This is a genomic window from Paenibacillus sp. FSL W8-0426 (genome assembly GCF_037969725.1).
Classification (GTDB): domain Bacteria; phylum Bacillota; class Bacilli; order Paenibacillales; family Paenibacillaceae; genus Paenibacillus; species Paenibacillus hubeiensis.
On record NZ_CP150203.1, the window covers coordinates 5,527,672 to 5,643,014 of the forward strand.

At 52.4% G+C, this 115,343-nt stretch carries 97 protein-coding genes and 1 pseudogene (2 of these 98 only partly in view); 13 read left to right on the forward strand and 85 right to left on the reverse strand.

Translation table 11 applies throughout. The features are described 5' to 3' along the window. On the forward strand, window positions 1-1,752 hold the 3' portion of the coding sequence (gene asnB / locus MKY59_RS24965; RefSeq protein ID WP_339274311.1) for an asparagine synthase (glutamine-hydrolyzing). Its footprint begins 93 nt before the window's first position; 1,752 of the gene's 1,845 nt are visible here — the last part of the coding sequence; its start codon lies beyond the left edge, outside the window; its stop codon occupies window positions 1,750-1,752. A gap of 65 nt (window positions 1,753-1,817) precedes the next feature. Here the strand turns inward: asnB and MKY59_RS24970 are convergent, their stop codons facing one another. From MKY59_RS24970 to MKY59_RS25005, 8 genes are all read right to left on the reverse strand, one after another. Then, window positions 1,818-2,684 (reverse strand): STM4011 family radical SAM protein, encoded by an 867-nt coding sequence (locus MKY59_RS24970; RefSeq protein WP_339274312.1) that lies wholly within the window; start codon window positions 2,682-2,684, stop codon window positions 1,818-1,820. Beyond that, a complete protein-coding gene (locus tag MKY59_RS24975; protein ID WP_236414443.1) occupies window positions 2,681-4,090 on the reverse strand; it encodes an STM4012 family radical SAM protein in 1,410 nt (469 codons plus the stop codon). The genes MKY59_RS24970 and MKY59_RS24975 overlap by 4 nt, the downstream gene beginning before the upstream one ends. A 13-nt stretch (window positions 4,091-4,103) precedes the next feature. Further along, window positions 4,104-4,889: an STM4013/SEN3800 family hydrolase gene (locus tag MKY59_RS24980; protein ID WP_339274313.1), complete on the reverse strand. Its 786-nt coding sequence runs from the start codon at window positions 4,887-4,889 to the stop codon at window positions 4,104-4,106. Then, the gene (locus tag MKY59_RS24985) at window positions 4,877-6,100 is read right to left on the reverse strand and encodes an STM4014 family protein (RefSeq protein WP_339274314.1); all 1,224 of its coding nucleotides are present in this window, start codon (window positions 6,098-6,100) and stop codon (window positions 4,877-4,879) included. The genes MKY59_RS24980 and MKY59_RS24985 overlap by 13 nt, the downstream gene beginning before the upstream one ends. 77 nt (window positions 6,101-6,177) lie before the next feature. Further along, complete coding sequence (locus MKY59_RS24990; RefSeq protein WP_236414449.1) at window positions 6,178-7,020, reverse strand: STM4015 family protein; 843 nt, start codon at window positions 7,018-7,020, stop codon at window positions 6,178-6,180. A gap of 395 nt (window positions 7,021-7,415) precedes the next feature. Continuing rightward, window positions 7,416-8,039 carry an XTP/dITP diphosphatase gene (locus MKY59_RS24995; RefSeq protein ID WP_236414451.1) on the reverse strand — a complete coding sequence of 208 codons (624 nt, stop codon included), beginning with the start codon at window positions 8,037-8,039 and terminating at the stop codon, window positions 7,416-7,418. A 1-nt stretch (window position 8,040) separates the two neighbouring features. After that, on the reverse strand, window positions 8,041-8,799 hold the full coding sequence (rph, locus tag MKY59_RS25000; RefSeq protein WP_290371430.1) for a ribonuclease PH: 759 nt from the start codon (window positions 8,797-8,799) through the stop codon (window positions 8,041-8,043). Between the two features lie 113 nt (window positions 8,800-8,912). Further along, the gene (locus MKY59_RS25005; RefSeq protein ID WP_339274317.1) at window positions 8,913-9,968 is read right to left on the reverse strand and encodes a GerMN domain-containing protein; all 1,056 of its coding nucleotides are present in this window, start codon (window positions 9,966-9,968) and stop codon (window positions 8,913-8,915) included. Between the two features lie 216 nt (window positions 9,969-10,184). Between MKY59_RS25005 and MKY59_RS25010 the strand changes: the two genes are divergently transcribed. Further along, a complete protein-coding gene (locus MKY59_RS25010; protein ID WP_236414455.1) occupies window positions 10,185-10,751 on the forward strand; it encodes a phosphatidylglycerophosphatase A in 567 nt (188 codons plus the stop codon). A 126-nt stretch (window positions 10,752-10,877) separates the two neighbouring features. On the opposite strand, the gene MKY59_RS25015 is transcribed toward MKY59_RS25010, so the two are convergent. The 5 genes from MKY59_RS25015 to MKY59_RS25035 form a co-directional block, all read right to left on the reverse strand. After that, on the reverse strand, window positions 10,878-11,510 hold the full coding sequence (locus MKY59_RS25015; RefSeq protein WP_339274320.1) for a ferric reductase-like transmembrane domain-containing protein: 633 nt from the start codon (window positions 11,508-11,510) through the stop codon (window positions 10,878-10,880). Between the two features lie 31 nt (window positions 11,511-11,541). Then, a complete protein-coding gene (locus MKY59_RS25020; protein ID WP_339274321.1) occupies window positions 11,542-12,600 on the reverse strand; it encodes an FAD:protein FMN transferase in 1,059 nt (352 codons plus the stop codon). Then, window positions 12,597-12,971, reverse strand: a complete 375-nt coding sequence (locus MKY59_RS25025; protein WP_339274323.1) for a hypothetical protein — start codon at window positions 12,969-12,971, stop codon at window positions 12,597-12,599. The genes MKY59_RS25020 and MKY59_RS25025 overlap by 4 nt, the downstream gene beginning before the upstream one ends. Before the next feature lie 212 nt (window positions 12,972-13,183). Continuing rightward, window positions 13,184-14,179 carry an MBL fold metallo-hydrolase gene (locus MKY59_RS25030; protein WP_339274324.1) on the reverse strand — a complete coding sequence of 332 codons (996 nt, stop codon included), beginning with the start codon at window positions 14,177-14,179 and terminating at the stop codon, window positions 13,184-13,186. 17 nt (window positions 14,180-14,196) lie between these two features. Next, window positions 14,197-14,940, reverse strand: a complete 744-nt coding sequence (locus tag MKY59_RS25035; protein WP_339274326.1) for a class I SAM-dependent methyltransferase — start codon at window positions 14,938-14,940, stop codon at window positions 14,197-14,199. Window positions 14,941-15,197: 257 nt separating this feature from the next. On the opposite strand from MKY59_RS25035, the gene MKY59_RS25040 reads away from it, so the two are divergent. Next, entirely contained in the window at window positions 15,198-16,073 is an 876-nt protein-coding gene (locus MKY59_RS25040) for a DUF72 domain-containing protein (RefSeq protein ID WP_339274328.1), read from the forward strand. A gap of 398 nt (window positions 16,074-16,471) precedes the next feature. Here the strand turns inward: MKY59_RS25040 and MKY59_RS25045 are convergent, their stop codons facing one another. The 8 genes from MKY59_RS25045 to MKY59_RS25080 all read right to left on the reverse strand — a co-directional run bounded on the left by MKY59_RS25045 (window position 16,472) and on the right by MKY59_RS25080 (window position 29,376). After that, window positions 16,472-18,478 carry a glycoside hydrolase family 88 protein gene (locus MKY59_RS25045; RefSeq protein ID WP_339274329.1) on the reverse strand — a complete coding sequence of 669 codons (2,007 nt, stop codon included), beginning with the start codon at window positions 18,476-18,478 and terminating at the stop codon, window positions 16,472-16,474. After that, on the reverse strand, window positions 18,408-18,611 hold the full coding sequence (locus MKY59_RS25050) for a hypothetical protein (RefSeq protein WP_339274331.1): 204 nt from the start codon (window positions 18,609-18,611) through the stop codon (window positions 18,408-18,410). The genes MKY59_RS25045 and MKY59_RS25050 overlap by 71 nt, the downstream gene beginning before the upstream one ends. Before the next feature lie 77 nt (window positions 18,612-18,688). Beyond that, window positions 18,689-19,522 carry a polysaccharide deacetylase family protein gene (locus MKY59_RS25055; RefSeq protein WP_339274332.1) on the reverse strand — a complete coding sequence of 278 codons (834 nt, stop codon included), beginning with the start codon at window positions 19,520-19,522 and terminating at the stop codon, window positions 18,689-18,691. A 99-nt stretch (window positions 19,523-19,621) separates the two neighbouring features. After that, a complete protein-coding gene (locus tag MKY59_RS25060; protein WP_339274333.1) occupies window positions 19,622-22,978 on the reverse strand; it encodes a glycosyl hydrolase in 3,357 nt (1,118 codons plus the stop codon). A gap of 231 nt (window positions 22,979-23,209) precedes the next feature. Beyond that, window positions 23,210-24,718 (reverse strand): extracellular solute-binding protein, encoded by a 1,509-nt coding sequence (locus tag MKY59_RS25065; protein ID WP_339274334.1) that lies wholly within the window; start codon window positions 24,716-24,718, stop codon window positions 23,210-23,212. Window positions 24,719-24,736: 18 nt separating this feature from the next. Further along, the gene (locus MKY59_RS25070; RefSeq protein ID WP_236414467.1) at window positions 24,737-25,624 is read right to left on the reverse strand and encodes a carbohydrate ABC transporter permease; all 888 of its coding nucleotides are present in this window, start codon (window positions 25,622-25,624) and stop codon (window positions 24,737-24,739) included. 95 nt (window positions 25,625-25,719) lie between these two features. Next, window positions 25,720-26,694, reverse strand: a complete 975-nt coding sequence (locus MKY59_RS25075) for a sugar ABC transporter permease (RefSeq protein ID WP_339274335.1) — start codon at window positions 26,692-26,694, stop codon at window positions 25,720-25,722. A 267-nt stretch (window positions 26,695-26,961) separates the two neighbouring features. Beyond that, window positions 26,962-29,376, reverse strand: coding sequence for an AraC family transcriptional regulator (locus tag MKY59_RS25080; protein WP_339274336.1), 2,415 nt, complete (start codon window positions 29,374-29,376; stop codon window positions 26,962-26,964). 342 nt (window positions 29,377-29,718) lie between these two features. On the opposite strand from MKY59_RS25080, the gene MKY59_RS25085 reads away from it, so the two are divergent. After that, window positions 29,719-31,074 carry a dipeptidase gene (locus MKY59_RS25085; RefSeq protein ID WP_339274338.1) on the forward strand — a complete coding sequence of 452 codons (1,356 nt, stop codon included), beginning with the start codon at window positions 29,719-29,721 and terminating at the stop codon, window positions 31,072-31,074. 528 nt (window positions 31,075-31,602) lie between these two features. Here the strand turns inward: MKY59_RS25085 and MKY59_RS25090 are convergent. Then, the gene (locus MKY59_RS25090) at window positions 31,603-32,118 is read right to left on the reverse strand and encodes a PadR family transcriptional regulator (RefSeq protein WP_339274340.1); all 516 of its coding nucleotides are present in this window, start codon (window positions 32,116-32,118) and stop codon (window positions 31,603-31,605) included. 233 nt (window positions 32,119-32,351) lie between these two features. On the opposite strand from MKY59_RS25090, the gene MKY59_RS25095 reads away from it, so the two are divergent. Next, window positions 32,352-33,581: a cytochrome P450 gene (locus MKY59_RS25095; RefSeq protein ID WP_339274341.1), complete on the forward strand. Its 1,230-nt coding sequence runs from the start codon at window positions 32,352-32,354 to the stop codon at window positions 33,579-33,581. Window positions 33,582-33,793: 212 nt separating this feature from the next. On the opposite strand, the gene MKY59_RS25100 is transcribed toward MKY59_RS25095, so the two are convergent. The 7 genes from MKY59_RS25100 to MKY59_RS25130 all read right to left on the reverse strand — a co-directional run bounded on the left by MKY59_RS25100 (window position 33,794) and on the right by MKY59_RS25130 (window position 43,707). After that, the gene (locus MKY59_RS25100) at window positions 33,794-34,165 is read right to left on the reverse strand and encodes a hypothetical protein (RefSeq protein WP_236414473.1); all 372 of its coding nucleotides are present in this window, start codon (window positions 34,163-34,165) and stop codon (window positions 33,794-33,796) included. 100 nt (window positions 34,166-34,265) lie between these two features. Beyond that, entirely contained in the window at window positions 34,266-37,004 is a 2,739-nt protein-coding gene (locus MKY59_RS25105) for a hypothetical protein (RefSeq protein WP_339274343.1), read from the reverse strand. Further along, window positions 36,988-39,801: a hypothetical protein gene (locus MKY59_RS25110; protein WP_339274344.1), complete on the reverse strand. Its 2,814-nt coding sequence runs from the start codon at window positions 39,799-39,801 to the stop codon at window positions 36,988-36,990. Before MKY59_RS25110 ends, MKY59_RS25105 begins: the two co-directional genes overlap by 17 nt. A 48-nt stretch (window positions 39,802-39,849) precedes the next feature. Beyond that, window positions 39,850-40,620, reverse strand: a complete 771-nt coding sequence (locus tag MKY59_RS25115) for a hypothetical protein (protein ID WP_339274345.1) — start codon at window positions 40,618-40,620, stop codon at window positions 39,850-39,852. Between the two features lie 258 nt (window positions 40,621-40,878). Beyond that, window positions 40,879-42,114 (reverse strand): N-acetylglucosamine-6-phosphate deacetylase, encoded by a 1,236-nt coding sequence (nagA, locus tag MKY59_RS25120; RefSeq protein ID WP_339274346.1) that lies wholly within the window; start codon window positions 42,112-42,114, stop codon window positions 40,879-40,881. Further along, window positions 42,111-42,839, reverse strand: a complete 729-nt coding sequence (gene nagB, locus MKY59_RS25125; RefSeq protein ID WP_339274348.1) for a glucosamine-6-phosphate deaminase — start codon at window positions 42,837-42,839, stop codon at window positions 42,111-42,113. The genes nagA and nagB overlap by 4 nt, the downstream gene beginning before the upstream one ends. Before the next feature lie 4 nt (window positions 42,840-42,843). Then, window positions 42,844-43,707, reverse strand: a complete 864-nt coding sequence (locus tag MKY59_RS25130) for a MurR/RpiR family transcriptional regulator (protein WP_339274349.1) — start codon at window positions 43,705-43,707, stop codon at window positions 42,844-42,846. 241 nt (window positions 43,708-43,948) lie between these two features. Between MKY59_RS25130 and MKY59_RS25135 the strand changes: the two genes are divergently transcribed. Together MKY59_RS25135 and MKY59_RS25140 are read left to right on the forward strand one after the other, a co-directional pair. Then, window positions 43,949-44,305, forward strand: coding sequence for a hypothetical protein (locus MKY59_RS25135; RefSeq protein ID WP_339274350.1), 357 nt, complete (start codon window positions 43,949-43,951; stop codon window positions 44,303-44,305). 678 nt (window positions 44,306-44,983) lie between these two features. Beyond that, window positions 44,984-45,145: a hypothetical protein gene (locus MKY59_RS25140; RefSeq protein ID WP_339274351.1), complete on the forward strand. Its 162-nt coding sequence runs from the start codon at window positions 44,984-44,986 to the stop codon at window positions 45,143-45,145. Window positions 45,146-45,674: 529 nt separating this feature from the next. Here the strand turns inward: MKY59_RS25140 and MKY59_RS25145 are convergent. Together MKY59_RS25145 and MKY59_RS25150 are read right to left on the reverse strand one after the other, a co-directional pair. After that, window positions 45,675-46,139, reverse strand: coding sequence for a hypothetical protein (locus tag MKY59_RS25145; RefSeq protein ID WP_339274352.1), 465 nt, complete (start codon window positions 46,137-46,139; stop codon window positions 45,675-45,677). Window positions 46,140-47,467: 1,328 nt separating this feature from the next. Further along, window positions 47,468-47,917, reverse strand: coding sequence for a VOC family protein (locus MKY59_RS25150; RefSeq protein WP_339274353.1), 450 nt, complete (start codon window positions 47,915-47,917; stop codon window positions 47,468-47,470). A gap of 190 nt (window positions 47,918-48,107) precedes the next feature. Here MKY59_RS25150 and MKY59_RS25155 point away from each other — a divergent pair, with 190 nt between their 5' ends. Together MKY59_RS25155 and MKY59_RS25160 are read left to right on the forward strand one after the other, a co-directional pair. Beyond that, the gene (locus MKY59_RS25155; protein ID WP_339274354.1) at window positions 48,108-49,055 is read left to right on the forward strand and encodes a YafY family protein; all 948 of its coding nucleotides are present in this window, start codon (window positions 48,108-48,110) and stop codon (window positions 49,053-49,055) included. A gap of 244 nt (window positions 49,056-49,299) precedes the next feature. Then, window positions 49,300-49,524 (forward strand): helix-turn-helix transcriptional regulator, encoded by a 225-nt coding sequence (locus MKY59_RS25160; RefSeq protein ID WP_017692532.1) that lies wholly within the window; start codon window positions 49,300-49,302, stop codon window positions 49,522-49,524. Window positions 49,525-49,707: 183 nt separating this feature from the next. On the opposite strand, the gene MKY59_RS25165 is transcribed toward MKY59_RS25160, so the two are convergent. From MKY59_RS25165 to MKY59_RS25190, 6 genes are all read right to left on the reverse strand, one after another. Next, complete coding sequence (locus MKY59_RS25165) at window positions 49,708-50,670, reverse strand: YhcN/YlaJ family sporulation lipoprotein (protein WP_339274355.1); 963 nt, start codon at window positions 50,668-50,670, stop codon at window positions 49,708-49,710. Window positions 50,671-50,814: 144 nt separating this feature from the next. Beyond that, window positions 50,815-51,843 (reverse strand): DUF4340 domain-containing protein, encoded by a 1,029-nt coding sequence (locus tag MKY59_RS25170; RefSeq protein ID WP_339274356.1) that lies wholly within the window; start codon window positions 51,841-51,843, stop codon window positions 50,815-50,817. Then, window positions 51,840-53,234: a GldG family protein gene (locus MKY59_RS25175; protein ID WP_339274358.1), complete on the reverse strand. Its 1,395-nt coding sequence runs from the start codon at window positions 53,232-53,234 to the stop codon at window positions 51,840-51,842. The genes MKY59_RS25170 and MKY59_RS25175 overlap by 4 nt, the downstream gene beginning before the upstream one ends. Window positions 53,235-53,238: 4 nt before the next feature. Continuing rightward, the gene (locus MKY59_RS25180) at window positions 53,239-53,955 is read right to left on the reverse strand and encodes an ABC transporter permease subunit (RefSeq protein WP_339274359.1); all 717 of its coding nucleotides are present in this window, start codon (window positions 53,953-53,955) and stop codon (window positions 53,239-53,241) included. Beyond that, window positions 53,952-55,082 carry an ABC transporter ATP-binding protein gene (locus tag MKY59_RS25185; RefSeq protein ID WP_339274361.1) on the reverse strand — a complete coding sequence of 377 codons (1,131 nt, stop codon included), beginning with the start codon at window positions 55,080-55,082 and terminating at the stop codon, window positions 53,952-53,954. The genes MKY59_RS25180 and MKY59_RS25185 overlap by 4 nt, the downstream gene beginning before the upstream one ends. A 378-nt stretch (window positions 55,083-55,460) precedes the next feature. After that, window positions 55,461-56,945 carry a DHA2 family efflux MFS transporter permease subunit gene (locus tag MKY59_RS25190; protein ID WP_339274363.1) on the reverse strand — a complete coding sequence of 495 codons (1,485 nt, stop codon included), beginning with the start codon at window positions 56,943-56,945 and terminating at the stop codon, window positions 55,461-55,463. A gap of 324 nt (window positions 56,946-57,269) precedes the next feature. Here MKY59_RS25190 and MKY59_RS25195 point away from each other — a divergent pair, with 324 nt between their 5' ends. Beyond that, the gene (locus MKY59_RS25195) at window positions 57,270-57,833 is read left to right on the forward strand and encodes a GNAT family N-acetyltransferase (RefSeq protein WP_339274365.1); all 564 of its coding nucleotides are present in this window, start codon (window positions 57,270-57,272) and stop codon (window positions 57,831-57,833) included. A 238-nt stretch (window positions 57,834-58,071) separates the two neighbouring features. On the opposite strand, the gene MKY59_RS25200 is transcribed toward MKY59_RS25195, so the two are convergent. From MKY59_RS25200 to modA, 19 genes are all read right to left on the reverse strand, one after another. Beyond that, window positions 58,072-58,788, reverse strand: coding sequence for a glycosyltransferase (locus MKY59_RS25200; RefSeq protein ID WP_236414499.1), 717 nt, complete (start codon window positions 58,786-58,788; stop codon window positions 58,072-58,074). Next, entirely contained in the window at window positions 58,785-59,726 is a 942-nt protein-coding gene (locus MKY59_RS25205; protein ID WP_339274368.1) for an NAD-dependent epimerase/dehydratase family protein, read from the reverse strand. The genes MKY59_RS25200 and MKY59_RS25205 overlap by 4 nt, the downstream gene beginning before the upstream one ends. Continuing rightward, a complete protein-coding gene (locus MKY59_RS25210) occupies window positions 59,708-60,535 on the reverse strand; it encodes an SDR family oxidoreductase (RefSeq protein WP_236414502.1) in 828 nt (275 codons plus the stop codon). The genes MKY59_RS25205 and MKY59_RS25210 overlap by 19 nt, the downstream gene beginning before the upstream one ends. Next, the gene (locus tag MKY59_RS25215) at window positions 60,532-61,518 is read right to left on the reverse strand and encodes a polysaccharide biosynthesis protein (protein WP_236414503.1); all 987 of its coding nucleotides are present in this window, start codon (window positions 61,516-61,518) and stop codon (window positions 60,532-60,534) included. Before MKY59_RS25215 ends, MKY59_RS25210 begins: the two co-directional genes overlap by 4 nt. Continuing rightward, the gene (gene wecB, locus MKY59_RS25220; protein WP_236414505.1) at window positions 61,511-62,602 is read right to left on the reverse strand and encodes a UDP-N-acetylglucosamine 2-epimerase (non-hydrolyzing); all 1,092 of its coding nucleotides are present in this window, start codon (window positions 62,600-62,602) and stop codon (window positions 61,511-61,513) included. The genes MKY59_RS25215 and wecB overlap by 8 nt, the downstream gene beginning before the upstream one ends. Window positions 62,603-62,640: 38 nt before the next feature. Beyond that, on the reverse strand, window positions 62,641-64,209 hold the full coding sequence (locus tag MKY59_RS25225) for a glycosyltransferase family 4 protein (RefSeq protein WP_339274370.1): 1,569 nt from the start codon (window positions 64,207-64,209) through the stop codon (window positions 62,641-62,643). Between the two features lie 62 nt (window positions 64,210-64,271). After that, on the reverse strand, window positions 64,272-65,411 hold the full coding sequence (locus MKY59_RS25230; protein ID WP_236414509.1) for a glycosyltransferase: 1,140 nt from the start codon (window positions 65,409-65,411) through the stop codon (window positions 64,272-64,274). Between the two features lie 47 nt (window positions 65,412-65,458). Continuing rightward, window positions 65,459-66,553: a DUF3880 domain-containing protein gene (locus MKY59_RS25235; protein ID WP_339274372.1), complete on the reverse strand. Its 1,095-nt coding sequence runs from the start codon at window positions 66,551-66,553 to the stop codon at window positions 65,459-65,461. A gap of 261 nt (window positions 66,554-66,814) precedes the next feature. Continuing rightward, window positions 66,815-67,147 (reverse strand): hypothetical protein, encoded by a 333-nt coding sequence (locus MKY59_RS25240; protein ID WP_339274373.1) that lies wholly within the window; start codon window positions 67,145-67,147, stop codon window positions 66,815-66,817. A 1-nt stretch (window position 67,148) separates the two neighbouring features. Then, window positions 67,149-67,448 (reverse strand): hypothetical protein, encoded by a 300-nt coding sequence (locus MKY59_RS25245; protein ID WP_236414515.1) that lies wholly within the window; start codon window positions 67,446-67,448, stop codon window positions 67,149-67,151. Then, window positions 67,445-67,786, reverse strand: coding sequence for a restriction endonuclease subunit S (locus MKY59_RS25250; RefSeq protein WP_236414517.1), 342 nt, complete (start codon window positions 67,784-67,786; stop codon window positions 67,445-67,447). The genes MKY59_RS25245 and MKY59_RS25250 overlap by 4 nt, the downstream gene beginning before the upstream one ends. 24 nt (window positions 67,787-67,810) lie before the next feature. Then, window positions 67,811-68,101 (reverse strand): nucleoside-diphosphate sugar epimerase, encoded by a 291-nt coding sequence (locus MKY59_RS25255; protein ID WP_236414519.1) that lies wholly within the window; start codon window positions 68,099-68,101, stop codon window positions 67,811-67,813. Window positions 68,102-68,225: 124 nt separating this feature from the next. Further along, a complete protein-coding gene (locus MKY59_RS25260) occupies window positions 68,226-68,978 on the reverse strand; it encodes an amino acid ABC transporter ATP-binding protein (protein WP_236414521.1) in 753 nt (250 codons plus the stop codon). Continuing rightward, on the reverse strand, window positions 68,975-69,685 hold the full coding sequence (locus MKY59_RS25265) for an amino acid ABC transporter permease (RefSeq protein ID WP_339274374.1): 711 nt from the start codon (window positions 69,683-69,685) through the stop codon (window positions 68,975-68,977). Before MKY59_RS25265 ends, MKY59_RS25260 begins: the two co-directional genes overlap by 4 nt. Window positions 69,686-69,689: 4 nt before the next feature. Beyond that, a complete protein-coding gene (locus MKY59_RS25270) occupies window positions 69,690-70,433 on the reverse strand; it encodes an amino acid ABC transporter permease (RefSeq protein WP_339274376.1) in 744 nt (247 codons plus the stop codon). Between the two features lie 23 nt (window positions 70,434-70,456). Continuing rightward, the gene (locus MKY59_RS25275) at window positions 70,457-71,296 is read right to left on the reverse strand and encodes a transporter substrate-binding domain-containing protein (protein WP_339274378.1); all 840 of its coding nucleotides are present in this window, start codon (window positions 71,294-71,296) and stop codon (window positions 70,457-70,459) included. A gap of 270 nt (window positions 71,297-71,566) precedes the next feature. Then, window positions 71,567-71,899 (reverse strand): hypothetical protein, encoded by a 333-nt coding sequence (locus MKY59_RS25280; RefSeq protein WP_236414530.1) that lies wholly within the window; start codon window positions 71,897-71,899, stop codon window positions 71,567-71,569. 262 nt (window positions 71,900-72,161) lie between these two features. Further along, a complete protein-coding gene (modB, locus tag MKY59_RS25285; RefSeq protein ID WP_236414532.1) occupies window positions 72,162-72,845 on the reverse strand; it encodes a molybdate ABC transporter permease subunit in 684 nt (227 codons plus the stop codon). Beyond that, the gene (gene modA / locus MKY59_RS25290) at window positions 72,842-73,714 is read right to left on the reverse strand and encodes a molybdate ABC transporter substrate-binding protein (protein ID WP_339274380.1); all 873 of its coding nucleotides are present in this window, start codon (window positions 73,712-73,714) and stop codon (window positions 72,842-72,844) included. Before modA ends, modB begins: the two co-directional genes overlap by 4 nt. A 276-nt stretch (window positions 73,715-73,990) precedes the next feature. Between modA and MKY59_RS25295 the strand changes: the two genes are divergently transcribed. Further along, window positions 73,991-75,052: a helix-turn-helix transcriptional regulator gene (locus MKY59_RS25295; protein WP_339274382.1), complete on the forward strand. Its 1,062-nt coding sequence runs from the start codon at window positions 73,991-73,993 to the stop codon at window positions 75,050-75,052. A gap of 251 nt (window positions 75,053-75,303) precedes the next feature. Here MKY59_RS25295 and MKY59_RS25300 read toward each other — a convergent pair whose 3' ends face one another. From MKY59_RS25300 to MKY59_RS25440, 29 genes and pseudogenes are all read right to left on the reverse strand, one after another. After that, window positions 75,304-75,636: a DUF3024 domain-containing protein gene (locus MKY59_RS25300; RefSeq protein WP_339274384.1), complete on the reverse strand. Its 333-nt coding sequence runs from the start codon at window positions 75,634-75,636 to the stop codon at window positions 75,304-75,306. Window positions 75,637-75,770: 134 nt separating this feature from the next. Further along, window positions 75,771-76,040 (reverse strand): 30S ribosomal protein S14, encoded by a 270-nt coding sequence (gene rpsN / locus MKY59_RS25305; RefSeq protein ID WP_236414536.1) that lies wholly within the window; start codon window positions 76,038-76,040, stop codon window positions 75,771-75,773. A 257-nt stretch (window positions 76,041-76,297) separates the two neighbouring features. Beyond that, window positions 76,298-77,509 carry a GTP-binding protein gene (locus MKY59_RS25310; protein ID WP_236414537.1) on the reverse strand — a complete coding sequence of 404 codons (1,212 nt, stop codon included), beginning with the start codon at window positions 77,507-77,509 and terminating at the stop codon, window positions 76,298-76,300. 222 nt (window positions 77,510-77,731) lie between these two features. Further along, on the reverse strand, window positions 77,732-80,617 hold the full coding sequence (locus MKY59_RS25315) for a DUF5704 domain-containing protein (protein ID WP_339278473.1): 2,886 nt from the start codon (window positions 80,615-80,617) through the stop codon (window positions 77,732-77,734). A gap of 493 nt (window positions 80,618-81,110) precedes the next feature. Next, window positions 81,111-82,370, reverse strand: coding sequence for an S-layer homology domain-containing protein (locus tag MKY59_RS25320; RefSeq protein ID WP_339274386.1), 1,260 nt, complete (start codon window positions 82,368-82,370; stop codon window positions 81,111-81,113). A gap of 472 nt (window positions 82,371-82,842) precedes the next feature. Next, complete coding sequence (locus MKY59_RS25325; RefSeq protein ID WP_339274387.1) at window positions 82,843-84,069, reverse strand: MFS transporter; 1,227 nt, start codon at window positions 84,067-84,069, stop codon at window positions 82,843-82,845. Between the two features lie 89 nt (window positions 84,070-84,158). Continuing rightward, the gene (locus tag MKY59_RS25330) at window positions 84,159-84,989 is read right to left on the reverse strand and encodes a dipeptide/oligopeptide/nickel ABC transporter ATP-binding protein (RefSeq protein WP_339274389.1); all 831 of its coding nucleotides are present in this window, start codon (window positions 84,987-84,989) and stop codon (window positions 84,159-84,161) included. Then, a complete protein-coding gene (locus tag MKY59_RS25335) occupies window positions 84,982-85,875 on the reverse strand; it encodes an ABC transporter ATP-binding protein (protein WP_339274391.1) in 894 nt (297 codons plus the stop codon). Before MKY59_RS25335 ends, MKY59_RS25330 begins: the two co-directional genes overlap by 8 nt. Window positions 85,876-85,911: 36 nt before the next feature. Further along, a complete protein-coding gene (nikC, locus tag MKY59_RS25340) occupies window positions 85,912-86,784 on the reverse strand; it encodes a nickel transporter permease (RefSeq protein ID WP_339278474.1) in 873 nt (290 codons plus the stop codon). 2 nt (window positions 86,785-86,786) lie between these two features. Further along, on the reverse strand, window positions 86,787-87,734 hold the full coding sequence (gene nikB / locus MKY59_RS25345; protein WP_339274393.1) for a nickel ABC transporter permease: 948 nt from the start codon (window positions 87,732-87,734) through the stop codon (window positions 86,787-86,789). Window position 87,735: 1 nt separating this feature from the next. Continuing rightward, window positions 87,736-89,331: a nickel ABC transporter substrate-binding protein gene (gene nikA, locus MKY59_RS25350; protein ID WP_339274395.1), complete on the reverse strand. Its 1,596-nt coding sequence runs from the start codon at window positions 89,329-89,331 to the stop codon at window positions 87,736-87,738. Between the two features lie 182 nt (window positions 89,332-89,513). After that, window positions 89,514-90,689, reverse strand: a complete 1,176-nt coding sequence (locus MKY59_RS25355; RefSeq protein WP_339278475.1) for an amidohydrolase — start codon at window positions 90,687-90,689, stop codon at window positions 89,514-89,516. A gap of 203 nt (window positions 90,690-90,892) precedes the next feature. Further along, window positions 90,893-91,954 carry an LLM class flavin-dependent oxidoreductase gene (locus tag MKY59_RS25360; protein ID WP_339274397.1) on the reverse strand — a complete coding sequence of 354 codons (1,062 nt, stop codon included), beginning with the start codon at window positions 91,952-91,954 and terminating at the stop codon, window positions 90,893-90,895. Between the two features lie 39 nt (window positions 91,955-91,993). Continuing rightward, window positions 91,994-92,866 carry a LysR family transcriptional regulator gene (locus MKY59_RS25365; RefSeq protein WP_236414550.1) on the reverse strand — a complete coding sequence of 291 codons (873 nt, stop codon included), beginning with the start codon at window positions 92,864-92,866 and terminating at the stop codon, window positions 91,994-91,996. A gap of 69 nt (window positions 92,867-92,935) precedes the next feature. After that, a complete protein-coding gene (ssuE, locus tag MKY59_RS25370; protein WP_339274399.1) occupies window positions 92,936-93,484 on the reverse strand; it encodes an NADPH-dependent FMN reductase in 549 nt (182 codons plus the stop codon). A 33-nt stretch (window positions 93,485-93,517) separates the two neighbouring features. Next, the gene (locus tag MKY59_RS25375; RefSeq protein ID WP_339274401.1) at window positions 93,518-94,435 is read right to left on the reverse strand and encodes an ABC transporter permease; all 918 of its coding nucleotides are present in this window, start codon (window positions 94,433-94,435) and stop codon (window positions 93,518-93,520) included. A 58-nt stretch (window positions 94,436-94,493) separates the two neighbouring features. Next, entirely contained in the window at window positions 94,494-95,426 is a 933-nt protein-coding gene (locus MKY59_RS25380) for an ABC transporter permease (protein WP_236414556.1), read from the reverse strand. 59 nt (window positions 95,427-95,485) lie between these two features. Continuing rightward, window positions 95,486-97,123, reverse strand: a complete 1,638-nt coding sequence (locus MKY59_RS25385) for an ABC transporter substrate-binding protein (RefSeq protein WP_339274403.1) — start codon at window positions 97,121-97,123, stop codon at window positions 95,486-95,488. 113 nt (window positions 97,124-97,236) lie between these two features. Next, the gene (locus MKY59_RS25390; RefSeq protein WP_339274404.1) at window positions 97,237-98,571 is read right to left on the reverse strand and encodes an LLM class flavin-dependent oxidoreductase; all 1,335 of its coding nucleotides are present in this window, start codon (window positions 98,569-98,571) and stop codon (window positions 97,237-97,239) included. Between the two features lie 295 nt (window positions 98,572-98,866). Then, entirely contained in the window at window positions 98,867-99,145 is a 279-nt protein-coding gene (locus MKY59_RS25395) for a glutaredoxin family protein (protein WP_339274405.1), read from the reverse strand. Window positions 99,146-99,419: 274 nt separating this feature from the next. Next, complete coding sequence (locus tag MKY59_RS25400; RefSeq protein WP_339274406.1) at window positions 99,420-100,952, reverse strand: glycosyltransferase family 2 protein; 1,533 nt, start codon at window positions 100,950-100,952, stop codon at window positions 99,420-99,422. Window positions 100,953-101,141: 189 nt separating this feature from the next. Then, window positions 101,142-102,059, reverse strand: coding sequence for a GT-D fold domain-containing glycosyltransferase (locus MKY59_RS25405; RefSeq protein WP_339274408.1), 918 nt, complete (start codon window positions 102,057-102,059; stop codon window positions 101,142-101,144). A gap of 160 nt (window positions 102,060-102,219) precedes the next feature. Then, window positions 102,220-102,660 (reverse strand): hypothetical protein, encoded by a 441-nt coding sequence (locus MKY59_RS25410; RefSeq protein ID WP_339274410.1) that lies wholly within the window; start codon window positions 102,658-102,660, stop codon window positions 102,220-102,222. A gap of 120 nt (window positions 102,661-102,780) precedes the next feature. Further along, complete coding sequence (locus MKY59_RS25415) at window positions 102,781-103,512, reverse strand: sugar phosphate nucleotidyltransferase (protein WP_339274412.1); 732 nt, start codon at window positions 103,510-103,512, stop codon at window positions 102,781-102,783. 3 nt (window positions 103,513-103,515) lie between these two features. Then, window positions 103,516-104,279 (reverse strand): annotated as a pseudogene (locus MKY59_RS25420) (glycosyltransferase family 2 protein). Further along, complete coding sequence (locus MKY59_RS25425; protein WP_339274413.1) at window positions 104,276-104,557, reverse strand: hypothetical protein; 282 nt, start codon at window positions 104,555-104,557, stop codon at window positions 104,276-104,278. Before MKY59_RS25425 ends, MKY59_RS25420 begins: the two are co-directional and overlap by 4 nt. A gap of 140 nt (window positions 104,558-104,697) precedes the next feature. Further along, window positions 104,698-105,270, reverse strand: a complete 573-nt coding sequence (locus tag MKY59_RS25430; protein WP_339274414.1) for a glycosyltransferase — start codon at window positions 105,268-105,270, stop codon at window positions 104,698-104,700. A gap of 106 nt (window positions 105,271-105,376) precedes the next feature. Then, the gene (locus tag MKY59_RS25435; RefSeq protein ID WP_339274416.1) at window positions 105,377-106,264 is read right to left on the reverse strand and encodes a glycosyltransferase; all 888 of its coding nucleotides are present in this window, start codon (window positions 106,262-106,264) and stop codon (window positions 105,377-105,379) included. Window positions 106,265-106,736: 472 nt separating this feature from the next. After that, window positions 106,737-113,555, reverse strand: coding sequence for a WIAG-tail domain (locus MKY59_RS25440; protein WP_339274418.1), 6,819 nt, complete (start codon window positions 113,553-113,555; stop codon window positions 106,737-106,739). Window positions 113,556-113,910: 355 nt separating this feature from the next. Here MKY59_RS25440 and MKY59_RS25445 point away from each other — a divergent pair, with 355 nt between their 5' ends. Next, window positions 113,911-115,041, forward strand: a complete 1,131-nt coding sequence (locus MKY59_RS25445; protein ID WP_339274419.1) for a YheC/YheD family protein — start codon at window positions 113,911-113,913, stop codon at window positions 115,039-115,041. 85 nt (window positions 115,042-115,126) lie between these two features. Further along, a protein-coding gene (gene asd / locus MKY59_RS25450) for an archaetidylserine decarboxylase (RefSeq protein ID WP_236414578.1) crosses the window boundary here: on the forward strand, window positions 115,127-115,343 show its 5' end (the start). It continues 578 nt past the right edge of the window; 217 of the gene's 795 nt are visible here — the first part of the coding sequence; it begins with the start codon at window positions 115,127-115,129; the stop codon falls past the right edge of the window.

Genomic DNA, 115,343 nt, shown 5'->3' on the forward strand with positions numbered 1-115,343 from the left:
GGGCCCGACGCTTCAGGTACATGGATTTCCAACCCATGCGCTTTTGGTCATCGCCGGCTCAGTGTCATGGATCCGGAGAACGGAGCCCAACCGATGCATGCGTTTCAGGGAGATACCTCTTATACCATCGTGTATAACGGAGAATTATACAATGCGCCCGAGTTGAAGAAGGAACTTCTTCAGCGAGGATATCATTTCCGCACGCAATGCGACACCGAAGTGCTGTTGACCGCTTATATCGAGTGGGGACCAGCCTGCGTGGAACGCTTTAACGGCATTTATGCTTTTGCGATATGGGATGGGGCACGGGAGCAGGTATTCATGGCGCGTGACCGCCTGGGTGTCAAACCCCTGTTCTACAGCCACGTAAAGGACACGCTCGTTTTTGGTTCGGAGCCTAAAGCACTTCTTCTACATCCGGACGTGGATGCAGCCGTAGGCCCTGAAGGATTGGCAGAAGTTTTCATCATCGGTCCGGCACGAACGCCCGGCCATGGCGTATACTCCTCCATGCATGAGCTCAAGCCTGCACATGCGCTCATTTATAACAGGGATGGTGTTCAGATCTATCCGTATTGGAAGCTTGAAAGTGCGGAGCATGAGCACAATCTGGACGAAACAGCCGCCCAGATTCGTCTGCTTCTGCAAGATACGCTGGAGCGGCAGCTCGCTTCCGACGTTCCCGTATGCTCGCTGTTGTCCGGCGGACTGGACTCCAGCGCCTTGTCCGCACTCGCCGTGGACTACTATAACCGGACGGGACAGGGGCAGGTGAGTACCTATTCCGTAGATTACGTGGACAATGCCAAGCATTTTCAGGCCCATTCCTTTCAGCCGGGTGCGGACGGACCTTGGATTCAACGCATGGTCGACGAATTAAAGACGGACCATCACTGGATCGAAATCGAGAATGGCGACCTGGTCAAGGCCCTGACACAAGCGATGCTGGTACGCGATCTTCCAGGCATGGCGGATGTAGATTCTTCCTTATACTTGTTTTGCAAGGAAATTAAAAAAGGAGCTACCGTCGCCATTTCGGGCGAAGCGGCCGATGAAGTGTTCGGCGGATACCCATGGTTTCATCGGGAAGAAATGCTGAATTCGGGAACGTTCCCCTGGTCCGTTGCGCCTGACATGCGAGCCAGCTTGTTATCCCCTGACGTCCGGGAATGGATTCGTCCACTGGACTATCTCACAGACCGATATGCAGACGCTGTAGCCGAAGTACCCGTCCTTCCGGGCGAAAAGGGAAAAACGGCACAAATGAGGGTCATGTCCTACCTGAACATTACACGTTTCATGCCTACTCTGCTGGATCGCAAAGACAGGATGAGCATGGGTGCCGGTTTGGAAGTACGCGTGCCTTATTGCGATCATCGATTGATTCAGTATGTATTCAATATTCCTTGGGAAATGAAAATAACGGGAGGACGGGAAAAAGGCATTCTCCGTAAAGCACTGGAAGGTGTATTGCCGGATGATGTACTGTACCGCAAAAAAACCCCGTATCCCAAAACGCATAACCCACAATACTTGGCTGAGGTCAAAAAACAGGTGCTGGATATACTGGACGACTCGTCCTCTCCAATACTGCCCCTAATCGATAAAGAAAAAATTCGCAATCTGGCCTCCTCACCGGATGCTTCTTCCAATCTTCCGTGGTTTGGCCAGTTAATGTCGGGTCCGCAATTGTTCGCCTATTTATCGCAAATCAATTCGTGGTTGAGCACATATAAAGTAAGCATTCGTTAAGCTCAAAAAAGCACCCTTCTTCAGTAGCGTTTAACTGAAAAGGGTGCTTCCATATGGGCAAATCTTTATCGCTGCATGGCCGTGATCGCATTACGTTCAAGCAAACCTTTGCCGAAGAGCTCTGCAAACGGAGAATCGGCCATATGAATATAACCAATGTAACAACCACATTTGCTCATGCCGCATGGCCGGTCAGCCGCCAGCGATTCCAATCCGTCACGGTACAGATGACCGATGATGCGCCGATCCTTGTAGCAGCGTCTCACATGACCGGAACCTTGGACATAAAACACCGTCGAACCAGCGGCACAGGCTTTGCCTAAACTCGGATAGTCGCGCAAATTCCCCTCGAACAACGGATCGATCGATTGCAGAAAACGGATCTCTTCAACAGAATAATAATTGGGCTTATCCTTAAATGCATTTACCCACAGATATACGTCCTCCGGCAATGCCTGCCGCATCGATTCGATCGCAGGAAAGGCGCTTCGCAGCCCCACAGTTCCCACACTGAAATCAAGTCCCAACTCACGCAAAGTCAGACACTGCCTAACAAAATTTTCCTCTTTGGTTTCCCGCGGATGATACGTCGCCCAGAAGGCTGCCGTTTCCCGATTCAATTCCCCGGCCCAGTCCAGCTTGACAGACAGATTGGTCTGCACGGCCACTTTCTCCACATGCTCCATATGCGAAAGCTCCACCATTGCCTCACGGTACCAGCTTCTTATGAGCGCTTCGCCATACGGATTAAAGAAAAGGGACAACCGGTGACCCGCGGCGGACTGTTCTCTCACCCAATCCACAAACTGGCGCAGCTGTTGTTTATCGAGTTCCAGCGTTTCCTTCGAGTCCACCGTTTTGCTGAAAGGACAATAGGGGCAATCGTAATTGCAAGACGACAATTTGCCGCGATAATAGATTGTAGCCTTCATGAGAACACAAATCCTTCCATCCGAGAACGGATTTGTGCCGAGATCAGCCAGTCTCCGATCGCATCCGAATAACCGAGCCCGTCCTCGTTCAGCCTTAAAATCGTTTGGCCGTTCTCCTGCTCCAAACTCGCCATGCCTTCCGTCATGAGCTCGGATAACCATGAATAATCGCTCATAACGTCTGTCCCAAACCTGTTCTTGTAATCGATCAAGGCGAGTCCTTCACGATGCAGGAGAGCCTTCAGCATAAAGCGCCGTTGCTGTTCATCCCGGGTCAGCACGATCCCGTAATCCGCTTCATCATATCGTTCGGCGGCCACATAATCGGCGATGATGCTTTGGGTTTCTTTGTAGCTCACGCCATACTTGGAAGCATAATGCACCTCGCGTGTATAGGAGCGGGCACCGCAACCAAGCCCGACCATGCCTTCCTCCTGACAGCTGTAAGGCAGAAGCCGCTTGTCTGAAACAGATGGCTCTTTGGCAAACCGACGCATGGAATGCTGCACGTACCCCCGGCTTTTCAATACTTCCCGAGCAGCCTTGTATAACTCCATCCGAATGTCAGGCCCCTGCCGCTCAATGTCATCGGGCTTTACGATCGTATTCTCGCGCGTATACAGCGGATAAATGAAAATCTCTCCAGGTTCATAGGAGAGTGCACGCTCCAGGGAGTATAACCATGATTCAACGGTTTGCCCCGGCAGGCCGTAGATCAGATCCAGATTGAGCAGCGGAAACGAATAACGGGCAAGCTTCTCCAACGCGCGCTCAACCTCCATCGGTTTTTGCGGGCGATAGATCGCTGCCGCTTCTGCCTCGATAAAACTCTGGATGCCCATGCTGACACGATCCACCCTGCGCTCCTTCAGTATGGATAACTTTCCGTCGATCACGGTATCCGGGGATGTCTCGACCGAAATGGAAGCCTGATGCGCATCAAGTCCCATTATGTTTTCCGCGATATCGAACAGTCGGTTCAACTGCCCTTCATTCAAGAGCGTGGGGGTGCCTCCGCCAATCGCAAAACGCGAATACGGCCTGCGCGACGTAAGCGGCGCCCACTGCCTGGCCTGGCGTTCCAGAGCATCCACATAGCGCTCATGGGTATCGTCACGCCGGTCAGGCAGCGTGAACAAATTGCAAAATCCGCAGCGCGCAGCGCAAAACGGGATATGCATGTACAAAAAATACGTCTCCGTCTCTTCCCGCTCCCAGAGCGGCCCAAGCGGAATCGGCGGGTCCAGTTCGCGATATGCCGTCTTGTGAGGATACGAGTACAAATACGAGCGGTAGGGTATAGAAAGGGCTTCCCTAAGTCCGATATGAGGTCCGGACCCGAGTCCGAAACCGGAGTCGGGCTGTACGGAATTGCCCGGCGTCACCTTTTGAATCAAGTCGTCCATCCTGTGCTCCCCTTTACAAAAAAAATTCCCGGTAAGGCACGTTCCAGACTGCTTCATGCGCTAACCGGTGCCCCTGGTAACCATCCTCGCCATAACAGGTGCCGTGATCGGAAAAAGCCAGACAGAACGTCGGCCGCGAACGCTTCCTCATCGCATCAAACAACGGTCCGAGCGCCTTGTCCACGTACCTTAGCGCAGCCCGCTGCGTTTCGACGGAATCCTCCCGGGCCCCCTCCACGAAATACCGATTCGGGCCATGTATGGCAGATACGTTCAGAAACAGAAACAACTTTTCGTCCGGCGCTGCCTGTTCAAGTAATTTCAAGGCATGCCGGACCTGATGTTCCGTGGAACGCGGGTTCGTGACGCCAAAGTTCATGCGCCAGTAACTTTGCTGGAAATAGCCGGGCAGCACTTTGGCCAGCGGGTTCTTTTTGGTAAAGAAAATGACGCCGCCGATGCAGATCGTCCGGTACCCTTCCGCCGCAAGGCCGGATACGATGTCGGGGGTGTCAAAAAGCCAAGTATGGGGGTGCATCTTTAGCCCGGTATTCCGGGAATGGAACAGGCGCACATGAGATGCTTTGTCCGTATTGGCGGGCGTCGGCATGAACCCGCCGAAAAAAGCATGGTGGGCCGCATAAGTAAAGCTGCCAGGCGTATGACGTTTCTCCCACCCGCCAGTGCCGCACAGGTTGGGACAATTCTCTTCCTCCAGCTTGGCTGCGTCGTAACGAAGCGTATCCAGCGTAATCATCAACAAATCATGGGAGCCCACGATGGTGTTCATATCAGGCATTGGTGCAAAGGCTCCTTTCGCAATAGTTCCATTTCCCATTCGTAAGTTCCGAGTCCGTTCCATTCTACCCTGTACAGCAAATCGCCAAAAGGGTTCACGTCAAGCACGTAAGCGCGCGGTTCCGATCCGCTCAGCATGACGTCGATGCCTGCAGACCAGGAATTCGGAAAGGCGGACATCGTCGCCATCGCGGCCGTCCGCACGCGTTCCATCCGCGCTTCGGACAAGCCCGCCGCCTTCGGCAGCATGCGCTCGTTTCGCAGGTGCAAATTTGTGATCGGGGTACGGCTCAGCCGTACGATCGCGTGTCCGGCAAGACCACCGGCCACCAGCTGCCGTACGTCATAGCTGCGACCCTCCAGGGTAGCCTTGGGCATCCAGCGCTCGATCCGCGCCCCCTCCGCACACAGCCAGTCCAACAGCGTTTCGATGTCTTCCCCGGACGTATACCGGCGGAGTCGTCCCTCATTATAGAAAAACGTTTCGCCTGCGCTGCGCTCCATGCCTACAGTCGTCACCGCGATTTCCGCGCCCGTACGCGGGTTCAGCTGATAAGCGACCACGCCCGAAGCACCCGACCCGCTGGCCAATTTCACAAAGACGCGATGCATGCCCGAGTCCAGCATCGCCGCCCGCAAGCCGGCGTAACTCCTTACATGTTCCGATTGCGGCAGCACTGGAGGTACGGATATGCCATGATCGCCCAAATGCCGCTGGCATTTTCTTTTGTCAAACATGATGGCGATATCCTTCGGTTCATTCAGGAAACGAGCACTCGGCCACAACTCCTGCACCTCTTCATCAAGCCGCTGCAAACATGCCTTCCAGCCACGAAACCACTGGCGTGGAGCGTAAATCCGTCCCCACATGTACTCCATACTCAGCGCATCTTCGGCAGCAATAAACATCGACCCGGCAGGATCACGATTGGAGTCCTTCTCTTGACCAAGTCCCTCTGCCGCACCAAGCGCGATCAACTCACGTTCCACGGTCCAGTCCTCGCCCGGCGCATCAAGCCGGACCAACACGGGGCCGTCCCCCCTCGGCTCCCACCATTCCTGTCCGGCAGCATCGGCGAGCGAACCGCCTGAACGCCAGGTCTGAAGCAAGCGTGCGTAGGGCAGCACGATCGCAGGTTTTAAACCGCATCGGCGCCTGGCCTGCTGCATGTCCTCCGTGCGACGGTTATCCGGGTTGCCGATGACCATCATGGGCACGTCTCCCCACGTCTTACACCGATGATCCGGCAAGCTTCTGCCGAAATCCGCATTGGCATGATCAAGCATCATTATTCCGTTAAGGCCGGATAACGCCAATCATCCTCATCGCCGTCCTGTTGATCGCTGACGTTTACAGGTAACCCCGAGCGCTTCCAGCGAATCAGCATTTCATCCGTCATGTAGTGGTAATGAAGATCAAGATGCTTCAGCCCCTTGATTTTATCGCTGGCCAGCAGCGCTTCCGCGCCTTCATCGGATAACGTGCCTTCGGAAAGGTCCAGCACCTCAAGCTGATCCATGATCGGTGCCTGCACCACCGCTTTGGCGATTTCGTCCTGAATTTCGCTATCCTTCAATCCGAGGTATACCAGTTTCGGAAAACGTTCTTTATCCATCAAAGGCAGCACATCCTCCAGCGAACCGTCAAATCCGTAATCCTCCACGCCAAGATACACTTCCAGCTTGCGTAGTTCAGGCAATTCCGCTTTGGCGATGGAAGCCAGCACCCCTTTCGGGAGACCTCCGCAGACAATGACGAGTTCCTCCAGTTTGGCATGCCGCAGCGGTTCCAGGCTAAGCTCATTGCTCCCCTGTACCGTGAACGATGTAAGCTCCGGAAATGCTCCGAGCAAAGGCGTTAAATCCGTCTGGACGATCCACGACACCTCGCATTCCTCACTGTCCATTTCTCCTATGTACAATTTCCTCAGTGCCGGAAAATTCGGAGCCAGTCCGACCAGCGTGTCGATGAATTCCTCCGGCGAATTTTCGTAAGCCTGCCCCCAGTCGCCGATGATGAGGCTTTCCAACGTTTTGCTTTCCGGCTTGCCCGCGAGTTCCTTCAACAAACCCTCCATGCGAATGCCTTCCTCATAATCGTCGTAAGAGACCGTAAGCTTAACTTCCTGCATGCGCTATTCCCCTCCATTTGAGTTCATAAATGGTCCGTCACCCTGAAATGGTACCCCATATCGCCCAAGGCTTGCAACTTCTTCCAACCGCAGCCCTAGACGAATGCAGAAACATGAAACTGCTAATTCAACCCCCGAAAAAACAGGAACGTATGTTTCCATTCTAAAATATGGATTACACTCTTGCCAATAGGTATTTGGGTGGAATTACAATTACGGAAGGCTAATGCCAAAACGAAAAAAAGCGTTAATAACAGGTGGTCCTCCCCGTAAAAACGTAGAAAATGACCATTCCTGCAATAAACGCTTTAGTTCCTTCAAGCCGTATTCACACGGGAGCAGCAGCAATTCATCTCTTATAATCCGTCCGTTTTATCGCTTTCGGTCCCCGAATGCTAGGCCTTGATTCTGTCTACGAGCGCTCGAAGCGCATGACCCCGATGGCTGATGGCCTGCTTTTGCTCCAACGAAAGTTCAGCCATCGTTTTTTCGTATTCGGGCACGTAAAACAGCGGATCGTAGCCGAAGCCGCCTTCGCCGGCGGCATCGCTCGTAATCCAGCCTTCCACGGTTCCTTCTGTCTCGTATTTGTCTCCGGTAGCGGGATCGTACAACACCAATGCGCAGACAAACCGTGCCGTGCTGAGCAGCGGCTGCTGCGTGTCCTCGCCGGATTTGAGCGATTCCAGCGCGGCCAGAAGCTTCGTATTGTTACGTTCGTCGGTGGCGCCTTCTCCAGCGTAACGGGCCGAATACACCCCCGGCTCGCCGTCCAGCAGATCGACGCAGAGACCGGAATCGTCCGCGAGCACAGGCATGCCAAGCGCATCCCCTACCGCTTTCGCTTTCTTCCAGGCGTTCTCGGCAAAAGTAGTGCCATCCTCAACGACGTCCGGCAGTTCCGGATAATCGAACATGCTTTTGACCTCTTTGCCAAGGGGCGCGAAGGCATGGGCAAACTCCCTGACCTTTCCCTGATTGCGAGTAGCAACGATGATCGTTGGGCTGTCCAGTCTCATCTCAAGCCTCTCCCAAACCTTTGGCGCCGATCTTGAGCGCAATCGGTCCGAGCACTTCTTTCTGGCGTTCGATCATCTCCAGAATGCCGCGCTCGCCAAGCTCCAGCATCGTGTTCAACTCGCGACGGTCGAATGGGGCTTCTTCGCCCGTGCCTTGGAGCTCAACGTATTTTCCGCTGCCGGTCATGACCAGGTTCATGTCCACTTTGGCCTTGGAATCTTCGTCGTAATTCAAATCGAGCACAGGCTGCTCGCCTACAACGCCAACGCTGACTGCTGCGATGAAATCCGTAATCGGGAACACCTGCAATTTGTGCTGCTGGGCAATTTTGTTTACGGCCAGCGCCAGCGCGACGAAGGAACCGGTAATGGACGTGGTGCGTGTCCCGCCATCCGCTTGGATGACGTCGCAATCGAGCGTAATCGTCCGTTCGCCAAGGGCCTGCAAGTTGACGACCGAGCGCAGGGCACGGCCGATCAAACGCTGGATTTCCATCGTGCGCCCGGTCAGCTTGCCCCGGCTCGCTTCCCGCTGGTTGCGCGTATGGGTTGCGCGCGGCAGCATCGAATATTCCGCCGTAACCCAACCCTTGCCTTGTCCTTTCATGAAAGGAGGAACCCTTTCTTCTACCGTTGCGGTACATATGACTTTCGTATCTCCGACTTCAATCAATACAGAGCCCTCGGCGTATTTGTTCGTATTAATTGTCAAATTCATCGGCCGCAGCTGTTCGCTGTTTCGTCCGTTAGATCTCATCATTTCTGCCTCCTACGACTTAAGCATCCTGTAATGTCGAGCATGTATTGCACATTAAGCATCCCTTATATTTTACCAAAGAGTTCTTCCAAAAGCACCCTAAACGGAGTCCTATATTAAATCGGAATTTCGTTGATGTGCTCGGGTTTGGAAACCGGAGCGCTGTAATCCTGATTATCATCGGCCATGACCGCTTTCTCCCCGTTCCATTCAATCTGCACTTTGGCGTCCTTGCCGGATGCGTTTTCCGTCGTCGTCAGCACGACCGATTGCAGCAGTTCGCTCGGCACCGGATCCCCTCCGGTGAACATGTCGTCCTTGAGCGCCACCGTCACGGTGCCGTCTTCCTCCGTTTTGACCGATTGCAATTGCGTGCCGCCCGTCATGACCTCTTGAAGCTCGGTATTCTTCGCTGGTCCTTTAATCAGCTCATTCAGCGCGGCTTGTACCTTGTCCCCGCCCGGAGCGACAAATCTCGTGACGGGAACATAATATTGTATTCCTGACGGAGAGGCTGCGGAAAAGTAGACGGTTACCGGACTGCTGTTTGTTGCAAAACTGTCGCCAAGATCAAGGTTGATGCCCACGGTACGGTTCAGCCGTTCGGACAACGGCGTGCCGTTGACCGGCATCTGGGACAGCTTTTTGCCGTCCACCCAAATCTGTACGTTTTCCACGTCCGGCAAACCCGTCAATGTCCAGGTAATGGCCTCCAGGATCTGCCGCTCGTTTTTGGCTTCGTATTTGGCAAAGTTGCCCGAAAACTCCACCACGGCCAGCTTGTCATCCGGATGAACCGTTACGTTCTGCACCACGGTCCCCTGCGGGAGCACACCCTGAAATCCTTCAGGCAGCATGCCGGCATAAGCCCCGCCCAATACCATCGCATCCAGCGCCGTTTTGGGATTGCTTGCATCCACGCTTGCCGGCAGATTGAAGGATACCGGAGCAAGCAGCCCCTGTTGATCCTGCAGGTAGACGGTCGTGAGCGGAAGAGTCGCCATCTTGCCATTGCTCTCGGCAGCCTGGATCATGGCCGCCTCCTGGATCGGCGGCGGCGGATCGATGGCCTCGGATGACTGTGCCCCCAACATGCCGCAACCGGACAGAACAACGGGAATTCCCAGCAGCGCTGCTGCCGATGCGGCACGCAAATGACGGATCTTTCTCATGATCACGTTCCCCCTCATCATTTTTACAGTTTGTACTACCATGTATACGAGCCTCTGTTCAAAAAATAACTACTTTTTCAAACAAGCCCTGCTCTGAACAAACTCTACATGGTAATGACGGTACTTGGGCGAAACAGACAAGGAAACCAAATCCGCCGGATGACGTATTAGGAGACTAGGGTAAGGACATTGCTAATCTCAGAGGAGGCATCGCCCATGACACATCCCGAACACGAAAAAATCCCCTACAGCCTGAACAGCCGCAAAGTGGCTGAGGCTACGAGGGAATGGCTTCATAAGCGCGGCGTCACGATCCCCGAGATCGCCGAACTTGTCATGCTTTTGCAAAAGAGATATTATCCGGGTCTAACCATGGAGGAATGCATCGAAAACGTGGAAATGGTGCTTCGCAAACGCGAGGTCCAGAACGCGGTGCTGACCGGCATTCAGTTGGACTTGCTCGCAGAGGAAGGCAAACTGATCAGTCCGCTGCAGGAAATGATCGAGAACGACGAAAGTTTGTACGGCGTGGACGAGATTCTTGCGTTTTCCATCGTGAACGTATACGGCAGCATCGGCTTCACTAACTATGGTTATGTGGACAAGCTGAAACCCGGCATACTTGATCGTCTTAACGATAAAAGCCTCGGACCTGTCAACACCTTCCTCGATGACATCGTTGGTGCCGTTGCGGCAGCGGCCAGCAGCCGGATCGCCCATCGCAAACAGTCTGAACGCGAAGAGGCGATGGGGCAGCAACCCGTCAGGGATGACGGCATCTGATCCATCTCCCTTCAACTATGTCATTTCCACACGATGGGGTAAACTGAAAAAAGCGGCCCAAGGCCGCTTTTTTCGCTTCCGTTTTTTTGCGTTTCCGCCGGGTTAAACTCCCCCCCGCATGCTCCTTCAGCCGTTCCGTCCCGTCAACTCTCGCAAAGGCATGCCGTCGGCCGATGGCCTTGGCGGTGTATGGTTTGATCCGATGGTGATCTGAGGGCCTTTGCGTTCCCGCATCATTGCGCGCAGCACCGTCATGCCGATGACGCAGAGCCCGGTGAACACATACATCAAGCGAACGATCACGTGATCCGAATCCGTGCCGGTCATTAATCCATGGAACAACAAGCCGATGAACACGGGGTATGATAACAAATGGATCATGAACCACCACTTGCGGCCCAGCTTGTTCCGCAGATCGCTGGATAAAAGTACGACGATCAGGCCGTAAAAAGCCAGCGTGCCCAGTCCGCTGCCAACCGGATGCACCGAAGCCGTGAACGGGATCAGCAATTCCCCCCAGCTGAACGGGCTGTAATAATCGATATACAGCGTTAATGCATGAACCAGGCCGATTCCGAAGGCCAGCCAGGTTGTTTTGGTATGCCATTTGTACATTAGCGCTTTCGGCTTTCCTTTGGCTGCCGGCATTCCCTGGGCAATTCCCAGAAACACGCTTGCAAAGAGCATCAGATAAGCGGCGATGCCCGTTATTCGAATAATGCCCCACGTCGGCAGGTAATTCACGATCCATTGTGCCATATCGGCTCCCCCATATCTAATCATCTTTTCTTTACAGCAAATGAAAACGGTGATCGGGATCGATGCCGGGCCAGCGTTCCTCCAGCAGCTCCGTATCCCCCCTGAATATTATGTTTCCTTCCTTGGTAATCCACAGGACATCATGGGGATCATGATGCCGGTTCAGCCAGCGCAAAGCGTCCTCGCTTCCCAAAATGCAGACGGTCTTAGCGATGATTTCGCATTGCGAAGCGTGTTTGCCAAGAACGGTGCATTGGAGCACATCCGTCTCTGCCGATGCCATCGTGCGCGGGTCAATGAGGTGATGGCCGATGCTTCCATCCGCCAGCCTCCAGCGCCTGCGCCAAATACCGGAGGTCGCCACAGCGCCGCACCGCAATTGGATGCTTCCGGTCAAATTCCGCTTCTCGAGAAAAGGATCGGTCACATAAATCGTCCACGCCGGATGATCTGACGTCCCCCATGTCTGCATATCGCCGCCTGCATTGATCATGCCCGCCGGTATGTGCAGCGTCCGCCGCAGCCACTCGGCAATGCGTTCTACGGTCCAGCCCTTGACGATGCCGCCCAGGTCCAGCTGAGTTCCATGGTCAATGTGCACCATGCGGCTGCCCTCGCGCTGTATCCAGCGGGGACGGCTGTAATCGTACGGCTCTGTCGTCGAATGCACGGACCGCTCATGGGTTCGCATTATCTCAGTAATCCGACTCTGATCCGTCATCGACGGCTGCGGTGCAAATCCATTCATTTCTTGCTTGAAGCTTGCCTCATACCCTTGTTCGCGCAAGGCTGGCAGAATGCCGGGTTGAAACATGCCTTCCGTCTGGCCCATGTATCCGTAAGCCAGGCTCAGCACTTCATCCATGGCAGCGGATACCGGCATCCAGCCTGTTGAGCGATTCAGGCGGCTCAATTCGCTATCCGGCAAAAACCGGCTAAAGCGCCGTTCCTGCGTCTCGAACCAGTTTCTGATCAGCGCTTCGGCCTGCATCGCTTCTTCCAATCCGGTTGCCAGCTGCACCTCCACATCCGTATTCATCGCACGGAAACGGAAACGGACAGGACGTACGCCGTGCTCCGTACGGCTCATGACGCACCTGTGCGTGACTGGTAGCTGCCACTGTCATAACCGGAGCCCGAACCCGTACCCTGACTGCCTTGCGAGGAAGAGCGATCCGCATCGGAACCGTCCGTGTACGAACGTTCGGGAACCGCATTGCGCCCGTCTTGCATCCCGCTTCGTTGCCCCGCTCTAAAATCGTCGTGCCATTCGTCCATCACATCGTCCCGATTCTGGCCAGCGCTGAAAGAAACATCCGTGGCATCCGAGCCATTCGCTGCCGCATAGGCGGCATCAAAGGCATCGGACGATCTTACATATTGAAAGAGCCCAGCGACAGCCAATGTGGCAATCGCCGATATTTTCCATTTTATCCATGGATCTTGCCTGGTTTTGGTCATCGTGTTCCCCTGCCTTATTCATCAAAGTTTATGGTCCCATGTTATGCCCATTGGCTTAAAACAACATGAATGAACCGTTAAGGCAGGCTAAAGCTTGCGCAAAAGACGGCCATGAACCCAAAAAAGCCCGCAAGCGGGCATAATTCCGCTTGCGGGCCTTTGAACCCGGACAACCGCTTCAACCTTTGCTGAAACGTTTAGTGCAGGCTGCTTCAGGCGGTTCCATTGGCGACAAAAACGAATTCCCCCTCGGAACGCTGCTCCTGCTTGACGATTCCCCGACTTACAAGCTCCTGCAGGTGGGCCAGCGTTTCCCCCATGGCAAATCGAAGCTGCTGCGTACCAAGACGATCGCTAAACATCCAAATGCAAAGGTCATATGCGTGCGTATCCGCCTCACGAATCCGTTCCGCCATCTTATTCAGCCGTTCTTCATGATGCGTCAGCAAATAGGAGACTCGTTCGGCAAAAGCGGCAAACGGATTTCGATGGCCAGGATAGGCAACGGCCACATCCAAGGTGCCGAGACGGTGCAGGCCGGCGATATACGTGGCGAGTGGTTCGGGATCACTCCCTGGCTGCAGGCTGACGTTCGGCGAAATTTGCGGAAGGACGGCATCCCCGCACAACAGCTCTTTGGTTTCCGGCGCGTAAAATGAAAGATGCCCCGGGGCATGTCCCCCCGTCTCAACAGTCGTCCAGCGTTTATTCCCCATGTCCAGCCATTCCCCATCGGCAACATACGTTACTTCAGGCAGCGGGGCAACCTGGGCATGAAAACTTTTCATATGCTCGCCAAGCTGCTCCACCTTGTCTCTAGGCATGCCATGACTTCCGAAATAGGCAGGGAGCACCTCATCTATCGCTGCGTCCTCCCCCCACATCGTTTGCGCCTCCTGATAAGATCGCTTGGACATGCGTACAGGCGCACCCGACTTTGCCTGCATCCATCCGGATAGACCCAAGTGATCAGGATGATGATGCGTCAGCACAACCTGACGAATGTCCGCAAAGGAAATGCCCAGCCCTTCCAATGCTTCAGCCCACTCTTGCTCCGTTTCGGACGTGCGCGGTCCCGGATCGATAATGGTCGCTCCTCCATCCGCCTCGAGCAGAACATAGCTGTTCACCCAGCGTAACGGATAAGACATGCTGATCTGTATTCGATGCATGCCTTCCGGCAAAGGTATCGTTTCTGATCGTTTCATTGGTTTCTCCTCCTGGCTTACTCCTCTGGCCGATGGCCCACAAAAATCATGCGCGGCGACGACGTGGCATCATAGATTTCTTCATCGTAACCGCCATGGACCTGGTCCACCTCAAGCCCCGCTTGGGCGAGGAGATCTAGCATTTCATCGCGTGTATACAGTTTGACTCGTTCTTCATAGTTTCGGGGATCTCCCCCTGTTTCAACATCGGTAATCCGAATGTGTTTATGTACGTACCCGTCCCGAATAATGCGCTCTTCTTGAATCCGTTGTCCTTCATCCTCGCGTTCGGATCGGGCAACAAGATGCCGCTTTACATAGGCCGGGTTCAGAAAATCGATGATATAACGGCCCCCCGGCTTCAGCACCCGCCGGATTTGGCGCAATACCTTGAGCTGTTCCGCATCTTCACGGAAATAGCCGAATGAAGTAAACAGATTAACCACTGCATCATAATCGTTTTCCTGCGGCAGATTGCGCATGTCCGCCTGAGCCCACCGTACACGCTGCCCGGGATCCATCCTGCGCGCTTCACGAAGCAGCACTTCCGACAGGTCGATTCCCGTGACACGGAATCCGGCCTCAGCAAGCGCAAGCGAATGCCGCCCCATCCCGCAGCAAAGATCAAGCACTTTAGATCCCGGTTTGAGCCGCAGCCAGTTAATCATGTCATGCACTTCATGCTCCGCACCTTGCACATCCCGGTGTTTATAGACAAGCAGGTAGTCCTCTCCAAAGCTCTCTTCATACCATTCCGTCATTGCAGTTCGCCCTCCAACATGGTCAATAGCTTGTGTCTGTTTGAGTGTGCTTACATTGCATGTGCTGTATGTGGTACAGGCCAGGAGCGTTTCTCCAATGCTCTAGTCATTGTATCTCCTTCACCACCCAAACTCAAAGCATTCCGTATCTTCGTGTTGAACACCTATATAGGCAACAATATAATGGTAAACATGATCGCATGCCTTCAAACGGGTAATAGATAACATACATATCATGCCGCAGGAGGTGGAAACTCATGATTCGAATCGGACTAACGGGCTGGGGAGATCAAGATGACCTCTACCCGCTTCGTACCAAAGCCAAGGACAAACTTTCCCTGTACGGGCATTACTTTTCCACCGTCGAAGTGGATAGTTCGTTTTATGCCGTTCAGCCCAGGGACCGCATGGCGCGCTGGGCGTCGGAAACGCCGGACGGATTTTCTTTTATCGTCAAAGCCTATCAGGGCATGACCGGCCATTTGCGCGGCAAGCCCTATTTCAACAGCACCGGGGAAATGTACAAAGCATTTCGCGATTCGCTCGAACCCGTCATGGAAGCGGGAAAAATGCAGGCAGCGCTGTTCCAATATCCGCCATGGTTCGACTGCAACAAAGACAGCGTCCGGGAACTGCGCGAGGTCAAGCTGCGCATGGAAGGCATTCCGTGCGCCATCGAATTCCGGCATCGCAGCTGGTACGAGGGAGACATGCGTGAGCGGACGCTCGCTTTCCTGCAAGAGCAAGACTGGATCCATAGCGTGTGCGACGAGCCGCAAGCCGGGCAAGGCTCCATCCCCATCGTTGCAAGGGCAACTGATCCGGAGATGACGCTGGTGCGCATGCACGGGCGCAACGTCTCCGGCTGGCATCAGAACGGCGCACCGAATTGGCGCGAAACGCGGTATTTGTACCGCTACAGCAAGGAAGAGCTCAGCGAGTGGAAAGTTTATCTGGAGGAGCTTCAGCAGCAGAGCAAGGACGTGTTCGTCATTTTCAACAACAACTCCGGCGGCGATGCCGCAGCCAATGCCCAAATGATGATGGAGCTGCTGGATCAGCCGGTTAAGCCGTTCCCCGACCGGACAGAGCCGGAGGAAGAAGAAGGCCCTGAGCAGCTGGAGCTGTTTTGAGTCAAATCATTCTAACGAACCCAGAAAGTCTTATTCGGCACTTTATCGCAGGTTTGGGTGGCTAACGAAACACAGACACGCTATTGTACGTAAAATCAGCCTTTTTCACCAAATTGGCCTTCCTTAAGACCGCTGATGTTCGTAAGCATCCATCTTGCGTTCATACTCCGAAAATAAGGTGTTCAAGATTCGTTAGTGCCGGCACCGCTGGTTTGAACTTAAGAAAAAAAGGAGCAAATCCCAACCGGATATCCTCTTCCGCTGGGTTTTGCTCCTTTACTTTTTGCTTAGGGTTGGCTCTTTCTACGCGTAGTAGCATCGCTTTCGGTTACCTATCAATCTTAACTTGTGCCAAGGTGTCTAGTTCATGGGTTGCATGGGTTGCCGGACGTTCATCCCTATCGTTGCAGCGCGGCATCCGAGTCTGCGGACGATACGCGCCCTGCAAGCTCCTGGTTCAGTTTATGAGCCTCTAGCCCGGCCAGCAGCACGATGCCGATGCCGTGGGTGTCGTTCAGGATCCATCCCAGATCATCACGGTAGTATAAAGCGGTAAACGAATAACCCGAGCCGCGGCATACACCGTAAACGTTGCCTTTTGCGTCGATGGACAGGCGGGTCATGCCTTCCCAGCCTTTACGTACGGCCTCCAAGTATGGCTGCGGCTGCTCCAGCCAGCCCTCGCGAATGCCGCGGGCGAAGGCATAAATGAACATGGACGTGCAAGAGGTTTCCTCATAGGAATCCGGACGGTTCAGCACCTGATGCCACAGCCCGCTGCTGCCTTGAAGCGCAAGATAACCTTCGCATAGATCGCGATAGAAATCGAGCAAGTCCGCACGTTTAGGGTGCTCTTCAGGCAGAATGGACAACAGTTCCGTCAACGAGAACAATACCCAGCCATTCCCGCGTCCCCAAGGAATGCCCGTGGCGCTGCCGCGTACGAAATCGTAGACGTGGGACATGATCTTCAGCTCCGGGATGTACAGATACTTGCGGAACATGAAAAATTGGTTGACCGCATCGTCCCAATACGAAGAATCATCCACCCACTGGCCGTATCGCATCAGAAACGGTGTGCTCATGTACAGATCGTCGCACCACATCGTTTCCTGGCGCATCTCTCCGCTGCCGCGGACCCGGTAAAAGGCCCCGTCTTCCAGACGTTCCTGGTCGTCCGTCATATAACGCGCAATCCGGTGAGCCGTATCGAGCCCTCCCCGTATTTCGCCCAGCTCCATCGCCGCAAGCAGCGTAGAACCGAACGAGCCGCAATCGTCGAGGCTGTCGATCGCGGACAGCTGATTGTTGATCCCGGCTGCCCCGTAATTGGCCCTGTCCCAGAGTGCATAGCGATCAAACGAGGTGCTGAGCCCGATATGGTCGCGCACGTACTGCACGTAATCGCTCCGACCGAGCTCCTGCCCGGTGCGCAGCAGCCCAAGCAGCGTTACGCCGAGCGGGTAGTTCCATTTGCCGTAATGCGTGTTCTCCAAGTACGGCCGCACGCTGGTATCTGGCAGGTCCACCTGCCAGTATACGCCTTTGCCGCCATCGTTAAATACGGTGTCGGTCACTGTGATTTCATCCGGTCCCGGCTCGCTTCCGGCAGCAAAAGTTCCCGTGTACAGCCATGGGTCGGAACATCCGCAGACCAGATGAGGCGGCCTCAACCTCCAACCGCAACCCTGCGGCTCTTCCAAAGTAAATCCCCAGTCATTCTCGCCCTGCTTCAATTCGCCCCTGGCGACGAGATCTGCCGGGCCGTAACGGCGATCCAGCTCCACCCGATACGTGCCGCTCTCTGATGAGACGTATGCCTGCTTGCCATCAACATATAACGTCAATGCGCCGGTATGCTGACCTTCCAGCACCACGGGCGACGGTCCAGGCTCTGTGACGTCCAGCTTCGTCCAGGCATAAGCCACTCCCGGCTGGTCCATCCCGAAAATCCGGGCAAATGAACCCGAATTCAGCTCCTCTGCATTCCATTCACGGCGAGGATACCATGTCAAACCGGTATCTTCCTCGCTCATGCCGTCGCGGGGAAGCGAGGAGAGAGGTTCATCCAGCGGCTCGGAGTAAAGCCAGCCCTCTTGTCCGGCACGATCAAGCCCTGGCGTGAGGAAGTGCAAGGGAACGTTTTTGAACGAACCTGTTCCGTAAATGCCGCCGAAACCGACCTTCGTTTTCACAAAACAAAGCAATACGTCGTTCCATCCAGCACTGACCCGGATCGGAATGGACGTCCTTCTCTCGGGAAACAGCTCCTGCAGCAGCTCAGATTTGAAAATTTCCTCGCCATTCACGTACATCGTGACCGGGCTGTAGCAGTTAAGCCCCGTATTCAGCGTTGTTTCCCTGCTGGCTCCACAGCTTGCCCCATACGTACACGTACTGCCCAACCTTCGCATCTGCCCACTTGTCGGCCAAATTCAGATCGTAACGGTAATCGCCCAAACGGCGGAATCCTCCACGATGATAGGCCCTGAATAAAAAGGAATGCTTGGGATGATCGCCAATGTAACGCTGGGCCACCGTCGTCAAAATGTCCGGAATCGAATCATGTACCTTGCCTGCTATCGCTTCAGTTTCATGAAAATAACGAATGATCGTCAGCTCCCTTCCCCAACCAGGATTTGTTCCGCGAACTTGCGCGTCTCCCCTGCCTTCACTTCGACCACTTGCTGGTCCAGCGTAAACCAAACAGACATGGCTGACGGATTATGCACGATCGTGCGGTCTGCCGAGCATTCGAGACGTTTGACGGCTTTCCAGTAAGCAAGCACCTCCCGATTGGTGGCATACCACATGTCGTCCCGTCCGCCGATGGTTTCCGCAAAGGTTTCGATGATTTCCCAATCGTCGTTGTCGTTGAATTCGTAACTATGTCCCCACACATACAGCAGCAGCGGCGTTCCTGTCTTCGTATGCCGGATGAAACGATCCGTCTGTGCGGCCAGATCGTGGCTGTGGTGGCAAGTCGGATGCCATTCCAGCGGTCTCTCAGGCAAGGTGTACTGCCCATGCGATCGAACCGTGCGGGCATAATCGATGCCGAGCCACTCCAATTTCGTGCTAAGCGCCCGATCATAACCTCCGTTGGGGTACGCCATGCCTCTGACCGGATAACCGACGAGCTGTTCAAGCGCCTTGCGATCCTCCGTAATTTCTTCGACCAACACTTCATCGGGAACATACGTCAGCGTAGGATGCGTCACCGTATGCACGGCAACCTCGTGTCCCGCATATAGCTCTGCCACTTCTTCCTTGGCGACTTTCCCTTCTTTGCCGAGCAAGCCCGAGTTCAGGTTAAACGTGCCCCGCAGCCCATGCCGGTTCAAGATGTCAACCAGCCTGCGGTCGTGAATCACGCCATCGTCATAGCTAAGCGTCACGGCTTTCATCACGCCGCCCGGAAAGCGATCGAACTGAATGCGATGTACCATTGAATAGCCCTCCCCAGAATTGAATTCCACCAAAACTTTTGCAGCAGCCATCTTTCCATTTGCAGCGTACATCTCCCATGCCGATGAAACATCTTTGTGTTACTCGCCCGCTCGTGGAGACCTCGCCGTCTCACGCAAGCTGTGGCTGGCGAGATCAAAATATGTGCCTTCAAGCAGGCCGATCAGCGTATTCGTAACGCAAACTTCAATTGCGTTCTCCCCTGGTCGAAGCCATTCGGCTGCGCCCGTCCATTGATAAGGGGACCAGCATCTCACGCCAAGACTGTGCCCGTTCACTTTCACTTCGGCGGCATCCTGTACGTTCCAATCGCTAAATTCCAGTTCGAATGAGGATTCTTTCAAGTCGCCGAGGTCCAGTTCGACGCTTTTTCTATAACTCATTTCCCCGGCATAGTGAGGATATAATGCTTGCGGCTCTGGCGTTATGCGATCTGCCGTATCCGGTTCCCGCACCAAAGATGGAATGGGCCCGGCCCCATACTCCACCCCGAAACGCCCTTGCAAATAAATCGGATCGACGATGCCATGCTCATCCTTGGTTACCTGTACGGTCACGGTCAATTCGTTCAGGCCATGCCGGATCAGCGCTGAAATATCGCAGGCTACATTATCGTGATCCGTAATTTCGACCTTGCGGAACTGCTCGGGACGTATCTCCTGTCCATTGAGTTCCATGACCCACTGGCCCGTCACTGCAGCCCGGTCCATAAACAACGTGCAATCGGACGATGATGCGTCCCATTCGAATGAAGTTTGATAGCGGCACTCTACCGGATAGGACAGGCTTGCTTTTTTCGGGGTGCCGAACACCTGCGCGAACCGAAGCGGCAAACGATGGCGCTCGGACAATCCGGCGGCCTGATCGATAAACGGCTTGACCTCGACCTGCTCTCCGGTGATGAACTCGCCTTGCGCATCGGATGCTGTCAACCGGAAATGGCTTATCCGCAGCACGTTGGACTGCATGGCCTGCACGCTCCAAGGCCCTTCTGCAGACAGCGTGATCCGCGTCGGCTCTTTTCTCTGTTTCTCGTTACCTGCACCGGTTTTCACCAAGGATTCGGACGTATCCGCTTGCACCAACGACAATTTAATGGCATGGGCACCATAAGGGGCGAGTTCAAGCGAAATGCACCATTCCGCGCCATGTCTGGAACAAAACAACGCTTCCAAGGCACCTGTCTCCAGATCAAGCCGTTCGGCAACCAGCAACGATTCAGGCACCGACTTTGCATCCTGCCAAAGCCTTTCGGGCACGATATGCAGCTGCCCTTTCAGCCGCTGTCCCTCCTGGTTGGTCAGAAACACCATATACTCGCCTTCGGATAGCTCCCTCGTTTGCATCAGCATGGAGGAACTTTCTTCCTCCATGCTCCAGCTGACTGCCTCGGGCAGCACCTGGTCAAGCAGCAGGGAGATCAGCTCCAGGGAAGCATCATCTCCGCTTCCGGTCCCTGCGGGAAGAAAGTAGGAACTCCCTTTGCTGCCGCCGCCCCCGTCACTTTTTCCATCGCCCTGTCCCTGATGCCACATGGCTTCCGTGTCGTAGGCATCTGCTTCGCCGTGCAAGCCCCAATACTCTTCCTGGGCCAGCTCCGTTGCGCCGAAGAAACGGCCTGCCTCATCACCTGCCGGGCTGCCGGGCTGAATCGGAACATGCGGCGGCAAGCCAACCGAAACGACGGTTCCGCCCTGCTCTACGAATCGCTTCAACTGTTCCCAGGCCGCTGCCTCCAGATTCAGCATCGGCGGCAGGATCAGCACCTCATAACGTGCGACCCCGATCCGGATTACGCCGTCAGCAACATCCGCTTCAGCGAGCAGTTCCGGATCCAGATGGTCATAATCCCGCCGATTCTCCAGCAGATGAACGCCGATGCGCATCCAATCGTTCGTAAGCCGTTCCAGCTTGGCGCGTTCGTGCTCGTCCTGACCGCCGTATTCGAAACCGTGCAGCGGATTGCCCATCAGGCTCCAAAACGTGGTTGTCGGATCAAGCAGGGCGATGCGGATATGGGCCGTGCCTGTGCTCATCAGATAACCGAGACGTCCCGCATAATCCGCCAACTGGCGAAAATGCCGCCAATACGGGTTCTGCAGGAACTGCGACGGCGGAGCGTCGTGCTTCGCCAAACCTCCGATCGTATAGAAAAAGGCGTGGAAGTTATAGAAATTCGTGCCCATCGCCGCCATGCGGTCGATCATCCATTTGGCGTCCTGCAGCGTCATTGACCAGCCGACGCTGTGAAAACATTCAATCAGGTTGCGATCCCGTCCGAGCTGTCTTGCGAGCGAGCTGACCATTTTCGGATTCTCGCGCAGCCTTCTGCCGTAACGCTCCAGAATCCAGGAAAGGGAACGCCCGATTTTCTCGTGTGCGGAATCGCCTCCCGGCATATGGCTGAACAATTGGGTCGTCATGCGTACGCCGGGCACTTCTGCCGCATATTGAATGCCTGCCTTTTCGCACCAATCGTGCACTTGCTCATGATATGAGGACCGCAGCAGCAAATGCAGCGTTTGGTAATAGTCGTAGCGAATGCGCTCGGCTCCCGGCACATCGGCGTATAACAGCGCTGGCAACGCCCCTGTAAGACTGTAACCGCAGCGTTCGGCAAAATGTCGGGGGAGCTGCGGCGACCATGGGATGGCACCGAGCGGCGCGATTTCGTCGGTAAACATGCCCTTGATTACGCTTTCAAAGCGCTCTCCCACCGCTTCACGGTAACGGTCATGCGTCAGTTCGATAAATCGGGACATCGCCTCCCGGTGACAGGGGTCGACAAACGTGCCGTAGTACTTGAAATCGTCGATCTCCCGTTCCTGAAAAACGATGACGTCCCACTCTCCCGGCGGAGCATCCCACAGCAGTCGAAAGGCCGTCTGATATGTAAAAAACCGTTTGCGGTTGTAGGACGTCAGGCCGGTCTCCTGGTACACTTGCTCGGTCTGAATGTTGCCGATGAATCCGCGCACGTCAAGGGCATCCTTCCATATCCTCTGCCCCTCGTCATTTTTGGGAATCGCCCGGGCATACAGTATCCGTCCCCATGGCAGTTCCTTGTCCACATGATCTCCGCCTTGGACGGCAATCTGATGGTGAACGAGTTGGCGCTGCTTCGCCTCGGGATAATCAAGCGTCACTTCCCCTCCGGCCATGCCGCTGGGATAAGGATACTCGTCATACAGCCACACCTGCATGCCGCACTCCGCTGCAGCCTCAACCGCGATGCGGACCTTGTCGAACCAGGCTGCCGACAGATAAGGAACCTGCAGGCCCTGACGCGGGCAGATAAAAAATCCGCCGACACCCTGCCTGTGCATTTCGGCGATCTGCCTGCGGATTTGCCCTTCCTCCATGTCCCCGTTCCAAAACCAGAAAGGGTGTATCCGGTACTGCGCCTCGGGATTCAGAAACGTCTCCGAGTTCCACATGTTCGCCTTCCTCCCCGCATGTTCATGAATGATCTCCGCTTGCCTTTTCAGTGCGTTTAAGTTTGAATGCGTTTGTTTTTCTTTGATTATACATCAATTCCCAACGATGGAAACGTGAAATCAGCGTTCATTGCCCTGTTTTTTCAACAATTCTGTCCGATTCGTCCTAGGGAAACGGCCCGGCTGCCCTCGTTAGGGAACGCAAGGCCGCCGGGCTCCGTCATGTCATTTCTACTTCAGTGCTGAATACAGCTCGTTGACTTCCTTCACGTACTCGTCTCCGCCGCTGCTTTTCCACAAGGCAACCGCATCCTGGAAGCCCTTCTCGTCGATTTGGCCGACGATGTATTTGATGCGTGCATCGTTAATGATATTGTCGAGCTGAGGTCCCTTCTGAGCGTACACATCGGAGATCAACGGTTCGCCCGGATTGGGAACGACGATCTCTTCGTTGGCTTTCTGTACTTCAATGACTTTCTCGCGCACTGGCGTCGGCTCGATGCGGAAAGCCCGGTCCTCCGGCACGAACATCAGAATTTGGTTCAAGCCCTGCAGATCGCGCAGCTTGAGCTTATCGGTCGTCGGAACGATATAATCTCCTTTTTTCTCGTACTGCTGGCCTTCCAAGCCGTTGGACAATAGCGCCTGCAGCTCCTGGTCGTTCAATTTATCCAGGAACGTGAGTACTTTTTTCAAATCTTCTTCGGTTTTGACGCTGCTCTTCGACACGGCAATGAGGCCGTTGTATCCCGACGTCGGCATATCGCGAAGCCCCTTCGGCCCCTCCATCGCCTGCAGCACGTCGACGCGTCCGGTCGCCGCCGGGTCCTTCTCCAATATTTTCTGATCCATGCGCTGGGCATTGTCGGCCACGTCGACCATCACTCCGGCTTGCCCGTTCACGAACGGATCGGACAGCTTGGTCGCATCCATGACGGCAAAGTCCTTGTTGACCAAACCTTCGCTGTATATTTTGCGGAAAAAGTTCAATGCGTCCATGTATTCCTGCGTTTCGTGAGCCGGAACGAGCTTGCCGCTCTCGTCCTCGCCCCATTTGTTCGGTGCGCCGAACCAGATCTGCATGTTGTCCCACGGACCGGTGAACTTGCTGGCAACCAGGCCGTACGTATCGTCCTTTCCGTTGCCGTCCGGGTCGTCATGCGTGAACGCTTTGAGCACATTGTAGAACTCGTCGATCGTCTTTGGTTCCTTCAGTCCGAGATTCTCCAGCCAATCCTTGCGGATGGTCACCCCGTTGCGGCCGAGCGGGCGAGCCCGGTAAATGCCGTACGTTTTGCCGTCGATGGAGGCGTTGTTCGTGATGATCTCGTTCATTTGGCTCAGGTTCGGATAATCCTTCAGGTAAGGGCCAAGCTCCCAGAATGCCCCTGTCCGTGCCGCATTGATGAAACTCGGCGTTTTGCCCAGCACGACCATAATGTCCGGCAGCTTGCCCGATGCAAGCGTAATGTTGAATTTGTCGTCATACGAGCTGCTCGGCACCCACTGCAGATTGACATCCACGCCCGTCAGCTCCTCTAACTTTTGCACGACAGGGCTGTTCTCCGGCGGATTTTCCGCTTCGAAGTTCGGCAGCATAATGGTCAGCTGCTCCTTGCCCTCAGCGCTTCCCCCGCCTTCGGCCGGTTTATCGGTCGAGCACGCCGCCAGAATCGTTCCCAATAACATGGATGCGCAAATTACAAGCGCCACCTTTTTCAAACCCGTTTTTTGTCCCATACGTTCTCCCCCTTGGCTTTAACCTTTGATTGAACCTAACATGACACCTTTGGCAAAATGCTTCTGCAAAAACGGATACACCAGCAAAATCGGAATGGTGCCGACGACGATGACCGCCATTTTCACCGACTGTTCCGGCGGTTTGACGAAATTGGGGTCCATGTTGGCCATATCGCCCACGCTGGCCTGCGATAGCAGCACAATCTGTCTCAGCATGACCTGCAAGGGCCATTTGCTGCTGTCCGAAATGTACAGCAATGCCGAGAAAAAGTTGTTCCAGTGTCCTACCGCGTAAAACAGCGCAAACGTGGCAATGACCGGTTTGGATAGAGGCAGGATGATCCGCCACAATACCCCAAGATCGGAACAGCCGTCGATCCGGGCCGCTTCCTCCAGCCCAGGCGGCATTTGCTGAAAAAAGTTTTTGACCACAATCAAGTTGAAAGCGCTGATCGCGCCAGGAAGCATCAGGGCCCAGTAGGAATCGAGCAGTCCAAGTCCACGAATGACAAGGTAGGTCGGAATCATGCCGCCCCCGAACAGCATGGAGAAAATGACCATGTTCATGATCAAATTGCGTCCCCAGAAATCGCTGCGCGACAGCGGATAAGCCATCGTCATCGTGAAAAACAGGTTCACCAACGTGCCCGCAACGGTAATGAAGATGGAGACGCCGATGCTGCGGAAGATGGTGGATGAAGAAAAAATGTATTCATACGCGCTAAGCGAGAACACCTTGGGGACCAGGAAAAAGCTTCGTTCGGTAATTTCAGCCTCGGTGGCAAACGAATTACCGATAATGTACAGGAACGGCAGGACGGTCAGGATGCCCAGTATGCCGAGCAGGATGTAGTTGAATACGTCGAACACCCTGCCCGCAGGGCTGTTGAACAAACGGCTGTTCATGGGCGGTGCCTCCTTTTGAAGAATGGGTTACATTGCGTGCAGACCGAGCCTGCATGACAAATACGGGGACCGGGACAATACCGTGATGGCTAGTGCTAGTAAATGCCCGGATGGCCGAATTTTTTGGCAAGCTTGTTGCTGCCGAGCACCAGAATGATGCCGACGACCGATTTGAACAGGCCTACCGCGGTACTGTAACTGAATGCTCCTTGCGTGATCCCGACGGTATACACGTAAGTATCGAAGACATCCGCCACATCGCGATTGAGCGAATTGGTCATCAGGTAGATTTGCTCGAACCCGGTGTCCAGAAAGTTGCCCAGCCTCAAGATGAGCAAAATGACGATGGTCGTGCGGATCGCCGGAAGCGTCACATGCCACATGCGCCGCAGCCTGCCTGCACCGTCCACAATAGAAGCTTCATATTGTTCAGTATCCACACCGGCCAGTGCCGCGAGGAAGATGATCGTGCCCCACCCCATCTCCTTCCACATCATCTGAATGATGATGAGCGGACGGAAGGCGTCCGGACTGGAAAGCACATCAATCGGTTTGCCCGTAATCCAGGCGATCAGTTCATACAGAATGCCGCCTTGAGGCGTCAGAAATACATATGTGATGCTGGCGATGATGACCATCGACACAAAGTGGGGCACGTAGACCAGCGTTTGAATCGTTCTTTTGAAAAAGGCCATTCGGATTTCATTCAACAATAAAGCGATGATGATCGGTGCCGGGAAAAAGAAGATCAAATCATAGATGGCAAGGATCAACGTATTGCGAAGCAGCCGGAAAAAATCCGGATTGGAGAAGAAGGTCGTGAAATTCTCGAAGCCTACCCACTCCGAATTGCGAATGCCCAGAAACGGCTGGTAATCCTGAAAAGCAATGACGATCCCCCACATGGGCAAATATTTAAAGATGACGAAGTATAAAAAACCGGGAAGCACAAGCACGTATAACCATTTGTTGCGTCTGATCTGCCTTTTCCAGTTCGCCTCCTGTTTCGTATGCAGCCCGGAGCCTTCGGTCTGGATCGCGGCGGCGGCATTCTCATTCTTCCCGCTCATAGCTCTCTCCCCTCTCCCAATTGAAAGCGTTACCAATATGCCTGTTAACCACAGTATACATCCGGTATTTTTCCGGCAACCTTCATTTTTTGCAAAGGGACCGCAGGGCCGCACCAAGCCCGCTATAGCGCCATTTCCAAAGCGGCTTGCACCTTTTTGGACTTAATGCATTGCACATTTTTGCAACTTGCTACATCTTTGCTTTGAGAGCAGTTCTAAGCTTTGCGGATAAACAAAACCGGAATCCGTGAAGCCGGATTCCGGTGATTATTTGCCACTCCATTGATCGCGATATTGACTCGGCGTGATGCCTTCCTGTTTTTTGAAAATGCGATTGAAATAACTATGCTGGTACCCCACCTCGCCTGCGATATCGTTAATCTTCATCGTGGTCTCGCGGAGCAGTTTCTTGGCGGCATCCATGCGGACACGGGTCAGGTAATCGATAAAGTTCATGCCTGATACCTGTTTGAATGCTTTGCTTAACGCATAAGCGGTCATTTGCTCCGCATCCGCACAGCTTTCGAGCGAAAGTTCGCTGCGATAGTTCTCCTCGATATAACGCATCGTACGCTCAACGACCTGCTTCAGCGGTTCTTGGGCGCGCTGTTCGATTTCCACTGCATACGGCCGGATCACCTCGCGAATCATCCACTGCGCCATCTGTTCCGGTTCGCGAATCGCCGATAAACGCTCATACATATTGATGCCTTCGAACAGCCTGTAAGGCGTTACCCCGGTCTGCAGCATCGTATGCTGTATGCTTCCGAGAAGCTGCAGCATCATCTGCTGCAGGCGGAATTCGGTGCTTCCGCTGTGCATAATCTCGGCCATGAAGCGTTCAAGCCCTTGCTGCGCCTCGTCCTGCTTGCCCATGCGAATCGCCTGAATGATCTCCCGCTCCAGACCAAGAGGATATGTTGCCTCGTCCATGCGGCGCCGGAAACATTGCTCGTCCTCCAAATCGAGCACCTGGTTCCCTTCCTCCACGCTTCGGTAAGCGACGGCTTGCTCCATTTCCACATAAATGCCCGGCAGCTCCTTGAGCTCTGCTGCCGCCCGGCCGATCATCAGCGTCACGTTCATTTTAAGCGTGCGGTTCATGACGTCTATAAATTCCTGCGCCCAGGCCATGGCTTGTTGTTTGGCGTCCAGCACGTTTGGCGTGACCACCAGCATCGCTGCCGACAGATCATGGAAATTCATGACGCTGACCTGGGTGAAATGTTCCCTCGCGACCTCTTCGATAATATTGACTGCCGCAAAGGTAACGAGTCCGGTATCCTTCGTTTCGAACCGGCCCTCCAGCCGGGAGTACCCGGTGAAGTACATTTGCATCAGCAAATAGCGATGCGCTTCGACATCAAAGCCCAGATTACGCATCCGTTGTCTCAGATCCTGCTCGTTGTAGGCAAGCAAGTGACCCTGTACCAACTGCAGCACAAAGCTGTCGCGCAAATGCGGAAGCTGTTCCTGCAGTTGGCGGTGAGCAGACAAACTCTGCGAAGTCAGTTCATGCCACTGCTGTTCCAGCAGCTCGAATTCGTCCAGTCCCATGCCGGGAAGCGTTTCGTTTCTGTTCGGCGACAACAAATGAAGCATCCTGGCGACCGGAGAATAGATCCGATGGGAGGCGAACCACGACAGAAGCAGCCCCAGCAGCAAGCTGCCTGCGCTGGCGATCACGATGATTTTGGATACCAGCTTGACCGGTGACGTTACGGACGATAACGGCGCGGCCGATACGTACGTCCAATCCGAATCAATCCGGCTCAACGATCCATAGGAGACCGAGTAGGTCTCATCCCCATATTTATACAGAAAGGACGGATTGTCTGCATGCTCGGCCAACGCTTCCTTAAGCCGAAGCTCAAAATCCTTCTCCTGTTCGCTTGCTCCAGGGTTTCCGGTGACCAGCGTGTTTCCTTCCCCATCCATCAGGAACGTGAAACCTTCGTCATATGGAGTAAGCGTTTTCAGTAAACTGGCGATTTTATCGTTATCCACCGTGATGATCAATGCGCCAAAGGGATTGACGCTCTCCCCCGGTATTTTGTGCACCAGCACCAGCCCTTCCCCTTTCCCCATATTCAGCAGGCTGCTGCCGGAAGGCTTGGATTCAGATTCGGAGACGGATTGGCCGGCCGTCCAGTCGGTCCAGTAAACATGGTTGCCCATCGAGAGGTAGCGGTCGTACGCCCGGATCTCTGCTTCATTGTTCAATTCGTTGTATTCGTGGTTAAACAAAATCGGCTGCGGTTCCCTCAAATACATCTGCACGGATTGGATCAGCGGATGGGAACCCTGAAGGACGTAAAGCGTCGTCACGATCTCCTGCGTTTCCTTGAAATAATAGACGAAATCCAACGTGCGCAGAGCACTCCCGAACCGAGGTTCGAACGCCCAATGGGACAGGTTCATTTCCAGATAAGCCAATTGGTCGTCCACGTTGCGGGCCCGGTTCTCGATCTGGCTCTGATGCATGCGGTTGAATTCACTCTCCATCTGTCCTACGACCATCCGATACATGACGCCGCCGGTAATCAATCCCGGAATGCTGGCAATGAGCAAAATCAACATTAAGCTGTTCCGGTAAAAGCGGCCCCGCTGCCGCCCTGATCCCCAACGGTTCGTGCGCAGCCAGCGTCCGGCGGACATGCCTGCTCTTCTAATCGGTTCCATCGAGCCCCACCTGCCTGTCTGCATATGTACTCCATGTCATGGAAGTTCCTCATCTCCCTTGTAACATGATCTGCCCTCCGGCTTTCCGCCTTGCTTTTTTCGTTCATGGAACCGAGGGACGGAAGGGTATGATGCGATCCATGCGCAATCGTATTCCTGTATCTTCGTAGTTTCTTATTTTCCCATCAACCTTGATGGATTGTAAACCCTTTCCTGTATTATAAGCTCATTCCATAGCCGAAAGAAATGGTGCAAAAACGAACATTTTTTAACCGATGTTTTATTACGCGGGCAAAATGGATTACAATGGAGTTAAGCAGACATGAAGGAGGCTCTTGATCGATGAAAGAACAAGCTTATTTTCAGGAAAATAGAGAAAAACACCTGGCTGAGTTGAACGAATGGTTGTCCATTCCGAGCATTTCTGCCATTTCCACGTATAAAGAGGATGTACAACGTGCCGCGAAATGGGCAGCGGATGCGCTCACGCGCGCAGGCATGGAAAATGTGGAAATCATTCAGACCGCTGGACACCCGATCGTGTACGCCGACCATTTGCATGCCCCAGGCAAACCGACGGCTCTGATTTACGGTCACTATGACGTACAGCCGGTCGATCCGCTGAATCTGTGGGAGACGCCTCCGTTCGAACCGACAGTGCGCGACGGCAAACTGTATGCTCGCGGGGCAACTGACGATAAAGGCCAAATTTTCTTACATATTAAAGCGGTTGAAGCCTTGCTCGCCGAAAACAAAGAGCTGCCCGTCAACGTGAAATTCTGCATCGAGGGCGAGGAGGAAATCTCCAGCCCGAATTTGCCGATTTATTTGAACGACAACACGGAGAAGCTGCGCGCAGACATGGTGCTGATCTCCGATACGTCGTTGCTGGAAAAAGGAAAACCGGCCATCTCCACGGGCCTGCGCGGCTTGTGTTCGCTCGAAGTCGATCTGTACACGGCCAACACGGACCTGCATTCCGGCAGCTTCGGCGGCGGCGTGCCAAATGCGCTGCATGCGCTCGTATCGCTGCTCGCTTCGCTGCATGACGAGCAAGGCCGCGTGAGCGTCGACGGATTCTACGATGGCGTGCTGCCATTGTCTGCCGAGATGAGAGAAGAATTCGTGAAGCAAGGCTTCAACGAAGAGCAGCTTCGCCAGGACCTGGGACTGGAACAATTGTACGGCGAAGAAGGCTATTCCTTCGTGGAGCGGGTCGGAGCGCGTCCGACCTTGGAGCTGAACGGCGTTTGGGGCGGCTTCCAGGGGGAAGGCACCAAAACCGTCATTCCAAAGGAAGCCCATGCCAAAATCACGTGCCGTCTCGTGGCCGATCAGGACCCGCAGCATGTGCTGGACCGCATCGAAGCCCACCTGCACGCACATGTGCAGCCTGGCGCAACGATTCAAGTGAAGCAAATCGAACGCGCTTTTGCATTTAATACCGATCCTTCCAATCCGATCCTGCAAAAAGCGGCAGACGCCTACGAGCAAGTCTACGGTGTGCGCGCGTTGTTCACGAAGGACGGCGGCTCCATCCCGATCGTCGAGAAGCTGTCCCGCGTGCTGGGCGTTCCGGCCGTCATGATGGGCTTCGGCTTGCCGGACGAAAACCTGCATGCCCCGAACGAGCACTTCAACCTGGAGAACTTCGATAAAGGGCTGCTCACCATCGTGCAATTCCTGAAAAGCCTGTAAGCAAACGATTTGTCCTTGATATGGTTCGATTGTTATTAATTTGATGGGTTGGTTACTGTTTATGGCCGATTCCATGCTTGCATGGCGAGCCTGCACCTCTGTATGAAGAATGGGATTTGACCCTGGGATACGGACGGTGACCCCCGACTTATAGGTTGAAGTTGCTGTACGCTACCAAGGGCAGGGCGTGTTGCCCCGTATCGCTTAAACTCTTACGAATCTGACACATCTTATTGGCTCGACAGACGGTGTATTCCAAATGTAACGAACATCAGACACGTTATTCGTACCACATCAGCTCGTTCGGAGCCAATTTCGGCAAAATAACGATGCTGAGGTTCGTTAACATTTCTGGACAGCTATTTTCAGCCAAATAAGCGTTCTGATGTTCGTTAGAATTTACTTCCCCGGCTCCGCTTGCCTCCCGTCTTTTTGCACTCTCCACAGCTCCCCAAGGTACGTTATCTTGCATCACTTTATTGGGGAACCCAGCACGTACTGCTACTTTAGCGCACCTTGACCAGTCCCCTATTCCCCTTTAACCTGTCCCATCAACTGGTCGATCCACGTTTTCTCGCCCGTGATCTGGGCCAGGGACAAGTTAAGCACTTCTTCGCGAAACGTGTCCGGCTCGCGCTGCTCTTGCCTTTGCAGCAGATCCGCTTCAAGCGTATCGAGCTGCTGCCGCCTCAGAGAAAGGATGCGCAGCCGATTCTCGGCGGTAATGTGGTGGAACAGGGATACCCGGATCAGGAATTCCACCTGGCTTTTGGCCTCCTTTTCGGAAAAGCGATTGACCAGTTCCGTAATCTTTTTTTCGCCCAATTTCGTCAATTCATAGATGGTTTGATTAGGCCTTCCGGCCTGCTCGTTCAATCGTTTGGTCACCAGCCCCTCTTCCGCAAAACGCCGCAGCGTCGGATACAGCATGTTGTGGTTGATGTCCGTCAGGTAACCGATGTCGTGCTGGATTTGTTTTTTGATTTCGTAGCCGTGCCGCGGACCTTTCTCGATCTGAATCAATATTAGCAGCTCTATGTACATAGTTTTCGTACCTCTCGTCGTGTGATTTGCCTTGGAGTACATGTTTTAGTATCAGATTATCAATTAGCGCCGTTTCGTTCAATCGGTTAATCCCCGGGAAAAGAATGACATTCCAGCAACATGGGTCGCAGGGATGTGTTATTCCATTTATTGATATGTTAAAATAACATATGTTAAACTAACACACAATTACTTATGCTTTTCATTATCCAAAGGATGGGGAGGACTCGTGCATGAATCATGAAATTATCTCCTTGGAAGCCATTACGCAATTTCGTTCGCCTGTGGAAGAATTCAGTCCTTATGAATGGTACAAGCAAAAGCTGGAGCATGAACCGGTCAGTTACCATGAAGTGACCCGAACCTGGAACGTATTTCGCTATGCAGACGTGAAACGGGTGCTGAGCGACTACGAGCACTTCTCCAGCGTCAGGGAACGCACCACGATCAGCGCTGGCGCCGACAACGATGAAGGCAAGCATGCGGGCCGAATCGATTTCATGACCGATCCGCCGGAGCACCGCAAGAGCCGTGCCCTGCTATCTGCCGCGTTTACGCCGCGCAGCCTGAAGCTGTGGGAGCCGCGCATTCGCCAAATCGTAGACGGGCTGCTGAAGGACATGCAGGATGCGCCGACCATCGATGTGGTCAAAGATTTCACCAGCGCGCTGCCAACGATCGTCATTGCCGATCTGCTCGGCGTGCCATCCACTGACCGCTTGCTCTTCCAGCAGTGGGTTTATGACCTGTTCCTGCCTTTGCCGCAAGATCACGCGGAAGAAGTCAACGAACGCAAACGCAATGCGGCTACTGCCTATTACAGCTATCTTCTGCCCCATGTCATGCACAAAAGAACCCATCTGACCGACGATATCATTTCCGATCTGATTCAGGCCGAGGTGGACGGAGAACGTCTCACCGACGACGAAATCGTACGCATGACGATGTTCATCCTCGGAGCCGGGATTGAAACGACCAGCCACTTGCTCGCCAATACGTTCTACGCTTTCCTGTACGATAAGCCCGAGATCTATGGCGAGGTACGGGCCCAGCGGGGACTGCTGCCCAATACGGTCGAGGAGATGCTGCGTTACCGCTTCCATATCGCCAAGATGGACCGGACCGTAAAACAGGACAACGAGCTGCTCGGCGTGCCCGTCAAAAAAGGCGACGTCGTCGTCGCCTGGATGAGCGCTGCCAACATGGATGAAGCCGTATTCGCCAATCCGTTCACGCTGGATATCCACCGGGCCAACAACAAACAGCATCTGACCTTTGGCAATGGCCCGCACTTCTGTCTCGGAGCTCCGCTGGCAAGGCTGGAAGCCAACCTGGGCATCGGACTGTTCATGGACCATTACTCAAAAATCGAGCCTGTTGCAGGTTATAAATTCGAAGATCACCTAAGCCCGTCCGCGGCGGGACAGATGTTGACTTCATTGCCGATTCACGTCACTCGTTAATTTATTTTCGTCAGGGAACACGTCGATTGACGATTCTCCATCTCGAAGTGAGATTATCGCCCGCGGCAAAATAAACGCTCCAGAAACTTCACACGTTCCTACACCACGAAAAAACTCCCTTACTGGGGACAGCACACGCATTCCATTCTAGATGGTTTAACTTGCGCTGTTTGTGGTAAGGGAGTTCCGTTTTTTCTGTAACACATACCGACTTATGTTCGAAAAACCGTAAAATTCAACTGATGGGTCAGCTGTTTCAGATGGTCTATATCCCGCTGCACCTGTTCCGTGCTGTCCCCGTTCATCGCCTGATTGGCCCGCAGCGTCCGGCGGGTGTTCAGCATGCCGTCAATCAGCTTCAATACCGCATTCCGGCCGCGATGGTCCACGATCATGTACTTTTTGCGCGCATCCAGTTCAACCCACACGATATGGCTGAATTTTGCAAACAAATGCCTGCGGTAATGTTCCATGTCCGCTTCCCTGTAATGCTCGCCGTAAAAGGCGTAATACCCGTGCACGTGCAGCTTCTCCGTAAGCTTCGCGATGAATGGGTCCGATCCGAGCATCGCGTTTCGTTCCATTGTCGTGCCTCCATGTTTTCCGCGATCCAGTTGATCCCGTTTTTTTGCACTTATTGTAGCATAAAAACATGGTTATCATACAGGAGTCCTTTATAAGCTTCTAACAATAACTAGGATCATCCAATGCTGCTATTACAGAATCAAGCATTCTGATGTATTCTTCATTACTTACATTGCCGCGAATAAACGATGTATTCACACCAGATTTCCTCAACTTTTCAATCCAACTCAACGCTGCCTCTCTGCCTATACCACGCTCCAGCATACCATAGTACAGATACGCAATTTCGTTACTTACATTCGTATTAAACACCATCGGATCATCAGAATTGATGTTCACCTGAATATTAGATAATTCATGATTCGTAGGTGTTTGCAGTTTAAACAACTGATTACCAAAGATTGAATCAATTTCTCCAATGGCTTCGTTTGAAGAAGGATTAACTTCAATCACGATTCCTTGTCTTGAAATTTTCTCAATGAGGTATTTTTGCATATCCTGTGCCATAACTTCCTCAACCCCTGTTGTATTCATATGGACAGGCTCTCGCATTAAACGCAGATAACCTCTACAGTGATATGCCAGTAACAACTGGTCTTTGTCCCATGTACGGACAGTATGCATTTCACGAACACATTGTGCGGATTGATGTACCATCTTAGTATCATATTGGACACGTTGCATAGCTTTCAATACAGAATCACCGATGTGATTAAACCTTTTCTGGTACACCTCGTACAGGAGCCGAACAGTTAAACCCGTAGTGACTTGAAAAATATCCTCAGCCAGCGCCAGAATCTTCTGTTCGAGATAAATAAATGTTTTCGAATCAAGGTGCGACATTTTACTATAGACCCCCCAGATCCATAACATATTATCCAGGTATTCTCCTCTTGGCAAAATGACTACCTTGTTCTGTTGAACCCAATTGCATATATCAACTCCCAAAGCAATACCGTGACCTATTCGGTCTCCAGAATGAAGTTTGCAATAATCAATCACCTCATCCATCCGTCTCAAGCCTGAATTGATATGTCTAAAATCCTCTCCTGCATGAAATGTGAAAAACAGGCTCTGATCTTTCAGAACATATCCATCCCGATCAATCACTCGAATAGAGTCGTGATCACTGTTCCTCGCTTTTTCAAAAACGGGTGCAAATACCTGAACCGGGGTGCTATTCTCCAAACTAGCGGCATCAAGACCAACAATAAAGTTAGAAAGATATGGGATCCTTTTTCGCAAATTAGTCATCAAATGAATCTGATTTAAATAGGCTTGTTGTATCCTACCATAATATAGATGCCTGATCGTCGTTTCATTGTCACCTTCATAGCTACTCCAACACTTGTCCGTGTCGTCATCTCTTTTCAAAAGATGATATACGATGCCTATTCTAGGAAAGATAGTATTTGTATTACTTCGAATTCCATAGTCTTTTTCCAGTATGTTTTTATACGCTCCGAGAATTCTTACGACCTCTTGCTTAATCCGATGTTCCTGATCATGAATGGGAATACGGATCTCTGCCTTGTTCAAGTATGAATTTTGAAACAACGTTCTAAGCAGATGGGTGTAATAATCATCCTGATTCTTACGTATTCCTCGGGTGGCCCTACTGAAGTAGGGCCTAAAGAAATCCAATCCTTTGATTGAAGTCGATTGTGTAATTTGCTGATAGAATTCGTTTTTAATAGAAATATACTTGAAAAACACTGAAAAAAAGGATTGAAATTGATCAGGTTGATGATAGGCTGTCTTTTTATAAATCATCGCCTTATGCAAAAACAAATTCTCTGCATACGTTTTAATATGGGATGATGATGGAAACACAGAGAACATGATATCATGTCTACGATCTCCATCATCTAAACCAAAGTTCTGTTTCAATTCATCCAATACGGCCAGAAGATCAGAGGCATCATAATCTGCAATGGACTGATCCGTCAATATAGTTATCACAAAGGTGGACTTTTCTGAATCAAGTATTTGGGCAAGCCAACTAACTAGATTGGGAAGATGAGGTACCTGCTCAAGCTCCGATAAATATTTCCCCATAACAAGCCTTAGAATTCGGGCAACCAGAATGTAACAATAAACTTGGCTTGATTCCGCCAAATGGTTTGTTTCAAAACATGTCAGGAAATGCTCAGCCTCCGCGTTATTCATAACTAATTGCCATAAATGAGAGAAATTAAAAGCAGCAGAAGCATGAATGTGATTCTCGGCAACCCCTCGCTGCATCACATCATGTAATGATGCATCTGCGAGGTTAATATGCTGGTAGACTCCGTTCAATTGCTCGGGATCCGTAATTCCATTCATAGAGTAGTGAATTGCGACAAAAAGATCCATCGGCATCAGTCGACTAAGTGTATGAAAGAAATGAACCTTATCCAATTCTTTATACTCAGACCAAAATCGATCATATTTGTTGCTTTCACTTTCATTACGGCCATTTTTCCAGTATTTGAACACAATCTCTCCATCACGGTGTGAAATAAAGGCCTTCGCAAAAGATTCCATGATGCCTAAATAGTGTTTATATATACTTTGATTCCATGCATGATTCGAAGATACAAAAAACGGATAAAATATTTCGAGCATCAGATTGATTTCATCAAGGCTGTCTGGTGAACATTTTAACAAGATATTTCTATGTAAAATATGAGATAATTTCTTTCTTTGCTTTGCAATCACTTGGCCTTCAATTAAACCGGAATTAACGGGCGTAACTTCTGCAAGTTTCAGTACAGGGTTCCCACTCTGCATATAAAATGCCAAGTCTTTAAAGGGGAACAACGCTACATGCAAGAGAAGGTTAATTTTCCTGATCATACTCATCTCCAGATGGTTCTATGTCTTCTAAGGATTGTCCAAGCTGCTCCAATTCTTGGGAGACCCCGTACTTCACCGCTTCTAACGCTTGTTCAAGCTCCTTACGCATAAGCCTCTTTGCTTCCTGATATTGTTGGTCTTGTTGAATCGCAGGATTGGCCTCTTGTAGATAAAAGGAAATCTCTCTGATTAAGTGTGGGTACGGGTACTCCGAGCTTTCTGTAAACAAAACGTCCAGATCAAAAGAAACTTCATTCTTTAACGTCGCTAAAAAATGTGTTGCTTCTACACGACCAAACCATACATAACTATTCTGTGATAATTTTTTTACCTCAGAGAAAATTTCCTTGTAATCATCTATACTTAATTTATCTTTGTGTCGATACTGCGTAATCCTGCCTACTACACCTCTTACTCTTCTATATATTGTGTTCTCTCCATCTCTCACCTCGTTCATAAATGCATCATATCCGCGATAGAATTTCGGAGAAAGACGCAAGCTGTCTATTTCTGAGTTGACTAATTGTGTTGCTAAATACCCCTTTATCTTTTTGTATATTCTTTGCAACAACTGTCCAACCGTTTTACTACTATACTTTTCCCCATCCTTGCTCTGATTGATTTTCTGAAGAGCACGATAATCCTTGTTGGATGTAAAATTTTCTTTAAGACTATCGGTTAACATAATCTTCGACAATGTATTAACAATAATTGTATGGTATACCTCATTATCAATTGAACATAATGGCACCTTTTTTAATTCTTCCACTAATTTTACAATTTGCTCTTCTCCTGAAATAAGCTCGTGAAAGAGCTTCTCAACGAAGTCAAATTGTGATGAAGTAGAGCTGAGTTCTTGCAAAAAATTCAAACTCCGCTTCACGTCCATATTCTCCTCATAATATCCTTTGCTAAACAAATCACTGATCAGGGTTTTATTCTGACGCATTACGTGGACAATGGACATAAATACAATTCGTTCTTTTTCGATGGCCTTTGGAGAAAATGCTTGTTTCGTATAGTAGATATCCTCTTCATTTTGAGCATTTTGAGAGAAAAGTTCATCAAGTAAAAGAAAACCTGACTGCAATTTGCTATGCGCAGTAATGCCCAGTACAACATAATACAAATAATACCCTTGATACCTGTTTATGTTTTGGTCTGATATAGGGACATCTGCCTTATGTTTGCCCATTTCTTCAAAAACTTGTTGCTTCATTGTTTGATATTCAGATTCGGAGTAACGAACATCCTCTAATAAAGAGCGAATTAACTCGCCCAATATTAGAACAGGCAATCTATTATCCGACTGTACTTTCCCATATTCGATAAATGTACTCTGAGCCTGATCTCCCCACCGAAAGATCTGATCCATAAATTCACGTTGTTTGGCCGCCAAATGAGTAGAAGACATAATAATCGTATCGATGAGAGCCTTAACGGACTGAAATAGTTTTTGTTGCTGTTCTGCGGTCGGTAATTGCTGATATTCGGCGCTCGCTTTGAGTTTATTAATTTGATGCACGTGATAATAAACATTCACAAGACCTCTTGGTTTCTTGTCAAAAATAACATAGCTGCTTTTAATAGGACGTTCTACAGATTGTTTACCTTCCGAGAATTGAACTTCATAAGAAAACAGACTGTCGTCCCCCATTAATTGACTTAACTGAGTCATAAATTTCAGATCACCAAATGAAAATAGCGGAATGGTATTGTTATTCCAGTTCACCAACTGATGACGACGAGCAGGAGGAATCAATTTTTTCAAGTATTCATGGGACAAGTTCCATTTTCGTTGTAAAATCGTTGGATTTCGCTCCTCCTCTTCTTGGCTAAGCTCTCGCCCTTCAAGACTTTCTAAACCTCCATCCCTAAAGCGCATGCCAGGACGTAAGTTGCTCTGTTGCAAGTTCTCATCCTGCAACAAGGCTGTAGTCAACGACTCAGCGAATATGTCATAATCACCCGACAGCACGGTAACAATGTTAGGATGGTTAGCGTATTGCAAAATGGATTCAATTAACTCTCTTGTTTTGATTGTCTTGAGATCAATATCATCGATGAAGATAAAGATAAGAATCTCCTCGTCCAATTTAGAGCTACCAAAAGCTTTTTGCGTTTTGATCAGCTCATTCACGAGCATATGTAACTTTCGCTTAAATTCGATATCCGGGATCAGCATTCTGGATGATTTTCTGATATGTGTAGCTAAGTCGGCATAATTTTGTGTTAACAACGTCCTATATTCGCTCTCCGTGTATAAATGATACTCAATTAATTCATTCATCTTGCTTCGCAATGGATTATTCTGTCTATACACACAGTTGTTAAAAAACTCAGATAGTTTCTCCTCCTTATCTTCACGCGTTGTCTTCTTCTCGATCTTGTTGAGTAACTTGTTTACTTTCTGCTCTAATAATCCAATAATCGAGCCCATGATTTTTGTGTTTTGTCCAAAATTATCAGGCTCAATAATAGGTAAAATAACATTCAAATCTCGTCTTACCCTATCATTTAGATAAGCTCTTACCGTATGGATTGCCGAAGATTTTCCCGTTCCCCTTGCTCCGAAAACCCCTATGGTGTTATTAATCTCTCTACTGTATTCAAGTTCAATCTCTGTATCATCACAATTCTCTTTCACTTTGGTCTTCGTTGCGGCTTGCCGAATAGTTTCAATATGCTCAAGCATTAGGTCATATGTGGGCATGATCAAGCCAATTTGATCCTTCAGATTTCTTGCACCGATAAACACCTCTACATCCTGTACCTGCTTCGTTTCATTTGTGGACATCTCTGATTCTCCTCTTCTTCTTTTCTATTTGAAATAATTACCGTAACGCTAGGCTGTAATATCTGGCTTTTTCTTGTCCACGAACAGCTTATGTAACATAATTACGGATGCATTGCTTAGGATCACTTTTTTGGCGTAAAACTCTTTCTCAAAAAAACGTGACAACACCCAAAATACGACGATATGGACAAACAAGAACAACCGAATCACCCAATCGGATGAAACAAAAATCAAAATAGTACCATAAACCATTACAAGCAAACTTGCTAAAAAGAGAGAGCGAATCATAATCATTTTTGATAGTAGAATTTGCAGATTAGTTCGATCTTCTGTTCCTGATAACGAGTTGGCCCACCTGAAATAGATGATCCAATTATTCCTTTTTATACTTTCAGCATCGGTGCTCTCATCTTTAAAGACTTCATTTTTGATGTTGTACCTCTCTACAAGCTCTTTTTCAACTTCCGAAAGAATATGTACATTCTCATCATATACCACTTTATTTTTGGTTTGTTTCCTGAACTTTGCATCTTTAAACTTGATATGCCTCGCTGACCAATGAGATAATAATGAACCAAGAACGTAACAAATGACCAGCAAAAGCAAATACATAATTACGTTGTGTTTAAAAATGAATTGGATTAATGGATAGCTTGGCTGGCTAATCAATGTCGCCTGTGACACAATCAGTTGATAGATCCAATTGAAATCCTCGATTCTCAGAAAAAAAATAGTCGTTCCGGTTAATAGAGCTGCCAATACAAATCCTGGAATAAAAATTCCAATAAAGTCATACAAAAAATCCTCTAGCTTTTGCATATCTCACTCTCCGTTTAATATTAATCAATTTCTATTAACAGTCTGCTAAATAAACTGTCATTGATACTTTATTTATCGGAAAATTTAATGTTTTATTTATGGGCCGGACTCGTCATATGTATCAAAAAGAAACAAGTGTTACGGCACATGCCACTTATTGCCGATCAACGCTTGTTCCTCTTTTATTAACTGACATATAGAATCAAACTCTCAGTGTGAATGAATTCATAAAACGACGGATACTAAGCCCAATGCTCCTCATATTGAGATGCGAGAAAGCCTCTTCCCTTTCACCCAGACGCCCTCGATTTCCAATGCCTCATTCAGCAGCACGATATCTGCCTGTTTGCCCGGCGCGAATGAACCTGTGCGATAATCGATGCCCAGCAGCCGTGCGGGCGTCAGGCTTGCCGCGCGTGAAGCGGCATTCAGGTCAAGGCCGACCTCCTGCACGAGATAGCGGAATCCGCGCACCATGGTCAGGGTGCTGCCGGCCAAGGCCCCGCCTTCTTTCAGGCGGGCCACGCCCTCCTTGACGATGACCGGCAGATCGCCGATTTTGTATTCGCCGTCGTCCAGCCCGGCGGCGGACATCGCATCGGTGATCAGCACGAGCTGATCGGCAGCCTGCTTCAGCTGCGCCAGGACGGAAATCGCCGCCGGGTGCACATGGATGCCGTCGGCGATCACCTCGGCGCTGATGCGCGGATCGCTCAGCACGGCTCCGGCCGCCCCGGGATTGCGGTGATGCAGCGGCGTCATCGCGTTGAAGGTGTGCACCGCATGATGCAGGCCTGCCTGCACGGCGCGCTGCACGTCTTCATACGTGGCGTCCGTGTGCCCCAGAGCCGCCGTAATGTGCCGGCTGCGCAGCCACGAAATGACTTCCAGAGCGCCATCGCGTTCCGGCGCCAAAGTCACCTGGCGAATCAGTCCTGGATATTGCGCTTCCCAGTCCTTCAGCCAGGATACGTTGGGCAGCACGATATGGTCCGGATTTTGCGCGCCCGGCCATTTCGGGCTGAAAAACGGTCCCTCCAGGTGCACGCCTTCCAGCTGTGCGTACGGCATTTCGCCAGAACGATAGCTGTGCACTTCGCTCAGCACCTGATCCAGGCGTTCTTTCGGCGCGGTCATCGTGGTCGCCAGCATCGCCGTCGTGCCTTGTGTCGCATGGAACGACGTGATTTTGTCCAGCACCTTCGGACTGGCGTCCATAAAGTCTTCGCCATTGCCGCCGTGCACGTGAATGTCAATGAACCCGGGCACGATTACGCCCTGCTCCGGCACGGGCAGGGTGACCGCATTGCTGCGGATCGACGCCGGAAGCCCTTCGGACCGACCGGCATAAAGGATTGTGCTATCAGTCCAGGCGAGGAGGCCGTCCTCCGCCAGACCGTCTGGCAGCACCATTTTGCCGCGCAGAAGGTAAATGGGGCTGCCGCTCTCTTTTCCGTATGCTGTTCCTTGGGCTTGTGCTCGTGTGTCACTCATTTAACCAACCTCCCCGCTGCGCGATCCAGCAGCACCACCACGTTCGGATGGCATTGCAGCAAAGAAGCCGGGCACGCCGTCGTGATCGGTCCCATGAACGCCTCGTGGATGATGTCCGCCTTTTCCTCGCCGCGCGCGATCAGCAAAATCTGCTTCGCCTTCAAAATGCTGCCCACACCCATCGTAATGGCCTGCCTCGGTACCTCATCGATATGATCGAAGAAGCGGGCGTTGGCCTGGCGCGTTTCTTCTTTCAAATCCACGACATGGGTGCGGCCTGTCAATGCGCTGCCCGGTTCGTTGAAGCCGATGTGCCCGTTATGCCCGATGCCCAGCAACTGCAGATCGACTGGACCGCGCTCTTCGAGCATTTGCTCATACGCCTGGCATTCCTCGTCCAGATCGGCGGCACTGCCGTTCGGCACATGCGTCCGCTCTGCATCGATGTCGATATGATGGAATAACTGCTCGTTCATGAAATGACGGTAACTCTCCGGATGATTTTTCGGGAGCCCGACATATTCGTCCAAATTGAAGGAGGACGCCTGGGCGAAGCTCACCAGCCCTTTCTCGTACAGAGCGATCAAATGTTTATAAATGCCGACCGGTGAGCTACCTGTAGCCAGTCCCAGCACGGCTCGCGGCTTCGTTTGCAGCAGGCTCGCGATCAGTCCGGCCCCGGTAGCGTTCAAATCTTCCTCATGTTCAAAAATACGAATGTTCATGTCGTCAGGCACCTCCGTTGTGATGAACTCGATAAGACTGCACGTTGTGATACGATTGCTCCAGCTTGGGAATAAAACGGTCAAAATCCGCGCTGACCATGCCGGTGAACAAAATGTCGATGACATGCAGCAGCGCGATGCGGGAAGCCATGTCTCCGCGCCGCATGCCTTCTTCCAGCGATGAAGTGAACAGCGGAATGTCGGCCTCATTGGCCAGCTTGTTGCTCCCGTAGGACGTCAGCGAAATCGTCGCCGCACCCGCCTGCCGTGCGCAATGCAGGGCATCGATCGTCTCCGGCGTTTCGCCCGAATACGATACGGCCATCGCCACATCACCCTCGGTCAGCGAAGACGCGGACGTAATCTGCATATGGGAATCCGAGAAGGCCGTGCAGCTTTTGCCGATACGGACCAGCTTCTGATAAAAGTCCTGCGTCACGATCGACGAGGTGGCCACCCCGTATAAGTCGATACGCCGGGCGTTGCAAAGCAGCCGAATGGCCTGCTCCACCCTGCCCAGGTCAAGCAGCCTAGTGGTGTCCGAGATGGAAGCCAAATGGTTCGCCTCGATGGCGGCCACGATTTTGGACAACGGGTTGCCTGCCACGATATCCTGATACGCCGACTCCTGCGCAGGCTGGGAGATTTCGGCGGCCAGCTTCATTTTGAAGTCGGGGAAACCTTTGAAGTGAAAGGATTTGCAGAACCGGGTAACGGTCGCCGGACTCGTTCCACTCTTCTGAGCCAGCTGATTAATCGTCCAGCCCGGAACGTCGGAGGGAGAGGCGAGAATAACCTCGGCAATACGCCGCTCTTGCGACGGCAAGCTGTCCAGTTCCTGTCGTAATGCATGCAATATGGCTGCCATATGAATTCCTCTTTTGAAAATTATTTTTATTATATATTTCGTATGTCAGAAAATTATTTTCATTCGTTAATTTCATTGTAAACATTCACACGAGGCAAATCAAGAAGCTTACACTGCTTTAGGGATAAAAATTTAGAGATGTGGATTGATCCAAGTTAAGGCCAGCTTGATGGAAGAAGCTGCGTGTTTTATAGTGGAAAAACAAAGAGACGGGTTCATTCCCGATATGGAGGAACTGCGCATGAACGGGCGACAACGCCAAAAGATCATTCCGTCCCTATGGATCATTGTGGAGGTACAATCCGGGGAACATCCTTTCTTTTCGCTGTACGCGGTGGATTGGAAACGTGGCGGCCGCTTGTGTTGGGAGGGCTGGGAGCGTCTGGAGGAACTGCTTCAGTTCCATGTGCCGATTCGGCGCAAAGTTGGAAGCACACGAACGACGACGGAGCCTTGCGCCAAAATAGCCAAAAAAGCGCGGCATCTTCGGTTAAACGAAGCAAGCCACGCAGAATTGGAGCGGTTGTTTCATCGGAAGTTTTCACGTAAAGCTTGGAAAGCATTTGTGAGGATGCATCAGGCAGATGGATGGCTATGATATCGGTAATTTGAGTTTCTGCATCTCATTCGTAATGTGGTTACGCACCAGATATGATCGGACAATTATGTACTCTCAATAAGAGAGTGAATTTCTTTCATTAAATCTAACGACGAACAGGATGATTATATTATGCTTTGTTGCTATAAGAACACCATCACGCTCGGCCTGTAGATGCATGTCCCCTTGGAACTTCTGCGGGCTGGGCCTTTCCCAAGGGAGCGTGATGGCAGTGAAGCAATACAGAACAAATCGGAATCAAGCTTACATCCGGCACCAAAGACAACGTGTGATCCAGCGCAAGATGAGGATCGCTCAATTACGAGGCTGGGCCTATAAGTATAAGGGCATGTTTGCCAAAGGCAAAGTCCACTGCTCATGCTGGTGGTGCACCCGCAAAACATATCGGCTTGGTTATTCCAAGTCAGATCTGGCGAAGATTTGCCGCTGTGAGGAACAGGTACTTGCATGGGCTAATTACACGGAAAAAGAAAAGGACATTATCCTTCAACCATGAGCTTTAAGGGTTGGTTAATTTCCATTATAAACAATGAAGGATATGATCTTATTCTTGTTTTCGCACCTTCCCCTGAAACTCTGGGGGATTTGTCGCTTGAGTATTTTGGGTGTTAACGTTTGCTGTAATTCAACCAAACATATTCAAAAGGAGGTGTTAATTTGAATAAAAAGATAACCTGGGGCCTGCTAGTCCTGGTTATTGCCATTGCAGCCTTTATTATTGCCCGCACACAAAGCGAGACATTCCAGACGGTCTATAATATCTCGGCGATCGTGGTTATTATTCTGATTTCCCTTCTATTCTTCAGAAAAAAAACGTAGAGGAACTTGCTTAAATGAAAAAAGGCGGGAAGTGGAACGCTAGTCATTTGCCACGTTTTGCGGCTCTGCGTTTCATTCTCGCCTGATTTCCATGTTCTCACAGTAACACGGGATAATAATCATATTGGGACGGTAACTTTCGGCTATGAGGACGATAAAAAAACTATACACCAGTACTTTTATGTTTTTTGCAATCTCTTGTCATACAGCAATTGATGCTTCTTGCTCATTCGCCAGTATTCATACATGTTCATTCTATGATGTCTGCTTTGCTCCTCCCAATCTTGATGGGCAGTTCGTTGATCGTGGGATTGCTATAGTTGTACAAGATCCTTAGCACTTTCCGTTCGTAATCGTTCAGACGAAGTTGTCCTCTAGAAGGTATAGAAAACAATCTTCGTTTTCAGAGCCTGTTCTGTAAATACATTTAGCCTTGTGATTTATCAACCTTTTCAAAACACTCTTTCCTAATACCTCGATTCAACTGAAAGAAACCCTCGAAAATATTCGAGGGCCATTACCTGATTACTTAGTATGCATCCAACATAAATGTATACTGACCTTGAGCAATAAACTCCGTAGAGTCAATTACAGCATAGACTGTCGCGCCTTCTGGAACATACAGATTTCTAATGTACATGCCATATCCATTTCCATTTAGCGTCGGAGCGTAAAACCTAGATGTTTCAGTACCATCCTTGTGAACAATCTCAATTCCCATTCTAAATTTTATATTTTCTCCCTGTGGTTGTAGATAAACAAGTATAAATCTTCCAGATCCAGTGTTAGTCCATTTGTACCAATCCTTATCATTGCTATCCGAAAGAAATAGACTGTAACTGTTACCTGGAATGTATGAAAGAGCCGTCTCTCTTGTATCAGCGATCCCAACCACGGTAGGTTTAATATCCGTACTTTCCGCAAATGCTGAAGCGGAAATTGAAAACACCATAATAACAGCGAGCAGTGTAGTCAAAGTTCTTTTGAGATTCATATTATTCCACCTTTTCTTTTTTATGGAATCGGCCGATTCAAACACATTATAACATCATCCTATCTTTTGTAAAATATAATTTATAATGGTATAACGTTTTTGTTATTGGACAGAAAATGACTCATTATCAGACCGACTAAATCCCTACCCAATCGGCACAATTCTGATGTTCTTAAAGATTTTTGATATTTTCAGCAACTCTATAAGGGGATGCTTATGACTAAGGTCTACCAAATCCACACGAGAAAAAGGGACTGGAGACCCCGCCAATGCAACGAGACCCCTGTTTTGAGTTGGTTTCACTTATGAGCATAGCTCAAATTCGTGTGTAGGCTCACTTAGCGCATGTTCTCTGCCCGGTTCTGTCTTCATTCCTGCAAACCGTTCCCGCTGAAACGGGTTTAAAATGGTCTTATTCTGCAGGAATTTGAACAGAACTTTCAAATCAAAAAAGTCAATAAATTGCTCACCAAATTCAGTTAGAACCATTTCGTAGTTAGAGACTTCTGTGCTATACCATTTTGTAATTTCTTCTGTAGTAGTCAAACCAAGGATTTTAAGATGGTTGTCTATATAAGCCTTTATAACCTTGATTTTCTCTCTACTTCCTCATTCCTTCCTTATCGTTAGGATGAACTAGTGACACGTTAAGTTTTCTTGCCCAATGTCTTCGATAATGGTCAGGATAGGTTAATCCATATATTTTTGGAACATGACTCGATACCAAGGAATACGAATAGGCTGTTATTATCAGATTTTTACATAAAGATCCCCTCGACTCAGTAATGCGACATCAATGATGCTCGTCCTCTTTCGGACAAATGGGCCACTACAGAACTGTTTCACTCCATCCGTACTTACCCAGACACAACCTTTATATTTCTCAGGCTGCTTTCTAGGACTGGCGCGTTTCTTCTTTCGTCTTCGAATCACTGGTATTCCTCAAATACAAAAAAGCCACTCCCGATTAGGAGCGACTTAGGCTGTAATATGTACGATGTTGGCTAAATAAAATTACGTTTTTCGTATAAAAAATGCCGCTTCTTACTGTTGGTGTACGCTTTTAAAAGATTGGCGTCCGTACCGTCAAGCAGCAAATGCGCTGCGCCTACGGACTGAAATGACCGGGCGATTTGCAATGATGTACTGTTCAAGGACTTCCGGGTTTACGTCTTGATCGTCCTCATTATCCTTCCGGATCTGGTTTACCTTCACCATCTGGCTGCTGACTACCATTTAAGTATCTTGCAAGAAACATGATTTTTTCAGTAAATATATTAAAGGGTTTAAGTCGATAAGTCGACAAAAACCCTTATACATCAGTGCTTTTATGCCTTTGCCAATCTCTTATCATACATCAACTGCATATACACCCCGAACGGATCGCGCACAATGCCGTATGCCTCGCTAAACACGATCGGACCAAGCGGCGTAATCACTTCGGTTCGCGGGTCCCCGACCAACGAGTGGTATATCCGTTCAATCTCCTGCTTGTCCGCCGATTGGATGCAAAGCGACGTGTTATTGCCCACGATGTAGTCCAGTTTCGGCACCATCGATTCTTCCGCCAGCATGATTTTGTGCACCCCGACTTCCAGAATAGAATGAGAGATCCATTGCTCCCGTCCCGGTTCAATCACCATCGCTGGATCCATTTTTTTCATGTCCTCGTACGTCACTTTAAATACAACGTTGGCCTGCAAATGCTCGGTATAAAACGCAATGGCTTCCGCCCCTCTTCCATTCATCGACAAAAACGTAACCACTTCATAATTCATTCGATTCGCCTCCTGATTATTTTGCTGTGTTCCATTGAACAATGTATACTATACAATTCAAAGGTTTCAGAAATGGATACCATTGGCGGGCATCATAGAAATAACTTCAACCAATGCACGTTCCCGGCAAAAATCAAGCGCGACGCAGCCTTCACAATAAACCAACCGCTGCACTGGAGGACCCTTTACAATGATGAAAAAATACGAATCCCTCTATAAAATGATGAACTACGTATACAAAAAGGACCGCTTCACGCTTCAAGAGCTGCGGCAAGAGTTCGGCATTTCCAAAAGCACCGCGCTTCGTTACATCAAAGCGTTGGAAGACATCGGCGTGCCTTTATATTCCGAGATGGGCCGATATGGCGGCTATCGCATACTCGATACGTACAAAGTGCCTCCCGTGACCTTTACGCCTCAGGAAACCTATGCGCTGTTTTTTGCGTTAAAGGGAATTGAACTCTTGGGCCCCCTGCCCTTTCGCGCCGAATACGGCACGATCCGCTCCAAATTTCTGGAGACTGTATCGCCGAAAATCCAAAACACGTTAGCGCTGATTCAAACCCGCGTTTCCTTTGGAACGGTCAAAATGACAGACAACGCTCCCTTGCTGGAAGACCTTCTTCAGGCGGTCATGGAGCCAGCCATTATTCGTATCGTTTACCAATCCCCGAACAAGCAAACGGAACGACGTGTTCAGCCGATCGGCATTTATGCCAATCACGGCCATTGGTACTGTCCGTCCTATGATCTGGATCAAGGGGAGTACAGAGTTTTTCGCTGCGACAGGATTGTAAACGTCACTGTACTGGACGACGAACAGCCCTTGGATTTGATCAAAGAAATAGATTTGAACAATCGCTTTCAACTGGTTAGCCAAAGCAAACAAGCCATCGAGTATGCCATTGAAATTTCCGCGGAGGGTCAAGCCATTTTCGAACGGTACCACTCCCCCAACATGTCCCTTTCCGAAAAAGACGGACACTTTTGCATTACCGGTTGGATTGAACCGGCGGAGAGGCATTTCTTGCTGCAGTACTGTCACCGGTTCGGAACGACTTTGCTGGATATACAGCCTCCAACCTTAAAACAGGACTTCGTCAAACAACTGCAAGAATTAGCCTGCCGGCTCCATTGAGCGGCATCAGAGCGACGCTGTTTTCAAGCCCGAAACAGGCATGAGCACCCGTATGTAATCGGTTGACCCACCTTTGTTATACCCTAAATCATGACGTCAATCTTATTAAGAATCTTAGGCGCATATTATGCTGCCCATTTTTAAGTTAAAACTGAACCATCGCGCTTGACCTTACATAATATGAGTTGACTGTATCCCCTTAACCTTGTTACACCAACCAAACCCGAGCAAGGAGGGGTGAACATTGAAGGGTATCGATCATAAAAGCAAATTTCTGTTGACCCACCGTGAACGCGAAGTTTTCGAATTGTTGGTTCAGGACAAAACAACTCGCGACATTGCAGGGCAGTTATTCATCAGCGAAAAAACGGTGCGTAACCATATTTCGAATGTGATGCAGAAACTCAATGTTAAGGGTCGTTCGCAAGCCGTCGTTGAGCTGATCAAGCTTGGAGAACTAAAGATCTGACGCGAGCGTACACAGTTGTTAAAAAAGCATGAAAGTCTTTTCCTATTCTTCAACTACGAAAAGAATGGGGAGAGGCTTTTTTGCTTCTTGGACCTTTTCCATTGCTGCCGCTACAATAAAAATATGCCTTTGCGTCCGATGTATTCATCTGCGCAAAGGCATATTTTCCATACTTGCTGCTTCTTACCGAAGATTGTTCATGCGACCGTTGGAACGTTCTGTTACGCCATGATCAAGTACGCCATCACGATGATGATTCATCGCATTCGTCGGGAAGATACGTTCTACCATGCTTGAGAAGGTATCCAGCATGCCGCTGACAGGTTTGCCGTTGCGAAGATCCGTCGAATATTTCTCGGCATGTTCCACGAATTCCGGGTTAGACGACACATAGACATTCTCTACGTTAGGCGCAAACTGCTTGACTCTGGCTGCGATTTTGCCCTTGATTTCGGCAGGCGTATTGTCGTCCGAGCTGTTTACCCGGTTTTCGCGCTTTACGCCATAATCCCCCGTATTTTCGTTGATGGGAATTCTGTCGCTCCCGGTCAATCCGCGCATCATGCCGTACGAACCGGTGCCCATCGTACCGTAAAGTCCGCGATCATTGCTCAGATGGCTGCGATCCGTTGCGGTTCCCGTGTTTAATCCTGGGGTAACCCGGTCAACGCTGTATGGGGACCTCGCTCCCGCACCGTCATTTACGCGAAGTCCTCCCATGTCAGGGGACAAGGTACGGCTGCGCATCGTATCATCCGCGTAGCCGGAATAACTGCGAGCACGGTATGAATTCGTGTTCAACTTGCCCGCGTGACCATCGGTAAGTCGAACAGCAACATATGCATTGCGATCGGTCAACAAAACATTCGCCGATTTCACTTCTTTCATGTCGGCAATGTGTTTGGCCAGCTCGTCGCTCGTCTTCAGGCTGGTCACGTTATGGGCGCGGTAGTTCCGAGCACGGATCCCATCCAGGCCGTTGGTTTCGACGCCATAACGATTGATCCCTCTTGCTTCGTGACGCACGCTTTTCGTTTGCACATTGCCGGCATCCCGGCTGGTGCCGCAACCCGTTAACCCTGCCATAACAAAAATTGCGGTAGACAAAGATAAAGTAATGGCTTTTGCTTTTTTGGCTGCTGGCATTAGCTCATCCTCCAATGTGGGTATTTTGGTCACGAAAATAGGATGCGCCCTAGGCCTTTGCGATATGCTGAAAGGATATGGAACAGCAGGCTGAAAAATATAAAAGCGGCGCATGCACCGGAGTGCAGCACCGCTTTCTGAATTTTAGTTATTTGAAGTAGAAGTGGAATCCGATTTTTGACTGTCCGCTGACGAATCATTTGCCTGTTTCAGCGTTTCAGGGAAGTTTTCCGCTTCTTTAAGTACATCTGCTTGCAGAGCATACGCCCACTTGCCATCCGTTGTGATCACCCAGATCGTATCGGGCTGCGATTTCTCGACAAGGCCGCGATACACATCTGTAACCGTTGTTCCATTGACCGTTTGTTCAATCGACAATGTGAAACGCGGCACGGTATTTTTCAGTTCCGATGCCTTGCGCACATCGTCCGCGGTCGCCAAATTTTTGATTTTGCCCAGCAAAGACACGGCATCATCAGCCTTGGCTTCCTTACCGTTCAAAGTCCACGTTCGGTCCGCTGCACCTGCTTCCGAATTCGTCTTCAACAGCCATGTCGCTGCCTCACCTTCCCAATCGGCAGACTGCACATTGGCTTCATCCAGGTTAAACGGCGTTGTATCCAACAATTCCCGGCGGGTAAGATCGATTCCGGTCACCGTATCGGTTTGGACGGCAACGACAGGACCGTCGTTAACGCGTACATAACGCGCATTATCCGCCGGAAGCTGGCCACCGATGGTCACCGTCAATTGCTTACCGTCTTTCAAACCGATGCCGATCCGGCTTGCACTTTGTCCAAGTCCGTATTTCTCCAGGTCCTGCGGTTGTTCCTCTACGACCATCTCCTGTTCGGCAGCGCTAAGCGAATCCAGCCAGCTGCTTACCGCGTAGCCGTTCAGGGGATAAGATTCGGGTTCCGTCATGGTCCATACCCCTTCTTTAAGCTCAAGCTTGGAGGCTGGGGATGAACTGCTGCCAGACTTGGAGGACGCATCCGCCGCCGTTTCCGTGTTTTCACGTTCAATGGACAGCGACTGAATGTCGCCTGCTGCAATGTCCAGCAGCTTTGCTTTCTGTGCTTCTTCTTCCCGAAAGTAATTCTGGTTCGCGGCATAGATCCAGCCAACGATCAGCACCAAAACGACCAACATCGTAGGCATCCATTTCTTCATACGCGTCTGCGCCTCCACCACAACAGCACACCGATCAATACAAAGAACAGCGGGAATCCGACAATAGCGGCAAAGAAAATGATTCTGGCCTGCTCACCGCTAAGGTAAGCGACTTCGTAACCCGGATTCACCCGGGCCCGGATCGTTACGCCATCCTGCTTTTCGCTCAGATAGTTGGCAATGTTTAAAATAAAATCACGGTTGCCGCCGTTGGCGATCTGCGAATCCTGCATAAAGATGGATGAACCCAGAATGACTGCCTTGGGTTTGCCGTCCGTTGTATCTGCTGCATACCCGATTTCGACCGGCCCTTGCACGTCCTGATCCTTATCATTGGTCGTTTCGTTTTGCAGCAGGCCCTCGATGTTCGTTTCGCCATAACTTTCCACGCTGGAACGCAGCAGCGGCGACAACGTATATTTCTCCTGCTCCTTGCTTGTCAATGCGATGGACAACGACAGCATAGGGTACAGCTTGCTTTCCGAAAGTTTGTCCGTGATGGCATGACTTCCATACTCCGGCACAACCCACAGCGGACCCATGGTGCTCGCTTGTTGATGATCCACCATCACTGCATGTTTATCCACGACGCCATAATCGGCCATTAACGCATCGATGTTCTTCCATGAGGACTTCATATCTTCGCTGAATCCGAGCGATAGCAGCAGTTTGCCGCCATTCTCCAGATATGCCCGAATTTCCTTAAGCTCAGTATCGCTAATGTCTCGCTGCGGTCCAATGATCGCCAGCACATCCGCGTCATCGGGAACTTTTCCGGCCTGATTCAGCTGCAGTTCCTCCGTGGTCACATTGCTCTGCTCGAGCGAGGAACGCAATGTGGAAAGCTGATCCAGTCCAAGCTCTTCATGACCGGAAAGGAAGACCATCTTGTGTTTCTCCGTAGACGTCAGGTTAATTAGCGCTTGGGTAAACTTCTCTTCACCCGTAAACTGGTATGAACCATCCGCGCCGTCTCCGGCTGCCGTAAACAGGCTTCCAATATCGATAACCTTGTATTGATCGCCCCGCTCAAGCACGATGGAGCTGCCGGTGATGCCGTATTTCGAAGCCAGGGCTGGCTCTTGCGAGAGATTGTACTGTTTCACCTTCAGCTTGCTGTTTCGTTTCGCATATTCCTGTACCATGTCGGTGACTTCCCGGTTCAATACCGTATTGTTGGCATTTTCCACGATGAGCACCAATACGTTGACGTCTTCTTTTACGTTTTGGATCGCGCTAAGGGACTGATCGGATAAGGTATATTGTTTGTTTGAAGTCAGATCCAGCTGAAAGCCGCTGAGCGAATTCAAGAACAGGGTTACCAAAACGAATATGCCGATTACAGCGACAGACAGCACGGTGCTGTTGGTGTGACTCAACCATTTTTTCATGTTCTCACCTCCACCGCTTCCGTTCGACGATTTGAATGCTTAACAGCAGAAATACCCCCGCGAGCGTAACGTAATAGAGAACGTCCGGCCCGTTCAACACGCCTTTGGTAAAGCTCTCGAAGCGGCTGGTCAATGCAAACGGCGCTAGCCATTCCTGCAATGCCGAACCCGTGTTGCCCCCGAATGAATCAAGCATCCACAGAACGAGCAAAATAATGAAGCCGGCTACCGCAGACACCATCTGATGCTGGGACAAGGTCGAGGCAAACAGACCGATGGCCATCATGCTTCCCCCCATGAAAAATAATCCCAATGCAGACAGCCACACCGTCGTCAGGTTCAGCGTGCCGAAAAAGGACATGATGAATGGGTAAACCAGACTGCATAGGATCAGTACGAGCAAAATCGCGAGCGAGGCCAAATATTTCCCGAAAATAATCTCGGTTACCCGCACCGGCGAGGTAAGCAGCAGTTCGTCCGTTCCCTGCCTGAACTCCTCGGCGACAAGCCGCATGGTTAACAGAGGCACCACGAACAGCAGCATCGATAACGTATCGCCAAGAACCAGGCGGTAGTCCACAATGCTCGGCTGGTAATACACAAAGCTGGAATAGAACAAAAGACTCGTTAACAAAACATAAATGGCAAAAGCAAAATACGATGTGGGCGACAAAAAGTACGCCTGCAGCTCCTTATTGCATACCGCCATCATTCTTCTCATCGGGAACCCTCCCCTGTACCGCCGTCGGATTTGGCACCCGATGGTTGCTCGGTCTCATCGACCGCTGCCGAGGGGTCATCCTTGATATCAGGCCCAGGCCGTTCGGGGTTTTCATCATTTGCGTATGTAAACGCATTCGCTTCCGTTGTTTCAGACCCCTCCCCACCGCTTTCGGTTGTCGTTAGTTTAAGGAAGACCTGTTCCAGACTGAGATTTTCCTTCTTCATTTCCAGGATGGGCAGGCCCGCACCGGATAAAAGGTAGAACAGTTCTTCCCGGAAATCTTCCGGAGATTGCCCGGTCAGCAGCATTTTTACGGTTTCTCCTTCCGCATGGCCATGGCCGGCTGCCGCTCCGGGCTCCCGCACCGTTTCATGCTGTACCTTTTCCCAAGGCTGAAGCACGTTCTTCAGCTCTTCCTCGGTCGCCTTGACCTCAATGGACACCTTGAACCGGTCCTCCATCGATGAACTGAACTGCTGCGGCGATCCATCCATGACGAGTTGGCCCTGATTGATAATCAGCATCCGATTGCAGAGCGTGCTAACCTCAGGCAAAATGTGCGTGCTGAGAAGCACCGTGTGATTCTCGCCCAATTCCCGGATCAGGTCACGGATTTCGATAATTTGGTTCGGATCCAGCCCTGAGGTTGGCTCATCCAGAACGAGCAGGTCCGGTTTGTGAATGATGGCCCCGGCCAAGCCAAGACGCTGCTTGTACCCTTTGGAGAGTCCTCGTACCAATTGTTTTTCCCGATCCTGCAAACCGAGGCGGCTGACCATTTCGCTAACTCTCAGCTTGACCTCTCGTGCCGGCACATCCCTCAGCTTGGCAACAAATTTGAGATAGGTCTGAACCGTCATGTCTGGATACAGGGGCGGCGTTTCCGGCAAATAGCCGATTTTGGAACGAATGCTTCGTCCGTGATCGTGCACGGATATGCCATCGACCATGATGGAGCCTTCCGTGGGATGCAGATACCCGGTGATCATGCGCATCGTTGTCGTTTTTCCGGCACCGTTCGGGCCAAGAAAACCAACAATCTCTCCGCGCTCCATGGTGAAATTCAGTTGATGCACGCCACGGCGTCCATCATAAACTTTGCTGACCTGCTTCACTTCGAGCACATGCTTCATCCTTTCCCGTTAACCGTTAAAATACCCGTGCGCCATCGATTGCTGCAGACGGTGTGCACGGGAAGTCTCCTGTATCTTACGAATCGTATCCTAAACCCAGCTTAGTGCTACTTAAAAGATTGCTTAAAAAAATGTGTCTAAAACGTGAACAAACGTCATTTGCTCACTGATGAACAACCAAAAGCTGCCGGAACGGGTTTGCAAGAATCGCATAAAACCGCATGTCCAAAGCCTTCTCGTCAGACCGTTACGGTATATTCTTTCGAGAAATGATGGCACGCTAAGCATCTTCTCCAGATTCGTTTGCACGTCCCCGCAAAAAAGGCAGTCCGGAGAAAATACTCCGAACTGCCTTGCTCCGACGATGCCTCAATGGCCCATCATCATGGCTGGATCCACTTGCTCTTCTGTCTGTGTCTCTTCCTTGCGATCCTGTTTTGGCTTACGCAAAATCAGGCTCAGTAGACATCCAAACAGCGCGATGCATGCTGCCAGCAGAAACGTATCGTTGAAGCCGGCAATGATTCCCGACATCATGTCCGAGGGCGCGCTGCCGGTCGTATGACTTTCGGTGCGCGACGTCAGGAACCCCGTTAACCCTGCTACCGCAAACGAAACTACGACTTGCTGGGCTGCCGCCGTAAGCGGAGTCACCCTAGCCACCAAATGACGTGGAGCAGCATTCAGTACATGCGTGTTAAGCGGCATCATCGAGAAGCCCATGCCCAGGCCCATCATGGCCAACGCAACAATAATCAGGGCAAGGCCTGTATCTGCCGTAATCGTCGACAGAATGAAAAGCGCTACCGATATAATTCCGAGACCTGCAAAGGCGAGCGGTCTTGCCCCAACCTTGTCGAACAGTCTTCCGCCAAGCGGCATTCCCACACCGGAAGCCAAAGCTTGCGGCAAGAGGATAAGCCCGGTTTCAAGTGCTGTATACCCTTTGATCTGCTGCAAGTACAACGGAATCAGAAGCATGGACCCGAACAGCGCAACTTGCGCAACCCAAGCCAGAATAATACCGCGCGTGAAGTCCGAGGATCCGAATACCCTGAGCTCCAACAGCGGATTTTGGCGACGAAGCTCCACGATCACGAACAAGATCAAGGCAACGCCGCCAACGATGATGCCCGTTAAGCTGGAAGCGGACGTCCAGTCGGTACCTCCTTCGCTGACACCGTAAGCCAGCATGGAGAACGCGATCGGCGCGAGAATCATGCCGAGCAGGTCTAGACCCGGCGCGCGTCCGCGATCCGTGTCCGGCAAAAATCGAATGCACAGCAGGAAAGCGGCAATGCCGATAGGCAGGTTGATCAGGAAAATCCAGTGCCAGCTCCAGGATTGAATGAACCAACCCGACAATACCGGCCCAAGCGCAGGCGCAAGCAGCATCGGAATGCCGAGCATGCCCATGATTGAACCTCTTTTATCGGGCGGGGCCAGACGAAATACCATCGCCATACCGATCGGCGCAACCATGCCTCCGCCGAGGCCCTGAATCACGCGGAAAACGATCAGTTGTTCGGGCGACTGCGCAATGGAACACAACACCGAGCCCAAGGTAAACATGGCAATCGTGAATAAAAACACCCGCTTGGCTCCGAAACGGTCCGTTAACCACCCCGCCAGCGGAATAACGGCAGACAGGGCCAGCGTATACCCCGTGACGGTCCATTGGATCGTTTTAAGATCTGTTTTGAAGTATTCGACCAGGTTCGGAATGGCAACGTTAACGACCGTGCTATCCAGAATGACCATAATCATGCCGACAATGATGGAGAGAAGCGGCAGGAGGATCGATTTGATCGAAAATGCCTCCGGGTGCTGCCGTGCTTGATTTTGCTGTTCCAATAGTTCACACTCTTTCCGGCCTGCGGGTACATCCCCCGTTCATTGGCCTATAATTTTAAAACATTTGTTTTAAACCTTCGTTTTAGCACTGGTTTAATTCTAATGAAAATACCTTTGCTGTCAAGGTATTTTTATGTAAAAATTTCAGCACTATTATCGCCGGAGAAATTGCGATTATTTTCCATATTGCAGGCCAAGGAATCGGAAAAATGCGTTATAATTCATTTTGAGACCACACGTCTTTCAAAAGCCTGCTTTCTTGTCACGAACCGCGTGAAGTATTTTGCAACAAACGATTGATTGGATGGAAGGTGGAGGATCGATATGGAGGAGATTCAAGCACACCTGCGAACGCGGCTGGCATCGCCGGAGGAAGCGGAGACGGTATTATCCCTTTGGTTGGGCTCTGCCAGGTGGCTGAATGCCAAAGGCATAAATCAGTGGCGACCCGAGTATTTCAATCTGAAACAAGTGTTGGACTTCATGGATGACGGCTCTGATGTTTATCTGGCCGAACTTCAAGGCGAAATTGTGGGCACGTATGTGCTGACTTGGTCCGATCCCGTTATATGGCAGGAGCTCGATACCACGGATGCGGGGTACATTCATCGCTTCGCGGTAGAGAGGAATCACCGGGCCAGAGGAATCGGAAGCAGTCTTTTGCAGTCGGCCGAGGCGCAGATCTATCAAAAAGGAAAACGCTATGCCAGGCTGGATTGCATGGCGGACAATCCGAGACTGAACCAGTATTATAGGAGCCACGGGTTCCAATGGGTCAGAAGAATGGAATTGGACAAGAACAACTGGTCCGCCAATTTGTATGAAAAGAGGCCTTCAATGAACTACAATTCCGCTTCTGAACCTGCGCGAAAAGAGGTGCCCTTCTGATCTACCGCCGCAAAACCTGCATCGTTGCGTCGGCTGACGTGGAGGAGCTTAATGCCTTTTAACGCAATCCTTCTTCCTGCTCAACTAAAATATGGGGCTAGACTGATCGGAAGGTGGCATGCGCTCGTAGACGAAGAAACCAGCGAGATTTTTGCCGTGTGGGAATAAGCTCAGGAACCGTCGCAATGCGAGAAAACAAAAAAGGGAGGCTGCCTTAAGTCAGCCATCCCCCGGATGCTTAACCTCCCAATACCGCGATACGATGCAGCAGCGCTCCCCGATATCTGTTCCATACCATGGAAGCTTCTCTTCCGATCTTTTCCGCATGCCGCAGCGATCCCATTCCTTCATGCCATCGATAAGCGGTTAGCGGCACGTTCAGATACGAAAAACGATATCCGTTCAGGACGATTCGCAGCCATAAGTCCAGATCATGCGTATAGGGCAAATGCTCATCAAAGAGCCCCACGGCGGAAAATAAATCTTTACGGATCATGACCGTGCACCCATTCACCGGATTGCTTTCCACGAAGCGGCGCAGCAGCCCGATTTCGTCTACCGGTTCGATCCCGCAGTTCATGCGCGTTACCGCCGATTGCCCATTGATGTAATGGAAGTTGGTATGTGATATCAACGTCCCCTGTTCGCGCATCAACCCCACCTGAAGGCGGATTTTGTCTGGATATAAGAAATCGTCCGAACTGAGCCAAGCGACGTATTCTCCCGAAGCATGGCGAATGCCGTGATTGAGAGCAGATGCCGTTCCTCCGTTGCTTTTCCCCAGCACATTGATATGCGGCAGATAGGGCTGGAGCCGTTCGGCATGCGCGGTGGAGCCGTCATTCACCACGATAACCTCCACATCGCTGTAGGTTTGGTCCAAAGCACTTTGAATCGCCTGAGGCACATAGGGGCAATTGTAAAAAGGGATGATAATCGAAACCCTGGGATTCACCTGCTCAACCTCCCCAGCCCTGACCGGGCATCCTCTAGAATATCCCGAAGCGACTGCGAAAAAGAAATCATCGGTTTCCAACCAAGGTTCCGGAGCAACGAGGCACCTTCCTGGTCCCCCGCTCCATCCGGACCGGAAGAGGCATGATCCCAACGCACGGGAATTTCAGCGTCGGACATTCCTAACAGCGCATCTGCGATCTCTCCCAGGCTTCGTTCCTTGCCGGAAACAACGGGGTATACAACGCCGGACGTTCCTTTAATCAACAAGGTGGCGTAAGCACGTACGGCATCCCGCACATCCAGATAGTCACGGGTGCTTTCCCTGCCGGACAGTCCGAAAGCTTCCGTCTTGCCCGCGATTTCGCAAGCCGCTATATGGCGTGCCAGCAGAGAACATATGCCCGTGGAGGGTCCTGCGCCAATGAGGTTTCCCGGTTCGGCAAGCATGATTTGTTGACCGAACAGGGACATCCAGGCCAGGGATACCGTTTCCTCCAGCGCTTTGCTTAGACTGTACGGGTGAGACGGCTGGGGAGGCAAGCCCGGCATTGGAACATATTTCAGCCGGGAGCCCACGATCACGATTCTTGCCGCCTTGAAATTGCGAAGAGCATCGAGCAAATACAAGGCGGCCATGACATTGCTTTCTATAGCAAGGATCGGATTGGCCCAGGAGTCCGGAACGGAGTTTTTCCCCGCCAGATGCAATACGTCGTCCGGCTGCACTTTGGTGACAAGCCGGCATACCTGTTCTTTGTCGTTCAAATCGCATACATGCACGGCTACGCCTTCCCCGAACGAGTGCGATCCTGCTTTCCTGACCACGGCGGCCACTCTGGCGCCCATGGATTGAAAATAGGCTACGGCGTGCCGACCGGTGAAACCGGTGGCACCCGTAATGAGCACTTTCCTGCCTTTCAGCTCCGTTCCATCCATAACGCTAGCTCCTTCAGCATCGTAGGATAGTCCGGGAAGTTCGTCTGCACGTCCGCACGCGTGCATACCAACGTACGGTCCTGCACCACCCGGTCATCCGGAACGATGTTGACGTCCCGTTTGTCCCAGGTCTTCTGAAACAGTACAAGCAGGTCATGCTTGCTGATCGGCTTGGGGTGTGCGAGATGGATGAGGCCGCTCACCGGCGAAGCCAGGTAATGATCCACCCACTTTGCCAGTTCGAGCGTTGTTACCCCGTTCCAGAAGACACGGGTATACCCCCCGACCTCCCCTTTGGTCGACATGAACCAGTGCATGAGGCCAATGCCGCTCTTTCGAATTTCAGGTCCGATGATGGACGTCCGGATCGTCAGATGCCCGGCATCGTGCACTTCTCCAAGCGCTTTGGTGATTGCGTAGGCGGACGTCCCGTCCGTGGCGTCATCCTCCCGGTAGGCTCCCCGGTCCCCGCTGAATACGCAATCCGTGCTGATGTGGATCAGGCGCGCGCCGATCGTATCCGCGACGCGGCGCAAGCGATGCGGCAGGAAACCGTTGATATGGTATGCCGCGATCTTATCTATATCCGCAAAGCTGTTCAGCACGCCCACCGCATTAATGATGACGTCCGGATGGACCGCTTCGACGATCCGGTCGACCATGAAGCTGTCGTTCACGTCGAGCAGCAAACCACCCGGGTCTGCTGCATCCCGTGTCGTGTAGAACAGATGGTGCCGCCCCTGACGGCGGAAATATTCGACCAGCATATGGCCGGCCATGCCGTTTCCTCCAAGGACAAGCAGCTTCATGATAAGAATCCTCCGCGCTTCAGAATATCGCGAATTTCGTCCTTCGTCATCAACTGATGCTCCGAACTGAAGCTGCTGAAGGATACCGGGCGGCAGTGGCTGTAATGCTCCCGAAGTCCCGGAATGCCGACCGTAGGCAAGATGACCAAGTACTGCTCGTCATAAACAACGGTGGTCATGCTCTCGAACTCGCTCATCAATATTTCGTGGATTTTCTCTCCTGGACGCGTGCCACTTTCCACGATCGATACGTCCGCCACGCCCGAATCCTCGATCAGCACTTCAGCCAGATCCACGATTTTGCATGTCGGCATCGTCATCACGAAAATTTCGCCGCCCACGCTCTCCACGGATGCTTTGAACAGCAGCGAGATGGCATCCTTCAAGGTAAGGAAGAAGCGGGTCATTTTCAAGTCGGTGATGGACACCTCGCCCTTTTGGCGAATCTGGTTTTTGAACAGGTGCACCACGCTGCCGTTGGTACCGAGCACATTGCCGCCGCGGACCGTAACGAATTTGGTATTGCTGTTCAGCAGATTGGCATACACGATCAGCTTCTCGCCGATCGCCTTGGTCATGCCGTAAAAGTTGGACGGATTGGCCGCTTTGTCTGTCGAAATATAGATCACTTTCTTAACATGGTTTTCAATGGCCGCCTCAATGACGTTTTGCGTACCGATCACGTTCGTTTTCAACGCCTCATATGGCTGGTCCTCGCAGACCGGCACGTGTTTGAGGGCTGCGAGGTGGAACACATAATCCACGTTCTGGCACGCCGCGCTGATCGCTTCCTTGTCGCGAATGTCCCCGATCCGGAAATGAAGACGGGAATCCTCGAATTCGCGGCTCATCGCAACCTGGCTTGATTCGTTGCGGGAGTATACGACGATTTGTTTCGGCCGCTGGGGAAGCAGCTGGGCGACCAGCTCATACCCCCACGATCCGGTCCCGCCAGTCACGAGTATACGCTTATTTTCAAACATTCAATTTCCCCCCAAGCAGAAATTTGACCACAATGCCGGATACATTCTTTGCTTTATAGCCGTCGGGACACTCCCAATCGGCTGGAAGAGCGGTCATGACTTTGACGCAATCGGCAATGCGATCTGCATCGAGTCCGGATACCACATTGCTGCCGCAATCCACGGTTTCGGGACGCTCCGTCGTGCGGCGCATGGTGACGGTTGGCACGCCCATAATGCAGCATTCTTCCTGCACCGTCCCGCTATCGGTCAGCGCGCACCGGGCATGCCGCTCCAGCATGACAAAGTCGAAAAAACCGAAAGGCTCATGGAATTCCACCAAGGGATGCATCTCCAATTCCAAATGCTCGGCGATCCGGATCGCCGTGCGAGGGTGAATGCTGCAAATGATGCGCTGCCCTTGTTCTTTGGCTACGCGGTTCAACCCCTTCATGATCTCCAGCAAATGCGGAGGATGGTCCACGTTTTCGGCTCGATGGGCGGTAACCAGAAAGTATTGGCCGGGTTTGAGTTTTAGCTTGTTTAGAATATTGCTCGCGCTCACCTGCCGATCATAATGTTGCATCACTTCATATATCGGATTGCCCGTCAGCACGATGCGGCGGCTCGGCACGCCTTCCCTGACGAGATGTTTCTTGCTCTGCTCCGTATAAGGCATGTTGATGGTCGATATGGCATCGATCACCCTGCGATTTTTTTCTTCGGGAACGTCGAGATCGAAGCAGCGGTTGCCTGCTTCCATATGAACGACGGGAATGCCCATGCGTTCTGCCAACACGGCGCAAAGCGCGCTGTTGGTATCGCCGAGGAGCAGCACCTTGTCTGGCTTCTCTTGGCGCAGGATATCCTCCATTTGGGTAAACATTGAGGATAACTGTCTCCCAAGCGAAGCTGCCTCATCCTGAAGCACGTAATCCGGCGCACGCAGACCCAACTCCTTGAAAAACAGGCCGCTCAGGCTTTCCGTGAAATTCTGTCCGGTATGGACCAAAACATGTTCGGCTGCATACTGGTCCAGCTTGGAGATGATGAGGCTGAGACGAATGATCTCCGGTCTTGTGCCCAGCACCGTCATGATTTTCATCGCTATCCCTGCCTTCGTCGTAAAATGGATGTCGGCTGTCAAGCCAGCCTTCGCTTACGGGTTTTAACTTTTACGGCTCGCGACGGCCGCTTCCTTTTGCTCGCCCGCCCTTTTCTGCCTCCGGTCCTTGCTTTGCGGCCCAGCATCCTCCGTTTGGCCAAACGGTTGCCGCTTTCCCTGCGCTTTCTTCTTTTCTTGCCTCGCTTGACGGCCGCGGGATACATGAGCGGGCCATCCCCTCCCCCGCTCCCTCCCTCAATGGCAAGCGGGGGAAGAGGAGATTTGGGCAGGGCCTCGATGACGGATAGCGGGAACCGCTTTGCACTCACTCCGTTCCGTTCAGATACCAATACGGTACGAAGCCCTCCTTCTCCCCATCCATATACAGGACCCGTGGGCGACTGAATATACGGGAACCATCCGGGAAAACGCAACAACCACTGGGTCACCATCGCGTGCAGCGAGGTTCTGTACGCATCGTTTCCATACAGCCGTTCGGCCTCCGCCCGGTTTCTCCACCCCGTATCGGAAGCTAATTCCTCATTATCGATCAGACGGGCGGCCAGCTCCGCGAGCGCCGCGCTGTCCCCTGGCGGCGCAAGAAACTCGCCGCTGCCGACGCCCTCCATCAGTTCAGCCAGCCCGCCCTGCGTGAAAGCGATGACCGGTTTGGCAAAGTGCATGCCCTCCAGCGCGGTCATGCCGAAACCTTCCTTCACCATGCTTGGAATGACCAGAATATCCATGGCAGGATAGGCCATCGAAACGTTTTCCACGAATGGGGTCATCTCGAATCGACGCTGGTAACCCGATTTTTTGACCCGCGATATGCATGCATCGTAATACTTTTTGTCCGCCGGCGTGCCGATGATCCAGAAACGGGCCCGCGGATGCGTTTCGCAGATTCGCAGGCACATATCCACGAAAGGTTTCAGTCCCTTGGCATCATGGATGAAAGAGGATATATAACCTATGCAGACATGCGATGATTTGAAGCCGAGTTCCTTCCGCTTCCGTTCCCTGAAGTACAGCCATCGGTCCGGGGCAGGCAGAGAGGAATCCCACGTAGGAGGCAGAACCGTGAGTTTGTCTTCGATCCCGGCTTCTCGAAAAGGCAAGGCCGCTGCATTGGAGATCGTAATGATCCAATCGGAGTAGCCGGCGATCAAGCGAATGGCGTCCTGCAGATGATCCGTGGACTGCATAATCTCGGTGATCTTCCAGATGACGGGGATTTGCAATGATTTCGCCGCAATTGCAGGCAGGACGTTGACGCAGGTATTGGTCAGGACGAGATCAGGGCCGGTTTCCCTGATCAGGGAAACCACGGCCTGGAATTCAGGTTTATGGCGCAGTTGTTCAGCATCGTCCCCAATGCCCTTATATGGCGTATAAACGCCATATAATAGCGGGAACTCGCAGACCTTGACCCGGATCCCCGATCTTTGGGCAAGCCCGGCAAGCTTCCCTTCACGGGGAACGACCAGCACGCAGTCGAAAATGGTGCCCATCTCCCTCATGAAATGAAGCAGGAGCTTTTCCGCTCCCGTAATGCTGCGGGTATTGCATACATGGGAGAACAACATCAATTTCGGTCTAGTCTCCATGGCCGCACGGGCCCGTGCATGTCGGCATGCAGAGCCCTATGCACACCTCCTCTAACCTGAATTTAAGAGAAGACGACGGACAGCAATTCATTGATCCGTTTGCCGTACGTGTGATCCTTCAAGGTCCGTTCGAGCCCGCGCAGCGCGATCTCTCGGCGCTCCTTCTCGTGGGTCAGATAATATTCGACCTTTTCGATCAATTCCTGCGGAGAGGCATACGTTTCGATCTCCACTCCCGGCTGGTAAAATCTCGTTAAGTCATCGCGCGCATCCGTGAGTTGGAGCGTTGCACACGCCGCAATTTCGAACGTTCTTGGGTTCGGCGAGGCCGGAGGTATCCGCAAATGGTTGTTGTTGACCGAATCGTCTTCATGCGAACGGTGCAGGTTAATGACGAGTTTGGTGCCGTTGTATACGTCGTTGGTTTCCTGGGGATTCATCCAGCGGCCAAGCTCTATTTTTTCGCCGTAAGCCTCGTAGCCGGGCAGGCGATCCCACCAAATCCCGTTGAATACCGTGTTGTGGGACATTAATTGGGCCATGATCGGATTGAAGAAATACACCCGGTTCCAATAGGCCGAGCCAATGAAGCTTACGTCGCGTTTCAGCGGGGACGGGGTAGTAATCGGAAAGTAATGCGACGTATAAGCCGCAAATGGCAGGTAATGCACCGAAGCGCAACCGTTCTGACGGTAAAGCTCCACGCAATTTAGTTCTAATGTAAAGACATGATCGAAATGCTTCGATACTTCCAGCGTCATGTCGGTGTAATAAGGATCGTCGGTCAACCAGATGGCTGTCGGTATGCCTGCCTGACGGATAGCATCGATTTGGTCCAGCGGCAGGTCCATGCCGTCCAGGGCAAGCACAAGGTTCGGACGGGTCGCCAATGCAGTTTCGGCAATGGGTTGACGCGGATCGGATAAAGTGACTTTAGCCACCATACTCTGCAAGGTTGCGGCGATCGCTTCATCCAATGGGGAATACGGGAAGCCTTTGCCCGATGAAATATACATGATATGCACGGGGCGAAAAGGAAGCGGCTCCTTAGCACAATTGACAATATAGTTTGCGCGTCCGCGCAGATAGCCTTCCTCCTTGCCAGCTTCGTATCCGGCACGCTGCCCGTTTTTGCGTGCCTGGTCAGCCAAACCGAGCACCGGGACATGAGACTGTCTGTGTTTACGGTGTTTGATAGGCATATTGCCACTCCTTTGTATGGGGATCATTCCGATCCCTGAATAAGAACCTACAGATGTTCCAGAAGCTGAGACATGCGTCTCGCAAAAGTATGGCGACTCATCGTGGTGATCAGTCCGCGCATCGCTATAGCCAGGCGCTTATCCTCGTTCTCGAGGTAGTATTGGATCTTGTACCGAAGTTCGGACGCGGAAGCGAACGTTTCGATATCGTATCCTGGCCGGTAATATAGCGGGAGATCGGCGCGCAGGTCCGTAATTTGCATCGTTCCACACGCGCTGATTTCATAGGTGCGCGGGTTGATGGACCGGCCTTCGATCTGGTGCACATTGCGATTGTCCTCCCCGGACTTATCCGTGCGATGAACATTGATAACGATTTTGGCTCCATTGTAATAATCCACCGTCGCATTGGGATCGATCCAACCTTCATGCAGAAAACGTCCCAACAGATCCGAGCGCTTCAGGCGATTCCACAGACCTCCTGCGATGAATACCTTTTTTCCGGCAAGAAAAGGAGCCAACTCGTCGAACAGTGCGATTCGGTTCCAGAAGCCCGTTCCAATAAAACACACGTCATACTGGTGCTGAGGCTCGGCCCGCCGCGGCTGAAACATTTCCGGATTAACCGCAAGCGGAAGATAGATGACCCGACTGGCTCCGTGTTGATGATAAAAAGCAACCGTCGCTTCCTCATGGGTGAATACCACGTCGTAATGACGGCAAATTTCCAGCGTGTCCTCGGTAAAATAAGGATCATCCACAAACCACACCGCCGTTTTGATCCCCAACCCACGTATACCGTTTACCTGCTCCAGGTGGTCCGCAGGAAATACATGCAACCCATTCATGACCAACACAACATCCGGCCTATGCTGAGCCGCTTCCTGCAGCATCGCTGCAGGGGAACCGACGATGCATTCGCGTACCGATTGCTTCAATGCTCCAATGACGCCAGCATCGATGGCATCGAACCCCTGAGGAATGTAAAGCACCTTTATATCGCGCAATGGCAGCTTGAACCCCTCCACTCTTGCCATCACGGCCTGACAACCACCGAATCTGCGGCCTTCCGCGTATCCGCAGCGATATGCCGCTTCCGATTCCGTCAATGGCCGGTGCCTTTTTTTTGTCACATCCTTCACCCTGACTTCCTGCAGGAGAACCCGAATTGGATTCTCCCCGAGATTTGATCTTCCCTCTAAAGGATATGCCCTAGGGTCAGATGCATCATGGACGGCTGTCCTGCTGAGCGCAAAATTGGCGCATGCCCGAGCCAATAGCCTGTACGGGCATGTCCGCTCCTGCGGGGACGCAAAAAAACCCGGGGGAAATATCCCGCCGGGCAACATCATGCCGCTGGTCCGGATGAATGAGACGGTCTGGAAAATGACTCCATTAGTCTGTTACTGCGCCTTGTACGCCAGTTGATGTCCGTCCTCGAATCCCTTCGCGAAACCCGCGTTGAATCCCTCGTTGTACGCTTCGTTGTATCCCTGGCCGTACGCATTGTCCGGATTGGGATCGGTGGGCGTAGCCGGCGCGACCGATTGTACGGGATCTTGGCGCCGTACGGCCGTACGTTTCTTTTTTCTAAGCCACGCTTTGCGTCCCCGAAGCGTGCGTTTGCGAAGCACAGGTTTGCTTTTGGCGGCTCGCGGCTTGCGAACTTTGCGCAGACGAGCACCGCGAGCTACGAGCGCTCTTTTTTTCGACCCTACTTTTTTCTTCTTCAACATCTCAACATTCCTCCTGTATGCCCGGAACGATGCGTACTGCATATCCGGGTTCTTTGAGCCACGGCACGCTTGGCTCTCCCTGCTGAATGCGGGCCAGCCTGATTCCCGTCACCATACAGGACATTTCTTCCTGATACCGGCTCAGCAAACGAATATTCTCGGCAATACTGCGAGCGGACAGCTCCGAAATGGCGGATACGCTGGCTACGCTGTCCAGAATACGGGCTAACGCCTCCTGGCTGTGCGCAATGGATTCAATGAGAGCCAGCTTGACTTCCTGTTCACGCCTCAACAGATTCATTTTCCCATGTCCCCCATGTCCATACCGCCAAACATGCCTCCGTCCATGCCGCCTTCTTGCTCATTCTCATCCTTGACCATCAGTGCTTTCAGGTTGTTGCACAGGCCGGTCTCCATCCGTGTTAAGCCTTCCAGCACTTCAATGAGCTGATCATGTACTTTGAGCGGCTCTGCCACCTGATCACCGTGGGTCAGAAACGTGTCGCCGTTCAGATGATTCAACATCCATGTCCTCACCTTTTCGGCCTCGATCGCCTTGGCCTCCAGAATAAGCGCAATATTCCACTGCATCTTCGCTGCCGCATCCAACATCTGAATCAAGCTCTTCTCTTTGCTCATGCCCCTTCACCCGCCTTCCGGGCCCTATTCTTCTTCTTCTTGATCCGCCATTTCACGCATAACCTGGGTCAATGTTTCGGCTACCGCCTCCTCCAGATCCGCCAAGCCTCCCAAGTAGGAGATGATGCTTTTGTTGATGTTTCCCGAGCTGCCCAACAGACCCTCAACGCCATCGAGCTCCGGCTCGATATCCGGCAAATGATTGATGATTTCAGCCATGCGCACAGCGACTTGGCGCTTGGCGTCCAGCACGCGTGCAAGCTGTTGGTGGGATTGTGCAATGTGCGAGAATATTTCATCGATCTTGCTCTGCATGGTTCTCCTCCTAACCGATGCGGCCTGTTCAATCCATACGAAAAACCCGGCCTATCAGCATTTGCCTGCTACAGCATATGCCGGGCCGGGATCGTCAGTTACTCCAGCTTGCGCCTATATATCGTCAAATCACATAACTCCAATCCGGCGAATACCGGCTGAGGAACTGGCGAGTCCGTTCCTGCTTGGGCCTCACGAAAATTTCCTCGGGCGCGCCTTCTTCGACAATGCTGCCTCCATCCATGAAAACGACGTGATTCGCCACCTCGCGGGCAAAACCCATCTCATGCGTAACCACAATCATTGTGATCCCTTCCTGGGCAATGGAGCGGATGACGGACAACACCTCGCCTACCAACTCCGGATCGAGGGCGGATGTCGGCTCGTCGAACAGGATGACTTCCGGATTGAGCGCCAGCGCCCGGGCAATACCCACCCGCTGCTGCTGTCCACCCGAAAGCATGCTGGGATAGGATGCGATTTTGTCCGATAAGCCCACCTGATCCAGGACGCGAAGGGCACGCTGGCGAGCCTCCTCTTTAGGGACCCTTTGGGCCACGATGAGTCCTTCCGTCACGTTCTCCAGCACCGTTTTGTGTTTGAACAGGTTATAATGCTGAAACACCATTGCCGTCTTGCGCCGAAGCTGCAATATATCCTGCTTCTTTGCATGTTTGCAATCGACGGTTAATCCGCTGATATCGACTTGCCCCTCATCTGCCCGTTCCAAAAAATTGACGCACCGCAGCAGCGTGGTTTTGCCTGAACCGCTCGGGCCGAGAATCGCCACGACGTCCCCTTGCTCCACGGTGAGGTCTATGCCTTTCAGTACCTCCTGTTTGGCAAACGATTTGCGTATGTTGGTCAACGTAATCATGAGACCCCTCCTTTGCTGTACCTTGCAACCCTGCGCTCAAGCAGCGCCGTGATCCGCTCGGCAATGATGGTCAATCCCCAGTAAATGAAGGCCGCGGCGATAAAGGCCTCCAGAAACTTCAGGCTGACCGAGGCCACGACGTCCGCCTTGCCCAAAATATCCATCTGGGATACGGTAAAGGCCAGCGTCGAGCCGTGCAAAAAACCGACAAACATGCTGCACAGATTCGGCAGCACTGCCCCGATAGCCTGCGGAATAATGATCCTCCGCAATGCCTGGAGCGTGGTCATTCCTACGGCGCGTGCCGCCTCCATCTGTCCCGGGTCCACCGCAAGAATGCCGGAGCGGATGATTTCGGACATGTAAGCTCCCGCCGTGAGAGAGAAGGCCAGCAGCACGAAAACTAGAATCGGAATCGATGCCGAATGAAACCCCCAGCCGTAACGCTCCGACAATTTGTCGATAATCATCGGGATGCCGTAATAAATGAGAAACAAATGCATCAGCATCGGCGTGCCGCGGAAGAACGATACATAGAACCCGGCCGCCCGATGAATCCATCGCACCCGGTAGATACGGATCAGCGCGGTGGCGAGCCCGATGCCCAAACCGGCGACGAGCGGAACAATCGTAATGACAAGCGTCAGCGGCAATGCCTTCAGGATCTGGAAAAAAGACGTGAATATAAAATGGAAATCAATCGACATAGGTTCACCCCGCAATCCGTTTCAGCCATTTGGCGCTGGCTGGCGGCAGGCCCGCTTCGTTTTTGCGCTCATGGCGCTGCAACCTGCGTTCCGTGCGCGCGAAGCCTTTTTCCAGCACAATGACGATGATGTAATAAATGATCGACAGGCTGATGTAAACCTCCAACGCGTGGGAGGTTGCCGAAATCAGCGTTTGGCCTCTGCCCACCATATCCATGACGCCGATGGAAAAAGCCAGCGATGTATCCTTGAGCGAACCGATCAGCGTATTGGCCATGTTGGGAAAAGCGACGACCAACGCCTGCGGTACTACGATCCGGCGAAAAGATTGAAATGCCGTCATGCCCGCAGCATAGGCTGCCTCGGTCTGTCCTTTGTCCACGCTGCGCACCGCGCCGCGGAAAATCTCCGCAAAGGATGCCGCGTCGCTCAGCGCATAAGTCACGATGACGAACAGCACCGGATCTGCCCGCGAAAGGTCAATGCCTAGCGGTTTCAACAGTTCCGGCAAGCCGTAGTACACCAGAAACAGCTTGATCAGAATCGGCGTGCCCCGCATAAAAGAGACATATAGGGTGGCCAGTTGGCTCAGCACCGGAACCCGATACAGCCTGGGGACAGCCAGCAGCAGTCCACCGATCAATCCTAGCACGATGGAGCCGCCGAGCACGATGAGCGTAATATGCAAATATCGCAGCAGTTCCGGCACAAAGTCCAGAACAAGCGACAGATCGAACGATTTTCCCATGTCTTCCCTACGCTCCTTTAGGTCTACTCCTCAACCGTATAATCCGCGCCAAGCCATTCGGTGCTTAGCTTGCTCAACGTGCCATCCTCTTTAATGGATTTGAGCGCTTCGTCGATTTTGCTCTTCAGTTCTACCTCGTCCTTGTTCAGGATGAAATACACCTTGGAATTGGATAGGGTATCCCCCACCGTTTTCAATTGCGCATCCACGGCCTTGTTCTGATAATCGATGGCAAACGGCGTGCTGATCGTTGCGTCCACCCGGCCTGTTTTGATCTGGGTTATTGTGTCTTCACCGGCACCGGAGTAAACGATGTCGATGGCGTTGTCGTGCTCCGCATTCCACTTTTCAGCCAATACCGCCGCATTGCTTGTGGCGCCTACGATCAATTTTTTGCCTTTCAGGTCGTCGATGGATTTGACGTCCTGGTTTTTCTCGCTCACGACCACTTTATTAGGGAAAATGTTATATGCTTCGTCATTGAACAGGAACTTGGCCTGTCTTTCCTCATTCACTTCCATCTGATGGGCGATGACGTCTATTTTTTTCGTTTCGAGACTGAGCAGCAGGTTTTTGAACTCCATCGTGCTGAATTCGAATTCGTATTCCGGCAAACGTTTGTCGATTTCGCGAATCAATTCCACGTCATAACCCGTCAGCTTGCCGTTTTCGTCAATGAAGCAAACGTTGGGAAACTGCGTGCCGGTCCCGACGATAATTTTCTTTACCGTGCCCTGACTGGAATTTGTCCCAGAGCTGGCCTCATCCGCTCCTCCTCCGGCACTGCAGCCTGCAAGCACCGCCAGCATGGTGATGAACAGCATCGCTGTCCGAATCTTTTTGATCCCCTTTTGCTTACCCATTCCCGATCTCCTCCAATGGCTTTGGCGCCAAATATGATGTGTCCTCCCATTCCCCTCTTCCGATTTATATTAACAACCATTCTTACTTGTATAGTCGGAATTAGATTGAACCAAGAATATCATCGCGCCCATGTCCAGGCAATATGCCAGGCAATAGGAGATGTTGATATCGTTATAGAATTTCTCTATTCCTGACGGTGGCCCCTCGCCAAAAAAGCCGCTCCCCTTGGACTCGTCCGGGAAACGGCTTCTTTCATTCATGATGCTATGCTATCTGCGACTGGCCCATTTGATTTTGCGGGCGATCTCTTCCCGCTGCACCTGCAGCAGTCCGATCCGTTCCTCCCATTTCTCCCGCTCATCATTCGATTGAGCCACTGGGAGCTGGCCCAGCAACCCAGTCAGTCGACTGTTGATTGTCGTAAATCTCGTCCATAATTCATCTTCAGGCGATTCCTGCCGCTCCACCCCGGGCTGAAAAATTTTGAGCTGATGGATAAGGGACTGCTGCCATTCCTGATCCTGAATTTGGATGGCAAAATGCAAAAGATCCAGATAGTCGTCGATTTGCAATGATACGCCGCAATCAGGTTTCGTTCTCATAGTCGTCTCTCCTTAGTTCAGTGCTTTGGTTGGAGTCAGTCTCTTCTATTTTACAGGATGAAGGTTCGTTTAGGCGATAGTTTGCAGAAGAAAAGTTGTAAATTTTTTGTTTAATCAGATGGTGATTTGCCACAATTGGATCGCGGGCTTGCCGGATGCATTGAAGCCTTCAATGAACATATAACCCGCCTCAAGGACATATCCTTGCGCGGGTTACTCTGGAATCGATACAACGTACCCTTTCAGACCCTGCCTGCACAGTTCAAGAGCCGTCTCGATGAGACTGCCTCGTACATAACAGCATTAAAAACGAAATGACGATCACGGCGCCCGTCCATGCCCAGGCCATGGGCTGATTTCCCGAATCCACAGCTACATAGATCGCGGTAGGCACCGTTTGCGTTTTGCCCGGAATGTTTCCCGCAATCATTAACGTAGCTCCGAACTCCCCAAGCGCCCGGGCAAAGCCCAGGATAAAGGCCGTCATGAGCGCCCTCCCGGCGAGTGGCAACGAGATATATCGAAATACTTGCCACTCGTTCGCACCGATAGATCTCCCGGCATCCTCCAGATCGCGGTCGATTCCCGCAAAACCGGACTTCATCGTCTGATAGACCAAAGGAAAAGCCACCACAACCGAGGCGATCACCGCGGCCCACCAGGTAAAAATGACCGGAGCGGAAAAAATCGCTTCAATCCATCGTCCGAGCAAGCTTTTGCGTCCGAGCAGCACCAGCAGCAAAAATCCGACGACCGTTGGCGGCAGCACCAAAGGGAGCATAAATGCCGTCTCCAGCAACACTTTGCCCCGAAACGAACGGCGGGACATGAACCAGGCTACGGCAATGCCCAGAACGGCCGCAACGATGCTGGATAATAACGCGACCTGCAACGATAAGCGAACGGGAGGCCAGAATGCCCCCCAATCGATGGTCGTTCCGCTCATTCCGCGATGGAGAAACCGTATTTGGTGAACACGTCCAGCACCTCGGGCGTTTGCAAATAGGCATAGAATTTTTCGGCTTCCGCACGATGCTTCGTAGCTGTGATAATACCTGCCGGGTAGTTGGCTGGCGTATAGCTGGCCTTGTCCACTTCAAAGGCAATCTTTACCTGGTCGGATGTCAAAGCATCCGTTTTGTACACGAAGCCTGCATCGGCATTGCCTGTCTCCACATATTGCAGCACCTGTCTAACATCCTTGCCCTGCACCAGCTTGCTTTCCAACTGGTCCCACAGTTTGGAGTAAGTCAGGGCTTCCTTGGCATATGTACCCGCAGGCACGCTTTCCGGAATGCCGATGGCTACGGTACGGATCGCATCAGATGTCAGATCCTTTTCGCTCGCGATGTTGTTTTGGCTATCTGCGGGCACGATGGCAACGAGTGCGTTTTGCAGCAGGTTTTTCTGGTCTGCCGAAGCGATCAGCTGTTCATCGACCGGTGCGTTCATGTTTTTGGTCGCAGCGGACACGAACACATCGGCCGGGGCTCCTTGTTCAATTTGCTGCTGCAGCGCTCCGGATGCTCCGAAATTAAAGCTTAAATCGATGTTTGGATTTTCGCTCTCAAATCCTTTTTCAATCTCGCCCATGGCATCCGTAAGACTTGCCGCCGCCGAGATGGTCAATGTTACTTTTTCCTGAGGCTCCGTACTGCCTGCAGAAGCGTTATCGCCAGTCGTTGCCGTCGTCGAAGCCGCTTGGTCACCCGTGGTGGCCGATTCTGCAGCATTGCTGTTTGCTCCGCAGCCGCTCAGCACCAACGCCAATCCCAATGTCATGCTTCCCAATATGTAACCCAATTTCTTTTTCATCCGGTCTCCCCCAATGTTATGTTTCGTTATAACTAGTTATAATTAATTATAATTCATTATACATAAGATCGATCAAATGAAAAGGTGACATAAAGCACACTTGCCCTATTTTTGGCTTTCTTTATGGCTCGCTGCGTCCCTTTTGGTTTATCGCGCCCGGCAGGAATGGTATAGTACAAGAGGCACGGTAAATTGAACACGCCCCAACCGGAAGCGGAATCGCAGCAACGAACCATAGATGACATACATGTACCTTTTTGAAGGAGGCGCTTCACCATGACAGAGGAGCAGTCCTATACCACGGAGGAAATCTCCAAGCTGTTGAAAATATCCAAATTGACCGTATACGATCTGATTAAAAAAGGGGAACTGGTCGCCTACCGCGTCGGCAAACAGATGCGTGTCGATGCCACGGACCTGGAAGCCTATAAACGTCGCGCCAAACAGCTGCAATCTTCGGGGCAACGGGGACAGGACACCGGAGCTGCAGCCCCGTCCGCCTCGAGGCTCATTCACGAACATGCCGAGATTGCTGCCCATCCTGCGGCGGCGGCATCCGGGGACCTAGCTTTTTCGGCGCCACTTGCCCCTTCCCGCCCGGAGCAGGGTCATTTGCCCGGGGCGGGAGCGGCAAGGCATCTTGTCATAACAGGACAGGACGTTAGCTTGGACATTCTCATGCGGCATATGGAGAAACACACCGGAAACCTTCGTCCCTTGCGCTCCTTTATGGGCAGTCTGGACGGTCTCGTCTCGATGTATCGGGGAGAATCCGATCTGGTCAGCACCCACTTGCTCGACGGAGATACGGGGGAGTACAACTTGCCTTATATCCGCAAAATTTTGACCGGCAGGTCTTACTTCGTGGTAAACCTGTTGTCACGGCCTGCCGGCTTGTACGTGCAGCGCGGCAATCCCCGAGGGCTCCGGAACTGGACAGACCTTGAACAGCAGGGGCTCAGGCTCGCTAATCGGGAAAAAGGCTCCGGGGCCAGGGTTCTGCTCGATGAGCAGCTTCGTTTGCACGGCATCCTCGCCTCCAGCCTCTGGGGCTACGACCAGGAAGAAACCAGCCATATGGGCGTAGCGGCCAAAGTAAGCTCCGGCGAAGCCGATGTCGGAGTCGGCATCGAGAAGGCTGCGCGGATCGTAAGCGGGGTCGACTTCGTCCCATTGGTGCGGGAACGATACGATCTCGTCATGCTCAACACGAAAGGTAACGAAGCCTGGACGGAATCGGTGCTCCGCATCCTGCAGTCCCCGGAATTCAGGCAGGAACTTCAGGCCTTTGAAGGTTACGACGTCTCCCGGACCGGCGAAATTTTATTTGAAGCATAGGGCGGCGAGGCAAACGGAAGCAACACGATCTTTCTTATGCTTCATCTCGAACCCATACTATGGCTCGGATGATTGGAGCAAGAACCGTCCGTCTGGAAGTTTGGTCCCCTGCTCGCCTCCAAACATGCAAAAAACGCCGCTGCAGCTTCTCGCTGCGCGGCGTTTTCTTCTTTGGGGGCATCATGATGTCGTGACATTTGTCGCCATCCAGCGTCTTCCCGCCGTCATTGCAAATTCGCAGGGCTCTATTCTTATCTCCAAAACAGGCCTGCTTCATCCCGCTCCACTTGTTCAAGCAAATCCTCGAAGCAGGCTTGGGGTCCAATTCCATCTACCGTATGCCATGTGCACCCGCCTTCCGCAAGCGCATACACCTTCCACTGCTCCGATTCCCAACAAAAGCGTGCAATATGCTGTTTCTCCCAAGGGGTCTGCCTGTCTACGGGACGTTCTTCCGTCAGAATCAATTCGTCATTGTTGAGCTCGTATGTCAGCTTGACCATCGTTCGAAGCGATGCGGGAATTTTGGCGTCAATGTACCCGTTCAATAGTGCCTGGATATTGTAGAGGGTGAAGTCATCCACGATTGGTCTCATCTCCCGCAGCAGTCCAAATTTTAACGATTCATGATCGTTTTTGGTTGCAACATATGCTTCATCTCATCGCACGTTCCTCGCTGCCCGTTTCATACATGAACAGGCTTTAACAAAACATGGCCTCACCAGCTCGATTTGGTTACCCCGGGAATTTGCCCTTTGTGGGCAAGTTCGCGAAACGCAATCCGGGATACTTTGAATTTGCGCAGATATCCTCTCGGTCTGCCGGTAAGCTCGCAGCGGTTTTTCAACCGGGTCGGAGAAGCGTTGCGGGGCAATTTTTGCAGTGCTTCATAATCTCCTTTTTCCTTCAGCTCCCGGCGGAGTTCAGCGTATTTGGCAACGGTTGCCTGTCGTTTTTGTTCACGGACGATTTTCGATTTTTTGGCCATGGTTGTACATTCCTTTCTGTTATATTTAAACCGCACTATCAATCACACAAGGCCAATGCGAGTGCAGTACCTTTTTCCGATCGCCTGTTATTCCCAGATTTTTTGTTTCCCCTTTTTTAAGGAGAAAGTCCGGTGATAAGCCTATGCTTCCGATGCAGCTTTCTTTCAGAAAGCTTTTGGCGAACGCTTCGCTTCTCCAGATTGGTTCTGCCTCTCCGTTGACGTGTGTATGTTTTTTGCGGTTTATATGCATGGTTTTATTGCAACAGGGGCTGCGCGGCTTCGATCGGCCATGGCAGCGGATTATCAAACCGTGCCCAGTCCGCCTGCATTTCTTCGTCGTTCAACAAACATTGATCCAACTCTTCTTCGATCTGCGCACGTTCCATCTCGATGCCGATCATGACCAGTTCGGTTTGGCGGTCTCCCCACTCGGCATGCCACTGCTCCATGATCTCCGGTTCGGTTTGCAAAATGGCTTCCCTGTCCGCTTCGGGCAAAGCCGCCGTCCAGTACCCTGCCGGTCCGAATTGAATGGATGGCCCGGCTTGACTGAGGCTTGCGGCGAGATCTCCCTGTGCGGCGAGCCACACCAACCCTTTGGCTCGTACCACTTCTTCCGGCCAATGGCTCATGAATGCGGCCAAACGAGCCGGATGGAACGGTTTGCGGCGACGGTACACAAAAGAGCTGATGCCGTATTCTTCGGTTTCCGGCGTGTGGGATTCCCGTGCCAGCTCCTGGATCCAACCGGCCGACAGGCTTGCTTTTTCAAAATCGAACAAACCGGTATTCAAAATTTTGGACGGGTCGATCTGCCCCTTCACGGTACGGATCAATTTGGCATTGGGCTGCAATTTGCGGATAACATGTTCCAGCTTCAGCAATTCGGCCTCGTCCACCAGATCACATTTGTTTAGCAGAAGTACATCGCAAGTCTCGATCTGATCGATCAGCAGATCCACCACATCGCGGGTATCGCCTTCATCCGTTGCTTGATCCCGGTCCAGCAAGCTTTCGCCCGAGGCAAAGTCATGCCAGAAACGGTGGGCATCCACTACCGTCACCAGACAGTCCAGTCGCGCCAGCCCTGTCAGGTCGATGCCGGTTTCCTCATCCGCATAAGTGAACGTCTGCGCCACAGGTACCGGTTCGCTAATCCCGGTCGACTCAATCAAGATATAATCGAAATCACCCTCATTGACCAACTTTTCGATCTCCTGCATCAAATCGTTGCGCAGGGTGCAGCAGATGCAGCCGTTCGACAGCTCAACCAGCTTTTCTTCCGTACGGGACAAGGCTGCTTCTCCCTTTACCAGCGCCGCATCGATATTGACCTCGCTCATGTCGTTGACGATGACGGCTACTTTAAGCCCTTGCCGATTATGCAACACATGATTGAGGACCGTTGTTTTGCCTGATCCGAGGTAACCGCTAAGAACCGTTACCGGGACTTGTTTTTGTACCATGAAATTCTTCTCCTTTTGAAACGAGTAATGAATTGTTTTATCTTTTTTTATTTAATAGTAATTATTACGATTAACAACAATGACTATACTCCGCTTGCTTTAAGATGTCAAATCCCTTTTTCATGTAAACGTGCGGGCAACATTCCATAAAATGTTGTGAGAAGAGCCATGAATCGGCCGATTCATGGCTCTTTGGTTCACTTCTCCTACCACGCTACATCTTTAATGCGGTACCTGTGACTGAAAATCGTCCCGGCTGGATCGACCCGCATCGTAAAAGACCACATCCCCATCCATCAAAGGCCATGTGTTTCCTTGGCCGTTCAAAAGGCGTGTATCAAAACCCTCCAACTTCCACTGATTCATCAGCGGAGCGTGGATATATTGCAGATAAGGCTCGTTCACATTGCCGTTACGCAATGTCTCGATATTAAAATTAACCACGATATACCCGTCTCGCAGAAACACGGGCGACTTTTCATCCAATGACTGCTGTCTCGCAACGGCCTCCAGATCGGTGCCTTTGGGAACGGCATATACATCGGCCGGCAGGCTGTACTCTCCATACCAACGCTGGACAGAGGCTAAGGCCCGGTCGGCATTTACGCTTGCTGGCAGATCTGTCTTGGGCCCGATCAACGTCCGGATGGAGTCAGGCAGTATCATCCAGTCGTAACGGCCGACCCACGTCTTTCGCCGCGATTCTTGTTCGGTTTGCTGGACCATATACTCGGCCAACGTCCGCCGCCCTCGTTCCTCGGCCGTGAGTTCGTTGGCATATCGATAGCGGGCCGTATCCCCAAGCTCGGTTCCGGGGACATTGCGCAGCCGTTCGTTAAGCACGACGTACCGTTTCTCCAGATCCTGTTCGGAGCCGATCCGAATCAAACGCTCCTGCCCGCGATGGTAATACAAGTCCACCTCTTGCCTCGACTTGCCGTCCCGGCTCACCACGTAGAAGCTCGGCGTGATTCGGATGCCATCCTGCCCTCCAAACATGTTGCCTTTGGTTTTCAAGTCGAACCGGAAAAGGTAACCCGTTTTTACCGCTACGTTGCCAAAGCCCTGCACCGGATGACTCCCTGGACGGATTGGCAGCATATAAGGCATCAGGTTCCCACGCGGATCGCCATCAATACCGAAGGGACCTACCCAATAGTTATTTCCCGTTGTTTCAGGACGTCCAATTTGTTTCCGAAATACATTTTCCCAACGGTAATCGGCAATATCTGTTATTTTAAAATCATACACTCGACCAATCACTTGCACAGGCACTGTGTTCACGGCGACATGGTTAACCAAGTCCAAATTTGCCTTGTCCTCGTAAGTAAAGCCTGATTCGGGCGAGTTCTCTGCAAATGAGCGATAAGAAACCGAATAATCCCCCTCATCCACCCAGGTTGGCAAATAAAAGGTGGTCTCCGTCTGTGAAACCGGAATATCGATCCACGTACTTGCCGGATAAAACGTGACTTTATTCGCCGTATACACGTCAAACGGGAATAACACCTGTTTGCGCTTGATATACTTTGCATAATCTCTGTCCCCGTAGCCGGGAATATTGCGATGCTGTCCATTGGTGGGCAGCGATACGGTAAAAGGCCGGTCCAGAATAAAAGCTCTGCGCGCATAATCCGGCGTCGTTCTCTGATTGTGCTCCCGGTCATCGGAAGCATCGGAATACATAACGGTCGGTGTATGCACCGTTACCGTATTAATCCCCTTAATCGGATGCTCTTGATTGGCCCCTCCATTCACATTGCCTGGAAGCAATTCATAAGAAACGTTTCCGGAACTGCCCGTGCTTTCTCTGTTCAGCAGCGTGCTGCTGATCATGTTTCCAGGTTTGTATAGTACATCCCGCCCAACCTTTGTTGGATTCGGAATATTCGATGGGTTCGGTCCATCTTTCGTATATTCGGCCCCATCCATGATCGTCTGGTTGTTAAACTTGACCAGATCGTTATTCACTTTGCTTTGCGGTGTATTGGTCTCGGCCATCCCCTTAAGCAGTTCGGTGTCATCACGAACATCAGGTGGAGCGTTGAGTCCCCCGGTTAATTTGGGCGGTGTATACGATATCGCTGCCGTTTGCCCAGGACGCACGTGGCGATCGACGGCTTCTTCATGCCTCGATTCCAGCGTTGGTGCGGTGTACCCCGCTGGCATCATCGTGACCGTGCCGCCAGGCAGCGCATAATTGCTCATCGTTGCTTTGGCGAGTTTGTACACTTCCAGATTGTTGATTTTCCAGTACGAGTAGTCGCGGGTCATTTGAAATTGGTACGATTTCGTAACGGTGTCCCGCTCCGGAACAGGATCTCCATCCGTACAGTTGCCCTCTTCATCACATACTTCCGGGCCTGGAACCGTCCATTCTCTCTCATACGTAATGGAACCACTGCAATTGTAGGTCACTTTTCCGCTCATTTTTGCCCAGGCTTGCTTAAACAGGTAATTATCCGTCAACGCATTGGTATAGAGCGATTCCGAGGTCGGGATTCCCTTTGTCACATCAAATTTCTCCGCATCCCGCTGGTCCGCGCGAATGACTCCCGTCGCATTGGGATCGAGATCGCTCATGATCATCGTTGTGCCCGCAGAAGGCGGACCGATGGTGGGAGCACACACCACGTCGCCCCCGCCTGGATTGCCACCTCCATCATCAGTACCTTGTCCGACCACAATATTTGTTGAGGTTGTCAAATGATAGCCATCTTTTACCCATAATACCGTAATCGTCGTCGTTCCTTCGGTTAAGGCACGAACAACCCCTGAACTGCTAACAGTAGCCACAGTTGGATTGGAGGAAGTCCATGTGATATCTCCATTTCCACTGTTTACATTCGTTTCTGGGCCAAAACTGCCATCGCCGGTTTTGGTCTTTACTGTTGCATTCAGTTGTTTTGTATCATTCTTGTTAAGAGACCCACCATTAGTAAGGTTTATTTCTTTGGTGACCTCGGCTCTGGCTCTCCAGTAAATGTCAGTGTTGAAAATATAGGAAGCAGAGTATTTGGGTGGGTTATACGGCCCATAGTTGGTGGGTTGAATAGCTCCACCAATCTGTGTTTTAAATTTAACCCAATCTCCATCAAATGATTCCACTGATACTAGAATGGGTCTACCAGGTTCATAGTATTGGGTATTGTCCATATACATTGGTTTCAAGGAAGTAACTGTAAATTCCGAAGTATTGTGTATTTCCCCTAAGCTATCTTTATACACTTCTGGTTTGTAACTTGGTGCAGCCAATGATAAGTTAACACAAACAATCGAAGAAATCGGTTTGTTAGTTTCAGAGTCATTTTGCAGCAGAATATCGTTACACTGCCCGTCGACACTCCATCTTAAGTCATCAAGTTGATAGATATAAATACCAATGTTACTAGTACCTTTTCCCTCAACTGGGCTGACCTTTTTTTGTACTTTTGAAGGGACCGTTGGTTCAAAAAAGGGAGCATCCAGTGGTGGTTTTTCACCTGGACCACCCCCAGCCTTCACATAAGAAATCTGAGAATAAAGCAAAGTTAATGGAACTATTACCAAAATAATTCTTCTAAGTAATGAATGAAAACTCACGTTTCATCCCCCAAATTCATTAATTTACTGATACATCGTACAAAGCACCTTCTTTCGATAAAAGACTCACTTGAGTAACTAACTCTTTATCAAAATGTAAAAGCCCTTTACTCCAGTAAACAGATTCTTTAACGTTGAATTCACCTTTACTATTAACGAAGTCTCCAATTTTAGGAACAGAATATTCCGCAAAAGACTGTGTGAACGGTGAAATCAATGCATTTATAGTAGGCGATTCAATTAAACTCCCAGCCTGCAATTGGGTCATTTTATCTTTTATTCTTAATTCAAGTTCGGCATAAGAATGATAAGACCCACGATTAGGTGTAGTTCCCTCGTCCACAAATACAGGATAGTAAATACTCCGATCATCCTCTTTGGCATAAGGACTCACGACGATCCAATTTCTAATTTTAAGATCCGCATAATTGGTTCGGGTAACAATCTCTTTATTCCGCACTTTTGAAAAATCATCCGTTACCATACTATAATCAACAGTCGGGGAGACCTTACTCTCTGGCGTTTTCTTATACGACGGCGCAATAATACTCAAGTTCGTGCCCGTTAAACCTACCTGGCGCAACTCATTCAAACCTTTAAAATCGGACGGCTTCGCCTTTGCCACCGAAGAATAGCGTTCAATGAGGACCGCTACCTCTGCGCGTGTGGTTGTGCGATCAGTTCCGAACATTTTATCATTCGCAACGCTCATCAGCCCCGTGCCCATCGCTACTGCCACCGCATTTTTTTCGGAAGCCGCGAGTTTACCTGTAAAATATTCTTTAGCTGGTACAACGGTATTGGTAACGTCAGACAGCGCTTGCTTGTAATCGGCATCAACAGTTGCCAAACCTTGAGTAAGCCAAACTGCCATTTCCCCTCTTTTAAGGGAAGCACCGGCATCCAGTTTTCCTTTGTAATCGGATGGATCAATGAACCCTTTTTGAATAGCCAAGTCCACCCCGTCTTTCGCCCATGCGGGAATGTCTGTAAATGTATTGGTTTGATGGATTGCCGAGTTCGGCTGGTCCCTCAGCCTTCCCAAAATGCTTGCCATTTCTGCCTTCGTTACAGGCGAACCGGGTTTAAACGTTCCATCGGTGTATCCTTTTAAATATCCCTGTTCCACTGCAGCATTAATGGCTTCCGATGCCCAATGCGTTGCCGGCACATCTTTAAATTTTACCGAGGAAGCAGCCTCCGAAGAGGACCCACCCGTTCCCATAACGCCAGCTAACAAAGATAATGCCATCAATCCGGATAATAACCTCTTTTTCATGCCATGCACTCTCCTTCAATTGAATTTTTCGAATCGATACCCGAAGCGTCTTGACCCATTTTTGCTAACTCCATGCTTTACTTCCTCGTCTGCCCTCAGCCTGTTTCTATATTGCTGCATGTTCCTATGTACCTGAAAGCAGACATATTCCCTTGCTCCACTTACTCCACCACGCTGTCCTCACCATTCGAAAAATCTAATTTTGTCAGAATCACCTATATTCTACCATGCAACATGGGAGATTGGGATTATTTTTCATTAATTCCATCCGACTAAAAACGCATCCCCCTCCTCCCAAAGACCTATCTCACCTCCTGTCAAACAACAAAAAAAGGCCACGAATCCGCAGATTCATAGCCTTATGCTTTAAGGTCGTCGTCGATCATATTTCATGCTTGCAATCAAGCATAACCGATTTCTCGGTCTTTGAACAGAGGGCAACAGGAAAATATTTCATCTAAATCTTCCCATATCAATGACTCATCCCATCCAACAGCACTCCCGCCGCCTCCATCCGCTTCCTGCAAACGACAACCGGAATCACTGCCAACACCGACAGCAACGTACAAATCATAAACATCGCGGAATATGACGCAGCCTGCACAATCACTCCCATAACAAGCCCGCCTAATGAGAAACCAAGGTCGTACGAGGACATGAAAATGCCCATAAGCACGTATCTTGATTCTGCCGGAAGCACAAATGATAGAAACGTCGTGAGCGTCGGATAAAGCAATGCTACCGCAAACCCGCTGAACACCGCAGACAAATAAACCAGCGGGCCGATCATTTCCATCATCGATAGCAGCTGGGTGCCCAGTGCGGCAGACAGCAACAATCCGGCCATCAGCCACGTATTCCAACTGCCGTCCGAAGGGATTTTTTTACGCAGCACGAAGCGGCAGACAATCACCACCAGTCCCTGGAGGGTCAAGAACAACCCTGCACTAGCCCCACCGTTCGCTACCATGTACAAAGGCAAAAAGGTCGCAGTCGCGCCGAACACGCACGAAGCAAACAGCATGACCACCGTGCTCACCAGCAAAGGAGTGCACTTCCAAACGCCGCCAAGGGAACGGAACATATCCGTTAGCGTATACGATTTATTTTGCACCGTGCTCTCCGGCAAATCCAGACGAAATCCGAACAATAGCGGTAATCCGGCCAGAGCAGCAAGCATCAGCACAAACCAGAAGCCGCTTGCCTGTTCCCAGATTTGGATCGCCAGCACGGGAATGACCAGCGAAGGAACCATCGTAAACAATGTGTACATTGACAATCCTTGCGCCCGATCCTTGTCCTCCAGCCTCTCCACGATCCCCGCCTGCATCGTCATCGAAAAAAAGGCCGTAGCCACGCCCTGCAACGCCCGCAGCCACAGGTAACTCTCCACGCCACCCACCATGAACAGCAGCAGCGTCGCTGCATGCAAAACAAGCAGCCCCTTCATGACCCGAAGCGGCCCGCAGCGTCCAAGAAGCTGGGCTGCGAAAGGACGCAGCAGCATGCAGGTGAACATGTACGCGCCCATCATCAGACCGATTTCGGACTGGCTCAAGCCAGCAGCTTCGCTGCGGAGCGGAAGAATGATCGTCAATGCCGAATTGGCGGCAAAAAACAAAAAAGCCAATATATAAAACCGGATAAACGATAAGGAACCCGGATTCAGTTTTTCAGATTGCTGTGCAGCTCTATTCAACAGTGCGCCCTACTTTCTCTCTTTCAAATCCCGACCCCATCTTGACGAAACCGAGAGCTTCTCATCCTCGGCTTCATCCAACGATACAATCATTTGACTTTGGAAACAAGTAGGCGGGTATAATCATGGCGTTCTGCATCATAAATCCGTTCAGTTTCAAACAGGTCAACACGTCGCCCTTTCTTCATCACCAAGATGCGCTGGCTAATAGAGGCTACCGAAGCAATGTCATGCGATATAAACAAGTAACTGATGCCCAGTTCCCGGCTGAGCCCCTTCAGCATACGCAAAATTTCGGCCTGCACCGTCACGTCCAAGCTGGACGTCGGTTCATCGCAGATCAGCAGTCGGGGATTCAGCGCAATGCCGCGCGCAATCGCCACCCGCTGCTTCTGTCCGCCGCTCAGTTCATGCGGGTAACGGTCCAGATACTCCGGTGAAAGCCCGACCATATCGAACAGTTGCCCGGCACATGCCCGGCGTGAACCCCGAGCTTCGCTCAAAAATGGTGGAACGATCTCCGGAAAGTTGTCCAGCGGCTCCATGACCGAACGCCATGCGGGAAGCCGCGGGCTTAACGACGATGACGGATCTTGAAACACGACTTGCATATTTTTCCGCATTTGACGAAGCGCTTTTCCTTTCAAACCAACCAAAGATGTGCCACCAAAGACAACCTCGCCTGCATCCGGACGTTCCAGACAGAGCAGGATGCGCCCAATCGTGCTTTTGCCGCTGCCGCTCTCGCCGACAATCCCCAAACACTCGCCCTGCCTAATCTGCAAAGAAACATCCTGCAGTGCTGTCACCAAGTGTCCGGCATGGCGGTAGCTTTTGCACACGTCCCGAAGCTCGGCCAGTACAGGCCGCGAAAAATCCTGAACCGCTAAGCGTTCACCTAAACGGACAGAGCTAACCATGCTTCACCAACTCCCGATCCGAACGTTCTACAGTATCTCCACGCTCTTGGTCCTCAGCATCACCAGTGGACTTATCATCCTCCACATCATCCTTTACCGGCATTTTTGGGCAGCTGTCCAACAGTTTCAGCGTATATGGATGCTTCGCTTTCATGCGAATATCCGATGCCGTGTTCTGTTCAACGATCTGCCCCTCCTTCATTACGGTAACATGGTTGGCACGTTTCAGGGCCATCTGCAAATCATGGGAAATGAGCAAAATGGCGCATCCTGTCTGCCCTTGAATGTCCTGCATCAGATCAAGCACGGTCTCTCCGCTAATGACATCCAATGCCGTCGTTGGTTCATCCGCGATCAGCAGCTCTGGCTCCAGCATCAACACCGCCGAAAGCGCTGCACGCTGCAATTGCCCCCCACTCAGCTGAAAGGAATAACTGGAAAAGATTCGTTCTGCCGGCAAACCTACCTTGTCCAGATGCTCCAACACCATTTTTTTGCATGCTTTGCGCGTGTATGCTCGGTGAGCGCGAATCGCATCCATCAGCTGGCTGCCGATCGTTCTGAACGGAGCGAAGCTGCCCCGATAATCCTGGAATACGTAACCGATGGATCGGCCCGCCAGTTTCCTGCGCTGTTTACCGTGCTGCTGCAACAGGTCCTGCCCTTGAAAAATCAGTTGTCCCTGAACGACCTTTATTCCCGACGGCATCAGACCAATAATGGCATTGGCCGTCATGCTCTTTCCGCTTCCGCTCTCGCCAACCAGCGCCAATATTTCTCCGGAACGAATGTCAAAAGAAACGGCCTTCAGGATCATCCGCCCCCCGTCAGCCGAACGAACGGATAGATTCCGTACGCTTAAAATGGGCACCGTGCCTGAATCCATGAGTATCACCTCAACTTAACCAATTCATGATCAAAGTCATCCTTGTTTGCCACGAACGTCCAACCCATCTCTCACACCTTCCCCGATCAAATTAAAAGCAATGACCACCAGCATAATGGCCACTCCGGGATAAATCATAAGTTCCGGTTGGGTTTGGAAAAACGGTCGGCCATCGTTCAGCATCGCTCCCCATTCAGGGGAGGGCGGCTGTGCCCCCAGTCCAAGATAGGACAGGGACGAGATGACCAAAATCGTTTTGCCGATATCGAGTGCGGCATAGACGAGCACCGGAGGGAGAACTGCGGGCAATAAGTGTCGCCACAGGACGGTCCATGTGTTTCCACCGGCGACCTCAGCCGCCGTAATATAGTCTTTTTCCCGCTCGGACAGCACGATCCCACGTACAATGCGCGCATATCCAAGCCAGTTGATCAACACGATGGACACCACCATGTTTTCCATGCTTGGCCCCAAAAAGCCGGAGATGGCAATGACCAACAGAAAATCAGGCAGCACGCTAAGCCCATCCACAATGCGCATAAGGAACGTATCCACCTTGCCGCCAATGTATCCCGAAAGCAAACCCAGCGGAATGCCGATCAACATGACCATAACGATGACCATCGACGAAATGCCAAGAGTCGAACCCGCACCCTCTACTAAACGGGAGAACAAGCATCTGCCCAGCTGATCCGTACCGAAGGGATATGCCAGGCTGGGCCCCTGCAGTCTGATCGCCATATTGACCAGATCGGGGTCATTCCGAACAAACAACGGTCCGAACACAATCAGCAATACCATCAACACAAGTATGGACGAACCAGCCACGATGCCTGGTCTGCGCAGCAGCCTTTTGAAAGAAGGAGATTTGCCAGAACTCAGAGAGCTCTTCCCACGAGCTGTAGCCATTCTCACGAGGAGACTCCCCCTTTGCGCAAACGAATTCTCGGGTCGATCCAGCCATAGAGCAGGTCTACGAGCAGATTCACCAAAATGGTAAACGCACCCGTCATCATGAGATATCCCTGTATGAGCGGATAATCCCGCTGGAAAATAGCCTCCACCGCCATGCTGCCCAATCCGGGCCAGGAGAACAGCGTTTCAACAACGACCGAGCCGGCAATCAAACTGCCAAAGGTCATGCCAAACACCGTCAGCACCGGGATACACGCCGCACGCAGCGCATATTGCAGGACGATTTTGAATTCGCCGATGCCTCGCGCCCTTGCAGAACGGACGTATTCCGTGGACAAGCTTTCAAGCATGCCGGTTTTGAGCAGCTGTGTGTGGACCGCCGCCAGACCGAAACCAAGCGTAATGGATGGCAGCACCAGATGTTTAAATTCGCCCTTGCCCATCGTGGGCAGCCAGTGCATTTTGGTTGAAAACAGGTAGATCAGAATCAGACCGATCCAGAACGTCGGCATGGATGCCCCCAGCAAAGCAAACATTTTGCCAAAATGATCAGGCAATCTTCCCGGAAAACGCGCAGCCAGCAAACCCAGCGGGACGGAAATCAGCACCATCACGGTTATGCCGCCTATCGCAAGCTGTAACGTGGCTGGCAAACGATCAAGCAATTCGTCAAGGACCGGTTTGTTCTTCAACAGCGAATCGCCCAAGTCAAGCGTCATCACATTCGTCATCCAGCTCCAGTATTGAACGGCCAAAGGCCGGTTGAAACCAAGCTCCTCGCGCAGCGCCTCTGCCTGTGCCCGGGTTGCCTGCATTTCATCCGCTCGCAGCAAACTCATCACCGGATCGCCGGGAGCAAGCTTCATCAGCACAAAAACGACAATCGATAAAACAAACAACACGATGACCAGTTGAGTCAGCCGTCGCCCTATCCATTTCAACACGTCAGTTCACGTCCATCTTATTCGTCATAAAGTAGTAGTCCTCGGCGCCCGGTTTCCAGCCTGTGACACGGTCGCTCATACCCACGATGATATTCGGATAAACGATATAAGCATGCGGCATGTACTGCTTGGAAATTTCCACTGCTTCCTGCGTCAGACGGATTCGCTTGTCCATATCGCTTGCGGCATTCAACGTGTTAACCGCGCCCGACAGCTCATCGATCTCGATATCGGCTGCATTCAGTGCCCCGCCGGGCATCAATGCCGAATTAAGGAAATATCCACCATCACCGCGAGGCGCGGACAGATTGCTGTACGTCACGATATCCCAGTTGTTATTGTCACGGATGGCCGTGTCTACATTTTCCACCGTTCGGATGTTGATCGTTACACCGGCTTTCTGCGCTTCAGATTGCAACACCTGGGCAATAAGCGGCAGCTCCGGACGTGCCTTGTACGTCAACAATTCCAGCGTCAACGGTTGTCCGTCTTTCACCATTTTCCCGTTCTCGAGCACATAACCGGCCTCCTGCAACAGCGCTTTGGCCAGCTCGACGTTTTCCGGTTGAACGGGATCTGTGCTGCCGAACGGAAGGTTCGCATTAAACGGACCGTTGGCTGGAGCGGCATACCCCAACATGACGTCATTCGCAATGCTTTGGCGATCCAGCAGCAAATTCAGAGCTTGTCTTACTTTCAATTCCTTCGTTACCTCCCCCGCCGGGTTAAACAACAGGAAGTGCACGCGCAATCCAGGGAGTGATTCCACATGCAAATCGGATGATTGCTCGATCGGTTCCACAGATTCAGCAGGCAACTGTGTGGCAATGTCGACCTCGCCCGATTGCAGCGCCAATGAGCGCACGTTTCCATCCTCATTGAATTTGAAATCGACCTGCTGCAGCGGGGAAGCGCCATCCCAATACCTGTTATAACGTTCCAATTGGATTTGGATACCTGGCGAAAAGTTCGTTACCTTAAAAGGTCCCGTACCTACGGGCGCCAGATTGAAATTTTTCGTACCCATCGCTTTTTCGGCCTCAACGTTAATGATCGAAGCGTAAGGGTTGATCAGTTCCGATACAAGGGCAGGATTGGGTTTGTTGGTCATAATGGTCAACTGCTGCCCCTCAGCCTGCATGCTTTTGATATCGAGTGCATTTTTCAATGCCCCATTCACGCTAACAGCACGCTCCAGCGAAGCTTGGACCGCCGCCGCATCAAGCGGAGCACCATCTTGGAAAGTCACGCCATTCCTGATCTCAAAGATCCATGTATCATCTCCCTGTGCTTCCCAGCGGGTGGCAAGCCAAGGCTGTACGGCCAGATTCTCGTCTAACCTGACAAGGGTTTCCGTAATTCCTGCCCGTACCGCCACAAGGTCATTGGAAGGGTCAAGCGTACTGCTCTTGAAATGGAACAACAACGTCATCTTTTTAACCGCAGATTCACTTTGGGATGCTGAGCCCGCGGAGGTTCCTTCACCAGACCCGCCACCTGCCTTTGCGCCGCATGAAGACAATATCATTGCCGAGGCAAGCACCGTTAGCGTCAATAACAACCATTTTTTACACAACACTCGCTTTTTGTTTTTCAATGAATGGTCAATCCTTCCTTCTGCTTCTCTTAAAACCGCAATCAAAGCTATTAAGACAGTAATTTTCACACTATCGGAGAATCCCTTTATTTCCCTGTCATATTTTCTATCATTATATGTAATTCAATCTATGTTGTACACACAAAAAAAGACTGACACCAATGTGCCAGCCCTTGCTTCATTTATTTTTCATTTCCGAAGTGTTCTTTCCGTGCTTGTCTCAGTGCGTTCTCCGCGAGAGATGCAAGCAGTTCAGCCCCCAGCGGCAGCGCCCGTTCATCCAAATCAAAAGCAGGATGATGCCATTCGTGCGACCCGGAAGTACCTAAGAAAAGAAACAGGCCCGGAACCTCCCTTTGATAAAAAGAAAAATCCTCGCCTGCCGGTGACGGCAGCGGCCTGACGCCATTCAATCCTACAGCTGCGGCGGTCTGTTCCGCCAAGGCTGCAAGCGAAGGGTCATTGACCACGGCAGGAGGTCCCTGAATCCAGCGGACCGTGGCGGTGGTGCCGTATGCCGCGGCTACGCCAGCCACCACCTGGTTGAAGCGCTCCCTGATGCGTGCCCGCACCTTCTCTTCAAACGTACGAACCGTGCCGTCGAGCACCGCTTCCTCCGGAATGACGTTCCAGGCCGTGCCGCTATGGATTTTGGTCACGCTGATCACGGCGCTTTCCTGTGCTCCGACATTTCGGCTCACGATGGACTGCAAGGCCGTGACGATATGGGATGCCACCACGATCGGATCAATGCCTGCCTCAGGTACGGCCGCGTGGCTTCCTTTGCCCTGCACCTTAACGACAAAGCCGTCCGCGGCGGCCATGAGTGCACCTTCGCGGATGCCAACGCTGCCTACCTGCAAGTCAGGTTTGTTATGCAGCCCGAAGATGGCTTGAACATCCTGCAGCGCACCGGTTTGAATCACTTGTTTGGCCCCCGTCGCTTTTTCTTCCGAAGGCTGGAACAGAAGGCGAACCCTGCCCGGCAGCCGCGATTCGCGTTGCTTTAACAATTCGGCAGCGCCGATCAGTATGGCCGTATGAGCGTCATGTCCGCAGGCATGCATCTTTCCGGACACCTGTGACGCATACTCCAGTTTCGTTTCTTCCTGGATCGGCAGTGCATCAATGTCGGCCCTTAACGCAACAACCGGACCTTCGCCTTCCCCGATTTCGGCAACCAGTCCGGTGCGAAGCGAGTATTCCTCGGCAATGCGAATACCTTGTTCCTCCAGCCAGCCCCGGATGGATTCCGTCGTTTCCCATTCCTCGCCCGACAATTCCGGATGACGATGCAAATGACGACGGATGGCCGTCAATCGTTCCGCGAAAGAAAGATCCTGGCCGCGATCCGCCATATCCGATAAGGACGTTGGTTCTTTAGGCGCATCCTGCGAATCCTGCGCCTCTCGCTGCTCCAATTCGCTTTTCATGAAATGGCCCCCTTGGTTCAATTTCCGATCCATCAAATCGTTATGGAACACGTCATTTCGCGATCAAAGCTGCAACTTCTCTGGTCGTGGCCCGATTCGCGGTAATTTAATTTTGGCACAACCAGAGGTTAGCCGACAACGGTCTGGATAGCTTCATGCTCTGCCTCAAATGCATCCAGCCCTTGCTCTACCAACGCCTCGCGCAGCAGCTCGAAGGAACGCAGTCTTTTGCCGAAATCGCGGGTTGCCGTTGTTACGATCAGTTCATCAAAGGCAAAATCCCGCTGCAGCTTGGCCACAACCCGGCCTACGCTCTCCTTGTTGCCCTTGATCGTGCTTGGTTCAAGCACCTCGATCCGGTATTTTTCATTCGATTGCTCGCCAAACTGTTCCGCTTGTTCAATCGAACCGACCGTCAGCGTTTTGCCGCCTTCCAGGTGAATTTTAACGAGTTTGTGCTCGCTGGTCAGTTCCTTGGCCTCTTCCTCCGTCTCCGCCACGATGAGCGCCGCTGCCAATGCCACGTAAGGCTCGGAACCACCGGAACGGTCGAATCGTTCGCGATACACGCGGAAGGCCTCCTGCGCCACCTCCGTATTGCCGTTAATGAACAGAGAAAATACATAAGGCAGTCCTAACTCGGCGGCCATCGCCGCGCTATCCACGCTGGCTCCAAGCACGTAGAGCTCGGCAGGCGCATCGACGACCGGTGCGGCACGCAAGCCTGCCAGAGGATGCGTCTCGTCCGCAAGCGGTTCATTGTGAATATACCGCTTGACTTGCAGTATCTTTTCTTTCAGTGGAGCCGCATCGCTCACTCCCTCCTGCAGGGCTTGGGTGGAGCGCGGCAAACCTCCCGGCGCGCGACCGATGCCCAGATCCACCCGTCCCTGACCAAGGGCGGCAAGCACGTTGAAGTTCTCGGCCACCTTATACGGGCTGTAATGCTGCAGCATCACTCCGCCGGAACCCAAACGAATCCGCTCCGTATGGGCAAGCAGGTGCGAAATCAATACCTCGGGCGACGAGCCGGCGACATGCTCCGAATCGTGATGTTCCGATACCCACAACCGATGGAATCCAAGCCGCTCCGCCGCCTTGGCAAGCTCGATCGTATGCCGGAAAGCCTGTACCGGCGTTTCTCCTTCATAGATCGGGGTCTGATCCAAAATACCAATACGAATACTCATCCTTTTTCCTCCTTCGCATGCCAACCTGCCTTGCCTCATCTATAACTTCCGCAACAGCTCCCCGAAAGGCTCCGCAAACGGCGAATGTTGTTCTTTCAATGTCACGACGCTGATCTGTAACGACACACCCGCGACTTCATGCACCTGGATCGGAAACAATTCCTGTTCCCCAACTTCCTTCTGCACCGTCAATCCGGGCAAAAATGCGATGCCCGCCTTCTGAAGCACAAGCTTCTTCGCGGTTTCCGACTGATCCACATGGTAGGCGATATCCGGCGGTTGCTCCAGCGAGTCGAATGCCCGGTGAATCCGCAGCCAATCGAGCGATCCACATTCGAAGAACACAAGCAGCTCATCCCGCAGCGCTTCCATGCTGACGTGTCCTTTTTCAATGAACGGATGTCCTTTGTACACGTAAAGCTGAATGGGATCTTCGTAAAAAGCGACCGTGCGAATGGCCGGATGCATAACCTTGCGCACAAACGCCAGATCAATTTCCTGGTTCAACAGCTTGGCAACCAGTTGGTCCGTCGTCGCCGTCGTCAATTTGACCGTTACATCCGGATAGGCTTCCCTGACCTTCGGCAGGAAATCGGGGAGGACATAGGTGGACACCGAGATGGTACTGCCGAGTCGCAGCGCATTCGGCGTCGTGCGCCGCTGCTGCAGCTTCTGTTTTCCCTTCTGGATCACCTGCAGCACCTGCTGGGCGTACGGCAGGAATTTCCTGCCTTCCTCCGTGAGCACGATCTGTTTGCCAAGCCGGTCGAACAGCTTGCAGCCGAGCTCGCGTTCCAGCGACTGAATGCGTGCCGTTACGGAAGGCTGGGACAAAAAAAGCACTTCGGCAGCTTTATTGAAGCTTCCGTAATGATTGATATATACAAATGCTTCAATGTTCTCAATGTTCATAAGCGCCTCCGTATCCTTATCCATTGACGATAACGTCAATATTGATTTAACCCATTAATTTACTTGGTTTTAGGAGATCGTAATGCTCTCCCTGCTTAATGTCAATACCAATTCTTCCAAAGCGCGATCCAAACGTGCGGCGATCTCCGCCGAGAGGGCATAGGTCCCGTCTTCCAGACGTTCAATGCCCTGATCCACGGCATATACGCCGCCAAGGATATGTCTTCCGCCGAGGGCGGCTAACACAGGTTTCAGCGCGTAATCGATCGCCAGCAAATGCGCAATGGAACCGCCGATGACGAGCGGAAGCGCAAGCTTTCCTTTCAATCCCTCCTGCGGGATCAGATCCAGAAACAACTTCAGTACGCCGGAATAGGCAGCTTTGTATACCGGGGTGGACACAATCACCGCATCCGCTGCCTGCACAAGCGCAAGCGCATCCTGAATGGCAGGACTGTCGAATTTGGCCTGAACCACATCTTCTGCCGGCAGATCGGCGACATGAATAATATTTACCGTAGTGCCTGCTTCACCCAATTTTCCTGCACTGTAATCGATCAGTCCTGTCAGGCGGGAACGCTTGGATGGCGATCCCGCGATAATTACGACGTTTGACATTAACAATCCCTCCTCAAGCGATCTTGGTATGTGTTAAGCCGTTCCTTTGGTTTGCGGGTCCAATCGGTCGCGCAGCACGTCGCCGATCAGATTGACCGCGAGCACAAACAGCGTAATGACGAGTCCCGGGAATGTGCAAATCCACCATGCCACGGTCAGGTAGCCCCTGCCCTGTGAGAGCAGCATGCCCCAATCCGGAACTTCCTTGAGCACGCCGAGCCCGAGAAAGCTGAGCCCCGATCCCGTCAGGATGGAGGTACCTACGCCAAGCGTAGCCATAACGAGCAGCGGAGACAACGAATGCGGCAGGACATGCCTCCAAAAAATCCGCGCGTTCGAACCGCCCAAGGAACGGGTAGCCGTAATGAACGGCAGCCCCTTTACCGACATGACCTGCCCGCGAAGCACACGCGCATATCCCGGAATGGCTGCGACGGCCACGGCGAGCGCGATGTTCATCAGTCCGGGGCCAAGCGCGGCCGCAACAGACAGTGCCAGCAGAATCCCGGGAACGGCCATCAGAATATCGACGGAACGCATAATGACGGTATCCACCATTCCGCCCGCGTACCCCGAAATGATGCCAAGCGCGCTCCCCACCAGTCCCCCCACCAGAACGGAGACGAGACCGATGAGCAGGGAATCCCGGCTGCCATGCACAACGACGCTAAAAATGTCGCGTCCGAAATAATCGGTGCCGAACCAGTGCGCTGCTGAAGGAGCCTGCAAAATCGCGTCCGTCATCATTTCCGTCGGAGAATAAGGAGCGATCCATCCCGGCACGATGGCACAGGCCACGATAAAAGCAACCACAACCAATGCGGAATAATAAAACCACCGCGATATCGCAAACGATGCTTTGATGCGTTTGCGAATGCCGCCCCGCCAACGAATGCGCCCAGCGGTTCGGTTCCATGCTTTCTTTTCCTGAGCCAGCGGCTTCATGCTCATCTGCTTCTCCTCCCTGCTTCGTGCAAATGCCCTTCGATATTCCGCATATCTGCCATCGTCATGCCTTCACCGCACGCCTGATCCTTGGATCGATGTACGCGTAGGAGATGTCGACCAGCAAATTCAGGACCACGTAAATGATGGCCGTAAAAAAGACGACGCCCTGCACGACAGGCAAATCCTTGGCCATCAGCGCATCCGCGATGATTCGCCCGATGCCTTGTCTGGAGAACACCGTTTCTACCACCACGGTTCCTGCCAGCAAGTCGGCAATCATCATGCCGATGACGGTGACGGCGGGGATCAGCGCATTGCGTAAAGCATGCCCGTACATGATCGTTCGCTGCGTCAGCCCTTTGGCTCGCAGCGCAACGACAAACGGTTCGTTGATCACTTCCAGCATACTGTTGCGCACCATGCGCACGATAAATCCTGCACCTACCAGCCCAAGGGTTGCCGCCGGAAGCACCAGGGAACTGAAGCCCTCCGACCCCATGGCCGGGAACCAGCCCAACTGTACCGAAAATAACAGGATCAACAAGATTCCGGTCCAAAACGTCGGCATCGAGATGCCGAACAACCCGACCAGTCTGGCGACAATGTCAATGACGCCATTGCGATGAATGGCGGACAGTACGCCGAGCGTAATGCCAACGACGATCGCGATAATGGCGCTGAGCGCCGTCAAGGCAAGCGTAGCCGGGAAATGCTCCAGTATTTTCGGCAGCACCGGGTCGGAATTCAGCATGGACTTGCCGAAATCGCCGCGCAGCATATCGCCGAAATAGTTGGCAAACTGGATATAGAAAGGCTGATCCAGCCCAAGCTGTGCCCGCAGGTTTGCGATCATTTCCGGCGTGGCCGAGGAAGGGTCCAGCATGAGCAGGACCGGATCCCCCGGCAGAAGGTACATGATGCAGTACACCAGCACCGAAGCTCCAAAAATGACGAACAATGAGGTCGCGATCCGGGTCAGTATCGTTTGTGCCATGCCGGGACATCTCCTTCCTGAATGTAAATTCATGCATCGTCAAAATGCATCAAGCGGCGTCACTGCTGGATCCGCGCATCATTGAACAGCGGATAACCGAGCGAATCGAATTTGATGTCCTGCACGGTTTTCGATGCCGCCACCGTGTAAGGGAACACGTAAATGGGCAGGATCACGGCCTGATCGATCAAATACTGCTGAATTTGTTTGTAGATTTCCACCCGTTTCTCCTTATCGCTCTCTACCGCACCCTGCTCAAGAAGTTTGTCGATCTCCGGGTCCGACAGGCCCGACAACGTTGGGCGTTCGCCTTCGGCAGGCGTGTGGTAAAAGGCATACAGCGCATGGGGATCGGAATTAACCTGGCTGTTGCCGTACAAATCATAGTCCCAATTCTGGTAAATGACCGTGGCAACGTCCTTCGTAATCTCCACCTGCACCTCGATCCCCACTTGTTTCAACTGCTGCTGAATCATCGCCGCGATATCGTTGCGCTTCTCCCGGTTAGGCGAACCGTCTACGTACCGCAAGGTCAGCCGTTTGCCGTCCTTCTCCCGGATTCCGTCCGCTCCCTTAGTCCATCCTTGCTCATCCAGCAATTGGTTGGCTTTGGCAATATCCGGCTTGATGCTGCCTTCCAGCGAGCTGTCGTAGCCGAGGATGCCCGGGGACAAGGCGGACCATGCTCTGTCGTAAGTTCCCAGATACAACGTTTTAACGATGGCATCCACGTCCACTGCGGCTTGCACGGCCTGACGGAGCTTTGCGTCATTCCACGGTGCCCTGCGTTCGTTAAAAAAGAGCGTATATGGCAGCCCTACCGTGTTGGCTTGCAGCAATTGCTGGTTCGGATCGCTTTGGAGCGCAGCGACGTTTTGCGGAGGAACCGTCTCGGCCGCAAGCACCTGGCCGCTCTGCACGCTTCCGATCCGCGTGGCTTCTTCGGGAACGATTTTGAACGTAATCTGATCCAAATGAGGCGCACCGTCATTGTCGACCGTCTCCGGTGCCCAATGATAGTCCTTGTTTTTGGCAACGACGATGTCGGCATTTTCGGACCAGCTGACAAAGGTATACGGCCCGGTACCTACCGGATTTTTGCCCAGCTGATCGCCGTATTTTTTCGCCGCCGTAGGGGACACGATGCCGAGCAGTGCCTGACTCAGGTTGCCGAGGAATGCTTCGGATGGTTGAGACAGGTTAACCTTGATCGTGTATTCATCAATGACCTCGGAGGAGCTGTAGGGTCTGATCAGGGCAAGGGCGTTCGCGGCTTTAGTCGCCGGATCGATGACCCGGTCCAGGTTGTATTTGACCGCTTCGGCGTTGAACGGCGTGCCGTCATGGAACTTCACGTCCTCACGCAGCTTGAACGTATAACTTTTGCCGTCGTCCGACACCGTCCACTCCTTGGCCAGCCATGGCTTGATGGAACCGTCCGGCAGCTGCACGACCAAATTGTCGTACAAGGTTCGGATGGCCCGCACAGCCACGGCCAGGCCGCTGCGATGAGGATCAAGCGTATCGGGAGAAGTGGCGAGGGCATAGGTCAAATTGCCGCCTTCTGCCTTCGCTTGTTCCCCGCCCGACGCCTGAGCCGGGCTGCTCGCCTGACGGCCTGCACCGCAACCGGACAATACCAGCATCAAGGCCGACGCAAGCGCCACATATTTAAACCACGAAATGGACCTGATCATATCGCTTCCCCCTCTGTATATACAGCAGTCATCAGTGTTAAATATATATTTCCTATGAGTTAACTTGGTTTTAGGCTGCAACATGCGGAGCCCTGGAAAACTTCGATACCTTGTCAGATACCAACTTCTTGACGGGCAGCCGTGTATCGGTTAACGGGAATGTTCAATCCAAGATTGCCGCGCAGCGTATCATGCTCGTAATCGGTCCGATAGATGCCGCGCTCCTGCAGAATCGGCACGACCAATTCGACGAAATCGCTCAGCCCGCTCGGAAGCTCGGAATGAATGATGAAGCCGTCGGCGCCTTCTGCTTCGAACCACGCCTGGATTTGATCCGCAACCTGCTCGGGCGTGCCCAGGAACTTGCTTCGCGGCGTTGCGGCACGAAGGGCAACCTCGCGCAAGGTCAATCCTTGCTCTTTCGCATCCTTCTTGATTTTGTCCGTGGTGCTGCGGAAGCTGTTGCTGCCGATGCCGTTCAACTCGGGGAACGGCTCATCCAGCGGATATTGGGAGAAATCGTGATGTTCGAAAAACCGGCCAAGGTAATCCAACGCTTTCTCGATCGTCACCAGACCCGCAATCTCCTTGTATTTCCGCTCAGCCTCTTCTTCGGTGCGTCCGATGATCGGATTGATGCCCGGCATGATGACGATATCGTCCGCGGAACGGCCGTAGGCCACGGCACGCTCTTTGACGTCTTTGTAGAAAGCCTGCGCATCCTCCAGTTTGTCATGCCCGGTAAAAACGGCATCGGCTTCTTTGGCAGCCAGCGTTTTACCGTCGTCCGACGATCCTGCTTGGAAGATGACCGGCTGCCCCTGTTTCGAGCGATCGATGTTGAGCGGTCCTTGAACGGAGAAATATTCCCCTTCATGATTCAGCGTGTGCAGCTTGGAAGGATCGAAGAACACTCCGCTCTCCTTGTCTCTGACAAAGGCGTCGTCTTCCCACGAATCCCATAGTCCCTTTGTGACCTGCAAATATTCGCTGGCGATCCGGTAACGCTCCGGATGAGACGGATGATCCTTTTTGCTGAAATTTTTGGCCGAACCTTCCAGAGGGGAAGTCACGACGTTCCAGCCCGCGCGTCCGTTGCTGATTTTGTCCAGCGACGCGAATTGCCTTGCCACGGTGAACGGTTCGCTGTAGGAAGTCGACAGCGTGCCGACCAATCCGATGCGCGACGTTACGGCAGCCAGGGCGGACAGGATGGTAATCGGCTCGAAGCGGTTCAAAAAGTGAGGAATCGATTTCTCCGTAATGTAGAGTCCGTCCGCGATAAACACGAGGTCGAACTTGCCCTCCTCGGCTTTCAACGTCTGGCGTTTGTAGAATTCGAAATTAACGCTGGCGTCCGGCAGTACCTCCGGATGCCTCCAGGTCGTCATGCTGCCTCCCACGCCATGGACGATGGCACCCAGCTTTAATTTTCGTTGCGTTGTCATATGCATTCCGCCTTCCTCGAATGGGATTCAACTGAAGTCAATAACTCCGAAATGAACGATGAAACAAACCAACCTCGGGCAGCAAGCTGATAAGACTACAATTAATAACTATTCCTATGCGTTTGGTATGTTTTTAATTTCCACAAATCTTATCACCGCCCCCGAAACGGGTCAACCATGCTTCGATAGAACTTTTCTATAAGAACGAATCCCGGCCATCTTCAGCGGTGGCAGACTCGCAACCCATGACCGGGGGACATTGTCTTCGCTTATGCAAACGGCTTCCGGCCCGCAATCAGACGGCTGCTGTTTCCCCCGGCTGTGCCAGCAGGGCTGCCAGCTTTTCCAGGTCCGGCTCCAGCAGAGCTTCGAATGTTCCGTCCACGCCTACCTCGATGACAGGAACATGCCGAATGCCGTACTTGGCTTCGAGGACATCCCTCAACACGTCATGCCCTTGTACCTCAATGTTTTCGAAAGGCTGGTTGCGCTCATTCAGGAATGCTTTGACTTCTCCGCAAAAATGACAACCCGTTTTGCTCCATAACACGACTTTTTTGCTTGCAGCAGACATTGACATACCTCCTGTTTGTCTTCATGATAAAGGTCCGAAGAACTGTCATTCTTAGACCATCAATTCCTACCTGTTAAATAAGAATTATGGCTTTAAATGTACTCCTCCGTCCAGGAAGCGTCAATGGAATTGCTAATAGAATAAACCTATAAGCACATAGAAAGAATGTATTCGATCTCTCGCAGCATATGTAATTGGCGAATGCGGAATGAAACCCAAGGCGGGTCTCCCTGCGATTCATTCCGCACCACGGCCGACCTCCATGCAAGCCCTCCTACAGTTGGCAACCCAGCAATTTCGGCGGCGCTATGATCGGCCATCCTTCCTCTAGAGCATGCAGCTTTTCGTAAGGAACCCGTATGACCGCATAAGGGTAAACTCCCCAGCATTCGGCGGCGTATGCCGAAGCATATTTTCTCCGCTTGCCGCCGCTAATCTGGTACCATATCTGCGGTGCTTCGTTGGCCGCAACAACGCTGCCTTCCGGCCATTCCGCCGAACTTCCTTGCAGCAGATGGGCCGATGATTGGCCGGACTCTGAAGCCCTTCCCTGGATCTGCATGGAAGAATCGATGGCATTGCCGACCGGAATGCCCAGCAGATCGGGCTTTGCCAACCGAACGGGAGAAATGCCCTGCGGAACTGGAATGTGCAATTTACGCCGACAACCTCCAGACAGGTAATATGCGTCGCCATTCACATCCGTCAAGAAGCTCCCCTCCGGATAGAAATCGCTGCTGCGCCTGAAAGGCTGGCGCTCACGGGCGTCGAACGAAGCCGGAGCCTCCTTTGACATGCGGGCAGCTTCGGCGATCAAGGCGTGGGGGTCTCCCCATTTTCGCTCATAAAATTGCTCATTTTCCTTGTTCACAGCAGCCAATTTTTGCTCTCCCACCGCCTTTATGCTGACGCTCCCGAAATGATGGATAAAGGCATCCCCTGCCACAGCGAGCTTGTATCCCGCAAGTTTCGCGCGCACGATCCAATCTTCGTCCTCGAAATTGCCTATGGCATAACCTTCGTCCAGATAACCTACCCGTTCGAACAATTCCCTTGAAAACAACCAGCAAAATCCGACGAGGCGATCCGTCAGGCGGTATTTGGACGCATCGGGCTTATTGTAGTTTGCGGCAAAAGCCCACATCTCCGATACGTCATCATAAGGCACCTCGATCTGCTGCTCTCCGCCGATATAATTCGTCACCGGACCGACGACGCCGATGTCCGCTTGACTTTGAAGGCATGCCATCATGTTGTCCAGCCAACCCGGCGTGACCAGCGTGTCGTTGTTCAGCACGACGATATGCCGTCCTTTGGCCATCATGAGGCCATGGTTCACTCCGCCGGCAAACCCACGATTGCCATCCAGCGCGGCTACCCGAACCATGCCCCCGATCCGCCCAAGCGCGTCGGCGGTGCCGTCCTGCGATCCATTGTCCACCACGATGATTTCGTAGGGAGCCGGGGTGTGCTTTTCAATGCTGGATACGCATTTCAGTACATAATCCCGCTGGTTGTAAGTCGGAATGACGATGCTTACCCCGTCAAACACGGCGCCGAACGAATTTTTCCCTTGGCGCACGCCGTCCTCATACCCTCTTTTGTAGCCCTGATTGTATATCTTCGTCCTTCGAAGAGCCTGTTGTCCCTTCCGGCTTGCTTTGGATTGGCTTCCCTTGCCGCGGGCTGCCGCATGCAAAAAAACAGATGGGGCCGACGCCCGATTCCCGTTCCGTCTTTTTCCGGGTTTGCCGGAAGAGCGCGGTAGAATGGCCTGCTTGCCTGACGGCCTCCCTAAAATCCGCATTCGCTCCTCCTGACGGCATTCGGCCCGGGGTGAAACACCCCCGGCGAAAACATCCTCACAGTCGTACGTTTCATCTGTTTGCCTATAAGGCTGCCCCGCGTTTGTCTCATGATCCGGTCTGCCCATACCGCTCCCTCCTTTTTTGTTCAAAAGCGCTGTTCTTTTTTACATAATCAAACTGGAAGCGCGTCAATATTGAAGTTCTCCCGTCACCAACTTGTTTGCCAGATGACCGAAATCGATGGCCACCTTGCCAAGTTCATCCGCAATATGACGGCACAGTACGATTGCGGGAATGCCCGCCGCCACCAGCGCCAGATCGAAATCATGCTTCCGAATTCGCTGCATGACTCGCGGAATGTCGGCATATCCGGCAACCGGTGCGATCATGCCGGCGACATGCACCCCGTGGCTCTGCAGCAGCCCCCCCAGTTCGGAGGCCAAATTGCCGATCACAAGCACGCGCCGGTTCTGCAGAAGGGACGGCAGCAGCCTGGAATGATGCAGGCTGTAATTGATTGTGGAGTCGGTCAACTTCAGGCTCGACCAATCGATCGCGAAATGGCGAAGCACCGGAAACAGCAACCCTTGGAACGTAGGTGCCCGCGAGATGGGTACCCCGACCCAATCGGCTCGGCGAATCGCTTCCACCAAGGAGGCACGAACATCCGGCGTGGAGCGCGGCACTCCCGCATAGGGCAGAAACGGGGCCAGCTCTTGCACTTCTTCGCTGGACAGCACAGTGTCCGCTGCCAGCGCAAGCAATTCGCCATCGCCGAGGCGAATGACCGACAACGGGCGCCCGGCGTCCAGCGCCGCGTAAATGTGGGCAGCCACCTCATGCGGGCCGGCCAATCGGGCGAGGCGGTGGGCATATTGGTTGACCCCCGCCGCGATCAGTTCTGCCGCGGCAACGTCCGGCAGAATGTGGTCGGGCGGAATGCGCTGCTCCACCAGCGCCTCCCCGCCCGCGTACACGCCGTCGCGGAAACCGGCGGCGTAGCTGCTATCCCGTGCCGCCCGCTTCGCAGCCTGCGGCGGCACGCCCTTCGCGCTGCCCCGAGCACCGGCAGCGCCTTCACCCCCCGCAGCGGCGCGGGGCCGCACCTGGCCCGCTTGCGGCGGTGCTGCGCCGACAGCGCCCGCCGGCAGTGCCTGCGGTGCCGGCGAGTGCGTGCGGCGCACAGCCTTGCCCCGCTTGCCCCGGCGGCGGCCGGGCGCCGCGCTCTGGCCGCGGGCAGTGCCCGCGCGCGCTCCGGCATTAAGCTTAGCGCGCCTGTGCTTCGCCCGCCCTTTTGCCTGCCCGGCTGCCTGGCTTCCTGCGCCCAAAGCCGGAGTGCCGGGACATTTTTCCTTTTCCGGTACCATACCTCCCCCGGCGTGCAGAAATGGACACTCGCTGCTTGCAAGGCGCTATCTCGCCACTTTTGCCATTTATATCCATAAGTTCGTCGCTTTCGTTGACGATGATCTGCTCATCACTGCCCTGGTTCACTCCGACATTAAGCTGCCCGTCTTCGTTTGCATCAACAAGACGTCCCACGCGTTTAACGAATGGGTTTTGCACCGCTCTTCGGCGGGCTGCTTTATTCTTAAGCTTGGCTGCCTCTACTTCTGGACGTTGAACCTGACTTGCCATCGTTGATGGGTCCCTTTCGGGAAGCTTGCCCTCTCTCCTGCTTGCTCCGGTGTTTTTCGCTGCTGTCACCCCATTCCCCCTTGCCGGCCACAGAAAGTGCCACTGCACAAAGCGCCGGAGCATTGGGGCTCCAGCGCGGTTCATCCACCCGATCGAGGTGCCGCATGGCGGCAACTGTGGCTCATCGACTTATGGCAGCTGTCCTTTCATGCGGACGGCCGCTTCCTGCAACGATTCAAAGGTGCCTGCATCAGTCCAGTAATTTTGCAATATATCGTACTCCAAGCTTCCGGCGGCAGCATAATGGTTATTCACGTCGGTGATTTCCAATTCTCCGCGCGCCGACGGCGAGATGCCGGCAATGAAATTGAAAACATGATCATCATACATATAAATCCCGGTGACACAATACGAAGTTTTCGGCTGACTTGGTTTCTCTTCGATATGGGCAATCCGCTCCGGGTTCGCCGGGTCGAACACAGGCACCCCATAACGCCGAGCATCGTCCACCTCTTTCAAAAGGACCCGTGCTGTCCCTGCCGGTTGTGCCATATAGCGCTCCACATAAGGCTTGAGGTCATCGCTGAACAGGTTATCGCCAAGCAGTACAACGAACTTTTCGCCGGGTGTAACGAAACCTTTGGCCAGGTTCAAGGCCTCCGCAATCCCCCCGGCCTTCTCCTGAATGCGATAGGTGAGCTTGACGCCGTACTCTTTGCCGCTTCCCAGAAATTCCGTGTACAAACCCGCAGAATGAGTGCCCATCACGATCATGATATCTTCGATTCCCGCCTGATGGAGTCTGTCGAGTCCGTATGCGATCATCGGATGTTTGCCGACCGGAAGCAGGTGTTTGTTGATCAGGCGAGTCAAGGGATATAGTCTTGTTCCCGTTCCGCCTGCAAGAATGACACCTTTCATTCCTTATCCCTCCTTCGTCTGATGGTCAACATAGTCAAGCGGATCCACTTTCCACTTATGGATAAAAAGCTTTCTGTTCCGTTCAATCAACCGGTTCCACTGATCCCGGTCCGTTTTCTTGAAACTTGCGCTGCCCTGATGGTGGACCAGCACATCGCCGCACGCGAGCAGCCGGTAGCCTGCCAGACGGGCTCTATAGCAATAATCGTCATCTTCGTAGTGCCCCGGGGAATACGCTTCATCCAAAAGACCCACGTTCTCCATCATGTCTCGCCGAAACATCATGCATAATCCCACGATCCTTTGGACTTCTCTCCATCTGCCCGGATCGGGTTGGTTATTCACGGCGGCCAGTTCCTGAAAATGCTCCATATCCCGGAAATCCACGTTGACCTGCTGAATGCCGCTTGCATAATTGGTCATCGGACCAACGATACCGATGCCGGCATCGCTATGCAAGGCAGCATGAAGATTGCGAAGCCAGCGGGGCGTTACGGTTACGTCGTTGTTCAACAGCAACAGATCATCTCCGCATGCCGCACGCATGCCCGCATTGCAAGCTGCCGGAAATCCGCGGTTGGCCGGCAAACGAACGAAACGAATCCGTTCGCTCGCGCAAAAGGAGGCCGTTCCGTCAGTCGAGCCGTTATCTGCCACGACAATTTCATACGGCGTGGCGTCGTCGGTATGCCGGCGAATGGCCGCGATGCAAGACTTCAACAGCTCCAGCCGTTATAGGTAGGAATAATGATACTGGTCAATGTCATCTGCCGTTCCTCCTGTAGGCCACTTCGATACGCGAAATGCCCGGCGAAGTCCTCCCGCTTTCTTCCGACAATTTCAGCCAAACCGCCAACGCTTCAAGATGGTCGCCGATGATCAGCTTCGCAACCTCGTTGCCGCTGCCGATATTCGACTTGCGCAAACGATTGGTCCGGATAACGTCAACCCGTGCGGGAGCAGCTATTGCCAGACCATGATGGATGGCAAGGGTTTGCGCTTTGGGCGGCACAACGAGCGATTCCGGTTTGACGGTATCGATCATGCGGCGGGATACTGCATGGGGGACGGCGGTCATGGAGTTGGAGCCAAGATCCGGCCTTCCCAATGTACGGTTGAGGTAGGCCTTGATGCGGCTAACTTCATCCTGCCTTGCAAAAGGAGGAATCAGCGAGGAGATATCGTTCAGCGCAACATCGCTTCCACGGTCGATTTCGTACAGGAAAGGTGCAGCTGTTCGGCAGGAAGCACCATGTCCCCATCCACGAACAGCACGGAATCCGCCATCGTCATTTTGGCTCCCAATGCCCGGCCCACGTCATGTCCGGCCCGTTCCGGTTCATACACAATTGTGATGCCTTTCTCGGAAATCACCCGTTCCAAACTGTTATCCTTCGTTCCATTCAGCACAACGATAATATCCTCCAAAGGCAAACGTTTCAGCTGTCTCAGCACTTGCGGAAGCGTCTGCTCTTCATTGCAGGCACAGACTACGGCCGCAGCCGGGCGGCGCAGCAGCAAAGGGACCAGATCGAGATTGCGGCCGGCGGCATGAGCGTATCCTTCCATGAACGCCTTGCCTGCCAAAATCGCACTATCGTACGTGGGAAACGTTCCCTCGACCGCCTTGCCGTGTTCATGCCATGACTGGAATGCATGCCTGATGAATGCCTCCCTTTCTTCGGGGGCAGCCTGGCCTGCTTGTTGTCCCGCCCTTCGAAAGACATCCAAATTTACTGCGTATGGATGGATAGCCATCCCCGGACGTTTCCTTTTATGGATTCTGCGGTTCCGACGCACTCTTCTATTTATTGCGGGCCTACGTCGCCCCGTTTGCTGCTTCATGGTTTCACCTCCGACCTGCTCATCTTGCCAAAGCGCGGACACGGTTCAAATCGGGAAATCCTCCTCGTGGACCACGATGACCCGTAATCCATCGGATCGCGGCCAGATGATCGTTCAGCACGATTTTTTCCAACGGGTCTGGCCCTGATCGCTTCAAGGCGCGCAGCCGGTTCATTTTGCCGACGGGCACATGATGCACCGCCCGTACCCGAAGTCCCGCATCCACGGCCTTTGCCAAGGCCAGCGGCGGAGTTTCCAGCGCTTCCACGCCGATGATTTCCAGTGCCTTGCGGTTCATCGCGTGAGGTATGGCAGTAAGGGAAGCTCCTTTAAGGTCCGGTCTTTCCAATATGATGTTCAATGCATGCTTAGCCTCTATGACCGGATGCACGGGATTGCGCTTTATTGGCCCGGTGTAGTCATTAAGAGCCACATCCGTTCCGTCAACAATCGCTTGCACGAAAGGCGCCATTTGTTCGGCGGGAATAACGATATCCGCATCGGTAAAGAGCAGGATATCGCCGCATGCCTCCGTTGCGCCTACGCGCCGTCCTCCGTCATGGCCGAGGGCATCGTCATGGACAAGTACTCGTGCGCCCGCGCCTGCGGCTAATGCCGCCGTACGGTCCGTAGAACCGTTGACGACAACGATCACTTCGGTGCTCGGGCTGATTCTCTTCGCTTCGCGTACCGCCCTGCGGACGGTTTTCTCCTCATTCATGGCTGGAATAATGACCGAAAGCAACGGGTTTCCTGCATTAGGCAGACCTATACGGGGCAGAACATACCTTCGGCGTTTGGATTTGTTGGAAATCCCCGTCTTTCGGACGTCTCTTCTCCGGCGATTCTTTTTTCGTCCTGCACTTGCCTTTACGACAGCACCAACCTTCCGTCTCCGATTCTGCAATATGGTCACCTCCCGTATTCTTTCATCATCCATCGCCAAAGGAGCACACAGTATTCTATGTATCTGTGGAGAAGTGGAAACGGCATTCGCCCTTGAGCAGTTTTCTTCACTTATGACTTGCTCCGTCCGTTTCGACATGGATCGTTTATGGAAACAGCCGACAAAGCCGTTCACATGCTTTACCATTCGGTGATCACCCCTTTGAAGCCACGTCCAAATATCCGGCTGCCAAAACTGATATCATTCAGCCTGCACTCGACTTGTATGGACCCAACTCATTCGCTGTGACAACCATTGCAAAAAGTGTTCCGGGCCGTCGGCCTCCGGGCATGGAATACGGGACTGCCCCTTTATACTGACCTGGCCTTCTCTGGCGATTCAGACAGGACAATCTTTATACAGATAGTAAAAAAGGCGGCATTCCGGATTTTCCCGGATACCGCCTTTGCAGCATTAACGGCTGTTATCTCCGTTATAACGACGGACCGGCCGCGATCCATGACAACAGTCCGTACGTGTGCTTGCATCCTGCTGTACGTGTAACTTCCAACACTGCTTCGTCTTCGCTCTGGGACAAGAGCGATACCTGAAATCCCCGGTCATTGCACATCGCCACAATGACGTAGTGCTCCGATGCAAAAGCTTCTTCAAATATTACCGTCAGTTCGACCGAGGAATCTTCTTCAGGCAGGATGAAGGCTTCCATGCCGAACTGTTGAACGATCGGCTGGCGGCTGGAACTTCGCACCGGATGGAAAGATAAATGTTTTGGGGTTACGGCCCCTGCCTTCAGCTCCCGGCTACCCACCGCATCCTCGCACAGGTGATCCCCCCGAACGGAATTTTCACTGATCCGTTCTGCAGCTTCGAGGCTTTCCCTTACGTCGGCAGCCGGCTCCGGATTCGGTTGTACGTCCACCTGGTTCGTATCCTGAATCGGTTCGTCTTTTAGAGTAAATGCTGCTGCCTTTGCCGACTCTTGTTCTTCCTGCTGCTTTGCGGCAACCAATTGTTCCAACGTATCTCCGCTGAGTTGGCGAATCGCCTCCCAGACTTCCGCACTCAAATGCTCCGTCCCCACGATCCCCCCATTTAAGTGAAGGGAACTTATGCTTTGTTTGCCAAGTTTGCTGCCATCCACGCTGCCATTTGCCAGTTTTGGACCGGTAACCGATCCGTCTTGCAAGTTTAGCGTGCCGACCGCTTCTTCTTCCAAGTGCAAGCTGCCGATGCTGCCATCCAAAATGTGGCGCGATTGCACGGAACCGGCCGCCAGTTTGCTGCCGTCGATCGAACCTAGCTCGATATGCTCCGCGCGTACTGAGCCAGCGGCAAGCTTGTTGCCTTGTACCGCTCCGTCTGCCAAATGCTCTGTGTTGATGCTCGCTTTTGCAGGTTCCCTGTTTTCGATGATATCTGCTGCCAGATGTGCCAAACCAACCGATCCTGCCGCCAGTTTGCTGCCGTCTACGCTGCCTGGGGCCAGCTTGGAAAGCGTGACCGCGCCATCTTGCAAGTTCAACGTTCCGACAGCTTCCTCTTCCAAATGAACACGACCAATGCTGCCATCGGAAATGTGATAGGAGAATACGGCGCCTTCGGCCAGTTTGTTTTCATCAATGGAGCCATCTGCCAGTTGCTCCGATCCGATGCTTCCCTTAACAAGTTTACTGCCATCAATGGATTCTGCCACGAGATGCTCCCAACCGACGGATCCAGCTGCGAGCTTGCTGCCTTGCACCGCACCGTTCGTCAAATGCACCGTATCGATGCTGCCTTCGGCCAGTTTGCTGCCATCCACGCTGCTTGGAGCCAGCTTGGAAAGCGTGACCGCGCCATCTTGCAAGTTCAACGTTCCGACAGCTTCCTCTTCCAAATGAACACGACCAATGCTGCCATCGGAAATGTGATAGGAGAATACGGCGCCTTCGGCCAGTTTGTTCTCATCAATGGAGCCATCTGCCAGTTGCTCCGATCCGATGCTTCCTGCGGCCAGGTTGCCGCTTCCCAGCACTTCTGCCGACAAATGCTCCAGGCCGATCGTCCCTGCCGCCAGCTTGCTGCCATCCACGCTGCCGTTGGCGAGTTTGGAGGCTGTCACTGATCCGTCTTGCAAGTTCGCCGTACTGATCGCTTCTGTTTGCAAGTGCGCGCTGCTGATGCTGCCTTCAGCCAATTTGCTGCCTTGTACCGCACCGTCCGCCAAATGTACCGTGTCGATGCTGCCTTCAGACAGTTTGTTGGTCTCCAGTACTTCTGCCGACAAATGCTCCAAGCCGATCGTTCCTGCTGCCAGCTTGCTGCCATCCACGCTGCCATTGGCGAGTTTGGAGGCTGTCACTGCTCCGTCTTGCAGGTTCGCCGAACTGATCGCTTCTGCTTGCAAGTGCGCGCTGCTGATGCTGCCTTCAGCCAATTTGCTGCCTTGTACCGCACCGTCCGCCAAATGCACCGTGTCGATGCTGCCTTCAGACAGTTTGTTGGTCTCCAGTACTTCTGCCGACAAATGCTCCAAGCCGATCGTTCCTGCTGCCAGCTTACTGCCATCCACGCTGCCGTTGGCGAGTTTGGAGGCTGTCACTACTCCATCTTGCAGGTTCGCCGAACTGATCGCTTCTGTTTGCAAGTGCGCGCTGCTGATGCTGTCCTCGGCCAGTTTGCTGCCATCCACGCTGCCGTTGGCGAGTTTGGAGGCTGTCACTGCTCCATCTTGCAGGTTCGCCGAACTAATCGCTTCTGTTTGCAAGTGCGCGCTGCTGATGCTGTCCTCGGCCAGTTTGCTGCCATCCACGCTGCCATTGGCGAGTTTGGAGGCTGTTACTGCTCCATCTTGCAAGTTCGCCGAGCTGATCGCTTCTACTTGCAAGTGCACGCTGCTGATGCTGCCTTCGGCCAGCTTGCTGCTCTCCAGCACTTCTGCCGACAAATGCTCCAGGCCGATCGTTCCTGCCGCCAGTTTGCTGCCTTGTACCGCCCCGTCCGCCAAATGCGCCGTTTCGATGCTGCCCTCGGCCAGTTTGCTGCCATCCACGCTGCCATTGGCGAGTTTGGAGGCTGTCACTGCTCCATCTTGCAAATTCGCCGTACTGATCGCTTCCGCTTGCAAGTGCGCGCTGCTGATGCTGCCTTCGGCCAGTTTGCTGCTTTCCAGCACTTCTGCCGACAGATGCTCCAAGCCGATCGTTCCCACCGCCAGCTTGCTGCCATCCACGCTGCCGTTGGCGAGCTTGGAGGCCGTCACTGCTCCATCTTGCAGATTCGCCGAACTAATCGCTTCTGTTTGCAAGTGCGCGCTGCTGATGCTGTCCTCGGCCAGTTTGCTGCCATCCACGCTGCCATTGGCAAGTTTGGAGGCTGTCACTGCTCCATCTTGCAAATTCGCCGTACTGATCGCTTCCGCTTGCAAGTGCGCGCTGCCGATACTGCCTTCGGCCAGTTTGCTGCCATGCACCGCCCCGTCCGCCAAATGCGCTGTGTTTATGCTGCCTTCAGCCAGTTTGCTGCTTTCCAGCACTTCTGCCGACAGATGCTCCAGACCGATCGTTCCCACCGCCAGCTTGCTGCCATCCACGCTGCCGTTGGCGAGCTTGGAGGCTGTTACTGCTCCATCTTGCAAGTTCGCCGTACTGATGGCTTCTGCTTGCAAGTGCGCGCTGCCTATGCTGCCTTCGGCCAGTTTGTTTTTCTCCAGCACTTCTGCCGACAAATGCTTCAGACTTATCGTTCCCGCCGCCAGTTTGCTGCCGTCGATCGCACCTGCCGCAAGATGCTCCGGACCCACGGATCCTGCTGCGAGCTTGCTGCCGTACACACTGCCCTTGGCGAGCTTGGAGGCCGTCACTGCTCCATCTTGCAAGTTCACCGAACTGATCGCTTCTGCTTGCAAGTGCACGCTGCGGATGCTTCCTTCAGCCAGTTTGTTGCTTTCCAGCACTTCTAACGACAGATGCTTCAGGCCTACCGTTCCCGCCGCCAGTTTGCTGCCATCCACGCTGCTGTCGGCAAGTTTGGAGGCCGTCACTGCTCCGTCTTGCAAGTTCACCGAACTGATCGCCTCTGCTTGCAAGTGTTCGCTGCCTATGCTTCCTTTGGCCAGTTTGCTGCCGTCGATCGCACCTGCCGCGAGATGATCCGAACCTACAGATCCTGCTGCGAGCTTGCTGCCATCAACCGCTCCGTCCACCAAATGCGCTGTTTCGATGCTGCCTTCGGCCGGTTTACTACCCTCCAACACTTCCGCCGACAAATGCTCCAGGCCGATCGTTCCCGCGGCCAGCTTGCTGCCGTCCACGCTGCCCTTGGCAAGCTTGGAAGCCGTCACTGCTTCATCTTGCAAATTTGCCGAACTGATCGCTTCTGCTTGCAAGTGCACGCTGCCGATGCTTCCTTCAACAAGTTTGCTGCCGTCGATCGCACCTGCTGCGAGATGATCCAACCCCACGGATCCTGCTGCGAGCTTGCTGCCTTGCACCGCCCCGTCCGCCAAATGCACCGTGTCGATGCTGCCGTCGATCAGTTTGTGCCCATCCACGCTGCCATCGGCGAGTTTGGAGACCGTCACTGCTCCATCTTGCAAAGTCGTTGTGCTGACCGATTCTTCTTCCAGATGAGCATTGCCGATGCTGCGCTCCAAAATGTGATGCGAGAGCACGGCGCCTTCCTCAATATGACGGGATTTCACTGCCCCTTGCTGCAGATGTACAGGACCTGTCGATTCCGCCTGCAAATGCAGGCTGCTGATTAGCCCAGGCTGCAAATGGACTCCCGATATCAACAGGGGTGCCAAGTGTTCTTCTTTGATCGATGAAGGCGCCAAATGCCGCGCCTTGATCTCATGGCTGGCAATGTGCTCGCCATTGATGCTTTCTACCTGCAAATGCTGCGGGCCAACAATCCGTTCGGCCAGATGATCCGAATCCACGCTGCCCGCGGCAAGATGGGCGGATTCCACTACCGAGGCCTGCAGATGTTCCTTCCCAACGGCGCCAGGCTGCAGCGCGGTGCCGGATACGGAACCTGAAGCCAAATATTCCTCCCGAATCAGACCCGGTTGCAATTTATTGCTGGTGATGCTGCCATCGGCGAACAAATCAGGGGAACGAACCTCATCTGCCAAATGCTCCAAGGAAACCACATGCTGTTTCAAATGGTATCCGTGAATCGTACCTGTCGGAATATGTTTGGGCGCAATGCTCTCAGCCATTATTTTGGCAGAGTTCACACTGCCGTCCGCCAGTTTGGCCGACGTCACCGCCTGATCGGCAATTTTATCAGTGGACACACTTTCCGGAGACAGCTTTGGCGAAGTGACGGCATGGTCCGTCAAATGCGGAGGGAAAATCGAGCCATTTGCCACTTGTGCAGAAGCTACGCTGCCTGGTGCAATCTTTTCTCCCGTCACGGCTCCTTTAGCCAGCGCCGACGTCTGCACGCTCCCCGGCTGCAGATGAGGGGCTCCTACAGCACGCTCGGTCAGATGCTCCGATTTTACCGTATACGGCCGTAACGCCTCTGAACTTACACTGCCTGGAGACAGGTGACTGCTCGTCACTCCGCCATTGGCAAGGTGTACTGTCGAAACGCTGCCTGGTGCCAGAACTTTGCCATTGACCGATGCCGGCCCCAGTTTGTCTGATGTCACGCTTCCTTCAGCGAGTTTTTTACCCGTGATCGCTCCGTCTTGGATTTGATCCGTTCCGACGGATGCTTCGGACAGATGTTCGGTAGACACCGCATTCTCTGCCAATGCTGCACCCGAAACGCTGCCGTCTGCCAAATGCACAGCTTCCACGCTTCCTGAAGCGATATGAATGGAATGGATCGCGGCATTGTCGATGTGGACTGGCGTAATTCCCCGGTTGGCGATATGTTCGGCACGAATGGAAGCCTGGGCCAGATGTTTTCCCTGAATGACCTCGTCGGCGATTTTGGAGGAAACAATGCTTTGATCCGCGATTTTGGAGGCCGTCACCGCTTGTTCCAGAAGCTTTGCCGTTCCGATTGACTGATCCGCGATCTTTGAGCCGATGACGGCTCCTTCCGCCAAATGCTCGCTTTGCACTTCCCCTGGTCCAATTTGGTCCCGCCCCACCGCATAAGCACCAATCTGAATTTGGCTGATGGAACCGCTGGCCAAGTGTCTGCCGTTTAGCGCACCCGGTGCAATATGCCTCATTTCGATCGCGCCTTCTTCAATCTGCTTGCTGCCAACGCTTTCGTCCGCCAGTTGAGGTCTTCCCACCAAACCTTCGGCAAGATGACTTTGTTGAATAGCCCCTGTCTGAATGTGTGCCGACGTAATGGATTGTTCTTCGATCTTGCTGCCCGTTATCGCGCCTTCACGGATTTTGGACGTTGTAACCGCATCGTCGGCAAGCTTCGAGGTATGCACGGCCCCTCCGGCCAAATGACGGGTATCAATGCTGCTAACAGCAATCTTTTCTCCGGTGATGGCCTGATTTTTAATCAGATCCTCGGTAATGACCATGTGATTAAAATGCCTTGCACTGATTGATCCGTCCGCGATTTTGGAGGCATCGATGACCTGATTGCCGAGCTTCTGCGACGTGATGCTACCATCCCTGATTTTATCCCCCGAAATCGAGGCGTTTCGGATTTTGTGGCCCGATACGGAACCATCAATCAAATGCTCCTCCGACACGGAATTTTCGGCAAGCTTGGCGGACAGGATCGCTCCGTCAGCGATATGAATGCTCGTTACGGCATAGTCCTGAAGAGCCTCGCTTCCAACGGCACCCGGCTTCAGTTTGCTTGCATCCACGGACAGCGGGGCCAACCGGCTCTCCGTAACCGCATGCTCGCTTAAGTCATCGGTGTAAATATAATGTCCGACTTGGCCGGGCATCTGGTTTTGCCTCAACTGTTTGAGCCTTTCTCCGGCAGTGAGGCCTTCCTGCTTGTTGTCTTCTACTTCCGCGGACCATTGGGCTACGCTGCTGACTTTCATCTGATCCTTCTCGAGAGCAGTTGCCTGCGCAGCTTCCGTAACCGCAGTTTCCGGCGGCGGTTGAACGACTTCAACATGAATTTCGGGCTGCTGCGCATTTCCAGATGGTTCAACGGTTTCCGGCAATGCGGGATCGGATGGCTGTAGAGGTCCGTCTGGCTCCTTCGATGACGGAACATGGGCATTCAAACGATCATCCTTCTCGAGAGCAAAGCTTGAACGAACCGGACTAGTGCGGCGTTCCGTCAGCTCCAGCTCCCTAAATGTGGGGCTCAGATGACGAAGTTTCGGCGTCTGGGCCTTTTTTCTCCCTTTTTTACTCATGCAGCTTGCTCCTTCCTCTAACCTTCGTCTCCGCCATCATATGCGCTGATTTGGGCATATGCCACTATCTTTGGAGACATTGGCGCAGAAAGGACAGCCTCTGCACGAGAAAGAGCAAACAACCTGTCCCGTATGAAATAGGCTGTCCCCCTCCATGCCGGTCAGGCGGGTGTCCAAGCATCGGTCCGGCGGCGTCATACGATATCTATATACACCGTTGGCACACACCCAAGAAACATGACTGCTGCATGTAAGCATTGCCAAAAAATAAACGTGATTCAATCTGCATTCGTTCGCCAACATATCGGCTTCGTAAGTAATACTTCTCGCATTTACTCGAAAGGGGGAATAATCAATGCCGCAAGAACTGATCGGCATTTTGCTCGATACACGGATGTACCGCGGCATACCGAATGGCAAAACCGGCCAAGAATCACTCGTCAATTATGAGATGGCAGCGGCACTCTACAATTTGGTGCCCTGTTTCCTGCGGCTGGAGGATATCCATCCCGAAAGCAAAACCTGCTTGGCCTATATCCGCATAGGGGAAACTTATGTCCGGAGGCGGATACCCCTTCCTGCGGTCATTCATAATCGCGCTTTCCAGCTGCGCCGGATGGAACAGCACAAAATTGCCCAGTTGCTGCTGCAAGGCATCCAGATTTACAACGTCCGCAACCGTTATCGCAAAGACTATATCCATGACATGTTGTTTCAAAATCCGGTTTTGCGTGAACATCTGCCTCATGCGCAAAGGGCCACGCAGCAATCTTTGGCTCATATGATGGACCAATTCGACGATCTCATTATCAAACCGTGCAGCGGAAGCATCGGCCATGGAATCATGCGTTTGTTCAAAAAAGAAGGGCAATGGCATTTAACCTGTCAATCCAAGGCTTCACGAAAGGGATGGGCTACCTTCCGCCTGCACAAGGGCCAGCTGCCATCGGCTGCGCTTCGGCGAATATTCCGCCATGCCTATTTGATTGAGGAACGAATTCCACTGCTGCGTTACAAGGGAAGACCCGTCGACCTGCGTATATCCGTGCAGCGCGGAAAAGACGGTTTGTGGCAAGTGACCGGCATGTTTGCCAAAGCCGCTCCTGCGCATACCTTTGTCACCAACATCGCGCAAGGCGGAAAAGTCATGAAGCTCGGAGACGTGCTGGACAGCGATTCAACCACTCTGGCCCGCGCCGAGCTCGAAGACTCGATTTGTTCCATTGCGCTCCAGGTGGCCTACACCCTTTCGGCGAACCTGCCGCATTTGGCCGACCTTGGATTGGACATGGGCGTGACTGAACAGGGAAGGATCTATTTTATCGAATGCAACGGAAGAGACCAACGTTACGGCTTTCGCAAAGCCGGGATGAATGAACACTGGATGGCCAGTTATCGGGAACCGATGGCCTACGGCCGTCTGCTGCTTGAACAAAACGCCCGCATTTCCCGCCAAACCCAAACGTATCATAGGGGCCTGTATTGATTTCGCTTGCATTCTGTGTCAATATTATGCAGAATGGTTGGCCATTGCCGATCCTGATGTTTTGCATTAATTAAGGGGGATATTCATGGCAAAAACGCTGTTACGGTTAATGACCGAGCTTTCTTCTCGCAAATGGATCTCTCAAACCGTAGGGGGATTTTCCAAGAGCAGGATAAGCAAGGCCTTTATCCCTTATTTTGTTCGAACATACGACATCCCTTTGCATGAAGCCGAAATGGACTGGAAGGACTATCGTTCACTGAATGATTTCTTCACGCGGAAATTAAAGCCTGGCATGCGCC

What these genes read in the sequence shown, in the direction of transcription:
- MKY59_RS25430 (WP_339274414.1), bottom strand. Translation starts at nt 105,270, where the DNA reads ATGGCTATCCATCCATACGCAGTAAATTTGGATGTCTTTCGAAGGGCG.
- MKY59_RS25415 (WP_339274412.1), bottom strand. Translation starts at nt 103,512, where the DNA reads ATGAAAGGTGTCATTCTTGCAGGCGGAACGGGAACAAGACTATATCCC.
- MKY59_RS25145 (WP_339274352.1), bottom strand. Translation starts at nt 46,139, where the DNA reads ATGAATCTCAAAAGAACTTTGACTACACTGCTCGCTGTTATTATGGTG.
- MKY59_RS25395 (WP_339274405.1), bottom strand. Translation starts at nt 99,145, where the DNA reads ATGTCTGCTGCAAGCAAAAAAGTCGTGTTATGGAGCAAAACGGGTTGT.
- MKY59_RS25040 (WP_339274328.1), top strand. Translation starts at nt 15,198, where the DNA reads ATGATTCGAATCGGACTAACGGGCTGGGGAGATCAAGATGACCTCTAC.
- MKY59_RS25310 (WP_236414537.1), bottom strand. Translation starts at nt 77,509, where the DNA reads ATGGTACAAAAACAAGTCCCGGTAACGGTTCTTAGCGGTTACCTCGGA.
- MKY59_RS25025 (WP_339274323.1), bottom strand. Translation starts at nt 12,971, where the DNA reads ATGACCAAAACCAGGCAAGATCCATGGATAAAATGGAAAATATCGGCG.
- MKY59_RS24975 (WP_236414443.1), bottom strand. Translation starts at nt 4,090, where the DNA reads ATGGACGACTTGATTCAAAAGGTGACGCCGGGCAATTCCGTACAGCCC.
- MKY59_RS25175 (WP_339274358.1), bottom strand. Translation starts at nt 53,234, where the DNA reads ATGAAAAAATGGTTGAGTCACACCAACAGCACCGTGCTGTCTGTCGCT.
- MKY59_RS25090 (WP_339274340.1), bottom strand. Translation starts at nt 32,118, where the DNA reads ATGTACATAGAGCTGCTAATATTGATTCAGATCGAGAAAGGTCCGCGG.
- MKY59_RS25085 (WP_339274338.1), top strand. Translation starts at nt 29,719, where the DNA reads ATGAAAGAACAAGCTTATTTTCAGGAAAATAGAGAAAAACACCTGGCT.
- MKY59_RS25320 (WP_339274386.1), bottom strand. Translation starts at nt 82,370, where the DNA reads ATGAAAAAGAGGTTATTATCCGGATTGATGGCATTATCTTTGTTAGCT.
- MKY59_RS24980 (WP_339274313.1), bottom strand. Translation starts at nt 4,889, where the DNA reads ATGCCTGATATGAACACCATCGTGGGCTCCCATGATTTGTTGATGATT.
- MKY59_RS25280 (WP_236414530.1), bottom strand. Translation starts at nt 71,899, where the DNA reads ATGAGAACGAAACCTGATTGCGGCGTATCATTGCAAATCGACGACTAT.
- MKY59_RS25115 (WP_339274345.1), bottom strand. Translation starts at nt 40,620, where the DNA reads ATGCAAAAGCTAGAGGATTTTTTGTATGACTTTATTGGAATTTTTATT.
- MKY59_RS25425 (WP_339274413.1), bottom strand. Translation starts at nt 104,557, where the DNA reads ATGATCGATACCGTCAAACCGGAATCGCTCGTTGTGCCGCCCAAAGCG.
- MKY59_RS25060 (WP_339274333.1), bottom strand. Translation starts at nt 22,978, where the DNA reads ATGTGGAACTCGGAGACGTTTCTGAATCCCGAGGCGCAGTACCGGATA.
- MKY59_RS25100 (WP_236414473.1), bottom strand. Translation starts at nt 34,165, where the DNA reads ATGGAACGAAACGCGATGCTCGGATCGGACCCATTCATCGCGAAGCTT.
- MKY59_RS25360 (WP_339274397.1), bottom strand. Translation starts at nt 91,954, where the DNA reads ATGAGTATTCGTATTGGTATTTTGGATCAGACCCCGATCTATGAAGGA.
- MKY59_RS24995 (WP_236414451.1), bottom strand. Translation starts at nt 8,039, where the DNA reads ATGAGACTGGACAGCCCAACGATCATCGTTGCTACTCGCAATCAGGGA.
- MKY59_RS25270 (WP_339274376.1), bottom strand. Translation starts at nt 70,433, where the DNA reads ATGGGAAAATCGTTCGATCTGTCGCTTGTTCTGGACTTTGTGCCGGAA.
- MKY59_RS25390 (WP_339274404.1), bottom strand. Translation starts at nt 98,571, where the DNA reads ATGACAACGCAACGAAAATTAAAGCTGGGTGCCATCGTCCATGGCGTG.
- MKY59_RS25330 (WP_339274389.1), bottom strand. Translation starts at nt 84,989, where the DNA reads ATGGTTAGCTCTGTCCGTTTAGGTGAACGCTTAGCGGTTCAGGATTTT.
- MKY59_RS25150 (WP_339274353.1), bottom strand. Translation starts at nt 47,917, where the DNA reads ATGAATTATGAAGTGGTTACGTTTTTGTCGATGAATGGAAGAGGGGCG.
- MKY59_RS25260 (WP_236414521.1), bottom strand. Translation starts at nt 68,978, where the DNA reads ATGATTACGTTGACCAACATACGCAAATCGTTTGCCAAACAGGAGGTA.
- MKY59_RS25400 (WP_339274406.1), bottom strand. Translation starts at nt 100,952, where the DNA reads ATGCGGATTTTAGGGAGGCCGTCAGGCAAGCAGGCCATTCTACCGCGC.
- MKY59_RS25095 (WP_339274341.1), top strand. Translation starts at nt 32,352, where the DNA reads ATGAATCATGAAATTATCTCCTTGGAAGCCATTACGCAATTTCGTTCG.
- MKY59_RS25380 (WP_236414556.1), bottom strand. Translation starts at nt 95,426, where the DNA reads ATGGCACAAACGATACTGACCCGGATCGCGACCTCATTGTTCGTCATT.
- MKY59_RS25250 (WP_236414517.1), bottom strand. Translation starts at nt 67,786, where the DNA reads ATGAGCAAAGAGAAGAGCTTGATTCAGATGTTGGATGCGGCAGCGAAG.
- MKY59_RS25245 (WP_236414515.1), bottom strand. Translation starts at nt 67,448, where the DNA reads ATGAATCTGTTGAGGCGTGAACAGGAAGTCAAGCTGGCTCTCATTGAA.
- modA (WP_339274380.1), bottom strand. Translation starts at nt 73,714, where the DNA reads ATGAAAAAGAAATTGGGTTACATATTGGGAAGCATGACATTGGGATTG.
- MKY59_RS25355 (WP_339278475.1), bottom strand. Translation starts at nt 90,689, where the DNA reads ATGGCGGATCGCGGCCAGGATCTTTCTTTCGCGGAACGATTGACGGCC.
- MKY59_RS24985 (WP_339274314.1), bottom strand. Translation starts at nt 6,100, where the DNA reads ATGATGGTCATCGGCAACCCGGATAACCGTCGCACGGAGGACATGCAG.
- nagB (WP_339274348.1), bottom strand. Translation starts at nt 42,839, where the DNA reads ATGAACATTCGTATTTTTGAACATGAGGAAGATTTGAACGCTACCGGG.
- MKY59_RS25165 (WP_339274355.1), bottom strand. Translation starts at nt 50,670, where the DNA reads ATGCCAGCAGCCAAAAAAGCAAAAGCCATTACTTTATCTTTGTCTACC.
- MKY59_RS25155 (WP_339274354.1), top strand. Translation starts at nt 48,108, where the DNA reads ATGATGAAAAAATACGAATCCCTCTATAAAATGATGAACTACGTATAC.
- MKY59_RS25010 (WP_236414455.1), top strand. Translation starts at nt 10,185, where the DNA reads ATGACACATCCCGAACACGAAAAAATCCCCTACAGCCTGAACAGCCGC.
- MKY59_RS25020 (WP_339274321.1), bottom strand. Translation starts at nt 12,600, where the DNA reads ATGAGCCGTACGGAGCACGGCGTACGTCCTGTCCGTTTCCGTTTCCGT.
- MKY59_RS25035 (WP_339274326.1), bottom strand. Translation starts at nt 14,940, where the DNA reads ATGACGGAATGGTATGAAGAGAGCTTTGGAGAGGACTACCTGCTTGTC.
- MKY59_RS25030 (WP_339274324.1), bottom strand. Translation starts at nt 14,179, where the DNA reads ATGAAACGATCAGAAACGATACCTTTGCCGGAAGGCATGCATCGAATA.
- MKY59_RS25440 (WP_339274418.1), bottom strand. Translation starts at nt 113,555, where the DNA reads ATGAGTAAAAAAGGGAGAAAAAAGGCCCAGACGCCGAAACTTCGTCAT.
- MKY59_RS25385 (WP_339274403.1), bottom strand. Translation starts at nt 97,123, where the DNA reads ATGATCAGGTCCATTTCGTGGTTTAAATATGTGGCGCTTGCGTCGGCC.
- MKY59_RS25255 (WP_236414519.1), bottom strand. Translation starts at nt 68,101, where the DNA reads ATGCAGAGCAAGATCGATGAAATATTCTCGCACATTGCACAATCCCAC.
- nagA (WP_339274346.1), bottom strand. Translation starts at nt 42,114, where the DNA reads ATGAGTGACACACGAGCACAAGCCCAAGGAACAGCATACGGAAAAGAG.
- rpsN (WP_236414536.1), bottom strand. Translation starts at nt 76,040, where the DNA reads ATGGCCAAAAAATCGAAAATCGTCCGTGAACAAAAACGACAGGCAACC.
- MKY59_RS24970 (WP_339274312.1), bottom strand. Translation starts at nt 2,684, where the DNA reads ATGAAGGCTACAATCTATTATCGCGGCAAATTGTCGTCTTGCAATTAC.
- wecB (WP_236414505.1), bottom strand. Translation starts at nt 62,602, where the DNA reads ATGAAAATCATGACGGTGCTGGGCACAAGACCGGAGATCATTCGTCTC.
- MKY59_RS25215 (WP_236414503.1), bottom strand. Translation starts at nt 61,518, where the DNA reads ATGTTTGAAAATAAGCGTATACTCGTGACTGGCGGGACCGGATCGTGG.
- nikC (WP_339278474.1), bottom strand. Translation starts at nt 86,784, where the DNA reads ATGGCTACAGCTCGTGGGAAGAGCTCTCTGAGTTCTGGCAAATCTCCT.
- MKY59_RS25005 (WP_339274317.1), bottom strand. Translation starts at nt 9,968, where the DNA reads ATGAGAAAGATCCGTCATTTGCGTGCCGCATCGGCAGCAGCGCTGCTG.
- MKY59_RS25075 (WP_339274335.1), bottom strand. Translation starts at nt 26,694, where the DNA reads ATGAGCGGGAAGAATGAGAATGCCGCCGCCGCGATCCAGACCGAAGGC.
- rph (WP_290371430.1), bottom strand. Translation starts at nt 8,799, where the DNA reads ATGATGAGATCTAACGGACGAAACAGCGAACAGCTGCGGCCGATGAAT.
- MKY59_RS25445 (WP_339274419.1), top strand. Translation starts at nt 113,911, where the DNA reads ATGCCGCAAGAACTGATCGGCATTTTGCTCGATACACGGATGTACCGC.
- MKY59_RS25080 (WP_339274336.1), bottom strand. Translation starts at nt 29,376, where the DNA reads ATGGAACCGATTAGAAGAGCAGGCATGTCCGCCGGACGCTGGCTGCGC.
- MKY59_RS25225 (WP_339274370.1), bottom strand. Translation starts at nt 64,209, where the DNA reads ATGGAGACTAGACCGAAATTGATGTTGTTCTCCCATGTATGCAATACC.
- MKY59_RS25170 (WP_339274356.1), bottom strand. Translation starts at nt 51,843, where the DNA reads ATGAAGAAATGGATGCCTACGATGTTGGTCGTTTTGGTGCTGATCGTT.
- MKY59_RS25210 (WP_236414502.1), bottom strand. Translation starts at nt 60,535, where the DNA reads ATGAAGCTGCTTGTCCTTGGAGGAAACGGCATGGCCGGCCATATGCTG.
- MKY59_RS25105 (WP_339274343.1), bottom strand. Translation starts at nt 37,004, where the DNA reads ATGATCAGGAAAATTAACCTTCTCTTGCATGTAGCGTTGTTCCCCTTT.
- MKY59_RS25240 (WP_339274373.1), bottom strand. Translation starts at nt 67,147, where the DNA reads ATGTTGAAGAAGAAAAAAGTAGGGTCGAAAAAAAGAGCGCTCGTAGCT.
- MKY59_RS25055 (WP_339274332.1), bottom strand. Translation starts at nt 19,522, where the DNA reads ATGGTACATCGCATTCAGTTCGATCGCTTTCCGGGCGGCGTGATGAAA.
- MKY59_RS25375 (WP_339274401.1), bottom strand. Translation starts at nt 94,435, where the DNA reads ATGAGCATGAAGCCGCTGGCTCAGGAAAAGAAAGCATGGAACCGAACC.
- modB (WP_236414532.1), bottom strand. Translation starts at nt 72,845, where the DNA reads ATGAGCGGAACGACCATCGATTGGGGGGCATTCTGGCCTCCCGTTCGC.
- MKY59_RS25230 (WP_236414509.1), bottom strand. Translation starts at nt 65,411, where the DNA reads ATGCCTATCAAACACCGTAAACACAGACAGTCTCATGTCCCGGTGCTC.
- MKY59_RS25205 (WP_339274368.1), bottom strand. Translation starts at nt 59,726, where the DNA reads ATGGATGGAACGGAGCTGAAAGGCAGGAAAGTGCTCATTACGGGTGCC.
- MKY59_RS25015 (WP_339274320.1), bottom strand. Translation starts at nt 11,510, where the DNA reads ATGGCACAATGGATCGTGAATTACCTGCCGACGTGGGGCATTATTCGA.
- MKY59_RS25130 (WP_339274349.1), bottom strand. Translation starts at nt 43,707, where the DNA reads ATGGCAGCCATATTGCATGCATTACGACAGGAACTGGACAGCTTGCCG.
- MKY59_RS25365 (WP_236414550.1), bottom strand. Translation starts at nt 92,866, where the DNA reads ATGAACATTGAGAACATTGAAGCATTTGTATATATCAATCATTACGGA.
- MKY59_RS25275 (WP_339274378.1), bottom strand. Translation starts at nt 71,296, where the DNA reads ATGGGTAAGCAAAAGGGGATCAAAAAGATTCGGACAGCGATGCTGTTC.
- MKY59_RS25295 (WP_339274382.1), top strand. Translation starts at nt 73,991, where the DNA reads ATGACAGAGGAGCAGTCCTATACCACGGAGGAAATCTCCAAGCTGTTG.
- MKY59_RS25110 (WP_339274344.1), bottom strand. Translation starts at nt 39,801, where the DNA reads ATGTCCACAAATGAAACGAAGCAGGTACAGGATGTAGAGGTGTTTATC.
- MKY59_RS25265 (WP_339274374.1), bottom strand. Translation starts at nt 69,685, where the DNA reads ATGTCGATTGATTTCCATTTTATATTCACGTCTTTTTTCCAGATCCTG.
- MKY59_RS24990 (WP_236414449.1), bottom strand. Translation starts at nt 7,020, where the DNA reads ATGCAGGAAGTTAAGCTTACGGTCTCTTACGACGATTATGAGGAAGGC.
- MKY59_RS25180 (WP_339274359.1), bottom strand. Translation starts at nt 53,955, where the DNA reads ATGAGAAGAATGATGGCGGTATGCAATAAGGAGCTGCAGGCGTACTTT.
- ssuE (WP_339274399.1), bottom strand. Translation starts at nt 93,484, where the DNA reads ATGTCAAACGTCGTAATTATCGCGGGATCGCCATCCAAGCGTTCCCGC.
- MKY59_RS25135 (WP_339274350.1), top strand. Translation starts at nt 43,949, where the DNA reads ATGAACGGGCGACAACGCCAAAAGATCATTCCGTCCCTATGGATCATT.
- MKY59_RS25070 (WP_236414467.1), bottom strand. Translation starts at nt 25,624, where the DNA reads ATGAACAGCCGTTTGTTCAACAGCCCTGCGGGCAGGGTGTTCGACGTA.
- MKY59_RS25065 (WP_339274334.1), bottom strand. Translation starts at nt 24,718, where the DNA reads ATGGGACAAAAAACGGGTTTGAAAAAGGTGGCGCTTGTAATTTGCGCA.
- MKY59_RS25335 (WP_339274391.1), bottom strand. Translation starts at nt 85,875, where the DNA reads ATGGATTCAGGCACGGTGCCCATTTTAAGCGTACGGAATCTATCCGTT.
- MKY59_RS25195 (WP_339274365.1), top strand. Translation starts at nt 57,270, where the DNA reads ATGGAGGAGATTCAAGCACACCTGCGAACGCGGCTGGCATCGCCGGAG.